Source organism: Paenibacillus sp. 01T47 (assembly GCF_056398245.1).
Genome location: NZ_JBFTPA010000008.1, coordinates 1 through 115343 on the forward strand (window position 1 = coordinate 1; position 115343 = coordinate 115343).

Consider the following 115343-nt stretch of genomic DNA (forward strand, 5'->3'; position numbering starts at 1 on the left):
ACAAATAACGATGACTATGGGAAGACTGCGGAGCAACATCAGGTTTCCTACCAACAGGTATATCAGTGGGTGAAGAAATACCAAGACGGCGGGCAAGATGCGCTGCAGGATGGACGTGGACGTAAAAAGACCGAAGAAGAGTTAACTGACACAGACCGCCAAAAGCTTGCCATGAAGAAGATGCAGGCTGAAACTGAACGTCTGCGCGCAGAAATTGCATTTCTAAAAAAGTTAGAGGAACTCGAAAGAAGGCGACGCTAAGTCAAGTACGTCAAGAAAACATCTATCTTGCCATTCAAGCTGTACAGCAAGACGGGCAGTTCAGCATAAAGATACTTTGTGAAATTGCAGAGATTCCACGATCCAGCTATTACAAATGGTTGAACCGCAAGCCTAGCGTACGTGAACTAGAAAACCAGAAACTCACAAGAGCGATGATCTCGCTGCATGAGAAGGTAGGCGGTATCTACGGGTACCGTCGATTGACTCTTCACTTATGCAAAGAAACGGAGCGGCAGATTAACCACAAGCGCATCCAGTAGTAAACCGATGCTTTCAATACACTTCTCTGCGGTTCAAAAAGTCATTTGGCAAAAAATTAACCCATAGCATGTCCCTCGTAGGGAGCTGCATTGATAACAGTCCCATAGAATCCTTCTGGGAAACCTTGAAGTGCTAAAAATTTTATTTGCATACATACCGAACTTTTGATGAGCTTGAACGGGACATTGAAGCCTACATTCACTTTTACAATTACGAACGATTACAGGCRAAACTAAACGGCCTCAGTCCAATGGAGTTTAGGACTAAGGCCGTTTAACAGTTTTTATTTTTTGTAATGTCTACTTGACGGGGGGCACTTCAGTGCTACCAACTTCTAGATTAACGGCAATAATGCCGTATGCTTGAGGCTCCTCGGCTGATGCTCCAAACCAAAGCTCACCGTCTCCGACCATCACACCTAGATCGCGAACGAACAAATCATCCACCTTCTGCGCGGCTAGCGCATCCTTCACGGATTTTGTCATAATGGCATCATATTTCTCTATAAACTCTGCTTTGGATGTAATCTCCATCGATGTTTTTCCGTTTACTCGAAGCGGCAGCAGCACTAGGTCTGCAACGGCCTCTTTATCACCCGCGGCAACAGCTGTCTTAACCGCTTCAAACATTTTGATAAAAGCTTTAGGATCCGTAATGCCAGCAGCGGCGAAGGGGTTATCCTTCTCTGAAGAAGCATTTGTTTCTTCGGTTTGATTAGCGGGAGCGATTGCAGCGGAATCTGGATTAGGCTGAGCACCCATTTCACTCGTTCCTGTTTGACTGCAGCCAGCTAATAAAGTCATCGTTATGCCAAAAGCGGCGAAAGCCGCAAAACCTTTCCGCCTTTTATTCTTACGCGGTATTGTTGTTATCTCATTCAGCATGAGAAGCCTCCTTCATGAAGGGCTTGTATAATCAAGCCCATCAGTTCTGTCTCCATGTTATTTTAAACGAGTTGTCCTAATCTCAATCATAAATCCCCAAAATAATGCATTAGCGTCGTCCTAGTTTCCCTTTACGTTTCAATAGAAGGAATACGGTGACGATAACAGCGGCAGCAACGATGGGAATAATAATAAAATAAACCATGTTAGTCATCTTTTTATATTCATCTATCGCTTCAAGATCGTAACTTGCAAGCGACAATGGTTTTGTTCCGCCGCACCAAGTATCAGTCGCTATTTCGCCTGGTTCATACTTGTATAAGTAATTTTTCTTTGTTGTTTGATAAGCATATACTAGATAGTCTGTGCCTTCAGTAAATTCGCTGCCAGCAGTCGTGACAATGGTTACTTTATCGCTGGAGGTGCCTTTTAATGTCGACTTCACTTCAAAGGTTGTCCTGCTTTTGGGATTCATACTGCCGGCTTCCTCATAGGTGGTCTCCATGGCTTTAGCAATATATACAAAATCATGTTTTTTAAACAATTGCTTGGGTGCATCGCTCTCGGCACATGACCATGCGAAGCTTTTGGAAGGTGCAATCGTTAGAGACAGGGAGACGAATATGATTAAAAAGAGAAGAGAACGGAACATTTTCATTACTGTATGCCTCATTTTTTTCTAATATAAGAAAAGACCAGTATCCAGAAAATGCATCCGAGCAATATTTCAACTCCGCTATCCGTAACATCTCTACCCGTTCCAGCAAGCAGTATGCCTGAAAAAAAGCCTAAAACAATGCAAATTAATACTTCGAGTAATTTGGATTTCATAATATGCTCCTTATACGTTTGTCATGAATCCGTTATTTTAAAATAGTACCCAGCGTTTCTGCATCCTCTTTCGACGTTTTTTTATAAGAATGAATGCCGCTTATATAAATCTCAGCGTTGTCGTTCGTAAACCAAACCTCATATAGTACCGCTTTTGCTTCTGACCCATCGGTAGGTTGGAAATGAACTTTATAATCGGCTGGTCTTGTCATTAGGAATTTAACTTCTTCCCATTCGCCTTTGTTTAAAATGCTCCTCACAGTAGAAACAGACTTCTCATCGTTTATTTCCTTATGATCTTCGTATTGGTTTTCCATGCCAACTCTTTTGGCAATGATTAATGTATCGCTTGATTTGGACAACGATTCCGTCAGGTGATCTTTGTTCACCTGCTCTGTATGAGTGGTTAAGCCATTGTTCGCTCCGGAGCTTTCGCAGCTTGCCAGCCCAAACAGGATAAGTAAGAATGTAAGTAGAAGACCATATCTCAACAAATGCACCTCCCCTTCATATAACCTACTGACTGTTAATAAGTGGATAAAGTTGCATATGAGGCACACTAAAAAGATGAATTGGAATTTTATTTCCACAATGACACTTGTGTTGGCCTTATATAATGTGTTATATTACTACAAAATTAATTATCGGATCACGCCAGTGAAGAGAATCCAACTCGGAGGCGTTCTCGTCAAGGGAAAGGCAGCACCTTCCCCCTAAGTTTACCGGGCCCGCCCGTTATCGCGGAACAAAGAGGATTAGACAGTGCGTCTGTTTAATCAATTTGGGTGGCACCGCGAGTAAAAAACGCTCCTCGTCCCATTGGGATGGAGGGCGTTTTTTGTGTTTTTCTAATGAAAAGGAGCGCGGTTAGCATGTTGGACATGAAATGGGTTAGGCAAAATCAAGAGCAGGTACAGACGGTTGCGAATCAGAAGGGGATTCAGATTTCTATTGCAGAGCTGCTGTTCTGGGACGAGAAGAAACGTCAGCTCATGCAGGAATCGGAAGCTTTACGGGAAATTCGCAACAAGCTCTCGAATCTTATCGGCACACTAGTGAGGCAGAATGCTCAAGCTGAAGTGGAAGAAACGAAGCATAAGGTCAAGGAAACAAATGAGAAGCTGGGCACAGTGGAAGCAGAGCTTGCGATAGTAGAGCAGCATGCAGCTGAGCTCATGGCGTTGGTACCTAATATCGTATCGCCAGACACGCCAGATGGACGATCGGACGCAGACAATATAGAGCAAAAGCGTGTTGGCGAAGCCCCGAGTTTTCCTTTTGAACCAAAGGATCATATGGCGCTGGGTGATCTGCACCAAATGATTGATGTGCAGCGAGGTGTGAAGGCAGCAGGCAGCCGCAATTATTACTTGAAGGGGGCAGGCGTTTTGCTCCATCGTGCCGTGCAGCAGCTGGCTGTCGATTTGCTGCTGAGAAAAGGCTTCACACTGCTGGAAGTACCATTAATGGTCCGCACCGAAGCGATGAAGCATACTGGCTTTTTCCCGCTTGGTGAGGATCAGACCTACCGGATTGCAGGCGAGGATAAATGGCTGGTAGGCACCTCGGAGGTGCCTATGGTTACCTATTACGCGGACGAAATTATAGAAGTAGGAGAGCCAATCAAGCTGGCTGCTGCATCGGTATGCTTCCGCAGCGAGGTCGGCTCGGCTGGCAGAGATGTTCATGGTCTATACCGTGTACATCAGTTTGCCAAGGTCGAGCAGGTTATTTTGTGCGAGGCTGATCCGGCGTTGTCGGAGTCGCTGCTGCAGGAAATAACGGCTAATGCCGAGGAACTGCTTCAATGCCTTGAGCTGCCCTATAGAGTCATGGCAGTATGTACTGGCGATATGTCGCAAAAAACGTATAAGCAATACGATATTGAGACATGGATGCCAAGTAGGCAGGCCTACGGGGAGACGCATTCGTCGTCGAACCTGCATGATTTTCAAGCACGCCGCTCGAATATACGGTACCGTGCAGAGGATGGCTCGTTAAAATATTGCCATACGCTCAACAACACAGCAGTGGCTAGCCCGCGTATTCTCATTCCACTCATCGAGAATCATCAGGAGGAAGACGGCTCGATTCGTATCCCAGCTGCACTTCAGCCTTATATGAGAGGGCTGGAGAAAATAGCAATTAATGAATAAATTGATATGCGGTAAGGAGATGCTCAGCAGCATTTCCTTATCGCATTTTTTTTGTTCTATTTACTTTGATATGAAAAAAGGTTACTCGATTAGGGACAAAGCTAATAATTTGTTATGTGAGTGATGTATTTGTTATATGGAAACGCTTACCTTAGAGCTATACTTCAACTATCCGATTGTAGTACATGAAGTGAAGAGCGGGATTTATATACTAGGGGGGAAAAGCATTGAAGAAGAGAGGGGTGCGCTTTGGATGCCCCGGTTGAAGGGGCGTGGGATATGGTCATTGAGGAAGCCAACGCATCAAGGTGCGGAGTGGATGGCTGAAGAATATGGAACTAGGGGAGTTTGGCGTCTATCGCACGGCAGACATGGCTTCCCGAGTGGTTTGGACGGAGACCGAACGCTTGGATGCAGAGCGACTAAGCATGCCTTAGGCCTACTGGGAATTCGGTGCCACCTTTGGTTTATATAATCGCACAACAAAAGAATGGAACAAAGAGCTAGTTGCAGCGCTATGATCATCACATTAAGGAGGATTTATATGAAATTTACTAAACCGTTCGCATTATTTATCGCTTTTGCCATGCTTATCACTATCATTCTTCCTCCCTCTAAGCAGGTGTTTGCTAACGAGAGCAGCACAACCATTCTCACTTCAGATTTTGAGAATGGAACAACGCAGGGCTGGGCGCGTAAAGGAAACGAGTCGCTAACGGTCTCAGGAGATGAGTATCATGGCGGCTCTCATAGCCTGTATATTTCTGGGAGGAGTGAGGATTGGGAGGGACCCAATTACGTTTTAACAGAATTGTTGGCTCCTAACCGCACCTACTCCATTAGTGCTTGGGTCAAGCTATCCCCCGGTACAACGCCAGCTGATATTAAGCTTACAATGAAGAGCCGCATTGACGGGCAAGACCACTGGGAGCAGATAGGCACGGCGGATCAGAATGCCGCATCGCAATGGACCTTAATTAAAAGGAATTATACGACAGGGAGCAAGAATGGCCAATATGATCTTTATGCAGAAGCCACGGCAGGTACCTCCTTTTATTTTGATGATGTTTCCATAGAGCTCGTGCCTGATTTGGAGGGCCCGGTGGGCGATGATCGACTGTTTATCGATTTTGAAGATGGAACGCTTCAGGGGTGGTTGCCGCGAGTCGGACATGAGGCGCTGACCGTTTCCGCAGCTGAAGCCTATAGCGGCAGCAACAGTATGTTGGTAGAAGGGCGGAGCCGTACGTTTCATGGGCCAGCACTTGAGCTTGAAAATCACCTTCAAAAGAACAAGGAATATGAATTAAAAGCCTATGTTCGATTAAAGGAAGAGCCAGCCTCTGACATCAAATTGCAAATGACGGCCTATAAGAAGTCCGGATCGGAGAGCTGGAATGCACTAGATACCATTACGATTAAGAAATCGGAGTGGCAGCAATGGTATGAGCTTAAGGGACAACTTAATTACAGCGATTCTCCTACGGAGCTACAACTATTCATCGAAACGCCTTACATTACGGAGAATACTTCAGATACGTTATCTTTTTATGTAGATGAAGTAACAGTAGTCCCTGTTTCGGCGCTATCGATTCAAAACGATATCGTGTCCTTAAAGGATTATTTTAAGGATGATTTTCCAATTGGTGCTGCCGTCTATACCTGGCAAATGGAAGGTGCCTATGGGGAGCTTCTCAAAAAGCATTTTAACAGCATAACGGCAACTTATGAAATGAAACCAAAGTTTATTTCCCCAGCTGAGAATCAGTATACATTCGATGCAGCCGATTATTATGTGAAATATGCTCAAGATAACGGAATGGGGCTGCGCGGACATGCTCTTCTATGGCATATTGATGCGGCCGAGTGGATGTTTACGGACAGCAATGGACAGCCTGCCAGCCGCGACTTGCTTCTGCAGCGCCTTCAGTCTTACATAGAGACTGTAATGACACGTTATAAAGGAAAAATATACGCATGGGACGTTGTAAACGAAGCTATTGCTGACAATGGGGGAGATGCGGACGGTATTAGAATTTCACCGTGGTATAATCTCATAGGTCCTGATTACATCGAGAAGGCATTCGAATTTGCTCGTGCTGCGGACCCTGATGCCAAGCTGTATTACAATGATTACTTCACAGAGGTTCCGGAAAAAAGAGAACATATCTATCAATTGCTAAAGCGCCTCAAAGCTAAAGGTCTGATCGACGGGGTAGGCTTGCAATCTCACTATGGGTTGGTTACGCCGCCAATTGAAGAAGTTGAAAAGACAATTAAGCTGTTCTCTTCGCTAGGGCTAGATATTCAGGTTACCGAGCTGGATGTTGATAGCGGAGTGAGCATGGGTACGCCTATGCCTGCTGACATAGCTGCAAAACAAGCACATAGATATAAGGAATTGTTTGACTTATACAAAACCTATAAGGACAAGATTTCCTCTGTAACGATTTGGGGACTGCAAGACGAGAAATCCTACAATAATCAGGCTATGCTATTCGATGCGAATCTCCAGGCTAAGCTAGTCTACTGGGGAATTGTAGATCCACTTACACTTCCGATTATTACAAACCGTACGGTATCACTCATGGCAACGCCAACGGCGGGTGATCAGAATTCTGCAGATTCCGTATGGAAAAAAGCTGTACAGACACGGCTTAAACGCAGCGGCAGCGAGTCTGCAACGTTCCGTACCTTATGGGATATGACCAATCTTTACGTTCAAGTAGAGGTTAAAGATGCTACCCGTGACGCAGCGGACAAGATAGAGCTGTTTATTGATGAGAATAATGGAAAGTCAGCGGTTTACGAGTCAGATGATCGTCATCTTACTTTTAATCGGTCAGGCGCTGAAAATGGCGACAGCAGCTATAAAATAAAAGAAACAGCAACTGGTTATAGGCTAGAAGCCTTTATTCCTTGGAAAGGCTTAGCGCAAGGAACGGAAGAAATCGGATTCGATATTCGTATTCAGGATGCATCGACAAGCGAGATGCTGCCGGTTTATTGGAATGACAGCACATTAAGTCAAGATCTGGACACAAGCAAGTATGGCGTCATTCAGCTTGCAAGTGTGCCAAAAAGCGCACAGTCGATAAAAGGCACTGCACGTATTGATGGACAAATGGAAAGCGAGTGGGAAAAGGCAAAGCCATTCGCTGTGGATCTAACTAATAATAACAGCAAAGCAACGGCTCAAGCTCGCTCTATGTGGACGGATGACAGTCTGCTGCTGCTAATCGACGTAACCGATCCTTTGCTTAAATCAGACGATCCGCAGCCATGGCTGCAGGATTCAATCGAAATTTTCATCGATGAAAATCATCAACGAACTTCGACCTATCAATATGACGATGCACAATATCGGATAAATATTGATAATGCGGCAACTTTTGCTGGAAATGCTTCTCCTTCTCGTCTGGAGAGCGCAGTTGTAAAAACAGAGAAAGGCTACCGCATGGAAGTGAAGATCGCGCTGCCTGAGCTTCGTCCGAATAAAGATAGTGTAATAGGTCTGGACATTCAGGTGAATGACGATCAGGGGGAAGGAGTGCACAGCACCGCCAAATGGAACGATCCAACAAACGATTCATGGAGAAATACTTCCCAATTCGGCATTTTGACTTTTGCCGAGTCAGAAAATAACAGTGGTATCGATAATGGCGGTGACAAACTTGGAAGCTCTGGGCAATCTGGCAGCACTGCTGATCCTGTGATGACCATTACTCAGGAGGATTTTCAGAACGGGTCGCCTAATCAGGTGAGCATCAGCGTACCAGAAGGTAAGCATCAAGTACGGCTGCCCCTTCAATTAGCTGGTCTATTAAAAGGCAGAGAGCTGGAGCTAGCCAAGGGGTCTGCTACACTAACAATTGATTCAAAAGTGCTCCAGCTCCTCATTGATCAGTTGAAGCCTGAATTGCGGAATGGAGCTGAGCTGTCGCTTCGTATGGAGCCCGCTAAAGAAGCTTCAGGCAGTCAGCAGCTAAAAGGAGAGCAAGGGTTATCTGCGAAGTTTATTGGCGGAGAAAGCTGGTCCTTCGAACTGTCTTTAATAACAGGTAATGGTCGTGAGATTAAGGCTGGCACATTTGATGGAGTAGTCACCCTATCTTTCTCCTATTCAGCGGAAGCCAATATGAAGAAGTCGCTCTTAGGCATTTACATGCTGAATGAGCAGACCAATAAGTGGGAATATGTAGGCGGGAAGAATGACGAAAAAACGAATCATATCTCTGTTGATCTTGCGCATTTCAGTAAGTACGCGCTGCTTGAATATGATAAGAGCTTCAATGACGTTAATTCAAGCCACTGGGTTTACGAGCCGTTGAAGGTGCTGTCTGCAAAACAGATTGTGAATGGCCAAACCGCTGCTCTCTTTGCTCCAGACAAATCTATTACGCGAGCGGAGTTTACCGTTCTATTGGTACGCCTGCTTGGACTTAAAGAGCAAGGGGCCTCCAGCTTCAAAGACGCTGCGGAAGGAACTTGGTTCTCGACGGCGGTTAATGCTGCCTTTCACGCAGGAATTGTTAAGGGTGTGTCAGCGGATCGGTTTGCTCCGCTTGCAAACATTACCCGTGAAGAAATGGCGGTTATGCTTGCCAATGCGTATGCATACCAAGCAAAAACGAAACCTGAGGAGACTAACGTCGAGCTAGTATACGTAGACAAAGCTAACATCTCAGCATGGGCGGAGAACGCTGTTTCTATTGTTTCTTCGCATGGAATGATGAAGGGCAAGGATGATCATCGTTTTGTTCCTAGTGAGCATACTACTCGGGCAGAGTCAGTTCAAGCTTTATATAATATGCTCATGATCCTGAATACAAGCAAATAATGAATGGATTTAATGACGCCAAGCTCTCTTCTATAGAAGGGGGCTTGGCGTTTTATTTGTATTCAAACAGCGTCAGCTCGGATATTAACAATTTGTTATCGATGCTTATGATTTATCATAGTAGCGTCTCTAGGCGCCACTTATAATGAGAACAGACGACAGGACAGATAGGGTTTATGTCATTCAAACAGAAGGGAAGCACACAAATGAAGAAATCAATAACGCCAGCAGATGCCCTTGCAGAGACCGCTCCACAGCTGTCTAAACGCACGGATCGCCGCTCCAAATGGCAAAGGGCGTTGGTGCTGGATGCGATGCTGCTGCCAGCGGTTATCCTTACTTTAATCTTTGCTTACATTCCAATGTTCGGACTCGTAATTGCTTTCCAAGATTTCAAGCCTTGGCTAGGATTTTCCCAATCCAATTGGATTGGCTTGGAGCACTTTCGTTACCTTTTCAGTACGCCAGAGTACGTACAAGTCATTTGGAATACCGTTATTATAGCCGGAATGAAGATGGTTTCAGGACTCATCGCTCCGTTTACCTTCGCTCTCTTGCTCAATGAAGTGAGAAAGGCGGCTTTCAAACGGACGGTACAGACGCTGGTTTACTTGCCGCATTTCCTTTCTTGGGTCATCTTAGGGGGCATCTTGCTGGACATGCTGTCCAGTGAAGGACTCGTCAATCAGTTTCTAGGCGCGGTGTTCGGTTTAAAACCGATATTCTTCCTCGGCGACGGCAATTGGTTCCGATTTATCGTTGTTGTAAGCGATGTCTGGAAGGAGTTTGGATTTGGAACGATCGTATTCCTTGCTTCACTAGCAGGAATTAATCCGTCATTGTACGAGGCGGCGGAAGTAGACGGAGCGAACAGATGGCATCAAACCTTGTTCATTACCATCCCAGCACTTATCCCAATTACAATCGTGGTTGGAACACTCTCTTTAGGCAATATATTGAATGCGGGCTTTGACCAAATATTCAATCTGTATAATGCATTGGTTTTCGACAAAGGGGATATTATTGATACGTTTGTCTATCGTATCGGTATCATAGATGGAAAGTTCGGATTCTCCACAGCAATTGGGCTTTTCAAATCGGTCGTAGGCTTCGTGCTTATCGTCGCAGCTTACCGCTTGGCTTACAAACTGGCCAATTACCGTATTTTCTAGAAAGGATGAACCGACAGTATGTATCATAAATCGAACACCTACAAATTATTCACAGTGATCAACTATACGTTCCTAACTATATTATCTATTGCTTGCATTATTCCATTAATTCATATTTTAGCTGTTTCATTCAGTGGGAAAGCAGCTGCGAACGCTAATTTGGTCGGATTGCTGCCCGTTCAGTTCACGGTTGAAGCCTATAGCAAGACATTGGAGAATGAGAATTTTATTCGCTCTTTATGGGTAGCTGTTCAGCGTACTACATTAGGCACGATGATCAGTATGGTACTCGTTACGCTCGCGGCGTATCCACTATCTAAAGAAGCTCAACATTTCAAACGCAGAAGTATATATACGTGGTTTTTTGTCTTCACGATGTTATTCAGCGGTGGCTTGATTCCCTTCTACATTCTTATTCAAAAGCTAAACATGATGAATACGCTTTGGGTGCTTATCATTCCGGGAGCTGTATCAGTATGGAATATGATACTCCTTCTTAATTTCTTTCGCGGGGTGCCTAGGGATTTGGAGGAAGCTGCATTCATCGATGGAGCTGGCCATCTGAGAACACTATTCAGTATTTATTTGCCAGTATCGATGCCTGCAATTGCTACACTATCGTTATTCTCAATGGTTGGTCATTGGAATTCCTGGTTTGATGGTCTAATCTTTATGACTGATCATAAAAACTATCCACTTGCGACTTTCCTGCAGACCATTATCGTACAGCAAGACTTCAGCAAAGTGACGGTGCGTCCTGAAGACTTGGAAAATATTTCACAAAGAACTGTAAAGGCTGCTCAAATCTTTATCGGCATGGCACCCATTCTCCTTGTGTATCCGTTCCTTCAAAGATTTTTCGTCAAAGGAATTGTACTTGGTGCCGTGAAGGAATAATGGATTTGCTTCATGAGAGGGGTGTTGCTGCACAGTAGGATCTATCTATGATTTGGTTGGAAGGGTCAAAGCAAACCAAATAAATTCAATTGGGGGAAATAAAGATATGCTAACTAAATTGAAAAAGCCGGCTGTTATGGTTATGACAGGGGCAATGCTGATGGCATCGCTTGCAGCTTGCGGCAGCAATAAAGACGATCAAACAGAAGAAAAGGCCGATAATGATTCCTTTTATTCAGCGAAGTTCGAGAATGGAAAATATGTGGAGCCTGTTTCGATTACGACGGTCTTCCCTATTACAACCAATTTAAAATTCAAAAATGGCGAAAATATTGATAATAACGTTCATACAAAGTGGGCGAAAGACACTTTGGGTATTGATATTAAGTACTTATGGACGGTCAGCGATCAAAACAATGCCTACCAAACGAAGCTTAGGCTGATGCTTACCTCGGGGCAGGAAATGCCGGATATTATTTCATTCAGGGGCGATCCAACGCTGATTGCTGATTTAATTTCGAGCGGGCAGTTTGCGGATGCAGGAGAACTGTTCGATAAATATGCTTCCGATACCTATAAAGAAGCAATGGCACAGGACCCAACGGTTTGGAACCCGTACATGCGTGATGGAAAACGAATGGGAATTCCGATTTTGGAGAATGCCTACAATAATGATCCAGTCATGTATATTCGTGAAGATTGGTTGAAAAAATTAAACTTGAAGGCTCCTCAGACGATCGATGAGCTTGAAACGGTAATGGAGGCCTTTACTAATCAGGATCCAGACGGTAATGGCAAGAAGGATACCACAGCTTTATCCGTTGGCTTTAAAAACAATTTGAATACTTGGATGTCCGAGACAGGATGGGTGTTTGGCATGTTTGGCGTAATGCCAAACCAATGGAACGTAGGGTACGATGGCAAGCTTGCCTATGGTTCTATTCAGCCAGAGATGAAGCCTGCACTCTCCAAGCTGCAGGATTGGATGAAGAAGGGCTACATTTCGCAAGAGTCGGGACTGTATGATGAAGTAAAGGCTTCAGAAGCTTTCACAGCTGGCAAATCAGGTATCATTGTTGGCCCTTATTGGATGACAGGCTGGCCAATTCCCGATTTGAAAACAAATGTCCCTACTTCTGAATATAAGCCGTATCCGCTGCCTGCTGGTCCTGATGGCAAGGTTGGCCGTCATGGAACTCCAATTAGCACAGGTGCGGTTCTTATCAATAAAAACATGAAAAATAAAGATGCATTCTTCGTCTATCAGAATTACCTATTTGACAACTGGGCAAACCCTGATGGGGATGGTCCATTCTCTAAAGGCTTCGCAAAAGGGTATGACTATGATATTGGCCCGAACGGTGAGATTTACCGCGAGCAGGATAGTGATAAAATCCCTGGCGGTTGGGTAGATGCCATACGATATACACTAACCTTTGATGGAGCCATCATTCCTTTTCTTCGTATCAACGGGTTAGCAAAACTAGCGAACGGTGAAAAGCCGTCCACGCCGTATGAAGAGACGCTTACTACCTCTATTCCAGAGCAAATGCAAGCGGCGAAGATTGTTGTTGATCAGAAGGATGCTATTATGCCTAGTATGTTTACTGGTACTCCTACGGAGACGCAGCTATCCAAAGGCGATATGCTAAGCAAGCTGGAGAAGGAAGTACTGAACAAAATCATTTATAATAAAACCTCGGTTGATGAATTCGATGCTTTTGTTGAAAGATATAATTCTTCAGGCGGAGCGAAAATAGCGGAAGAAGTCAACAAATGGTACGATGAAATTAAGTCAAAATAAATAACAGCAAGAAGGGCGGCTCATTTATGGGCTGCCCTTCTTGCTGTTATTTAATTCAACTAGGTCTTATCCCGAAAATCCTGAGGGGTCATACCATGCTGCTCCTTGAATACCTTAATGAAGTATTGTGAATTTGAATAACCGAGCTTATCCGAAATTTCGTATACCTTATCGGTTGAATTTCGGAGCAAAGCAACGGCATGCTCCATCTTCACACTGAGAATATACTCACTCAGGCTGCTGCCGCTCAGCTGCTTGAACAGCTTGGATACGTAAACAGGATGGAGGGATACGCAATCGGCTATCGATTGCAGGCTGACTGTCGACAGATGAGATGAAATAAATACTTGGATCTCTCGAATAATTGCTTGTTGTTGACTAGAAACGTCTTTCTCCAGCTTCTCCTTTAGTGTTAAGGCAAGCTGTTTTGCCCATTCAATAAGCTGACAAAGTGAGCGGAACGTTTGTCTATACATAAGCGCATTTCCCGCTACATCTGACAGGAGAACATTGTTTCTATGAGCTATGTAATGGAAGGAGGACATGAGCACCGTACTTATTGCATCCAAATGCTCTTCCGTTTGCTCGGATAAAGCGCTGAAAGCTTCCTCAACTTGGTTCAATCTGTCTTCAAATCCGTCCCATTGGCTGGTTTCCAGCAGATGGATAAACGTAGGCGGATCATATAATACGTTCATGGATCGAACGTAGGATACTTGTGACGGCTGCTCGGCAAGCGCTAGAAAATAGCCTGTACCGTTTCCGACTTGCTTTCTGATTGCTGTGACTGCATTCTCATGCATATGGCGAAGATCACTACTGAATTTTCCCGGATAGGTAAGGATGACCGATATGCCGCCCCCCAAGTATTCATTCACATTACGATGCAATTGGAGTGAACGACTGGTAAGCTCCTTTAATAGACTTTCAGAGTTCTGAAACCCGTCTGTTTGTTTTGCTTTGAGCGTAAATATAAGATAATCATAAGCATCTCGGCAATGCCAAGTCTCGAAGGAGTCCTCGAGCAGCTCGCAAGCGATGTTTGTCACTGCATATTCGAAAAGCAGCAGGCTGTTTTGTCCATAGCGGTTGAAATGCTCCTCCAGACGAATGACAAGAAGAAAGACATCATCGTCTTTCCCATAGGTCAGTGAGAAGCTGGAAAGCTTGTCGACAAGAGCCTCCTCAGAGTAGTTCTTGCCTTGCAGCAGCTCATTAAGGAGCTTGTCCTTCATGACAGGAAGATGCTCCCGGAATGTGAATAACGCCTGCTCGTAGGATGCGGTCTGCTCCATCTCCTTTTTCATGATATTTATCGTTTCTTCAAGACAGAGGCCGAGCTTATTATGATCAAGCGGCTTAATTAAATAGTCTACTACCCCCTGCTTTATCGCCTCCTGGGCGTATTCGAATTCTGCATAACCAGTAAGTAGAATGCATTTGATTGCCTTATTGAATTCTTTAACTCGTGTAATGAGCTCTAGTCCAGTCATTCCTGGCATGGCAATATCTGTAATGAGAATATCAATAGAATTCCTTTCAATGACCTGCAGCGCCTCCATGCCGGAATAAGCTGTATATACCTTTTCAACCCCATATTTGGTCCAGGGGAAGGCGATTTCTAGATCATCGACTACATAAGATTCGTCATCAACTAATAATAGCTGCAGCATAGTTGTCCTCCTTCTTCTGAATTGTAATGATATAACAAGTTCCTTCGGCTAATTTTGATTGAATAGTCAGCCCAGATCTCTTTCCAAAATATAGCTTGAGACGCTGGTGTACATTTCTCATGCCTGTGCCTACCTTATTCTCAGAAAATATGCGTTCCTCGATATGCTGATTAACGAGAGCGAGTCTATCCTCCGCAATGCCGACTCCGCTATCTTGAATTACTATACGTAAGGACTGCTCGTCCTCATCCGCACTAATTTTGATATGACCGGGATGCAGAGATGGTTCTATGCCATGCTGAATGCAATTCTCGACAAGCGGTTGAAGGATCATTCTAGGCAAGCGATACATACACATGGATGGTGGGATATCAATAGAGAAGGTCATCGACCGTTTGCGCAGCTGTAAAATGGACAAATAGTGCTCAACGAAGACAAGCTCCTCGTTAATGGTAGAATCAATATTTTCAATTTTTTGAACGTATCTGCAATAAGCACCGAGATGAAGCGTCATCGCAGTTACGGATTCATGGTCCTCGATGCTGGCTTTGCTCTGAATATAATTCAAGCAGTTATACAAAAAATGGGGATTAATTTGAGCTTGGTATTGCTTAAGCCTTGCTTCGGTAACTTCCAGCTCTGCAACGAGCACCTGCTCAATGAGCCGCTGCGTATTCTCGGCCATACGATTAAAGGAGTTGCCAAGCATTCTGAACTCGGTTGCATGAAGATCGATGACACGACTAGAAAAATCGCCGCGATCAAATTTGTCAATAGCCTTCCTTAGTACAATAACAGGTGCCTGAACTTGCCTGCGCAGCACGAGGCTATAAATAAGTGAAATAAGCAGCAGCACAATGATGGAAAATATAAAAAGAATATTATTTTGAGAAATAGGCTCAATGAACTGACGCATAGGGTGGTAATCTATAAAATACAAATCAAGCAAATCAGATTTCATATAGTTGAGCAGGTATTCAGTTCCGTTGTCGTCGACCGATAAAAAGCCGCTCTTGCCCTCAATTAACGGAATAATTCGGCCTGTCGTATCCTCTAGTAGAGGGGAATTACCAGTTTGGATAATTGTTCTGTTAAAAGAATCATAAAGCAAAGGGGTTCCGGATGAGTACTGCTTCATCATTTTAAGTAGATTATCCAAAGACACTCTCGTTTCAATAAGCAATGGACCGATATGGCTGCGGGTCAAATTAGAATAATAGCCTGAACCGTCCTTCTTCCAGTGCACGACCCACTTATTCAGCCGTTGGGAGGGCGGATTATAGGTTGAGAAGGATAATGTACTGTCGGAAGAGACGGTTTCCTTAAAATCTGGATAGTAGAGAGTGATCGTGTTGTTCCAGGATGTAGAGGCACTGTTGAGAGCGAGCTTGTCAATGATAGCTAATTTCGCCTCGTACTTGGAATAGGCATCCCCGAATTGCAGGACATAGGGATATCCTCTGACCGAATGGTCTTCAGACATGGTCGTCGTATTCATAAGGACTTGCTCGAACTGGGTGGAGAGTTGTGAGGTCATGAATTTGACTTCACCAATTTTGTTTTTCTTTAGTTCTTCTTGGATGTCCGTTACATTAAGCCGATATATAATCCAGAAAATAATGATGATTAAGAAGAACATGAGCAGTAGCCCTAGCATCAGCTTTTGAAATATAGAAAGACCAGCATTCATGATTAATATTCCTCCGGAAATTTAAATAGCAGCACCTTCTATTTTACTATATTTTAATAAGCATAGTGGGAATTATACTGAAAATTAGGCATTAAGCAGCTTGTTTTGCGCACTAAATAAAAGGCTGCGCCAGTTTGAGCGCAGCCTTGCGGGAATTAATAATTTAATTAGTTCTATTTAGCTGTATTTCGTTTATAACGAATATTACATAGCTGCATCGATGTTTTCTCCATAGGTCTACTTACTGCCTACCTTAGGCAAAGGCTTGCCTTGTATAACGAGGCCAACACCCTCCGCACAGACGCCATATTTTTCCCAAGGGCAGGTCGTGCATAGATGACTGATGTCCTCAGGCACCATCGTTTCGGCTACGCGGTCACATATGGACTGCCAGCTTCCTCGCTCAGCTACTTCAAGCCCAAGCTTTGCGAGTATCGCTGCATCCAAGCTGTAGACGGTTCCCTCGCAATGATAGGCTTTGTCCGGCGGATATGCTTTGCAAACATCGTCTGGGCCTAAAATAATTTCAATTTCAGTTTCAGGCTTTGCGAGCAGCAATTCGTAAATGGCAGTCATATTGACGCAGAAATCATCCGAATAACCCATACCTCGGTAGCCTAGTAGACAAAGCAGATGGTGTCCTCGTAATCGAATCGTCATAGAAGTACCGCTCCTCATGCAAAAAAATCCTATATGTTAACCATTTTATCATAATAAAAGGTTTACATATAGGATTTTATCTAGCTATTCATTAAGTTAATGAGCGAATAAGAGAAAACGATTTATTTTCCTAAATATTTTTCTTGAATGATGTTCAAATGATGAGTCTCATGTCCGGCAATAATGTAAGCGAGAGCTCTAGCGGAGATATTGCCGCCATTAGCTACGCCAATGCGAAGCCATGCTTCATCCGACAAGCCGCGCAACAAAGCGAGAGTAGCCCGGCGAACCGAGATGTAGTCCTCGATAATCTGTGATAAAGACCATTCTTGAAAGGTGGCGCCGTTCATAAATTCGTCCTGATCATAGCCGGCAAGAGGTGTCTTGTCACCCCGTGCGATTCGAAGCAAACGGTAGCTCATGACGCGCTCATTATCCGAGATGTGACCGATGACTTCCTTAAGCGTCCATTTTCCTTCCGCATAGCGGTAATTAGCCTGCTCCTCGGGAATATCGGAAAGCAATTCAGTTGTGCTTGCGAGCTGTTTTGTAAGCCATTCCGTAACAGATCCTTCGCCTACTAGGCCGATATACTGTTCATAATAATCAAAGTATTCATCCCGTGACGGTCGTTGTGTCATGCGTAAAGCCTCCCATTCATATTGAAGAGCATTTATTTTCCAAAAGCTTTCATTATTTTTATCGGCTATCCGCTGCGTTTTTTATAGCGGTATTGCCCTGGAGTAATTCCCTCTTGTTTGCGGAAGGAACGGATGAAGTTTTGCGGATTATTGTAACACAGCTTTGCAGCGATGTCTTTAATTGGCAGCTCGCTATCAGCGAGCCATTGTTTTGCCATTTTGAAACGGTACATCGACAAATACTCGCTAAACGAATAATTCGTCTCCTTACGGAAAACGCTGCTTAAATAATTGGCATTATAGTGAAGCCGCGATGCACATTCTTCTAGCGTAAGATCGGTGTCGTACAAATGCTGTACGAGGTCAATGATCTTCTCCGAAATGTTGTGGTACTGCGCCTCCTGACGATCCTTGAATATGTTGATCATTGGATAAACAACGCTAGTCCAGAACCAATCATCGATCTCGGCAGAGGTATGCAGCTCAAGCAGCTCCTCAAGCAGGGAACCCTTTAACGGATGGATTTGATTAAGGCTTACGCCTGATTCCTGCATAACGATCAACAGATTATTGAGCAGCCGGGCAAGCGGAATTTGATATTCCTGCGGCGATAGCTCCACGACAAATACCGCCTGCAAAAAAGCTCGCAGCAGCTCCTTTGATTTATCCTTCTCGGCCAGCTTAATCGCATCGATAAGCTCATTCTCGATATGCCCTGGGTAGTTGAGATTCAAATAATGTTTGCCGGCATTCACATTCTCATACTGAATAATGATGCCTTCGCCTAATTTCATGCGCTGCTTCAGTGCCTCAAGGCCTTCTCTGTACGCTGTCGACAGCGATGAGAAGGAGTCGAACGGCAAGCTCATGCCAATGCTGACCTGTACGTTTAGGTAGCTTGCGATCTGCTGCTGCAGATGCTCCGTTAACGCGTATTTTGCATTGTGGAAAGCTTCCTTGCCCACTTCTGCGCTGCCGATAATCGTCACAATCGTTTGATCCATAATGATCGGGGCAAGTCGCTGCTCGAAGGGAATAAGCTCCTCGATGATGTTATGGACAGCGAATAGGAGCAGCTCCAAATCACTTTTGGAGTAACGGCTGTTATCAGGAAAATCAATTTGCAGCGTAATCGCGGCTATCGTTTTCCACTCTTTTAGCTGAGAGTCATAGCCGAATTGAGCCAGCTTCTCCGGGATTTCACTTGACTTGATGTTGCCTTGGAAAGCTTTCATGAAGAAGAAGGTGCGCACTTGATGAATATGCTGCCTAACCTCTTTTTCAAGCTCGGTTTTGGACTGGAATAAATGGGTGACGCGTTCGCCAATCGCTTGGAATTCATTTGTTTTCCGCTTCTGAATGTCGGTCAGACGCTCGCCGATTTGATTCAGCAGCAATTGAATTGGCGAATACATATGCCGTGAGCCGATCCAAGCGAGCAGCATGGATAGCGTGAGCATAAATAGACATACATAAAGTGTATACGTGCCAATTTTATTTGATTCCTTCGTCATGCCGGCAATGGACGTGGCAGAGAGATAGATCCAGCCGTTAAGGTCGGAACGGTAATAGGTGACGGAATAATCCTTCTGTTCAATCGATTGTGTAAACTGCCCAGAGGGCTCAGTGAGCTGTCCCATATGCAGTCCGCTCTCGAGCACAGGCTTGCCGATTAATGCTTGGTCGGGATGGAGCAGAATACGGTATTGATCATCCAAAATCATAATGGTCGAAAAAGGGTCCTCATCGCTCTTTAGCAGCTCCTGCAAGCTGCAGGTCGGAATGTTGGCGAGCGCCAAGCCGTATTTTTCAAGCCCATTGGTCGGCAGCTTCTTCACGAGGCTGATGCTGTAGCTGCAAGCAGCGCTTTCCGCGGCTTCCTCACTATAAAACCAGCTGGACGGGTTAAGCACCCACGAGGTTCCTTCGGGCATTTGCATAAGGCTGGACAGCTCATCGAAATAAGCATATTGTTCAAACGAATATAGTCCGGAATTTTTGATCATCCAGTTATGGCGCTCATTGATCAGGATGACATCCTCAAGCTTGGTGTCAAAGGATTGCATATGGCGGATCTCGTTCCGCAGGTCATCATACATCACAAAATCGTTGACGGTTAGCGGCTGATTCATCGCTTTTTTGAGCACGGTCGAGTTAATAACCTGATTCAGCGTGTGGTTGACAGTCGTCAATTTCTGCTCTACATTGGAGTTGATTTGCATGATAAGCTGCATTTTCCCACGGTTTACATTTTTCTGAATTTCACTGGAAGAGGTCGCATACGAGAATGCGCCGATAAAAATGACGGGAAGCGTGCTGAGCAGAAAGCCGAAGATCGTCATCTTGCTTAAAAAGGTTAAAGATCGCACAGCTATCAACACCTTGTCTAGTAATGAGCGAGCATTAGCTTTATTTTAGTAAACGCATACATTTTGAGCAATAATCATCTATCGCGCAAATAATCATTTCCTTAGATTATGAAGAGAAAAGGCTGATAAGACAAGGGGGATTAAGGTGGTAATCCATTCACGGAACATAGGAGTACGCGCAGGCTGTCGCTTTTTTATCGTGCTGCTTATCCTTTTCATTTGCGCTTCATGCACCACATCTTCTGCTCCAAATGAGCGAAAAGACGCAAACACAAAAACGACGATCTCCATTATGGCACCGCTGCACTTTCCCCATCCGCCAAGTGAAGAGATCATTGCGCTCATCGAGGATTTAACAAATGTGAAGCTTGATATTAACTGGGTACCGGACGGCATCTACACAGATAAAATGAACACAGCCCTCTCCACAAATTCGTTGAAGAAGGCGACTTTCGTGAAGCATACCGATTATATTTTTGTGAAAAATGCCATTCGCTCGGGCTCATTCTGGGAGATCGGCCCTTATTTGGAGCGGTTCCCGAATTTAAGGCATTTGAATAGCGGCATTTTGGGGCAATCCGCAATAGATGGCGGCATATACGGGCTTTACACGGAGCGGCCATCGTCTAGACAAGGCGTTATTATAAGGGAAGACTGGCTGGATAATCTCAAGCTGGACAAGCCGGGAACGATTGAGGAGCTGTATGAGGTCATTCGGCAGTTTACGCTCGGTGACCCGGACCGCAATGGGATAAAGGATACCGTCGGGCTGGCTGACCGTAATGATTTGGTATTTGGGGCCTTTAAGACGCTGAGCTCTTATTTCGGCACGCCGAACAACTGGGGTATCGTCGATAAGAAGGTAGTTCCAGAGTTCGAAACGGCAGCCTACATGGATACGATGAATTTCATGAAGAAGTTGTATGATGAGCAGCTCATTAACGCGGATTTTGCGGTAACGAGCAAGGAGATGCAGCGGGCTAACATTATACGAGGTGCAGCAGGCGTATATATCGGCAGCATGACCGACGTGCAGCGGCTCTCGGATGAAGCGAAGCAGATCAATCCTGCTGCGCGCTTCACCTTGGTGAATCGCATTCAAGGACCGGAAGGGTATCGTGTCTGGTCGATTCCGAATTATAACGGGCTATATTTATTTTCCAAAAAGGCGATTCGGACGGAGGAGGAGCTGCTGGAGCAGCTTGCGTTCTTCGACCGTACGATGGATAAGGATGTTGCCAATCTTATGCGGTATGGGATAGAAGGCAAGCACTATCTTATGGAGGGTGAAGAGGTTCAACTGCCTGAAGAGACGTCTCAGCTGCGCGTAACAGAGGTCAACGCGCTTTATCCGCTTATGATTGCCGATCTAAGCAATCCGAATGTACTTAAGGTAGCAGAGAAAGAAACGATGTGGGAGATGGCGGAGCGTCTTAGCGCAGATAACGATAAGTTTCTCGTGACGGATAAGGTTATTGGCCTTGAATCGAAGACGTACGATGAGAAGAGCATGGAGCTGTACAAAATCATTTCCGACGCGACATACAAATATATTCTCGGGCAGATTAGTATGGAAGGATTTTATCAGGAGGTCGAACGCTGGAAGCGCAGCGGCGGCAGCTTAATGATTAGCGAGTATACGGATGCGTATTTCAAGAAGCAATGAGCGGGTTGAATTTCAAGTAACAACATATTAAAAGAGAAGTAGGCAATATCATTATTCATAGAGCAGCTAAGCAGGCTATTTATACCCTGCGTGGCTGCTCTTTTTTTGTTTATAAAAAATAGCAGAGTGTTCATATGAGCACAAAGAACTAGGTATAAATATCGATTTTAAAATAAAAAAAGATATATAATTGTCGAAAAATCCCGTAATTTGTTTAGAAATTGCATAGAACAGCAGTATATAATAAGAATCTGCTTACGTTGTTGGCAGAAGTGAATAAGACGATATGGAGTGTGACGTATGATGAAACCTGATTTTTTCCAAGAAGTACATAAACTCGGATATGATAACGAATGGAGATACCAGCTGCTTATACGAGGTCTGCGCAACATACAAGAAGAGAAAAAGACCCAAGGTTTTTTTAAGAAGCTGGAGAGAAGATTCGTGAACAAATATAAGAAGATCAAGGTTTCTGCTTGGAAGTAAAGGGCGCCATGAAATAAGTGCCATTTCATATAAACTACATGATTTGAGGGTGAAGAGCGATCTTCACCCTTTTTGTGTTGCGGTATTTAGTCAAAAGTGTCACCAGAAGCGGCAATAATCATTAGCTCAGATGCCTCTAAAACGATATGCCATATGAACAAATGATTGTTTCGGCACTCTTCTTCCAGGTGGTAGCTTGAAGAGGTAGCAACCAAAACGATATATGGAGGTCAACGCTGTATGAAGAAAAAATCGTTTTCGATTCTGATGGGCGTAGTTTTAACATTTAGTTTATTGCTCGCAGCTTGCTCAAGCGGCAGCAATAACGGAAAAAATAGTACGCCGCCAGCAGCAACCAATGACAGCGCAGCAAAGACGGAAGAGACAGACAAACCGGCAGAGCCGGAGAAGCCGACTGAAATTACGATCATGCTGCCTCTTAACATCGCAGAGACACCGCCAGATACAATCAAAAACGAGCTGGAGAAGCTGACGAACACAAAACTAACGTATCAATTTTTTCCGGCAGACACGTATGAGGAGAAGCTGAACGCATCCTTTGCGACGGGTTCGCTGCCGCAGGTTACTTATTTGAAGAACCAAGCGACCTTCGTTCAAATGAAGGAAGCGATCAGAGACGGTCAGTTTTGGGAAATTGGCCCTTATCTCAGCGAGTTTCCTAACCTGAGCAAGCTGAAGGAAGAGATTTTGAACAATACAAAAGTGGATGGCAAGCTATATTCGCTATACATCGGCAGACCGCTGGCTCGCCAAGGCATTATTTATCGCAAGGACTGGGCAGATAAGCTTGGCCTCGCCGCACCTGCTAACGTGGATGAGCTGTTTGCGATGATGGAGAAATTTACGACAGGCGACCCGGATGGCAACAACAAGCCGGACACGATTGGTTTAGCTGACCGGAACGATCTCGTATATGGTGCGTTCAAAACGGCCTCCGCATGGTTCGGCACGCCGAACAACTGGGGTGAGCGGGACGGCCAGCTTGTTCCAGAGTTTACGACGCCTGAATATGCAGCCACGATGGATTTTATCAAAAAAATTCGCGACGCCAAAGCGATGAACGTAGACTTTGCAGCGACAAGCAAAACAGATCAAGTCAATATGTTCACGAGCGGCAAGGCAGGCGTATACATCGGCTCCATGCAGGATGTGGACTCACTAGTGAAGGACCTTGTTAAAAACGTGCCGACCGCAGTCGTTGATACACACAGCATGATTGCTGGACCAGACGGGAAGCTGGCATCATGGTCCATTCCGGGCTACAACAACGTAGCGTTATTCCCGAAATCTGCGATTAAAGATGAAGCCGAGCTGAAGAAGATTTTGGCTTACTTCGATAAGCTGATGACGCCGGAAGTGGCGAACATGATGTTCTGGGGCATTGAAGGCACTCATTATACGGTAGTGGATGGCAAGGCAAAAGCATCGGCAGATAAAGAGCTGACGGAGCGCGAGGTCAAAGGCTTTAAGGACAGCGTTATTGGTGAGCCGGAAACAAACGGTATGTACGATGGTTTCCACGAGCTTCCGGCGAGAATTCATGCGGAGCAGCTCATTATCGAGAACGAGAAGATCGCCATTGCCGATCCTACTGCGCCGCTTGATTCGAAAACGTATACCGAGAAGGGCACGGAGCTTCAGGAAATTATAAAGGATGCCACTTACAAATATATTTATGGATCGATTGATAAGGCTGGATTCGACAAAGCGGTTGAGGATTGGAAGAAGCGCGGCGGGGCTCAGATTATCGAGGAATACAATGCTGCTTACAAAAAATAAAGAATAGCCCATAGAGGCTGCTCGCATGCTCGAGCAGTCTCTATAACCTCCCGTGGAAAGGAAGAACCCATATGCAAGAAGCTCATCAGGAAAACGCGGTTCAACTGGCAAGGGTACCTCAGCCTAGAACGAGCGAGCTTAAGAAGCGGCTTTGGAAAAACAAATGGCTCTATGTCATGCTGCTGCCGGGCGTACTTTTCTTCATTATTTTTAAATATATTCCGATGTTTGGGCTTGCTATTGCCTTTCAAGACTATAAGCCGTTCAAGGGTATTGGCGGGAGTGAATGGGTGGGCTTCAAGCATTTTGAACGTTTGTTCACGGAGCCTGATTTTTTGAACATTTTAACGAATACACTGCTGCTGTTTGGCATGAATTTATTATTTTATTTTCCGATCCCGATCCTGCTGGCGCTTATGCTGAACGAGGTTCGATTCTCTTTTTTCAAACGGACGTTTCAGACGCTTGTGTATTTGCCGCATTTTATGTCTTGGGTCATTATTGTGTCGATCAGCTTCGTCATGCTAACGTCGGACGGCGGTATTGTGAACGAGCTGCTTGAGTACTTTGGATTCGAAAAAGTCAATTTCCTGCTCAGTCCCGAGTGGTTCAGACCAACCTATATCATTCAGGTGATCTGGCGGGAAGCGGGTTGGGGAACGATCATATATTTGGCGGCCATCGCCTCCGTCGATCCTGGCCTCTATGAGGCAGCACGGATGGATGGAGCGGGCCGGCTTAGACAGGTATGGCATATTACGCTGCCTGCCATTCGTAGCGTTATTATTATTTTGCTCATTCTAAAGATCGGCGATGTGCTTGAGCTTGGGTTCGAGCATGTGTACCTGCTGCTGAACTCGATGAATCGTGAGGTTGCTGAGATTATCGATACCTATGTCTATACGGCTGGACTTAGACAGGGGAAATTCAGCTACAGCACGGCGATTGGCTTCTTCAAATCCTTTATCGGGCTTGTGCTTGTAATGACGGCCAATAGGCTCGCGAAGAAGATGGGCGAGGAAGGCATCTATTAGGATAAGGCGCTCGAAGGTTGAAATCGCCAGAAGCTTCACTACAAAAACTTAAGGAGGATTCAGCATGGTAGAGGATAAAACGTTTAGCGGGCGGCTATTTTCCATTGTGAACTTCACGCTCCTTGCCATTATCGCGCTAGTTACGGTGCTTCCGTTTCTGCATGTTGTTGCCGGATCATTCACCACAAGCGCCGAGATGGCGATGAAGAAGTTCATCCTCGTGCCAACGATTTGGAGCTTTGATGCCTATAAATTCATATTCTCGACCAATACGATTTTCCGTGCCATGACGGTATCGACCGGCGTTACGATCGTCGGCACCCTGTTCAGCATGTTCACAACAGCGTTGATGGCCTATGGCTTGTCCCGAAGAGATCTCGATGGACGAAAGGGAATTATGTTTCTCGTCGTATTTACGATGCTCTTCAGTGGCGGACTCATTCCGACATTTCTCGTTGTGCGCGATATGGGGCTGATCGACAGCTATGCAGCGCTCATTATTCCGTCGGCAATCAGCGCGTTCAACCTTATTATTTTGAAAAACTTTTTTCAAAATATACCCGAAGGGCTTGAGGAATCGGCCAAAATCGACGGCTGCAACGACTTTGGCATCTTGTTCCGTATCGTGCTTCCGCTATCGATGCCTGCGATCGCTACCATTTCATTATTTTACGCGGTCACCTATTGGAATACGTATCTCAGTGCGATTCTGTACTTGGATGACAGCGCCAAATGGCCGATTCAGGTGCTGCTCCGCCAAATCGTCGTGCTGGCTAGCGGCCTAGACTACAGCTCCGACCTGGATGCAGCAGTTCCGCCGCCGGATCAGACGGTGAAGATGGCTGTCATCGTTGTAGCGACGCTGCCAATTCTGATCGTATATCCGTTTTTGCAAAAGCATTTCGCTAAGGGTGCGATGCTGGGCTCGATTAAAGGTTGATGTTGTTTGAGCTTGAACTGTGACAGTGGAAAATGGAGAGGAGTACTGTTTGGATGCGAAATGATGTGAAATTGACACCTATCGATTGGGCGAGAGCCGCTTGCGATTCATTAATGGACACCTATTTGCCAGAAAAGCTTCCTCCTGCTGGACGGTGGCATTATCACCAAGGCGTGTTTCTTTGCGGGATGGAGATGCTGTGGCAAGCGGAGGGGGATGACCGTTACGCTGCTTATATTAAGCGCTACGTAGACAAGCTGGTGGATGAATGCGGCAACTTTGATTTTGCTCGTGACGAGCTGGATGCTATCCAAGTGGGGCTGTTATTGTTCCGTTTAGATGAACAAGGAGATGAGCGCAAATACCGAATCGCAGCCGAGAAGCTGCGAGGCCTGTTCGACACGCTGCACCGCACCTCGGAGGGCGGCTTTTGGCACAAGGATAAATATGCCTACAATATGTGGCTGGACGGCTTGTATATGGGCGGAGTATTTGCGCTAAAATATGCGAACGCCTACGGAGAAATAGGGCTGCGCGAGTTGGTGCTGCATCAAGAGCAGCTGATGCGCCGCTATATGAGGGATGAGAAGACGGGGCTGCTTTATCACGCTTGGGATGAGAGCAAGCAGATGCCTTGGGCAGATCCTGAGACCGGCTGTTCGCCAGAGTTTTGGGGTCGGTCACTTGGTTGGTACGGTCTTGCAGTCGCTCAGTTTCTTGATGAGATAGCGGAAGGCGAAGCGGGACGTGCTGAGCTGGAAGCCGTGCTGGCTGATTTCTCCCAGTCGCTGATTAAGTATCAGGATGGAGAGAGCGGACTCTGGTATCAGGTCGTGGACAAAGGCCATTTGGCTGATAATTGGCTGGAAACTTCTTGTACTTGTTTGTTCGTTTATACGCTAGCAAAAGCCTATAAACTTGGCATTGTAGGAGATGAGTGCTTGGATGCGGCAAGGCGCGGGTTTGAAGGGCTTGTTCGAGTGGTGCAGTCTGACGAGCAGGGGCGTTTCATCCTGCCGGATATTTGCATTGGCACCTCGGCTGGCGATTATGAAAACTACGTCACGCGCCCAACGAGACAGAACGATCTGCACGGCGTCGGCGCTTTTATTATGGCATGTGTTGAGATGGAGTCGCTTGTTGATCGGAAGGAGTAGCGGATAAAAGAGAAAGCTCTGCGGCAGAGTGAGCCGCAGAGCTTTGTTTAAATGTGCGCTTAGCTCCTGTTATCCTTAATAAGCTTTAAAGCACCTGCTCCAGAAAACGTGCAGCTCTCTCGCTTTGCGGCTTAGTGAAAAACTGCTCAGGCTTCGTTTTTTCAACAAGCTTGCCGTTATCTAGGAAATAAATTGTGTCCGCAGCTTCGCGGGCAAACTTCATTTCATGCGTAACAATAAGCATCGTCATGCCGCTGTCGGCAAGGCTGCGAATAACATTAAGCACCTCTTTGACCATCTCAGGATCAAGCGCAGAGGTTGGCTCATCGAACAGCAGGATGTCGGGTTCCATCGCTAAGCTTCTTGCGATCGCAACGCGCTGCTTCTGACCGCCGGATAAGCGGGATGGATAACTATCTGCTTTGTCCGAGAGACCTACGCGAGCTAGCAGCTCCATCGCTTTCTTATGGGCCTCCTGCTGCGATACTCCTTTGACCTGAATCGGAGCAAACGTAATATTGTCGATCACGGTCATATGCGGGAATAGGTGAAAATGCTGGAATACCATGCCGATCCGCTGCCGCACGCGGGCAATATTTGTTTTGGGATCCGTAATGGCTGTTCCATCTATTGTAATCTCGCCGGAAGTCGGTGTCTCCAGCATATTTAAACAACGTAGAAAGGTGGATTTTCCTGAGCCGGATGGTCCGATTAGAGCAACGACCTCTCCTTTTTCAACGGTTGTTGTAATTCCTTTTAGCACTTGGTTTTTGCCGAAGGTTTTTGTTAAGTCGGTTACATTAATCACTGCGGCGCAGCCTCCTTTCAAGCATTCGAGCAAACGATGTTAAGACAAGCACAAGCACGTAATAGATTGCAGCTATAAATAATAATACTTCGATGGAGCGGAACTCAGTGGAGCGCACTACATCTGCACGGCGCATCAAATCGGATACCCCAATGACAGATACGAGTGACGATTCCTTAAGCAAAGCAACACATTCGTTCACGAGCGCCGGCAAAATATTACGAAGCGCCTGCGGGAATATAATGCGAAGCATCATCTTCCGGTACGGAATGCCGAGTGCAATGGCAGCCTCGCGCTGTCCTTTGTCCACGGCCATTATGCCGCCTCGGATCGTTTCAGACAAATAGGCAGCTGAATTGAGTCCGAAGGCAAGGCCGGCAGCCATTAACGCAGGTATATCGTAATTGAATAGCTGCGGCGTTGCATAATAAATAATGGTCAGCTGTACAAGCAGCGGCGTGCCGCGGAATATAGATGTATAAGCGGTTGCGAACCACTCGAGCGGCTTAATGCCGGATATTTTGAATAGGGACAACACTGTACCCCACACAAGTCCGAACAATGCGGAGACAAGGGTGAAGAGCAGCGTGACATATACACCCTTTAGAATATAAGGAGTGTATCCCTTCAGTATACTGAAGTCGATGTTCAAATTAAGCAGAGAATTGGATTGTTCCTTCTCAGCAGCAAACCATTTCTGCACGATTTCATCGAGCTTGCCATCGTCCTTCATTTCGGAGAGGACACCGTTAAACTCGTTCACAATAGTGGACTTCTTAGGAAATGCAATGGCATAACCATTTTCCGCCGATTCAGCTGGCAGGAAATGCATCGCCAAACCCGGGTTAAGGCTGGTCATCTCAATGGCGACAGCGTCTTCTACGATAGCCGCATCGACACGTCCGGAGTTCAGCTCTTGGATAAGATCTGGAATCTTATTAAGCTTCTTAAGCGTGGCTCCTTCAATCGTTTCTGCGTAAAGATCCTGTGTGGAGCCAAGCTGCGTCGCGACTAGTTTACCCGATAAAGAAGCTTCTGTTTCGAGCGGTGCAGACTTCTTTGAGACAATCGTATTGCGGGCAGCGTAATACGTATCAGAGAAATCGACATTTTGCCTGCGCTCATCCGTGGCGGACATTGCGGACATGACGAAGTCGACTCGGCCGGTCTGAAGCGCAGCAACAAGCCCATTGAAATCCATGTGTGTGATTTCCAGTTCGTATCCGAGCTGACTAGTGATATACTTGGCTATATCGATATCTAATCCAACGAATTCGCCGTTGTTTTTGGCATCGACGCTTTCGTAAGGTGGATAATCGGCGGATGTGCCCATTATGAGTTTCTTTTTTTGACCATTAACTGTGGTGCTTGATGCACTCTCTGCACTAACGGAATAAGCGCTGCTTTTCCCCATAGGGAAGGCTTGTCCAAGTCCGATTAGCAGAACCGTAAAGACGATAAGCGATAAATAAATGACTTTGAGCTTTTTTCGATTCATGGTGTCCTCTTTCTTCTAAGTTGATAGGTTTAACAGGCTTATCTGTCATCACGAGATGAGTGTATATGATAAAATAGCTCCGTTTCAGCCGTATGCGCCTGCAACATTAGAAATTATATGGTGTTCACTATCCTTTGTAAATAACCAAAGGTCCGCTTTTGTGAAAAATTCAGCATATTTATTAGTACCCACTTATATTTATGCTGAATAATTTATGCGAAAAGACTGCATTTATTGAAGAAATTAGTGCCTGCCATTTTTGTTTGCATATTCGAGATTTTGACAGTCGTCATTTGATCAGAATTACTGTTATAATATCCAGATAGAAAGAAAACTATTTTTAGATGAAGGGAGGTGAGTACATTGTTCGAGCTTGAACTGCATGACATCATACCGTATCTCATTTCAATCAGCTTACTTTGTTCATTAGCGTATGCTTACGCTTCTCATTTGCATTCTGGTGCCTATGAGTACTGGGAACGGAATCAGGTTGTAAGTATAATGTATAGTTTGCTGCCGCAGGTATTGATTCGTTCAATTCCGCTGCATCATTGGTTAGTTCGCAAGGTAAAGCGGAAAGAATCGCCAGATGATGACATAGCAGACTGTTCCAACTCGTTTGTTCAGCTATTTTCAAACAAACGAGGAGGATTTTTATGCAAACGAACAATGTATTCACTTCTTTAAAATACGGACGTGTATTAATGGCCGGTTTGATGCTGGCAGGGCTGCTTCTAGTAAGCGGCTGTAGTACGGCTAGTGGTACGATTGATGGAAATACACCGGGTATTTTTAACCACTATGTCATTTACCCATTATCAGCGGTGCTTCAATATCTGGCTGATATGTTTGGCGGAAATTACGGTTTTGCGATTATTGGCATTACACTTATGATCAGACTTGTTCTACTACCGCTCATGATGCGCCAGTATCGCTCTCAGAACCAGATGAAAACAAAGATGGCTATCCTTCAGCCGGAGCTCAAGCAGCTCCAAGATAAATACAAAAACAAGTCAGATGCAGCATCCAAGCAGAAGCTGCAGCAGGAAACGATGCAACTTTACCAGAAGCACCAGGTGAATCCGCTCGCTATCGGGTGTTTGCCAATGCTCATTCAGATGCCGATATTGATGGGTCTATATTCCGCGATTAAGCTTACGCCAGAGCTGGCGGATCATTCGTTTCTTTGGTTTAAGCTAGGCTCGCCGGATATTGTGCTGCCGATTATCGCAGCGCTCGTTTATTTTGTACAATTCAAGGTTTCGCAGACGACGCAGCCCAATGCGAATGCTGCACAACAGAAGCAGATGGCTTTCATGGGTTACCTGTCTCCGATACTGATGGGCGTATTCGCTCTATCGGCACCGGCAGCGATCTCACTTTACTGGGTAACAGGTGGTTTGTTCATGATTGCGCAGTCTTATTTAGCCAAAAAAGTCTACGCGCCGAAGGTGGATGTCGCACTCGAGGGCAGCGCCTAAATTTGAAGGAGACGATCAGATGTCAGTCGGTGTACTCGCTCATTTATTCGGAAGCTTGCCGTACAAGGAGCTTGCTCCTAAGGTTGCGGAGAGCGGCTTCAGCCATGTGCAGCTAGCTTTGTGGAAGGCGATTAGCGATGTTGATTTCAGCAAGCCTGGGAACTTAAGCCCAGGTCTTGCGAATGCAATCGGCGAGCAGTTCGATAAGCATGGCGTTTCGATTTCAGTGCTTGGCTGTTATGTTCATTTATTTGAACGTGACGAGCAGCTGCGCCGTGCCAATGTGAATCGCTTTAAGGAGCTGCTGCGCTATGCGAAGTTTTTCGGAGCGCCAATGGTAGCTGCGGAAACGGGACGGAATGAAGGCGGAGACTACACTGACCGAGATTGGTCCGTGATGAAGGCGACATTAGAGGAGTTAGTAGAGGAAGCTGAGAAGTGGGGCGTCTTTGTCGGTCTAGAGGCGGCAAACGACCATTTGATTGGAACGGCTCCTGAGCTGGCTCGGATGCTGGGGGAGGTTCCTTCCTCCAATATCGGTGTCGTTATTGATCCTGGCAATCTGCTGACATCTTCTAATTTTGCGAGGCAGGATGAGGTCATTGGGCAAGCGTTCGAACTGCTCGGTGATCGTATTATTGCGGCTCATGCGAAGGATCGCATGCTGCTCGGGAGTGGCGAACTGGCTACCGTAACTGCTGGCCTCGGACAGATGAATTATGAGCTGTATATGAAGCTTTTGAATCAATATAAGCCGCATGTACACATCATCATGGAAGAAGCGAAAGAGCATCAGATGGCGGAGTCAAAGGCTTATATAGATGGAATTCGTGCGCGTGTATAAGGGCTTAAAAGCGAAAAAACAGTAGACCATGGGACTCCCGAGGGCTGCTGTTTTTGTTTTTTTATATTGGAAAATAGCCCGTCCTATTCAGTTGTGATTTCATCTACAGTACTTGAAGTCGGAACATTTCGAAGCAGCACAAGTAATTTTTTTTTGGAATCGGCATGAACTACTCCGCGAAAAACCTGATGTTTTGTATGGATGTCGAGTGAAAATTTTGTATGGAAAGGATCTGTTTCCGTCAATTGATAATAAACAACATCCTCCCAAGGAATGACTGTTTTTGCATGGTACACGCCATCTTCACCAATTGAATAATTGATTTTACCGCCAGAGAATATGGTGGTGAGCATAATGGGAAAAACATACGCAAACCAGTGCTTATAAACGATATCCGTTAAACCAAAGATAAGCAGTATCCATAAGGTTGTAACGATAACTACATACGACAGCACCGTGAGAGTGAATTTTTTGTCGGGAATAAGGAAAGATGGATTATATACTTGAATATTTTTTTTGGATTTTTTAAATATCCGAAATTGTTTATGCTCATTGTAGAAGGACCAAATGAGGATCAAGCAGCTGAGGATGTTCAATAATAATGTAAACAAAAAATCGATGTGCAATTCGGTCGCTCCTCGTATATTTGCTGTAGTTGTTAGTATAAAGGGATATATCCGATAAGGTAGAGGAGATACTGAAAGCAGTGAAAAAAGAAATGTGACTCTTCCATTGATTATAGAGATGACAATACTTTTGTACCAAGGGACTAATTTCCTATTTCATTTAAATTATATTTGATTTAAAAGAGCGCAAGCAACGAAATATAGTTTGGTAATTTCCGAAAGAGGTTTTGCGTGCATTAACTAAACGCAAACAACTGTTTATCGGTTGAATTTAAAAAAGAAGTAAATAGTGCAGAAAATGCCGTAGCCTTATCACTTTAGGTTAACGGTATTTTTATGTTGGCTTAATTGAAAATTGATTTGAAATCTTCAAGTAGGCAAGAATGGAATAGGAATTTATTGTAACTATTTTTTAAAAATACTATGATGAAGAAGGAAACGACGAGAGAAAAATTAAATGATGAGTAAACTTTGTTACAGAGCCAAGGGAGGCACATCGTGAGCCATAAAATATGGATGGGAATTGGAGTAGCTTTAAGTTTATTTTACGGATACGATTTGATCAAGCAGTGGATAGACACTCAGGCTATATCGTATTTTCGTCTGCTGCTCTTTTTTGGCTGCCTTTTGCTCGTGTTTACTCAGTGGACTGAAATGAAAAAGAAAGCTAAAAAAGATTAACTTTAATTAGTTGTAGATAATAGGAGGGAGGTTCACAGCTATGACCTCATTGCGACCTATAAAGAGAAGCCAGTTAAGGATTTATTTTGGAAAAAAGTATTACCGATTTAAGCGTTATCTCGATTGGTACTTTGGGGAGAAAAAGTTTGCGAAACATCGCCCCAACCATGATCTTCTTCCTTTTCGTATTTTTGAACATCGCACACCACTACTTCGTAAGCTGCGGGATGTGGATATGTGGCTGCAGCATAATAAGATTACAAACCTTACAATTGCCTCGAAAAAAATAAACGGCTTAGTGATCAAACCGGGTGAAACCTTCTCGTACTGGCGATTGATTGGGAACCCTGCAAAAAGAGATGGTTATGTAGATGGCATGATTCTGCACTATGGGAAGGTGACTACAGGGATAGGCGGCGGGTTATGCCAATTATCGAATTTAATTTATTGGATGACCTTGCATTCTGCTCTGACGATTACGGAGAGGTACCGACACAGCTACGATGTTTTTCCGGATTCTAATCGAAAGCAGCCTTTTGGCAGCGGGGCAACCTGTTCCTACAATTATTTGGATTTGCAGATTAAGAATGAAACGAATCATACCTATCAACTGTGTTTGAGTCTGACGGATACACATTTAGTTGGGGAATGGCGAGCCGAAATTCCTCAAATCAAAACATACGAGGTATATGAAAAAGAACACTGGATCACCCATGAATTTTGGGGCGGTTATGTCCGGCATAATAAAATATATAGAAAAGTGTATAACACAGAGAAAATACTATTAGAAGATGAGTTTATTACAGAGAATCATGCAATTATGATGTACGAGCCTCTACTTGGTGATGCAGCGTATTCTATTAACAGTAACGGATAAGTTAGCAAAATAAATCGTTGTACAAAGAACTAATACTCACGATAATAAACATGAAGCCCTTCGCATAAAGGGCTTATTTGCATTGTTAATTGATAATGATTATCACCACTGGTATACTGAAAATAATAATATTTAAGTAGAGTCCTGCGTAAAAAATGAATCTATTTGTTTTTGGGCAGGCTTAGGGGGATTATGATGGACTCAGATAACAGTCTTCTAGAGGAGGAGCGCATTCGGTCGCCACGGGTGGATTTGTTGAATATCCGAAGCTTTATGGAGGAGCATTACCATGAACCTTTATCCGTTGACCAACTGGCTAAACTGGCAAACATCAGTCCAAAATATTTTGTAGACTTGTTCAAAAAAACGTACGGTCAGAGCGCAATCGATTATTTGACGAATCTTCGCATCAATCGTGCCAAAAGATATTTGACCGAGTCGGATTTGCGGCTGCGGGAAATTGCATTGAAGGTAGGATATAGCGATGAGTTTTATTTTAGCCGGAAGTTTAAGAAAGAGGTTGGCGTATCTCCCTCTGCTTTTATAAAAAATCCTAGGCAGCGCATCGCCGCTTATTCGCCTGCCATCATGGGGCAATTGCTAGCGCTGAATTTGATACCTGCGGCTGCTCCGCTTGATTCAAAGTGGACGCCATATTACTACAATGTCTATCAAAACGAGATTAAGCTGCATATGAGCTATGGTGAGGAGAAAAGCGGGACAGAATTAAATAAGTTAATAACAGCCAGACCGGATGCCATTGTTGCAGGAGATGCTTTGCTGGAAGAGGAGAAGCAGAAGCTTGCTGGCATTGCCCCGACGTTATTTGTGCCTGCAAAGCAGACAAGCTGGCAAGAGCAGCTTCATCAAATAGCATTATTTGTTGGGCGAGACCGTCAAGCCAAAGCATGGATAGAAGACTATAATCGGAAAGCGGCTTTTGCTAAACAAAAAATGGAAGAAGCAGTAGACAAAGAAACTTTTGCGGTAATCCGCATTAATGGCAATGGCCTTCATATTTACTGCAACAGGGCAATTCATGATGTGCTTTATGAGGATTTGAGACTGAATCCCGCTTATAAGGGAGAGAAGCTCTACAATAAAGAAATATCCTTGAAGCAGCTTGAAGAGATTAATCCGGATCACTTACTGTTATTGGTCTGTCCAGAGAGGGCTTCACGTACGTATTGGCTAACGCTTCAACATCAAGTGGAATGGCGCAAGCTGAAAGCAGTAGAGAAAGGCAGCAGTTATCTCATTCCTTCTGATCCATGGTGTGAATACTCTGCTTTTGCCATTAACCGAATGCTGGATGAAATGCTGCTTCTATTCACAGGATATTGTCCAAACCCATATGCGGATAAAGTCCATGGAAGCACCCATGCGCATGAAATATAATCTTCTTAAATGAGAAACGTTATCACAGGAGGAGATTGTTTTTATGCAGGCCAGAGACTATTCATTCATTAAATCGTTCAAAAAGGGCGCACTAGTGCTGCTCGTATTCATACTGAGCATCAGCCTTCTAACCGCATGCGGCTCGCAGGGCGAAACGGAAGTGACCAATCAAGAAACCGCAGTCCCGAACGAAACCGCAGCTTCTGAAGGAGCGGAGACAACTGCTTCGACTCGGGTAGTTACAGATGAGCTGGATCATGAGATCACAATTCCGACTAAGCCGCTTAAGGTTTTTGCTCCATATATGGAGGATTCCATGATTGTCTTAGGCGTTAAGCCGGTGGCGCAATGGGCTGATGGGAAAAATGGGCAGTTATATTTGCAGGATCAACTGGCAGATGTGCCTAAAGTTAACTTTGTTGGTGGGCTTCCGCCCGCACCAGAGGTAGTCATGGCTTTCGAGCCGGATTTAATTATTTTGCATACAGCCTTCTATGCTGAAAATGGCGTTTATGAGAAGTACTCCAAAATTGCGCCGACTTATGTATTTAAAAACGCAGCAGGTGATCTGGTAAGCTCAGTCACAAAGCTTGGCGATTTGCTGGGCAAAGGGGCAGAGGCAGAACAGGCGCTGAAGGATTATGAAAAGAAGAAAGAGGAAGCGAAGGCAAAGCTTGCGCCTGTGGCGGAAGGCAAGAAGGCAGCACTTATCAATTTTAATGGAAAAGGCATGTATATGATTGGCGGCAACTATTTTGGCGGATACGTTCTATCGCATGAACTGGGTCTTGGAAAGAGCAAGCTGGTAGAAACGAAGAACAGTATGGATGTTTCACTTGAAATTATACCGGACATAGATGCCGATTTTATTTTTACAATGAACAACAAAGGTACAGGAACTGCAAATATGAAGGAGCTCACCGACAACGCGATCTGGAAGAACACGCCATACGCCAAAGCTGGCCATGTCTATGAGGTTGACGATACTTATTGGACAGGAAGCGGACTGATTGCTTATGGAAAAATTATCAATGATGTTGTGACGCTGCTTGCGCCATGAGTCATAACAACATTAGCAGCCACTATGTCGAAGGCCGTTTTGAGCAAGTCATTTACTCAAAACATAAGCAGTTGGAATATAGAATTATGATAGCTATTCCGAGCGAGCCGCCTCCAGCAGAGGGGTATCCGGTCATATATGCTCTCGATGGGGATGCTGTATTCGCTACCTTTGCGGAGGCCGCTCGTCTTCAAACACGCAAGCCGCATGGTTATGATCCTGTGGTTATAGTGGGCATTGGTTACCCTTCAAGGGAACCCTTTGAGATGAGCAGGCGATGTTATGATTTCACAATGCCAGCAGAGGTTCAGAACCTGCCTGCTCGTCCGAATGGGCAGGAGTGGCCAGAGCATGGGGGCGCTGATGCGTTCCTCCAATTTATTGAGACGGAGCTGCGCCCAGCAATTGAGCAACAATATCCGATTAATACGACAAGACAGAGCCTGTTTGGGCACTCACTGGGAGGTTTGCTAGTCCTTCATGCCTTATTTACAAGGCCTCAAGCATTTCAAAACTATGCGGCGGGGAGCCCCTCTATTTGGTGGAACCCTCATGCTGTGCTAGAGGAAGCCGAAGCTTTTGAGAAGAGTTTCATAAAAGAGGGCAATCTGCCGAGGTTGATGCTGACTATTGGTGCAGACGAGCTTCCCGCTATGGTGAAGGATGCAGAACAGCTTGCTGAGCGGCTGCTGCCCCTTGTGGAAAAAGGCTTTTATTCTGAAATGGTGAAATTTTGTGAAGAGAGTCATGTCAGTGTGCTGCCAGCGGCGATAAGCAGAGTATTGAGGTTTGCGTTATCGAGCAATCATAAGGGATGATTATTAAAATAGTTTTGATTAATCGTTATATTCATGAAAAATAGGGCGAACCCCAGTAGACATTTGCTACTCGGATTCGCCCTTTTAGTTATTTTATAATACGTTCAAATGAGGAATAACAAGACCGCCATAGGCGAATGCGATAACGATGACGATGGCAGGATGAATTTTGCGGAACTGCATCGCCCAGAAAGCGACTGCTGCAATAATGAGCGATTGCACAATTCCGATTGATTCGATAGAGCTTTGAGCCATTTGCCATGTAAGAAGCAGCATCATTATGGCAATTACGGGCTGTACAAGCAGCGTCATTCCTTTGACTACAGGCGATTGACGATGCTTCTGCAGCACCTTAAGAAGTAGAATGAGCGCAACAGCGGATGGAACAATCGTTGCAGCTAATGCGGCAATTAAGCCGATCCAGCCGCCGACATCGTAGCCGACAAAGGCGGCAATTTTAGTCGCAATCGGACCTGGGAGTGCATTGCCAAGCGCCAGTATGTTTGAGAATTCTACTGGTGTCGTCCACTGATGATTCGTTACAATCTCCCTGTACATAAGCGGAATGGAGGCTGGTCCGCCCCCGTAGCCAAGCACATTAGCAATAAAAAATCCGATAATTAAATTAATCCATTCCACGTGTTACGCCCTCCTTCTGCTGGCTGCTTCGGAGTTGCTTCTGCTTTTTTTTGCGCTGAAGGGCTGCAACTGTTTTTAGATGAAAAGCACCGTAACCAAGAAATAAAAGAATGACGATAGCAGGATGAATATGAATGCCTTGCAGCAGTCCAAATGCTAATGCAAAAAAGCCAAAACCGACGTATTTGCCAAGTCCTTTGACGGCACGTTCTCCGAATTCATAGGCCATCATGCCAAGCATGACAGCGATGACAGGCGTTACCGCACCGATCATACCTTGTATGAAGGCCGCGCTGCTGAGGAATTGAACCGTCGTTAATAGCAGAATCATCGCAACAGCAGAAGGGATGATATGGGCGAGAACAGACACGATGGCACCGAGAGTACCTTTTTCGCGATACCCTAAATAGGCGGCAATCTTTGTTGCGATCGGACCTGGCAGTGCATTAGCAAGCGCAAGAATTTCGCCAAATTCCTCATCTTCAATCCATTTATAGTTCGTAACTGCCTCGTATCGAATCAGCGGGATAACGGACGGGCCGCCCCCGTAGCCAAGAATACCTGTCTTCATCATCGCCCATGAAAGCTGCATGTAGCGGTTATTCATTATTTTGCCAGCCATCATCTACAGCCTCATTCCCATTCGACTCTTGTAACGATTGATTAACACTTGACAATCGACGCTCATAATGCCGGGCAGTGTGTAAAGCTTATCTTTGAGAAAATGCTCCATCTCCTGATTGTTGCGAAACAGACCATGCATATGCAGTTTACTCGGTCCAGTCATATGGTAGAGGCTTGTGACAAACGGCTCTGTCGAAAGCTGATCAGCAACGGCGTGCAGATGCTTAGGCTCTACCTCTACATTGAAAAAAGCCGATACATTTATACCGATTCGCTCAGGGTTAATGACGGCCGTGAATCGTTCGATGACGCCGCCGTCCATCAACGCATTAATCCGAGATTGGACAGCTACTCGCGATAATCCAATCTCCTTCGCTAAGTCTGTGTAAGATATTCTTCCATTAATATTGAGCTCAGCAATGATTTTACGATCGATATCATCAATTTCCATGATTTTTGGTTCATCAATAAGCTTTTCTTGCACTTGTTCATCAGCTCCAATTTTATTTCATTATTTTGCAAGGTGTCTTGTAATACCGAGTTTTAATTACCATATGTATAAATATATACACATCACCATTCGTTTTCAACACAATTAATAAAAAGAAGTTACATTTTTATTGCCTATCATTCTCTGAGGTGGTATTTTAAAAGAATACACAATGTTATATTATCTAACATATTAATAATGAATTGCGAGTTTGATTAGAGTTATATCCATTTTTAGGGGTGGTAGATATGAATCAATCGGTCATCGGAACCAAAACTATGGTTGTCAGCCCTCATTATTTAGCTACTGCAGCTGGCGCTCGTATGCTTGCGCAAGGTGGGAATGCTTACGATGCAGCTGTCGCTGTGAGCGCATGTCTCGCCGTCGTTTATCCGCATATGACAAGCCTTGGAGGAGACTCCTTCTGGCTCGGCTATCATCATAGTGAAGGAAAGGTGCGCGGCTATAATGCCAGCGGCCGATCTGGTTATAAAGCTAGTATTAGTGCTTACGATGGCTTGGCGGCGATTCCGAATCGGGGCATTGGCAGTATCGTAACGGTGCCCGGCATGGTAGATGGCTGGGATGCGGTTCACCGAGAGTATGGCAGACTGGACTGGGCGCAGGTGCTGGCACCCGCTATTGATTACGCCGCGGATGGCTTCCCTATGTCGAATGATCAATATCAAAATACGGTTCATAATGAAATCGTTCTTGCAAGAACACTCGAAACAGCAGATATATACTTGCCAAACGGGCAGGTGGTTAAGGTTGGCGAGCGATTTAAGCAGCCTGCGCTTGCGAAGACGCTGCGCCGTTTAGCTGAATTTGGGCGCGATGAGTTTTATAAAGGCGAAACTGCAAAGGAAATGACGAGTTTTTTGGGCAAACAAAATGGTCTGCTTGCCGAGGATGATTTTGCGGATCATCATGGCGACTGGGTGCTCCCGATTGAGGGCACTTACCGAGGATATACGCTTCATCAGATGCCTCCCAATTCACAAGGCTTCTCCGCTATTATGGCGCTTCAAATACTAGAGCAGTTTAAGCTCGGTGAAATTGAACATGGCTCCCATAATTATTATCATCTATGCGTCGAGGCATTAAAGCTAAGCTTCCATGACCGGAACAAATATTTATCAGACCCTGCATTTACGAGCATACCGCTTGAGCGGCTCTTGGATAAAAAATATGCGGCAGCGCTAGCTGCTTCAATTGAGTTAAATCATGCTTCATGCGAGAAATCAGAGATGCTGGGCAGCGACACCGCCTATGCAGCAGTTGTAGATGAGGAAGGGAATTCCCTCTCTTTCATTCAAAGCTTGTACTTCGAGTTTGGATCGGGCGTCGTAGCGGGCAATACGGGTGTTTTATTGCAAAACCGCGGCTCGTTTTTCTCGCTTGATCCGAATCATGTAAACAGTCTGAAGCCAGCTAAAAGGACATTCCACACCTTAATGCCAGCGATGGCATGTCGTGATGGCAAGCCTGCTGTGCTGTATGGCACGCAAGGCGGCGAGGGCCAGCCTCAGACGCAAACGGCGATATTTACCCGGATGATTGATTATGGCATGGATCCTCAGCAAGCGATAAATGAACCTAGATGGGTATGGGGCCGAACGTGGGGAGAGCCAACGCAGGAGCTGAAAATAGAAGGACGTGTTTCTGCAGACGTACTAGCATCGCTGGCGCAGGCAGGTCACTCGGTAAAGAAAGTGAAGGACTTCGACGGCATTATGGGCCATGCTCATGCGATTATGCGAGATGAGCAAGGATTACTGCAAGGCGGATCGGATCCGCGCTGCGATGGCGCAGCAATGGGATGGTAAAGAGGAGGCGGGGATCTTGATGAAGCAAAGCTGGAATGCGTATGCGACGGAACAGCTTGAGATAGAGCCTTTAGCTGAAGGTGTCTTAAGCGGTAAAACGTATGCGGCAAAGGATGTATTCGATATTGCTGGGCATATCTCTGGTGCAGGCAATCCTGATTGGCTGCGAACACATGACGAGGCGGATAAGCACGCTTCGGTCATAAATCGGCTGCTTAGAAACGGAGCGACATTAAAAGGAACAACCATTACAGATGAATTGATGTACAGCATTAACGGGGAAAATGCCCATTATGGAACACCGGTGAATCCTAAAGCGTTTGGCCGAATACCCGGAGGCTCCTCCAGCGGATCAGCTGTTGCGGTGTCGGCAGGATTAGCAGATTTCGCTATAGGTACGGATACGGGAGGCTCCATTCGAGTGCCATCCGCCTATTGTGGAATTTATGGAATACGGCCTACGCATGGTGCAGTGGATACGAATGGGCTTATACCGCTGGCGCCTAGCTTCGATACGGTAGGCTGGATGGCCCGAGATGCGCAGACACTGCTTCAAGTGGGCAGTGTACTGCTTGATGAACAAGGGAGCAGTAAGGAGACATTCACGCGAATGGTGTTTGCGAAGGATGTATGGGCATTGACGGATGAGCACACATCTACAGCTTTGTCGCAATATTTTCCAATGCTGCATGATCTAGCCCGGAGGCATGAACAAGCCATCATTGCGCCAAACGGGCTGCGAGAATGGGTGAATGCTTTTCGTATCATTCAAGGATTAGAGATTTGGCGTGAGCATCGGGACTGGATATTGCGCGAGCAGCCTGCCTTCGGACCGGGCATAGCGGAGCGATTTGCTTGGGCGAGCACGCTGCGGGAAGAGGATAGTGGTACAGCTTTCACCATTCGGGATGAAGCGCGGGCGCTTATGGATGGATGGCTTGGAGAGGATACGGTGCTCGTTGTGCCGACCGTGCCTGCGATAGCGCCGCTGCTCGGATTATCGGGCTTGGAGGTTGAGCAGCGTCGTGCTCAAACGCTCGAAATGAGCTGTTTAGCAGGGCTGGCAGGGCTGCCGCAGGTTACGGTTCCGATTGCAGGCGAGCTGGGTTGTCCAATTGGCCTCTCCTTCATTGCGGGAAGAAGTCAGGATATGAGGCTGTTGAAATGGGTCGCTGATCACGTCTCGATACGAATAAAGCCATTAAGCTAAAGAAAAGGAGCTGCTGGCAATGAAAATATCAACAGTAAAAAGGAATGGCAAGGAGCTCGCTGCGATACCAAGTGCAAAGGGCCTTGTTCTTATAGAAACGATTAATGAGGCGGAGAATGCCAGCTGGAGTACAGAGCTGTTCGAGCTTATTCGTTTGGGCGAGCTGGAGTTTTTAACAAAATGGTACGAAGGAGCAGGGAAGGAAAAGTTGAAGCGATTGCCGGCGATTCCTTATGAGGAGGTACAGTACGCTCCGCTATACCGTCACCCTCGCAAAATTTGGGGTATCGGCATGAACTACGTAAAGGATGCGGCAGAATTAGCGTTGGCGGACCCAAATGAAGAGCCAGTCAGCTTCATCAAGCCGGATACGACGATTATCGGCCCGCTTGATGCGATACAAATTCCAGAGGGAGTTGGGAAAATCACAGCAGAAGCTGAACTCGGCATTATTATCGGAAAAACCTGCAAAAATATATCAGAAGCTGAAGTATACGACGTCATTGCCGGGTATACGACGACAATTGACGTTACGGCAGCTGATATTCATGCTAGACATCAGAGGTTTTTATCGAGGGCCAAAAGCTTCGATACCTTTTTCAGCTTCGGACCGGAGTTCATCACGAAGGATGAGATTCCTGATTTGCTAGAGCTGAATGTGGAAACCGCAATTAATGGTGAAGTCGCACATCGCAATAAAGTATTCAATATGAAGTTTCGCCCTTTTGCAGCTGTTGCTTTTCACTCCAGAGTGATGACGCTGCTGCCGGGCGACATTATGATGACAGGAACACCAGGTGCTGTCGTTATTCGCGGCGGAGATATAGTAGGCTGCCATATCGATGGTTTCGAGCCGCTGCTGAATACTGTTCAATTTTAAGCTTGCTCAGAGAATGAAAAACTGCTATATATAAGTAAGTAAATAAAAACTTGTTTGGAGGAGAAATGATGATCGACGTATTCCCCGCGGCATCGCGGCATTCGGCGGATCTAGGCTGGCTGCGCAGCCACCCAAGCTTCTCATTCGGAGCTTATCATGATCCGAATCGAACAGGCTTTAGTGTGATGCGTGTGTGCAATGACGATTATTTGGCTCCGGAAAAAGGTTTTGGCGCGCATCCACATAGCGACATGGAAATCGTATCTATCGTATTGAATGGTCGCATTAGACATGAGGATAACATGGGCAACTCTGTCGTGTCTTCATTTGGCGAGGTGCAACGGATGTCAGCTGGCACGGGCGTTATCCACACGGAATTTAACGCATCAGAAGATCAAGAGCTGCGTTTGCTCCAGCTGTGGTTCATGCCGCAGGAACGAGGGATGAAACCTTCCTATGAAGCGAGCCGATTCGATGTAGACAAGCTGCATAATGCACTGCTTCCTGTCGTTTCAAATCAGGTTTTGGAACAGGTTGCCTCCATAAATCAGAATATGACGATTTATCTGAGCAAGCTGGAGCAAGGAAAACAGCTCGAATACGTTGTTGAACCGGGGCGCAAGCAATTTATATATATTATTGAAGGTGAACTGTCGGTTCACGGCGAAACGCTTTTTGCCGGTGATGAGGCACAAGTTGAGGCAGCTGAGGAGCTTACACTCACCGCTGTGGCTCCAGCCTTTTTTATGCTGATCGATTTGCCTTAGGCTTTCGAAGTAAGTTTGCATGCGCAAACTTTAAGCATACGCTTTCGAAGTAAGTTTGCATGCGCAAACTTTAAGCATACGCTTTCGAAGTAAGTTTGCATGCGCAAACTTAAGCATACGCTTTCGAAGTAAGTTTGCATGAGCAAACTTAAGCATACGCTTTCGATGTAAGTTTGCATGCGCAAACTTTAAGGAGGGATAAAAATGAAACAAACGTTTCTTGTTAAACACGCGGTGGGTGGTCGGATGTTTATTGATTCGAATAAGCTGGAAGTGCCCTATACGCTTGTTCCACAGGGGGAAGGCTGGCGATTCACGGTTTCTGTGCCATGGAGCGAAAGTATCGAAGAGCTGCTTGCACATAAAGCGGAGCTGAACGTGTTTGTTTTCCAAGAGTTTGACGATCAGCCAACGCTAAAAACGTGGTATTACGTCAAAGACGGTCCAGTTGAATATGACGCTGACCAGAACAGTCTCACGATTGTAGCGGATTCTCATATTGCCTACTACCCTCACGAGTATTCGGTTTAAAAGCGCGAGGCAATCATGTGCAATTATCAATTCGCTGTACACATAGGCCAGTCAGACATGGTTACACATGTAGGGCTGGTTTTTATTTGTGACCATACATGTCGGAGTTGCCCAGCTGCTGAAAGAAATGCCCTTCTCTGAAAAGCAAGGAAGGTGCTGCCACCTTGCGGCGACAGCACCGTATCGAAGCCTTATCCAATCATTTATTTATTGGTGCTGTGCTGTTTGCTTGCAAGCCTCTCTGCAGGGTTGCCGTTGCCGTTTCTTCTTTTGTTGAGTTCGGCTTTACGCTGCGTAGCCTGTACCTTTTGGACAAACTCACTTGTGCTTTCCAATTGTATTTCCTCCTCGTTTTTTTGGCATTCTTTCCAACTTCCTTAATTAGAATATCCAACATTCAAAAAAACTGGCGTTAGCGTCACTTATTTTGAGAAAATCGATTGATTGTAACATTGGGCTCCCTTATGATACCGATATATACTACTATGTTGATGCAGTCATTCACGTTTAACTATACAGGGAAGCTTTAAATTCGAATGCATTTCAATTGATCGTACGAGCGGAGCGAGAATAATCATGTTTAGAGTCATAGCGAGGGCGCAAATGAAAGAAGGCTTCGAGATGGAAGCCATCGAAGCGGCGAAACAGTCAGATGCTGTACAGCAGCTAATAGAGCAAGGGGAGATTATGACGGTTGGCTGTTTCCAATGGGAGCGAAATGTGTTCATTTATTGTGAGTGCATCGATCGAGTGCTCGAGCCCGAAGAGCTGCTTCCAGAGATGGCTGCTTTTTTGGAGAATTGGCCCGGACAGTCAGCTGCGCGAAAATGGATTCCGATGATTGATGTCTTCCATTTCAACGAGCCAGCCAGCTTTGATCATTGGCTTCGCAAAGAAACAGTTGAACGGCGTGTTGGAAGAGTGGCGCATTTAAAGCCGGATATGGCAGCAAGCTATATTTACTTTCATTATCAGCTCCAAGAGGAGCGGGCTTTCCATGGGCCGAAGTATGAAATCATTGCGATGCATGAGAATTTACTGTTTGGTTATCAGGAATTTCCTGCCGTCGTCGAGGAGCCCATATTACCGGGGAAGCTTAGTACGACAGGGACTCCTGCCAATTGGAGCGATTCTAGAATGGATCTTCATTTTCAACCTTGGGAGGATGGGCATTTGTATTTCAAACCGATTGAGCAGCTGTTTGCGCATTACTGCCACTCTCCAAAAAAAAGGCGCTAAAATATAGGCTGATATTTGCCTTTATTGGACGAAATATGGTACAATAAAATCAATTGCAAGTTTGAAGCAAATATTCACAATACACTGCTGTTTATAAATGATAACTGCCCCTTACTCTAAGTTCGAGGCAGTTTTTCCTTTTTTATCGCGAAGGGGGCTGACCATATGTACAATCGTAAAAAACCGCTTGAAGAAATTCCGGAAGAAAACACGAAGGTATGGACATGCGAGACGGAAGGGTGCAACAGTTGGATGCGCGATAACTTTGCGTTTGATCACGTTCCTACTTGTTTAATCTGCCATGAACCAATGGTCAGTGGCGAGAAGATGCTGCCCGCGCTCAATAACTCCAATAGTGACATGAAGACGTTGAAGAAGGGTACACCGATTATGTAGGTGTCTTTCTTAGACAAAGAGAAGCTGAGTTTTGCTCGGTTGGTTAACGCCAATTGAACGAAGCTCAGCTTTTTTTTGCCTTTGAATCAATTTATGGAGCTGACTTTAATCCCTTAGCGAAAGCAGGTTCCCGCTAACTATCCCCACTGTAATGGTGTTTCCTATAGTCGTTGGGAGAGCAGTTCGTACGTTTCTTGAAGACGCGGCTAAAATATTTCTCATCCTGAAAGCCTACCAGCTCTGCAACCTGAGCGATCTTTAACTGCCCGTTCGCCAAAAGCTCCTTTGCCCGCTTGATCCGAACCTCCGCAATAAAATCGGATAAATTGCCATTCGTCTCCTGCTTGAATTTGCGCGAAATGTATTCTCTGCTTAAATAAAAGCGCTCGGATATATCCTGCAGCGTGATCTCCTCGTGAGGATGCTGTTCAATATAGGCAGCGATGTCCTCAATGACACTGCGTTCCTTGTCATGTTCAGCCAAACGCAAGGAAACATCACACGTTTCTATAAAAACGCCCTGTTTCCACTGTTCGTAATCAAAAAAACCATTGGCATCCAAGGATAAGAGTGCCTGATCCTCAATTAAATCTGATTTGTTTCCAGTTTTGTTTTTGTCGCTTTTGTATTCCCATATAGACTTGGCGAATTCAAATTGCTGACGCCAGTTCATTAGCTGCTCTTGCGAGATGAATCCTGCTTGATCAAGTGAATCGAACCAAGGCTTTAAAGCGCGGCGGATTTGTTCTTTGTTGCCGCTCTGCACAGCAAATTTTATTTTTTCTTCATGCTCGCTAAAGAGCGGAAGCGTGTTTTTGTGCTGATGAACTGCTGCTTCAAAAGTATGGCAATACGAATCGTTAACGAGCAAATTCCGGCGCAAAAGCGCATGCTTTGCTTGTTGATAAGCGGTGGCTGCTGATGAAGGAAAGGCTGCAGCATGCCCGAGTCCAAAATGAAACCGCGTCTTCAATATTACAAATATCGCATCATTCATTTCCTTGATTAAAGCAGGCGCCAGCTCTCCATCTCCCCAAAACAGCAGCAATAGCTCCTGCTCCTGTCCGCGGTGGCGAAGCGCGAAGCCGATTTCTTTTTCCTTTAGAAATTCATTGCAAATATTCGTCAAAGAGAACAGCAGCAAATCGAGTCCTGAGGCAAATTTCTCTCTGATGAACGGAGAAGCAAGCTCAAGCTTGACCAGCGCAACACGTGCATGAGGTATAGGCTTCGTAATCCCTAATTCCAGTCTGAGCGTATCAGCAAAATTAGAGTAGGAGCCGGGTTCGTTGATCATTGCCGAAAAATATTGCTCCAAGTACATCGGCTTAAGCTGATTAAGCTCGATATTCATCCTCGTCTTGCGGCATCGCTCCTGCTCCTCCGCGGTATAGCAGCTCACTGCTTTCGCTAATGCACTAACGAGCTGCTCTGCATCAATGGGCTTCAAAATATAATCAATTCCGCCGTATTTGACCGCATGGCGAACGAGGCTAAAGTCGTCATGGCCGCTAATGACGATGATTTTGCTGGAGGGCGCATGCTCAGCCGCCCATTGCAGCAGCTCCGTGCCATTCATATTAGGCATCATCATATCGGTAAAAATAATTTCTGGCCGCTCCGCTCGAATTAAAGTAGTAGCGGCGATACCGTCTTGTGCTTCAAGCAGTGTATCGATACCGTAATCATCCCAAGGGACGAGCAGCCGTATCGCTTCCCTCACATGCTTCTCATCGTCAATGATTAATGCCTTCATCGTTCATTCTCCTTTGCCAGCGGAATATGAATCGTAACGGAAAAGCCATGCGGCTTCACGTGACGCAGCTCCATAGCAGCCGTTTTATTGAAATGCAGGCGCAGACGCGAAAGCACGTTAGGCAAGCCAATGCCGCCCTCTTCTTGATCATTCGGCTGCCCGGTTCCGATTGGAGGCATTTTCTCCAGTTGAAGCCGCACCTCTTGCAGCCGATCTTCGGATACGCCGCAGCCATTATCTTGAACCGTAATCGAAAGCCATCCCCCTTGTTTATCCAAAACGCTGGTAATCAGAAGCTCCGAAGGCTCCTCCGATGATTGCACAAACCCATGCTTAAAAAAGTTTTCGAGCAGCGGCTGCAAAATCATTTTTGGAACGAGTATTTGCCTTGTCTGCTCATCAATTAGCAGCTGCACATGGAGAGCTGTGTCAAAACGCTGTTTCTGCAGATCAAGATAGGCCTGAACATAATCGAGCTCCCGGCGCAGCTCCACGACCGAGTCCATGGCGTTCATTTGATAGCGCATCATTTTCCCAAGAGACGTAATGAGTGAATACGCTTTGGTGTCGCCGTGCTGCAGTGAAACGGTACCGATCGATTGCAGCGCATTATAGAGAAAGTGTGGATTTACCTGAGCTTGCAGCGCTTTCAGCTCATTGGTTTTATTGGCAATCTCAAGCCGATATTCGGTCAAAATGAGATTGTTGATAGTCTGCATCATCGAGCGGAAACGCCTTGCGAGCAGGCCGATTTCATCATTGCTGTGTATGTCGATCGATACATTCAAATTGCCGGTCTCAATCTTGTTCACATAACCGATTAAGCGAAGCAACGGCTTCGTAAACCGAATTGATATGAACAAAGTGGCTAATACGACAATGGCTAGAAAAGCGATTCCGACTGCCGTATTAATGCGGGCAATCCGATCGGCAGCGCTGAAGAGATGCTTGTAGGGCGTCTGTTTAATTAAATACCAGTCCATGTAAGGCGTCTTAATCCGATCATAAAAAATCATGCCCTTGAACGATTCCTCTTTCCAGTCAAAATGGCCGCTGTCTTGCCCGGAGCCCAAAATCGTCCCCAGCCAGCTCTGTTTAGCAGACGTACCGATTTCGTTCTTATCCGAAGAAAGCACAATTTGACCATTCGAATCCGCAATATAAAAGCTTTCCTCACCGCCGTCATAGAGCTGGCGGTTTAAATCCTCTAATACATTCAATCTTACATCGATCGACAATTCAGCGAGCAGCTCATCACTTGGGGCGAGGAAGATCGGACGATGGATCGTAAATACCATTTCCTCGCTTGCCGAAGATTTGAGGTCAACGAGTCCGTAATTATGGCTCATATGCGTAGGCTCTATATAAGCTTTCTTAAAGGTTTGTGGAATGGGAACATTATTTCGCCCAACCTTAATGTCGTCATTCCATAGTAGATACGTTGCGTTTTGGTTGACCGCATAAAGCCTTACTTTATGAAACTCACTGACACTTTGATACATGTTGTATAAATGATCCTTCAGCAGGTTGCGATTGCGAATGACGTCGGTAATATCGTTCGGGAATACCTCATCCTCCATGCTGTGCTCCAAAATATAATACAAAGAGCGCGGAACGTTCATCGCGTTGTAGACAGCGAGTGACTTCTGATTGATGTTGTTCATGTAGTTCATAATGTTGGTTTTTCCGAGCGACAGCAGTCGATTGTTGCGGGCAATCGCATCCTCTGTAATCGATTTGGTTGTCGCATTATAAGAGATAATCATCGAGGTTGCAATCGGCAAAATCGTAGCTGCGAGCAGCAAAAGCATGAGCTTTTTGCGAATCGTGTTAAATGGCTTAATCGTATTCATGATCACAATCGCCCGCTTTCTGTCTAAGTCACTCTTGCATAAACACAGTAACCGATCCTGCTGCGGATGGTCAATATAGTCCACCTACCTTATCATCATCCTCTGTGGTTTGATGGGGGACTCGGTTTTATACTGTGATTATCAACAGATACATTGACACATAGGGAAGAGAAAGGGGACGAGAATGATGTCCAAAAAAATCAAGTGGAACGAATGGATACAGCAAACGGTATTTGTTGGACCGGGACTCATTGCCTTTATATTGATTGTGCTTGCGCCATTCGTGATGGGTTTTTACTACACCTTTACGGAATGGAACGGGATGGACCTCGGCAACGCCAAATGGGTAGGTATGAAAAATATAGTAAAGATTTTCTCGGACGATGAACGTTTTTGGAACGCATTCTGGTTTACGACTAAGTTTACGGCTGCCGCGGTTATCGTCACCAACCTGCTGGCATTTCTGTTATCTCTGCTGCTTACGCGAAACCTGAAGAGCCGCAACATTTTGCGAACCGTATTTTTTCTGCCTAACGTAATCGGGGGACTGCTGCTCGGCTACATTTGGTATTTTATATTCGTAAGGGGTTTTCGTGCTATCGGCGAAGCGACGGGCTTCGGATTCTTTAACCTTCAGTGGCTAGGTACTCCGAATACTGCCTTTTGGGGTATCGTTATCGTATTCGTATGGCAGACGGCAGGGTATATGATGATTATTTATATCGCAGCTATGATCAGTGTGCCGAAGGATTTAATCGAGGCCGCCAAAATCGACGGAGCAGGAGCTTGGCAAATGCTGCGTTCAGTCACCGTGCCGCTTATTATGCCAGCCATTACGATCTGCTTGTTCCTGACGACATCAAACTCGTTCAAAATGTTCGATTTGAACCTGTCGCTCACTGCTGGCGGTCCTGGCAATGCAACGGAATCGATTGCGCTAAACGTTTACCGCGAGGGGCTGGTTAACAACCGTTATGGACTTGGAACAGCGAAAGCGATGATATTCTTCTTCGGCGTAGCTTTAATTACAGTCACGCAGGTATGGTTCACGAAGAAGAAGGAGGTGGAGGCGTAATGGAAAACAAACAGCGCTATACACCACTCATTTTATTGCTCGAAATTATAGGTATCGCGGCTGCGCTCATTTTCTTGGCACCGTTCTACTTTTTGATCATCAACTCGTTCAAGGAGCTCAAATTTATTTTGCTCAACGCCGCTTCGCTGCCGGAGAAGCTGGGGCTGGACAACTTCAAGCGCGCATGGGTTGCTATCGATTTTCCGACGGTGTTTCTGAATTCGTTTATGGTGACCTCGATTAGCGTCCATATGCTTGTCATCGTCAGCTCCATGATGGCTTATCGCTTAGTTAGGCGTCCGACGACCTTTAATAAAATATTGCTGACGGTGCTTATTGCTGCCATGATCATTCCGTTCCAATCGGTTATGCTGCCGCTGATGCGCATTACGTCGATGTTCGAATTGCGCGGACATTTGTATGGTATCGTTATATGCTATATGGGCTTCGGCATTTCCTTATCGATGTTTCTGTATCATGGGTTCATTAAATCTGTTCCGCTAGAGGTAGAGGAAGCGGCGGTCGTGGATGGCTGCTCACCTTATGGCGTGTTCTGGCGTATCGTGTTTCCGCTGCTGAAGCCGATCACGGTAACGGTCATTATTTTGAACGTGCTGTGGATTTGGAATGATTATTTGCTGCCAGTGCTCGTTATAAATGATAAGCTGACTACGATTCCGCTCGCCGTGCAAAAGTTTTTTGGCCAATATTTGCGCAAGTGGGATCTCGCAATGGCTGCACTCACGCTTAGTACAATTCCGATTATTTTGTTTTTTTTATTTTTGCAAAAGCACATTATTGAAGGAATTACAGCCGGTTCAGTTAAAGGTTAATGATAAAAAGTTTAATTATGGAAGTTATCAACATTTTACACCTAGAAGTACAATATATTCGGTGTTGTGCTACGTTGTTGCACAATTATAATGACGATGTAAGCGATACAAAAACGAAATGATATATAAAATTTGCGGGAGGTCATAAGATGAAAAAAGTTTCCTTACTTATGCTAGCTGCTATTATGCTCATCGTTCTGGCAAGCGGCTGTGGAAGCAACAACGGTAACGGCGGGAAAGTAACAAATGCACCGAAAGAAACTGAAAAAAATGGCGGAACAGAAGCGACGGCAGCGCCGAAGAAGGACGTTACCATTAAAGTGTTTCAGTTCAAGGTAGAGATAGCTGATGCACTTGCCAAAATGGCTGCTGAATACGAGAAGGAAACCGGCGTAAAAGTGGAAATCGAGACACACGGCGGCGGGGAAGACTACAGCGCATTGCTGAAAGCAGAGCTGGCTGCCGGCGAGGAGCCGGAAATTTTCAACTCAAGCGGCTGGGCGGGCTTCGATCCTTACGTGGACCGTGCGACGGACTTGACTGGCGAGGCTTGGGCGAAGGATTTGGTTGAAGCATCGAAAGCGCAAATTACGCGTGACGGCAAGCTGCTTGGCATGCCGATGAACCTTGAAGCTTATGGCTTCACCTACAATAAGGATCTATTTGCAAAAGCAGGCATCACCGACCTGCCGCAAACGCTCGAGGATCTAGAAGCAGCAGCTAAAAAGCTGAAGGATGCTGGCATCATTCCATTCGCGCTTACTTCGGAGTGGTGGTCGATGGGCATTCATACGCTAAATATCGCATTTGCTAACCAAGCTGATCCTGCGGCATTTATCGAAGATGTGAAAGCGGGCAAAGTGAAGCTGAAAGATGATCCGATCATGAAGCAGTGGATTCGCCTAGTGGACATTATGTTCGCGAATGGTCAAGACAATGCGCTGACAACGGATTACAATACGCAGGTAGCGGAGTTCGCAGCAGGCAAATATGCCATGATTCAGCACGGCAACTGGATTCAAGGCATGATTGATGAAATTGATCCCGCGCTTAACCTTGGCATGATGGCTGTCCCTCTTCAAGGCAAGCCTAACGTATTTACCGGCGTACCGAACAACTGGATCGTCAACAGCAAATCCGACCAAGTGGAAGAAGCGAAAGCCTTCTTGAACTGGATGGTTACTTCGGAAACAGGCAAAAAATTCATTTCAACCGATTTCAAATTTGTACCGGCATTGTCCTCCATCGAGCCGAACCCAGAAGCGGTAGGCAAAATCGGCGGCGACTTCGCAACCTTCGCGAATGCTAATCCTGAGCAAGTGAAAAGCTGGAACTGGGATCGTTTCCCTGACGGCATTACACAGCAATGGGGTGCAGCAATGCAAGAATATCTCGGCAAGCAAATTACTAGCGATCAATTGCTTGAAAAATTCGATAAAGCGGTACAGGATATCGTGAAAAAATAATATTTTGAGCAAGCAGAAGATTATGATGCTCCCGTATCTTCTATAATAAAAGAGGCAGCTCCTTAGGTTATTGACCTAAGGGGCTGCCTCTTATTCGTGAGAGACTTACCCGTACACGAGACTATACGATGTCTCTATCCATTGCCTCGCAAATCAACATGGCGAACAGGCTGTTGGACCAAGCGAACCATTCTCGCGAGAATACGGACGGATCGTCCGGATGGAAGCCCTCGTGCATAAAGCCCGTATCTGCATCTGTATTCACGAGCATATCGATAAGCTCTTTTATTTCTTCATTATTATCAGCAGTCAACGCTTGCATCGACAAAGCCATATGCCATACATGCCCGGCAGGCGTATGAGGGCTGCCTATGCCTTTGGCAAATTTGCCTTCAAAGTAAAACGGATTTTCATGGCTCAGCGCAAACCTGCGTGTGTTCTGATAAATGGGATCGTCCACAGGCGCATAGCCGAAATAAGGAATAGACAGCAGTCCAGGTGTACCCGCGTCATCCATAAGACAGTAGTTTCCATACCCATCCGTTTCATAAGCATAAATTTTGCCGAATACGGGATGATTGACGATGCCGTACGCTCTGATGCCGAAGTCGATCTCCTGCCGCAGCTTCTCTGCTCTTGCAGCCAATTCTTTGTCGCCATACACTTGATCCGCAATATCCCGAATATAGCCCAAAATAACGACGGCAAACATGTTGGAAGGAATGTTGTAGCCGAACAGGCAAGCATCATCGCTTGGACGGAAGCCCGACCAAGACATGCCTGTGTAGTTGACCGGCAGTCCTAACCCGTCATTTTGCAGCGTTTCGGTTTCTTTAAAGCCTGGACGCACGAAGCGGTAAGGGGACTTCTCTTCATGCCGCTGCTCTGTTTTGATTACATGGACAATCGAGTTTAAGGCTTGATAGCAGGCATCGTCGAAAATATCGCTTTTGCCCGTTTCCTGCCAGTACATATAGGCGAGCTGAGTAGGGAAGCACAAGGAATCCAGCTCATATTTGCGCTCCCACATCCAAGCTGTCATATCCGATTGGTCACCTGCATTATAATGTTTGCCGCTTGCCGTCTCATTAAATGCGTTCGTATAGGGATCTATATTAATGTAGAACATTTGACGGCGAATTACGCCGCTAATAATACGCTGAAGTTCAGCATCCTCCTTGGCATAAGGGATGTAATGACGAACCTGCTCCGTAGAATCCCGCAGCCACATCGCCGGAATATCTCCTGTAATGACAAAGGTTGTGCCATCGTCCATCAGTTTGATTGTTGTCTCCAGCGTATTTGGGAAACAATTTTTGAACAGCTTTTGCAGCTTGGGACGATGCGCAAGGCGCTGGTCTGCCTCAGCTAATACGTTAATGATGGAATCTGGTAATTTCATAAGGTTTGCCTCCTGATTAGTTCAATTGTAATGAGTAGGTTATAATTTTTGCTTTTCCAATGGTTTGGCGTACAGAGCTGTTCTGAATGCTCGCGGCCTCTTGGCGCCGTTCCAAAATATCGCTTTGATAAATATGATCTACGCCAAAATTAGCTTCAAACGCCAGCTCCTGCGGCTCGCCCGCAAGGTTGTACCAACGAATAATGACATCGCCGCTTTGCTGCGACACTTTAAAGGCGGACAAAGCGAACCCTTTGCCTTCCCACTTCAGTGGCTCATAGGTTGCCGGGAGCGAGCCTTGTTGATTTCCGGTTTGCAGGTGGAACCAAGGCGCTTGGAATTGGTAAGCTTCCACAAATGCCTCCGAAGAAATAGCATCGCCGGCGTGCGGGAATACGGAGAACTCTACGGTATGCTCGCCAAGGCACTGCGCCTCTGGTGTCGGGAATACTCCCCAATCTCCCAGCTCAGAAACAGAACGGAGAAGCGTAACCGCTATGGTATTAGATCCATCGCGAAGCACTTCGTATTCGTTAAGACCTTTATTAGCGACACTTAAGCCGTGTTCGCCGTCGGACACACTAACAAATGCATGTTGATGCTGGGCATTGCTTGGATTTATCCACTCCTCCGCTGGCGTCGTATCACGGGAAGCGACCTCGAAGATCGAGTCAGCCAAATGCTTGTCCGACTTCAACCCAGTAGGGAACAATACGCGAAGGCGATGATCCTTGGCCTGATTATTGAAGGATGCCTCCAGCTGCAGCCCTCTGCCGGATTGCTCTAGGCTAACGCGAGTGACGATGCGCATCGGCACCATATGCTCGACTCGTTGGGCCTGCCGATCACGGAAACGGACCATTTTTCGTTTTTCAGTCGTGAATGTATCATCAGCTCTGGCTGGAATTGCCCATTCATGGACAATCTCGTACGTGACCCGATAAGCTTCATTCTCAACAAGGGTTATCGTTGCCGGAATACCTTTGGTCGTAAGAGGCTGTTCTCCCTCAGGCTGCCGGAATACATATTCATTGCCAATGTCGCCGCAATCCTCGTAAATGCCAAGTCCTTGGAATGTCTTTCCGGTTACTTTATCTGTTAAATGATAAGAGCCGTCTGCTTCAAAGCTTACAGCAATATATTGATTTTCCATGCCGCTTGGGCTGGCGATTAGTGATGTGTTAGGCACTAAAGCCGGGGCTGCAGCGGATTCTTGCCATGCATACGTTTTGAAGCCAAGTGCCGGAACACGGCTTGCTTCAAACGTTAACTTTATTTTGCGGGCCATATAAGGCTGGCGGAATTTATCCTTCGGCAGCTCATAACCGAAATGAACGCCTAAATCCTCCACTTTGGCAGCAATCGCATAACCCTCGTCATCCAGCAGAGCTCCATTCTCCAAATGAAGCGGGAGCTTCTCAAGCCGTTCAGCAATGGCAGCAGGGTTAGGCCCTTCCTTGAAATAAGCTTTGGCAACGATGAGTTCCGCGCTTACTGTGCCGCTGCGCTCCCAACCTGTCATGTTGAAAATAGTAACCGGCACGCTGGATTCTCCCCATGCTTTAACTCCGCTTGTATCGATCTGTCCCGCAATTGCACTTAGGCTCTCCGCTATAATGGATTCGGCCGTATGGCGGCTCTTATCGAATCGCGTCACCATTTCTTGATGCACTTCGTCTACGCTGCAGCCGCAAATACTGTCATGTGGATGATTTTGCATAAGCGTCTTCCAAGCATAGGTCAATAGCTGATGCGGATAGCTTTGGCCGCCGACTAGATGTGCAAGTGCAGCTAGTGGCTCAGCGCCTTTCTCCAGCAAGGTTTGTCCCCGCTGATTGAGCTGCTTCAAATAAACCCGAGCGGAAGCCGTATTGACGAGCGTGCTCCACCCGTCTGTATGCTGGCTGCGCAGCTCGCCCTCGACCGTCGTCAAATGAGAAGGCAGCTGTCCCTTCAATGCCTCGATATATTGCTCAAAGCTGGAATGAACAAAGGTAACGTCCGGGAAAAGCTCGCTTGCCGTGCGAATGCCTTCGGATAAGTTGGTTTGAACAGGTTGATGATCACAGCCGTTCATGAATAGAAGCTCTGGCGTAGAAGCGTATTTGCTGGCATCGCCGAGCCGTTTGGTCCAATAGGCTTTCGCTTCTTCTGGATCAGTCGGCACTTCCATCCCGTTGTTGTACCAGTTGGCAAATAGCAGTCCCAGCACGGACGAACCGTCCGCAGAGGTCCAGTGCATTTCTGAATATGGAGATTCATAGCTGGAGCCGGTCGTTTCGCCGACCATATTATCGAAGCCGGTCGGCTTAACGCCCCGTCCAAACACAGCGGTATCAATATCTGCTTGCTTCAGCATTTGTGGAGCCTGCCCCATATTTCCGAAGGAATCGGGGAAATATCCAAGCTTTGAAATAACGCCATAATAAGCAGCGTCTTGATGCCCAATCAACAAGTTGCGGACATTCGCCTCGGAGCTTGTCAGAAATTCATCCTGCAGCACATACCATGGACCGATAATAATTCGGCCTTCTCGAATGTATTTCTCGAGCACTTCTCTTTTCTCAGGATGAATCTGTAGATAGTCTTCAATAATGATCGTCTGTCCGTCCAGATGAAAGCTGCGGAAGCTGTCATCCTCTTCCAAGATGCGAAGCAAATCGTTCATTAGCTCTGCGAGCAGCGTATGGTGGTATTCGTAAGGCATGTACCATTCGCGGTCCCAGTGTGTGTGCGAAATAAGATGGGCGGTTTTGTTTGTCACGGTCAAAAGCCTCCTGAATTGGATTGGAATTGTATGCGTGTTCATAAGAGATAATTGATAACGGCTGTTCAGAAACAGGCATTCGTAAGAAAGGTTCACACATTTATCCGCAAAGCACAATATGTATCACTTGCACCCCATTTTCGGACAGCATATCTAACACATTAAGAGCGTTCTGATGAGCAGAAATAGGACAACTGTCATTGCGAAAAGCCTGTAAAACCCTATGGTTACGGCGTTTTCGAATGACAATGCAGATCATACATATTTACCGTTGATGGTGAAAATGACTACAATTTGGAATGTAAGCGCTAGTCAATTACAATGCCGGTTGCCGGTAGAGTGAAGCTGCGAATAACAACATAGAGAGAGGAGGATTCGAGAGAGATGGAAGGAAACGAATTGCAAGCTGTTCCATTAAACAAGAAAACAAGCGGAAACAAGTCGCTCGCAAAAAAGATGCTGCAAAACTGGGAGCTCTACTTATTTATGACTCCTGTCATGCTGTACTTTCTTATCTTCCATTATGGTCCGATGTACGGTATCCAGATTGCTTTCAAGAACTTCATTCCGACAAAAGGCATTATGGGAAGTCCGTGGGTAGGCTTCGAGCATTTTGAGAGATTTTTTAACTCCTATTATTTTTGGGACTTATTGTGGAATACGTTCAGCATTAGCTTATATGAACTGGCCATCGGTTTTCCGCTGCCCATTATTCTAGCGTTAGCATTTAACGAAATTAAGAACGGCTACTTTAAGAAAACTGTGCAAACGGTTACTTATGCACCGCATTTTATTTCTGTCGTTGTTATGGCCGGGATGATTATCACTTTCTTGTCGCCATCATCGGGAATGCTTGTGAGGCTAATCGAGCTGGTTGGCTTGGAGCCGGCTGCTTATCTTACGGATCCAAAATGGTTTAAGACGGTGTATGTCTTATCAGGCGTGTGGCAAAGCGCGGGGTGGGGGACAATTATTTATCTTGCAGCATTGTCTGGCGTAGACCCTCAGCTTCATGAGGCTGCTATCGTCGATGGCGCAAGCCGTTTCAAACGAGTGCTGCACATCAACTTGCCGACGATTGTACCGACCATCACCATTTTATTGATTTTGAACATGGGCAATATTTTGGGCGTTGGCTTTGAGAAAATTTTGCTGCTGCAAAATCCATTAAATATGGGGTCATCGGATGTCATTTCTACATTTGTTTACCGAACCGGGCTAGTAGATGCACAGTATAGCTTCTCTACAGCCGTGGGCTTGTTCAATTCAGTCGTGAATGCGCTTTTGCTTATCATGGTCAACAAAATTGCGAAACGCACAAGCGAAACCAGTCTTTGGTAGGAAGGAGGAGCAGAAACGTATGGTTACAGCAGTAAAAGAATCAAAGGGCGATAAGCTGTTTCTCATTTTGAACTATATTTATTTGCTACTAGCGCTAATCGTTGTGTTGTACCCGGTGCTCTATATGGTCAGCGCTTCGATAAGTGATCCGAAATACGTCAATTCAGGCGAAATGTGGCTGTTTCCGAAGGGGATTACGTGGGAAGGGTACAAGCTGGTATTCGATAACGCGAAGGTTTGGAATGGATATCTCAATACGATCATTTACACGGTCGTGGGTACTCTGCTCAATCTAGTCGTTACCCTGCCTGCCGCGTATGCGCTGAGCAGAACCGATTTCATAGGGCGCAAGCTGTTCATGGGCATCATTCTAGTTACGATGTTCTTCAGCGGAGGCCTTGTGCCAAGCTACTTGTTAATTAAAAACCTAGGCCTCATTAACAGCATGGGTGCGCTTATTTTGCCAGTCGCGGCCTCAGTATGGAATATCATCGTGGCGAGAACCTTTTTCCAGTCTACGATTCCGAAGGAGCTGCAAGAGGCTGCACATATGGATGGCTGTACGAACTTGAAGCTATTTGTCCGTATTATTTTACCGCTATCCTCACCGATTATTGCCGTTATGGCTCTCTTCTATGGAGTAGGGCATTGGAATAGTTATTTCTCTGCATTGATTTATTTGAATGACGAGGCGAAATATCCGCTTCAAATGATTTTGCGTCAAATTCTTGTGCTGCAGGAAATGACAGCAGAGACTACGGGTGCCGCGGTTAGCGGTGAAGTAGCGATGGCGATGAATTCCAAGGCAGATGCGGCTTCTTTGGTCAAATATGCGGTCATTATCGTATCGACGCTTCCGATCATTGCCGTTTATCCGTTTTTGCAGCGTTACTTCGTACAAGGCGTCATGATTGGCTCTGTAAAGGGTTAGTTGCCTTGTTCGGAGCTTTTCCGAAGGACTTTGTGAGATAATGGACGAAGGAAATCATTCCTTCGCTTATTATATAGCATCATTTAAATAGAATAGAGGAAAAAAAGGGAGGATTTAAGAATGTACAAATCAAGAAAAGCAGCGTCCTTGCTGCTTGCAGGTGTGATGACGGTTACATTGCTTGCAGGCTGCGGCTCGAACGGCGACAAGGAAAAAGGAAATACGACTGGAGCGGGAGCAGGAGCAGCTGCAAACGTGAATAAGGAAGGTTTTCCAATCGTTAACGAGAAACTTACCTTAACGCTAATGGCGCCGGACATCGGTATTCAGAACTGGAATGACATGCCGGTAATGGACGAAATGGAGAAATTGACGGGCATTAAATTTGAGTATTTGAATGCGCCTAGAGACAGCTTTGATACGAAAAAAAATCTAGTTTTTGCAAGCGGCGATTATCCTAATGTATTGTTTGGCGCAAAGCTAACTCAGGCTGAGGAGCTTAATTATGGTGGACAAGGCATTCTTATTCCACTGGAAGACCTTATTGACGAATATGCACCGAATGTGAAGAAGCTGCTTGAGGCTTACCCGGATATTCGCAAATCCATCACAGCACCGGACGGGCATATCTACTCCTTGCCAAGATTTGATTTAAACCAGCCATGGTACCGCAATCCGCTTTGGTATAACGGCGACTTTCTGAAAGCGCTTGATATTAAGAAAATTCCTGAAACAACGGAGGAATTGTACACTTATTTGAAGCGGGTCAAAGAAGAGGATCCGAACGGCAATGGCCAAAAAGACGAAATTCCACTCGCTTCCTCCTCGAAGATGAGAGATTTGCGGACGTGGATTCTAGGAGCTTTTGGCGCATATGAGGAAGAAATTTATGTAGATGACAAGGATGTTGTTCATTATACGCCTATGGAAGAGCCTTACAAGGCGTACCTGGAATACATGAATCGTCTTTGGAGTGAGGAACTGCTCGACCATGAGTCCTTCTCTCAAACGGATGATCAGAAGAAAGCAAAAGCTAAAAACAATCAAGTCGGATTGTTCTCGGAGTGGCATGCATACTTTACACTCGGCGGCGAGCCAGACACCGAAGATGTGCTGTTCAGCCCTGTGAAGAGCGATATGGTAGCAGCTCCTGCAATTGCAAAAAATAGAGGTTATTCAACAGGCGCCTTCGCAATTACGAGCAGCAACAAAGCGCCGGAAGCATCGATGCGTTGGGTCGATTATTTGTACTCCTATGATGGAGCAATGCTGTTTGACAAAGGACCTGAAGGTACGCTCTGGAAATACACTGACAAAGCTTCAATGACGAAGGAATGGCTGCCTGTTCCAGGCGGCGGCGATCGTGAGGAATACCGCTCAACACTTACGCCTAACTATGGTATTGCTGCGCCTATGGTAATTAGTGATGACCTTACAAAGGGCTTGAAAACAGAGTTCGATGAGTGGGTAAGCAAGGAAAATAAAGAAAAGCTGTTGGATCGCGGTGCAAGAGTTCCGTTTCCAGCTTTGTTCTTAACTGCAGAAGAGTCGGCTGAGGTTACAAAGCTTCGCTCTGACCTGAGCACGTATGTTATGCAAATGGAAGCTAAGTTTATTACAGGTCAAGATTCGATTAGCGGTTGGGATAAATACGTTGGCACGATCAAGAAAATGGGTGGAGAACGGATGGCGGCGATTTATCAGACGGCATACGACCGCTGGAAAACGAGCTAACATCCAAGTAAATAAGCCAACTCTTGCACCGGAAACGGTGCTTAAGAGTTGGCTTTGATTATGAGCATGATGACAATGATGGGCTTTACTCCACATGGTGGACTTCGGGAGCATTAAGCTTACGGTATTGCCCTGGGGTAAGGCCTGTTTCTTTCTTGAATTTACGAATAAAGTTCGGTGTATCCAAGTATCCGACTTGCTCAATAATGTCTTTAAGTGGAGCATCGGTGCTCAGCAGCAGGCGCATGACCTCATCCATACGGCAGCGCGAAATATATTGTGAAAAGTTGAGACCTGTTTTTTCTTTGAAGCTGCGGCTCAAATAGGATGTTGAGATCGCGTATTTCAAGGCGATATGCTCGAGGCTGAGCGTGTAATCCGCATATTGCTGATCCACGTACGCTACGATATCGTCCATTAAAGAATGCTGCTCGGTCTCGGTATTTCGTTCCACCTGCTCGCAAATTTGTTCGGCAAGCCTGTTCAGCTTTTGTTCGGTTTCTTCGAGTGTATCGAAGGTTGCCATGGCAGAAATATGCTGAATAACGCTGTGCATGCCCATTTCAGAGGCTGCCCGCAGCAAGGCATTCAGCAGGTCATAGCAAAAGCAGCGCAGCAAGGATACCGATAATGACTCGTTTTTCATATCAAGGATGATGCTGCTAATCATTTGTCTGGCTACGATTGCGTTTCCTTGCTTTAAGCTTTGCTCTAGCTTGAGCAGCGATTTTTTGGAGATCCAGAAGGTCTCTGTATCAGGCGAGCTGAGCTCTGCCAAGTGTTCAAAGTAAGTGACATGGCCATTGCCGCCTGCCAATCGGAATTCCAGCGCGGTAGCCGCTTCGATAAAGGATTGATTAAGCTCTGCCAGATTCTCGTATGGCGTACCAACTCCTAGCGATGGCAGCAGCTGCGAGTTTTCCATAATCATGAGCTTTATGGACTCAACGATTTGTTCAACCTGCTCCTGCAAAGGTACGGACTCTGATGGTACAAGGCTAACCATGAACGCAAATTGCTCTGCTGGGGAGAACTCGATCCCATAAACTCGCGAATGAAGATCCGGCAGCTCCAATTCATGGAGCATTTCCTGCATCTGCTGGCGTTCCTGACGGGAATTTTCGCCCGTATTGGAAGCATTCCAAGCCAAAATAACAGAGAAATAATACCCTTGCCCCTGCGGAAGCTCAAGCCCTGCATCCAAGACTAGCTGCTCGATCTCTGGGTCGTCAGGCTTGCCGTGCTTGAGTAGAAGCAGTAAGCATTGATTGCGAACATAAGGCACCTGTATATCTATTCGAGCATTATAATCATGAATGGTCTGCTTGATCCAATCCCATTCGTTGCTGATTTTTGCTGAATCTAATGCAGTGCTTTTGCTCTTTTGTTTGGCGAACTCCATTAAATCTTTAATGGGATGGTATTGACGCTTGGCCAATAACATAGCTGCGGCAATGCCCGTCAGTACGACGATGCTGAATACAAGCAGAATCAGAGTCTGAATGTGAACGACACGGCTGAAAAATTGATGGCTCGGCATTGCGGCGACGTAAGTCCATCCATTCTCTTGCGATAGGACAGCAACAACAGACTGCTTCTCGCCGTTCAGTGTCAGGCTGTGAATGCCTGGCTGCAAAGCAGAGAGGATAGCTAAGTCACCCTGCGGCATGCTTGCTCCATGATTATTGGCCGTCAGCATTTTGCCATCCTGATCAAAGATATAGCTGCTGCCGGAAAAGTTGTTGAGGATGGAATCCATGACTCCGGTCAGCTTGGACTCTTCCATCAAATAGACAACGGTTCCATAAGGAAAAGGATCATTTGGCATAATCGGAACGAGCAGCGTAAGCATAGATTCCTTGCGGTAGTTAACGTTGACCTGCTCAGCAGGACGCATAATCGGACCTTTGGCTTCATTTAGGTCATGAAGTAAATCCTCTTTACTCACTTGATTAAACTGATAGGTTTGGCTGAATAAAACATCTACATTGGTAAGGCCGCGAGATGAGTAAATAGTGGAATCCTCATGGAAATATAGGAATAAATCTTCCAAAATGCTGCTGTTGGCTTTGTAGGTAGAAAGTTGACGAATAGCTTCCCAGCCGAAATAGGGATCACGAACCATATAAGGCGTTAATTGCTCGTCGTAGGCTATTTTGCTGGCGATTTCCTGAAGCTCTCTCATCCGGTCATCAATCGTCATTTTCACTTGATTCAATTGATTCACATTGGACTGTTCTATCTCAGAGCGAAGACCAGTGACTGCGTTTTCATAAACGAATATGGTAACTCCGGTCAAAGGGATTAGGAAGATAAGTATGTACGACAAGGCGTATTTCAGAAGTAAGCTTGATTTCAAATGATTCCAATTTATTTTGGCTCGTGACAACGAAGTTGACTTATTTGTGAGCTTTGACACGACTGTGTTCGCCTCCAGTACGTAATTGTAATCCATGTTCAATCATGATGCTTAGTCTTCCATTATGCAATAAATAGCGGATCATGGAAAGTAAAGATCCATAAACAATAGAGAAATGATAGGAGCGAGAACCATGAAAGCAGTACTATTTTATGACCCTACTTTTCCGTTAGACGGCTGTGCGCCAAATACAGAGGCACTTCAAAAGCTGAATAGTCTGTTTAAAGTAACCGATGCGGAAGGATTGTCAGCAGCTCTTAAAGAAGACGGGGTAAACTGCCTCGTTCATTTGCACGGATCGTATTTTCCGAAAGCATCATGGCCGGAAATACTCGCTTTTGTAAAGCGGGGCGGGGGATTGATTCATGCAGGCGGAGCCCCTTTTAAACTGCCGGTGAGCCGGGATGGCGAGCAGTGGGACGTCCAGCAGGAGATGACAGCGTACCATCAGGAACTATTTATTCATGAGGCACTTGCTGTCGATCATACGCGCTCGACTGAATTGTGCCACAATCAGGAGCTGCCTTTGCTGCAGGGCAAAGAGCATTTGTTCACAATTGAACCTACGTTTGGCCTTATTTTGCATGTGACGCATGAGCGGGATCAGCTGAATCAGGCTACGGGCTCGCAGGGACCGATGAATGCACACATTCGTCCGCTTCTAAAGGGAATGTCTGCAGGCGGCCGGGAGGTATCGGCTCCTGTCGTTCTGATCGAGCATAACAAGGGCGATTTTGCAGGCGGACGCTGGTTGTTTGTGAATCAACAGCTGACTGACCGTTTCTGGTCGGGCACAGGCGCGGATGCTCTTGCAGAATGGGTGGCATTTTGTTCAAGGGGTGTGACTGAGCTTTGGATTAAACCGAGCTACGCGGTTTATTATGAAGCAGAGAGACCATATCTGACGCTTCAAGCACAGCAGATTAAAGCGGCATACGGCTATGAGCAAAGCAGCAAGCAAGAGAACTGGTCGATGGCTATTTCTATTTATAAGCAAGGAGAGACTAAGGCGGTATGGGAGCATCAGTTGAGCGTGAGCGTTGGAAGCGAAATCGAGTATATGAGTTTTAGTGTACCGCTCGCTATTGAGCCGGGCTTGTATGAGATTGTATGTGAAGCCGAAGCTGAAAGCGGAGAAAAAAGAGTACTGCGGCAGGGCTTCTGGGGGTATGACCGCGATTTGCTGGAGAGAGGTACGCCGCTTGCAGTTGGTCGGGATTATTTTGAGAAAAATGGCGCTCCCTTCCCGATTGTAGGAATGACGTATATGACCTCGGATGTTGGCCGGAAATTCGTGTCTATGCCAAATGCCGCGATCTGGGATCAAGATATGGCGACGATGAAGGAAGCCGGCATCAACCTGATTCGTACCGGTTTATGGACGGCGTGGCGGCATCTTATGTTCGAGGATGGACATGCATCGGAAGAGCTGCTCAGAGCTGTAGATGCTTTTATTTTGACAGCGGCTAAACATGAGATTGAAATGACCTTCAGCTTCTTCGCCTTTGCTCCCGAAGCTTGGGAAGGCAAAAATCCGTATCTCGATCCAAGAAGCGTACAAGCACAAAAACGGTTTATTGCAGCGATCGTATCCAGGCATAAACACACGTCCAATGTACAGTGGGATTTGATCAATGAGCCTTCATTATTTGATCATATGCGCATTTTCTCAGGGCCTCGCTCCATGCATGATCCTTTTGAAAAAGCAGCCTATGTGAATTGGCTAAAGCAGCGGCACGCATCGATTGGCAAGCTGCAGGCGCGGTGGAATATGACGAGCACGGAGCTGCCGGACTTTGAAGCGATCACCTTGCCGGAGCAAACGGACATCGCGTTTGATATTCAAGACGTGAAGAAGCTGAAGAAAAACACGCGCTGGCTGGACTATACACGGTTTACGATGGATATGCATAACCGCTGGGTAGGGGAGCTTACGGCAACGATTCATGCCATTTCCCCGCGTCAGCTCGTGACCGTTGGCCAAGACGAGGCGCTTGGCATGGGGCCGCGTCCTTCTCCGCTAATTTATGCGGAAAGCGTAGATTACACAACCGTACACACTTGGTGGCTGAATGACAGGCTGCTATGGGACAGCGTATATGGCAAAGATCCTAGCAAGCCGACCTTGATTCAAGAAACGGGCATTATGTATGTGGAAATGCCGGATAACCGGGCGAAGCGTTCAGAGGAAGAGCTGAGGAACATCTTGGAGCGCAAATATGCATATGCTTTTGCCGCAGGCGGCGCAGGTGCGGTGCAGTGGCTGTGGAATACAAACTATTTCATGGACAATGTTTGCGAGTCGAATATCGGTGCACTGCGGGCTGACGGGACACAGAAGCCGGAAGCGGATGTATCCTATGACTTCGGCAAATTTATTGGGCACATTTCGAGCTTGTTTGAGGAACGCCAGCTAGAGGAGATTGCGGTAGTGTTTCCTTACTCCAATGATTTCTCCAGCCGTCGTTTTGCTTGCGAAGCGACAGGAAACTTGACTCGTGTGCTGGGCTACGAAATGAAGCTTCCGCATCGCGGCATTGGAGAGTTTCACTTGGAAACCTTGCAGCGCGACAAACCAAAGCTCATTATCGTTCCGAGCGCTCACAATTTCAGTGATGCTGCGCTGACGGAGCTGCTTGCGCATGTTGAAGCGCATGGAGGCACGCTGCTCTTCACCGGACCTATTGGGCTGGATGAATATTGGAAGCCCACTTCACGGGCCGAATCGATTGTGGGACCGTATCGTTTAAGCAATATATCACGGGAGGAAACGCTGCAAATTGGCGAGCATACCTTCAAAGCTTCTTTCGGAGGCAAGAAGATTGGCGAGCTGAACAAAGAAATTGCTTTGGACAGCAGCGGAAGCTATTCGGATGGCATTTCAACCGTTCGTACCGTAGCCCACGGATTAGGCAAAGTCATGTGGTGCCCGCTGCCGCTGGAGCTTAACGAGCGTACGGATACCCTTATTGCGCTTTATGAGGCTGCGCTGCATGAGGCTGAGGACTTGAAGCCAGGCATCGTATGGGAAGCAGGCGGAGACCATTCGGGGATCTTTGGCAGCAAGCTGCAATTTAAGCAAGGAAGTCTGTATACTTTTATCTCGGAAGCGGGTACGGATTGTCCTGTAACTGTGCGTGACGCAAAAACCAACAAGAGCTACAGCTTCGTGCTGGAGAGTGAACGCTCGGTTCTATTTGCGACGGATTTGGAAGGCCATGTGCTGGCGTCCTATCGCGATATTATCGTTTGAGTGATGTAGCAAGATTATTAGCTTAGACAACTGCAAAGTTTACCGAGAGGCTGCTTCAAAGGTAGATAAATCTACTTTTGGAACAGCCTCTGTTTCATATAAGGCAGTTGTTTTCAAAAAACGGCTTCGCTAACTTTAGCTGAACTATATCAAACAAACATAAGCTTACTTTCTAGTTCTATTCTTGATCAATGGGCTTGTTTGTTGAAAACAAGCCTAAATTTTAGTTCTATTTTTGCTGAAACGGCTCCAAATCATGCTGATTTGCGGGGGATGAGGAAGTTTAAGTCTACTTTCTAGCTCTATTTTTGAATAATGGGCTTGTTTGATGAAAATAAGRCTATATTTTAGYTCTATTTTCGCTGAAACGGCTCCATATGATGCTGATTTGCTGGTGATGCGGACGTTTAAGACTAATTTATAGCTCTATTTTTGAATAATGGGGGCGTTTGAAGAAAATAAGGCTATATTTTAGCTCTATTTTCGCTGAAACGGCTCCAWATSATGCTGATTTGCTGGTGATGYGRAAGTTTAAGACTAATTTCTAGCACTATTTTTGAATAATGGGGGCGTTTGATGAAAATAAGACTACATTTTAGTTCAATTTTCGTTGAGAGGAGCAGAGGCGGATGAGAGCGTGCCGCATGGCTTCTTACCTTTTTGGAAAGCACCTTCTTTTTGTGCATCGGTTCCTTTCTGTCTAAGAAGTTGCTTATTATGCACGTTTGCTACTTATGGTTTCGGCATAAATCGCTGCTAACGCAAATAAAATGGTAGATGGTGGGTGACAAGCTGAGGCGAGGCGGGGATCTAATGAACAGAAGAGGGATCATTAAAGGTTTGGCTATTGTTTTATTGCTGCTTGTAATCGTCTATATCGGAGTAGCGGCGATTCCGGATAAGCAGCTGGAACAGCTGTGGACTAGTGAGCAAGGAGAGATTATTGAGATAGCGATCGCAATTGGCATGATCGGGTTTGGGGCCCTGCTAATCCTGATTATTGTATTCGATCTGCCAGCTGGCAACAGTCGCATAAGCAATCGCAGCCATGGAGTGGTTGAAGCCGCTAGAGCGGAGACGGAGTCAAGGCCAGAGGTTGCCGTAACGCCTGCATGGGAGCCGCCACCCGTCCCTCTAAAAACACCTTCAATCGAGCAGATCGTTGGAGCCGCAAACGCTGCCGCTGAGTTAATATCGAATAGCCGTAATGCTGTCATCACGATGAAGGTCATCACTGGTCATGCACAGCATATTGGCGAGCGTGAGGAGCAGCAGGATGCTTATGGCTTCTCGTCACTCGAAGATGAAGAAGCTATTGAGCGTCACGGTGTGCTCGCTGTGCTTGCGGATGGCATGGGCGGCTACGCTATGGGGAAGGAGGCGGGGCAGCTTGCCGTGCAAACGATGCTGAATGAATATATAGCAAAATCAACAGAGGAGTCTATCCCGCGGGCATTGGAGCATTCACTGCATCTTGCCAATCAAGCTGTATATGAGATGGCGCTAAGTCATGAACTCGAATGGAGTGTCGGAACGACGCTTATTGCGACCGTCATTCATCAAGGAGAGCTGTATTGGATATCTGCCGGCGACAGCCGAATTTATTTGTTTCGAGGCGGAGTACTCATGCCGCTAACGAGGGATCATATTTATGCGAATCGGTTACGGGAGTATGTTTTGGCGGGCAATCTAACACAGGAGGAAGCCGAGTCACACCCGGAGCGCCATTTGTTAACAAGTTATTTAGGTATCCCTCGCATAACAGAAATCGATGCCAATCAAGAGCCGCTGCACCTTTTGACGGGCGATCTAGTTATATTGTGCAGTGACGGGCTCTATGACGACTTATCAGATAAGCTGCTGGAGGAGGCGTCGTGCTTATATCCTCCGCTTGCCGCCGCGTTTATTTTGCAGAATGTGCTTGCAGAACAAAGGCCTTACCAGGATAACGCAACGATAGCCATATTAGCTTGTGTGTAGGCTTATGGTTAGAAACGCCCAGATAGTGGGTAGTATAAGGTAGGTGATATGAAGAAGGAGGTCTTTATAATGGATAATGAACATGATGTGCGGCATGCTAAAAGCCTAGCAACGGAAAAGGATATCGATCCTGATTTTGGTTTGTTTACGGAGGATGCGAGTGGCGCAGCTGTGCCTCATGCATCGGAGCTGCTGGAGAAGCAGCATCCCGATACACACGTGCTTGAATCTCATATTCCTGCTTCGCTGGATAATCGTGCGGGGCTGGACGACGAGGTTGATACGCCAGAGGAAATTTCTGAGGAGCTGGCTTCGGTGCCCGATGCGGACGTTATGGCGAAGGACAGTCCGATCGATCCTGCGTCTCCCGGTGAGGAATTCCACGGCATTGACCTATTGAATGGTGTCGGCAATCACCCTGAGGATGAGACGGAAGAGCTCTAACTACTGATCCGCATAGATTAGCTGGAGAATAAGGCTTCCATAATAGACGTCTATGTTGTATTCCATACAATATTGACGTCTATTTGTCGATTTAATACATGCGATAAGTAGCTTCGCCAAGCGAATAACAAACATAACTGTTGTGCGATGATGATGATGCTTATGTTACAATAGAGGAACAAATGTTCTTTATGGGAGCGGTAGAAGGAAAATATGCTGATAAACGATACGGTCACGATATCGGTGAGAAACTTAGTCGAATACGTATTTCTGAGCGGCAGCATCGACGTAAGGCTAAATGCCATCGATACGATGCATGAGGGCACGAAAGCGCATCAGAGAGTACAGCTAACCTATGGTGAGCAGGATCAGAAGGAGGTCTATGTCAAAGCGGATATCCAATTGGATGATCTGCTGTTTGTCGTGGACGGTCGCTGTGATGGACTGCTCGGAACAGACCCGATATTGACCGTAGATGAAATCAAATCGACTGGCGGTGACTTGGATCGTATAGCGGAGGACGGTTATCCTGTCCACTGGGCGCAGGCGCTATTTTATGCCTACATGTATGCTAAGGAGCATGAACAGTCCGCAATGCGTGTACAGCTTACCTATGTGCAGACGAAAACAGAGGAAGAGCGGCGGTTCATGCGGGAAGTCAGCTTCGTAGAGCTGGAGCAATACGTTTATGAGATTACTGCGCGATATGCTCCCTATGTGCAGCAGCTCCGCAAGCATGAGCAGCTAAGGAACGAGAGCATTAAGGGGCTGGCTTTTCCGTTTGAGACGTACCGAGCAGGGCAGCGCAAGCTTGCCGGAGCGGTCTACAAATCAATTGAGGAAGGCGTTCGTTTGTTTGCGAAGGCGCCGACGGGTATAGGGAAAACCATATCGACGACCTATCCAACGATCAAAGCGATAGGAGCAGGCATGCTGCAGCGTTTTTATTATTTGACAGCAAGGACGACAACAAGAGCGGCAGCCGAGGACGCCCTATTTTTTATGCGCGAGAAAGGGCTGCATCTGCACGCTGTGACGATTACGGCTAAGGATAAAATATGCTTCCAGGAGGAAGTCCGCTGCGAGAAAGAGCATTGCCCTTACGCGGAAGGCTACTATGATCGGATTAATGGAGCCGTGCTTGATATATTGGAGCAGGAAACGATTATGACGAGGCCTGTTATCGAAGCCTATGCCCATAAGCATAAGGTTTGCCCATTCGAATTTTCGCTAGATTTGGCGTATGCATCGGATGCGGTTGTCTGTGATTATAATTATATTTTTGACCCGCGCATTTCATTTAAGCGTCAATATGCGGAGATGAAGAAACGGACAGCGCTGCTTGTGGATGAAGCACATAATCTTGTGGATCGAGCGCGGGAGATGTTCTCTGCGGAGCTGACGAAAGCTCCGTTTCTTGCGCTGCAGCGAGAGCTGAAGGGCGTGCATAACGAGGGGTATCGCACCGCCAAGGCAATCAATGATTATTTCATCGCGCTGCGCAAAAGCAGCGATGGGGCGCCGCATTTGATTCAGCGGCAGCTGCCGGAGGAGCTGGTCACATTAGTGGATGCATTCGCATCGGCTGCGGAACAGGCGATCGCTATAGGTGTTAGCGGAGACAGCACGCTGCTGGATACTTATTTTGCAGCGCAAAATTTTGTGCGGACAGCTAAGTTATTTGATGAGCGTTATGTCGTCTATATCGAGCTTTCGAAGAGCGATGTTCGGCTTAAGCTGTTTTGCCTTGATCCCTCTCAATTGCTGCAGCAGGTGGGCAAGGGTTATCGCTCGCATATCTATTTCTCTGCAACGCTCTCTCCCGTCTCGTATTATATGGACATGCTGGGAGCGGGTGAAAATGACTATACGCTCGCAGTGCCGTCTCCTTTTGCGAAGGAACAGCTTGATGTAGTCATTAATCCGCTTTCTACAAGGTACCATGACCGCGATCAATCTAAGCTGCCGATAGCGAAGCTGATTATGGAGCTGATGAGTGAGCGGCCGGGTAACTATTTTGTATTTTTTCCATCCTACGCTTACATGAATGCTGTTTATGAGACGTATATGGAGCTGAAGGAATGGTCTGTTCCAACAGGAGCGGCCTCGGATGCAGAGGTACTGCTGCAAACGCCCGATATGGCAGAGGAAGAGCGGGATCGTTTTTTAGGTGCATTTCAGGCTGGGAGCGGGAAGTCCTTGATCGGTTTTGCGGTGATGGGCGGCGTGTTCTCGGAAGGCGTTGACCTCGTCGGAGACAGATTGGTCGGCGTTATCGTTGTTGGGGTAGGTTTGCCGCAGCTTGGTGTAGAACGCAATATGCTGAAGGATTATTTTAACGAGCAGGGCAAGAATGGGTACGATTATGCTTACGTATTTCCGGGAATGAACAAGGTGCTGCAAGCTGGAGGAAGGCTCATCCGCTCGGAAACCGATCGCGGCACACTCGTGCTCATCGACGATCGGTATTTGCAGTCCCAGTATCAACGGCTTTTGCCTGAGGAGTGGAAGGGATAATCAATTAACAGAATCGGATTCTGTTTTTGGTTTGCGGCTGAGAAATGACGGCAATTGCACGGAACCAAACCTTTTTTCGACATATGCTGCAGCCGATAAGGTGATCAATAACCCGAGCAGCGATCCGCATACGGACAAGGGAACGACCCAGAATAACGTGGGATGTGTAAAAAAAGGAATGAGTGCGACGGCCAAAATCGGAGGCGCATTCCATTTGAAGGTTCGGATGCAAAAAATAACGATGATAAGCGTGAGAAGCAGCGAAAGAGCGCTCGCGTTCCAGTGGGCAAATAAAGAGCCGATAAGCGAGGAAAGCACGGCGCCAACGGCGATTTTGCGAAGCTCTGCTTTCTCGAATGGACGCGAGATGAAGAGCAGGCTGAAGGCACCCAAGGTAGGGAAAAACAAGGTGTGCATACTCGGAATATGTAACGAAATCCAGTAAATCGTGATGATATATAAGCAGATTGCATAAGTTCTAATACGCATGCTGTAAAATCACCTTCTTTCAAAAATAAGTGGCTGCTGCGAGCCATTTTACATTTTACCTTCCCCGTTCTTGTACCGTCAATCGCTGATATATTCCATTTGCCATCTTGCTCGGCATAATTTGTTTTTTTACCAATCGGTATTGACAGTAATTTCTATGGATGGTAAAGTGACTAATATATTTTAGCGAGAGGAGGGTTACGTTACATGAACACTTACGATTACAATCAATTTGCAGCGAAGAATAACCATCATTTGAACATGAATAACGTAATCCATCCGCGCGTTGTTTCACTTTGATTAAAGGGTAAACCCCATCATCAGAGGCGCATGATTACGTCATCGTAATTATGCGCCTTTTCTATGACCTCGCGAGACTTGACTATGTTCTAAGTCGCGTTTTTTTGAGGGGAAGAAGCGTGTCGTTACGACGACACGCTTTTTTTGTGTTCTCGGGAGTAAATCGAAGGTAAACGAAGCTTGGATGGATAGCGGAAGGTGTGGTAGAGAAGCATGTTTAGTGTACTCAAAAAATTAAGCTGGTTTTTTAAATTGCATTGGAAGCGTTATACGGTTGCTATAACACTTCTAGTTCTAACAGGAATTATTGATGTCATCCCGCCTTGGCTTATTGGCTATACGATTGATGGCATACATCAGGATTTACTCGGTCAAGCCGATTTTAATCGCGTGCTTTACGGCTGGATCGCACTAACGGTAGTAGGCTATGTCATTACGTACATATGGCATTACAAGCTGTTTGGCGGAGCATTTGTGCTGGAGAAGTTGCTGCGGTCACGATTAATGGGACATTTTTTACGAATGACCCCCACCTTTTATGAACGCAATCGGACGGGCGATCTTATGGCGCGCTCGACCAATGATTTAGGAGCGGTTGCGCAGACAGCCGGCTTCGGTATTTTGACGTTAATCGATTCGACCTTATTTATGATTACGATTCTAATTGTTATGGCAGGCTTGATAAGCGTGAAGCTTACGCTTGCCGCATTGCTGCCGCTGCCGCTTATGGCGCTTGCGATGAAGCATTATGGTAAAAAAATTCACGAACGTTTCATGGACGCGCAAGACGCATTTGGCGATTTGAACGATCAGGTGCTGGAATCGGTATCTGGTGTTCGGGTTATCAGAGCCTTCGTGCAGGAAGAAGCAAGCGAAGCACGTTTCAGCGCCAAAACAAATGAAGTGCTTAACAAAAATATTGCTGTTGCGCGTATCGACGCGTTATTCGAGCCGACGATGAAAATACTCGTTGGAACAAGTTATTTGATCGGGCTTTGTTATGGCGGATATCTTGTATTCCATAATGAAATTACGCTCGGGGAGCTCGTATCCTTCAACGTGTTTCTTGGTATGCTGATCTGGCCGATGTTTGCAATCGGTGAGCTCATTAACATTATGCAGCGCGGTAACGCTTCGCTCGATCGTGTAAGTGAAACACTTGGCTATAAGCCTGATGTTGCTGATGCAGCAACGCAGGTGAAAGTAGATGAACCAACGTCCGTTGAATTTAAAAATGTGACGTTCCGTTACCCGTCCTCCCAAGTCGATAACTTGGTTGATCTCTCCTTTGCATTGTCGCAGGGGCAGACGCTTGGTATCGTAGGCAGAACAGGCAGCGGCAAGACTACATTGCTGAAGCAGCTGCTTCGGGAATATCCGCTCGGACGCGGCAGTATTCATATATCTGGAGAGCCGCTTGGCAGCTTGAAAATCGATGACATGCTGGGCTGGGTCGGATATGTGCCGCAGCAGCCGATCTTGTTCTCGAAGACGATTCGCGAAAATATTTTCTACGGCCTAAAAGAAGGCACAGACGCCGATTTGCAGCGAGCACTCGAGCGGGCTTCATTCGCCAAAGATATTAAATTTTTGCCGGATGGACTTGAGACGATGGTAGGCGAGCGGGGCGTGGCATTGTCCGGCGGACAGAAGCAGCGCGTGAGTATTGCGCGTGCCCTTATCGCTGATCCGGAAATATTGCTAATGGACGATGCTTTGTCAGCTGTTGACGGGAAGACGGAATCCGAGATTATTGAGGGCATACGTACAGAAAGAGCAGGCAAGACGACATTCATTACGACGCACCGGTTATCCGCAGTACAGCATGCGAACTGGATTATCGTTCTCGACGAAGGACGAATTGTGCAAGAAGGCACGCATGAGCAGTTGCTGGAGATGGGCGGCTGGTATCGCGAGCAGTATGATCGTCAGCAGCTTGAGGCTATTATTGAAACGTAATAAATTGGAGGCGTGAAGAGCAATGGGCAACACAGGAAAACGATTGTTTCAATACGCCATGCTTTATAAAAAACCGATCCTGCTTGCGCTTCTTCTGCTCGTGCTTGCTGTATGCGCAGAGCTTGCAGGACCGCTAATTGCAAAACGGATGATTGACCAGAATATTCTCGGCATTGAGAAGAAATGGCATGAAGTCGAAGCAAAACAAGAGTATGCGGTTCTTTATAAAGATAAATGGTATAAGCGCGAGGATCACTTTGCCGCTTCGGAACAGAAGGGCAAGGAGGTTCGCGTGCTGCAGGTAGGACGCAAATTTTATTGGCTGGAGGATGCGCTGGCATCTGATCAAGGCAAACGTGTCGTAGAGGGGAACAACCTTGCAGTGACAAACAAGGAAACGGGCGAAACGGTCTCGTATCCAGTAACACAGCTTACATCACAAGAGCTGTATTCCTTCTATAAGCCGGAGTTTCCGGCGTTAATGAAGCTAGCAGCTATGTATTTCGGATTTTTGCTGCTCGTAGCTGTCTTCACCTACGGACAGCGGCTAATGCTGCAGACGTCAGCGAATCGTATCGTGCGCAAGATGCGTACGGATATATTTGCACACACGCAGCGGCTGCCGGTCAATTATTATGATAATTTATCAGCTGGGCAGGTTGTCTCGCGGGTGACTAATGATACAGAAGCTATACGCGAGCTGTATGTCGCAGTGCTGGCAAATTTCTTTACAGGTGTTATTTATATGGTGGCTATTTATGGAGCCTTGTTCTTGCTTGATGTGCGCTTAGCGCTTCTGGCTCTGCCGCTTGTGCCAATCCTCATCGTTTGGATTATCGTTTATCGTAAATTCGCTGCTCGTTATAACCGTATCATTAGATCAAAGCTGAGTGAAATTAACGGAATGATCAATGAATCGATACAAGGGATGACGATTATTCAGGCGTTCCGCCGTCAGAAGGAAACGACGAAGGAATTTGAGGAAATGAATGAGCATTATTATAAATATCAAAACAAGCTGCTCAGCCTCAACTCGGTGACATCGCATAATCTAGTCAATGTTATACGGAATACATTGTTCCTCATTGTACTCATTATGTTCTGGGGCGATTCACTCCGCGGAGCGGTATCGGTCGGCGTGCTTTACGCATTCATCGATTATATGAACCGTATGTTTGCGCCGATCGTTGGTATCGTAAACCAGCTATCCAATCTCGAGACGGCGCGCGTATCTGCAGAGCGAGTATTTAAGCTGATGGATGAGGAAGGAATCGATGTCGTTTCCGGCAAAATGGACCGATATAAGGGCGATGTTAAGTTCGAGGATGTTTCTTTTGCTTATAAAAAGGATGAGTATGTGCTGAAAAATATTTCCTTCCACGCTCAACAAGGCCAGACGGTTGCGCTAGTAGGCCATACCGGCTCAGGCAAAAGTTCGATTCTTAATTTGTTGTTTCGTTTCTATGATTCGAACGAGGGCAAGATCATCGTAGATGGCACTGATGTTCGCGATATGCCGAAGCAGCTGCTAAGGCAGCATATGGGTATCGTTCTTCAGGACCCATTCCTATTTACCGGAACGATTGCATCGAACATCAGCCTTGATAACCCGGAGATTAGCCGCGAGAAAATTGTACAGTCGCTGCGTGACGTTGGCGCTTACGACATGTTCAGTCAGTTCCAAGGCGGCATTGATGCTCCTGTTATTGAGAAGGGAAGCACACTGTCTGCTGGTCAAAGGCAGTTGATTTCCTTTGCAAGGGCACTTGCTTATGATCCCGCTATTCTTATTCTCGATGAGGCGACAGCCAGCATTGATACCGAGACGGAAGCCATCATTCAAGAGGCACTTGATGTACTGAAGAAAGGCCGCACGACGTTCGTCATCGCGCACCGCCTGTCGACGATTCGCAGTGCAGATCAAATTCTTGTGCTTGATCGCGGCGTCATTGTGGAGCGAGGCAGCCATGATGAACTTATGGAGCATCGCGGCAAATATTACGCGATGTATCAGCTGCAATTCGGCGCAGCATCTGCATCATAGAAAACGGCAAAAAAAGGCTAAGCGAGAGTCATCCCGCTTAGCCTTTTTTATTTGGGCAGATATTATCGTTTGTTAGTACATCAGGTCTTGAAGCGGCTGATCGCCTCATTCAAGGTAGAAGCTAAATTACGCAGCTGCTCGGAGGAGCTTGCAACCTCCTGCATGGAAGCAAGCTGTTCTTCTGACGCCGCAGCGACACGCTGTGAGTTTCCTGCGGAATTAGCCGTTATGCCCTCAAGCGCATCTAGCGAAGCTGCAATTTGCTCGCTGCCAGCTGACATTTGCTCCGACGCTGCGGATACTTCCTGTACTTGACTGGAAACATCACGAATGGAAGTAACGATAGAGCGGAAGGACTCGCCGGCTTGTGCCGAGATGTTTGAGCCGAAACGCGCGGCTTCCACAGACTGCTCCATTGATGAAACGGCTGTTGAAGCATAACTTCCGATGCTATGCAGTATAGTTCCAATCTGTTCGGAGGATTCCTTGGAGCGTTCAGCCAGCTTGCGGATTTCATGGGCAACGACAGCAAAACCTTTGCCATGCTCGCCGGCACGCGCCGCTTCAATAGACGCATTAAGTGCAAGCAGATTAGTCTGATTGGCTACATCGCCGATCAAGGCGAGGATGCCGCCTATTTTGTCACTCTGCTCCTTCAACTCATGCAAGGTCGTAACCGTTTCGACTACATTGGACTCGATAGTATTCATTTGATGCAATGTTTGATCAATAACGGTCTCGCCTTCCGTAGCCATTGCCGTAGTGTCCGCTGCCAGCTCAGATACAGATGAGGTCGACTCTGCAATTCTTTGAATGCCGATCGTCATTTCTGTCATCGCGCGCTGGCACTCTTGCAAGCTTTGCAGCTGTGTTTCAGAGCCGGAGGCAACTTCTTGAATAGCTTCAGTTACTTCTTCTGTCGCACGGGAGGTCTGCTCTGCACTCTGCTGCATGTTGAAAGCCGAGCCAGCCACCTCATCGGATGTTATTCGAATGCTGCCTGTGAGCTGACGAAGGCTTGCGATCATTTCATTAAAGGCGATAGAAACTTGAGCTATTTCATTGCCTCCTTTGACCGCAACGGCAAGCGTCAAGTCGCCATTCGCTGCTAATGAGGATACTTCCGCGAGCCGTTTGAGCGGCTTCAACGTCATTCTTACCAGTGCAACAATAATAAGTATGGCAATAAAGGCTAGCAGCGCTGCAATCCCTATGCTTTTCCAAAACATAAGATTTAAGGCATCATCAATTTGTTTGAAATCAACATCGATGCCAAATATGCCGATTAATTTGCCGCTTGGGTCTTTTACGCGTGCTAAATAAGAAATCCACTGACCATATTCATCTGTAACGACTTCGGTCAAAGCAGATCCCTCATTTAGGGCATCATCAATTTTGCCAGCGAATGCTTCACTCATTTCATACTCATCTCCAGGTCCAAGGCCTGCGGCGGAGAGAGCCTCATTGCTCTGCATCATCTTTATAAATTTTTTTCCGTCGCGTTCGATTACCTCAGGCATATACACATATGCATTTGCGACGATATCGTTCTTAATCATGACGTCGAGCTGCAGCTTAAGCATCTTGAACGTAGCATTATTGGTATCACGCCCAGCGGATACTTCGTTGTATCCAAAAGTAACCAGATCATGACCAGCTTCGATTTGATAACCAAGCGTTTGTCCAATCCGTTCAATTTCATCTAAATAGGATTTTTTCTGCGTGCTGTAGGATAAATACTCGGTGACGCTAATGACAATAACGAGGAGAAGGGCTAATACGATGGAGCTGGTAACGACTAAACTTCTGTCCTTAATTCGGAACATGCAATCACACCCCATAATGAAAAGTTAAGATAAGATAAGTTATCGTCGAATTCTGTCGAAAAATGAATAGTAACGATACAGTCCATTTTTTTACAATTCAATGAATGACATCTGTTATTACAATAACAAACTTTTATTAGAGAAATACGGGGCTTTATGTTAGAAAAGTGTTCAATTACAGCATGTCTTCAGCCAACTTTCAGCGGGGATTAAAGGAGGCTTAAGTTTTATTGTCTATGCTAGGTCTTGTAACAACAAATTTGAAAGTGAAAGGTGGAATATTCAATGAAGAGAGCAAAAGCTATAACAGCGGGTGCTATTGCGCTAACGCTTGCCTTAGGGGGCGGAGGCCTATGGGCTAGCCAATATGTAAATGCGGCAGCAGCAAGCAGCGAGGCGCAGCAAGAGCAAGGTGCACAAGCAGATAGCAGCGCAGCTAAGAAGGATCATGAAGGCAGACATGGCGGTTTCGGACGCGGCTTTCAACAAATACAGGAACAGTTACTAACGTACTTAGGGCTCGATGAAGCGGCGCTTCAGACTAAGCTGCAAACGTCAACGCTGGCAGAGGTTGCAGTCGCGAGCGGGAAAACGCGAGCTGATCTTAAGACTAAGCTTGTTGAATGGCTGGAGGCAGCTGAGGCAGCTAATCCGAAACCTGACGCAAAAGTAGAAGCAGACAAGCTTGCAGAAACTGGACAACAGCAAGCAAAGCCGGATGCTGCTGCACAGGCGGAGAAGCTGCTTGATTCCAAAGGATTAGGTTTTGGAAAGCATGGCGGCGGTGGTGAAAGAGGAGGCGGCTTTGCGAAAAACGTAGATGGCATAGCTGCAGCGCTAGGCATAACGGCAGATGTATTAAAGACGGAGCTTGAATCAGGCAAGACCTTGGCGGCAATCGCTGAGGAGAAGGGTGTTGCGATCCAAGTGATCATTGACGTGCAGGTAAAGGATCAAAAAGCGAAGCTGGCGGAGGAGCTGGCAGCGGGAACGATTACGCAGGAGCAATATGATACGAAGCTAGCTGAGGCTGTCGATCGTGCAACAAAACATGTAAATGGAGAAATCCCGGCGCGCGGAGGCCATGGCAAGGGTGGACATGGCGGAAAAGGACCGCGTGGCGAACGTCCGAGTGACGATGCAGCGAAGAGTGAATCCACAACGGATACCTCCGCAGCAGCAACACCAGCTCCAACTGCATAACAGTTTTGTAGGCAAAATATTCAATAAGTCAGTGTAGACTTTAAAAAGATGAAGGAGCTGCTCCGGGTCTATGACCTTGAGGCAGCTCCTTCATGTCTGTTGTATAGCTTATTCATTCTTACCGAGAAGAAGCGCCAGCTCCTGTGGCGGCAGCGGTTTACTGAATAAATAACCTTGCAGCTCATCGCACTGCAGCTCCGTACAGAAATTCGATTCGGCAATTGTCTCCACGCCTTCTGCAACAACCTTCATATTCATGCTATGTACAAGCTCAATAATTGCTTTGACGATCGATGATTTTTTCTCGTCATTCGTAATGCCTTGAATAAAGGAACGATCCAGCTTTACGTCTGATATAGGCAGGCGCTGCAGCTGATTCAAGGATGAATAACCCGTGCCAAAGTCATCGATTGATATTTGAATGCCAAGCCCCCGAAGGAAAAGAATGGTCTCGATCACTTGATCCATATTCCGCATAAATACACCTTCAGTAATTTCAAGGCTTACATATTGCGGATCAAGGCCGGTGTCCTTTAACGCTTTGACGATCATTTCAGATAAGTTTCCTTGGTAGAAATGTCTTGCTGAAATGTTCACTGAGACGCATATATGCTGTAGTCCCTCATCCTGCCAAGCTTTATTTTGCCGGCAGGCCTCATGGAAGACCCAGCTGTCAATATCTAATATAAAACCGGATTGCTCGGCAAGTGGAATAAACTTATCGGGCGGAATCATGCCAAGCTCGGGATGACGCCAGCGAATGAGCGCTTCAATGCCGCATAGCTCGCCGGTTGCAGCATTTATTTTTGGCTGATAATGTAGCGAGAACTGTTTGTTTTGCAGCGCATTATAAAGCCCGTTCTCGATCTGCATCTTCTCTGTCATCGCGGATACCAGCGTTGGTTTGAAAAACCGGTAGCAGCCGTCACCTTGCTCTTTGGCGCTATACATAGCAATATCGGCGTTTCGGATAATGGTATCCATATCGCCGCCATCCTGCGGGTACACGCTAACGCCGACGCTAACGGTTAAATAAAGCAGCGTTTCGTCGATCATAAAAGGCTCATTGAAGGAATCTACGACGGCTTGGGCATTTGCAGCCAGTTCATCTTCATTCTCATACTGTCCGACAAATACAAACTCGTCTCCACCCAATCGGAAGACGTTGCATTCATCAAACACCGCTGCTCCGAAGCGTTCTGCTGCCTTGCCGAGTAAAATATCACCTACAGCATGTCCAAGCGTATCATTAATTTGCTTAAAGCGATTGATGTCAGCGAACATGATGGCTATCGGTTTTTTCATAGCAGCGTTCATAGTTATCATGTCTTGAAAATGGAGTGTGAATTGCAGCCTATTCGGCAGACCAGTCAGCATGTCGTAATAGGCAAGCTGATGCAGTCTTTCCTCCGATTGCTGCAATAAATAAGTTTGAGCCTCCAGCCTCTCGTTGCTTCGCTGCGATTCTTGAAACATGTGAATAAGATTGGTTGACATATGCTTGAAATTTGCAATCAATGAATGAATTTCTACAATGCTGCTTCGTGGCCATTCCAATGTGTTCATCTCCTGAAGCTTCAGCGGAAGGTTCGTTGTTGCTTTCGCTAACCGAGTTAAACTGCGAGAGAGCCACCAATTAATGAGATACGCTAGAATGACGGCAAAAAAGGCAAGCCCGATCATATAAACAAAATGAATGAAATATTTGGTAAACAAATATTTTTGATGATTTTTAATGGGAAAGTCAACGTAAACAAGCCAATCCGATGCCTGAAGTTTATCTTTATATATCAAATTTCCATCATACCAGGTCTGGAAATGCCAAGAGTATTTTTTTACGTCAGGCATAACTAAATACGCTTTTTTGTTCATGGGAGTAATGCTGCTTTCTTTGGAGAAATCAAGCATTTCACCTACAGTCTCAGGCGCGCTGGATGCAATAACTTTATGGTCGGCGTTCGTCACAGATATGATAGAATTCCCGAAATGTTTGCCAAGGGCTAGTTGAAGGAAAGCAATCTGATCTTGCTTATCTAGATCGGTGCTAACCGCCTGCCATTTATCCAATGATTCTGAAATGCGATTGATTTCGATCGAGGAGATTCGCTCGGCATATAGACTTACTTCTTTAATGGAGCTCAAGCTGTTAATGAAAATGTTGAGTAAAAACGAAAGGAATACGATACCGATGGAGAAATGAAACAGTACCTTGCTGAAGGAATTTGGTCCTTGCTGCGAGCGGGCAAACCCACTCCATTTGCGCAGTGGCATGTACTGGTAGATAATCTCAGCGAACAGTGCGTTAAATAGGCCATTCATGGCAATAATTCCTGCAATAAGAAGCAAATCCTGCGTTATGAGCGTTGAATGAAAGGAGTAGAACCAATAGATAGCGGGCATTCCGACTAGAACCCAGAAAACGGCGTCAATCCCAAACAGTTGATTCTTGTATTTGCGAAGAAGCAAGCCGATAAAGGCAGCTTCAATAAGGATGATGTAATGAAAGAGGGGCTGCTTTAATAAAAAAGTGCCTAGGAATAGGACAACTGCGCTCATTAAGAGTCCTGGCCAGTAACCGAATAATCGCAAGCCAAGAAGTGTAAATAGACTCGTTAATGAAAAGGTAATGCCATACAAAAATTGAAAATGGTTCGACTCGGCGATTAGCGCAAGAAGCGCACATAAGGCAAATGCGAAAGCAATCGTCAATTGTTTGTTGTGCTGCTGAAACAATGGGTTGCTCACCGTCGGCCTCCTGGAAGTGTGACAAAACCTTTTACGTTCAAATAAAAGGGTGCCGAAGCACCCTGACAAGGATAGGAACATAAAAAGAGTTTGATTATTTTCCCTGTTATTCGACAATTTTTTCTAATATCCTGCTTTTGTTTCAGGAAGATACTGTTAAACCTTTAAAATATCGTGATCCACATAACGTTCGCCGTTTAATTCGCTAATGATGTTAATGGCAGCTTTTGCCCCATCCCCTGCAGTAACGACTGCATGCACGCTTACGCCAGCAACCGTTCCTGCCGCCCAAATGTGATCAATATTCGTTTTACCAGCCGCGTCGACCGCAATAACGGTTTTGATACGAGGCTCGGTACCCGGTTTTGTAGAGATCCCGATATGCTCAGCCAGCTCAGTCGAAACGCCTGTTGCAATAAGTACATGCCTTCCTTCATAGCTTCCGCCGTCTGTTTCCACCCGCAGGCCGTCAGTGATGGTAACGATATTTTGTACGGTTTCCTCCTTGAACTCTGCTCCGAATTTCTCAGCCTGTCGTTTGCCTGTATCCACAAGGTCGGGGCCGCCAATTTCTGAAATTCCGTAGTAGTTCTCGAACCAAGCGCGTTTTGTCATTCCTTTGTTGTTCTCAAACACGAGCGTCTTTTTGCCTGCTTTTGCAGTAAAAATGGCTGCACTTGCTCCAGCCGGACCAGCACCAATAATAACGATATCGTACATACGACATACCTCCAATAATGGTTGGTTTGATTACTTCACTAGTATATAAACGGCAGCTTGAAAAAAGTAAATAGCTTGTCCTTCTCTTGTACACATCTGTTCACAATATATTCTAAATTAAGGCGTTGTTTTAAATAAAATCGTTTGATATAGTTCTATTATCGAACTGTTTCATAATAGAATTAATTTCGTGGATATTTAGAAACTACATAAAAAGGGGGACACCAGTGTGGATCGAGCATCATTGAAACAACTCATCGATCGCTACGAAGCGGCTAATTTTCTTGTAAACCGTCGACTAAATGCGATGATCCGCGAGTTAATGCCAGATGATCTAACGGTAGACCAGTTTGCGACACTACGTTATTTGCATTCGAAGGAAATGAGCACATCGTCCGAATTAGCGGACATTTTTTGCGTGGGGAAAAGCTCAATAACCGCGATCATTACGCGATTATTTGATAAAAACTTAATTCAAAGATTTCCAGATGAGAAGGATCGCAGGGTCATCTATTTAGCGCTAACCGAGGAAGGCAAGCAGGTTTGCGATCTCATGGAGGATAAGATACAAGTGCTGCTGGCCAAATACATTAATCGTTTTGAAGAGCAGGAAGCGAACTGTTTTATCGAAACCTTCGAGAAGCTTGCTAAAGAAATGATGAATCCATAGTTTTATTATATTTGAGGGGGAACAAAGATGAGAACCGTTTTGAAATTTAGATGGTTTGTTCTTATATTGTGGCTTGCTGCTGCCGTAGGTTTAATGCTCAGCGCGCCGAATATGGAAGAGCTTGTTCGTACGAAAGGGCAAATCAACGTGCCTGATGGATATTCTTCGTCGGTCGCCAGGGACTTGGAGAAATCGATTGGCGGAGGCGATAATGCAGGCGCCAGCAGCGGAATGCCTACCGTGCTTGTATTCCATAAGGACGGCGGTCTGAAGGACGCTGATTTAGCGGAAGTAAAGAGAGGAATCGATGAGCTGAAGAGCAAAGGCGAGGCTATTGGGGTTCTCTCCGTGACGACTCATTTTGATACCAAAGAGCTTGAGGAGCAAATGGTATCGAAGGATGGAAGCACCATCCTTGCTCTTGTGAATGTCGAGGCTGGCGACCGTGAGCTTGCTGAGCTAAGAGACGGTCTCTATGAGACGATTTCAGATGTGAAGGTAGAGCATTATTATACAGGAAACTGGCTTATTTCTGAGGATGTTGTACAAAGCTCGCAGGAAGGGCTTAAGAAAACCGAGTTTATTACGCTTGGATTTATTTTAATTATTTTGTTTGTTGTATTCCGTTCTGCGATTGCGCCGCTCGTACCGCTAGTGGCCGTTGGATTTACTTATTTAATATCACAATCCGTTATTGCGTTTTTAGTCAAATATTTTGATTTTCCGCTTTCCAACTTCACGCAAATTTTCCTAGTTGCCGTATTATTTGGGATCGGCACAGACTATTGCATCCTGCTCATTAGCCGCTTCAAGGAAGAGTTGACGCATAGCGGCGGCGACAAGACAGAAGCGATTGTTCAAACTTACCGCACTGCGGGAAGAACCGTATTATTTTCTGGCTTAGCTGTGTTGGTGGGATTCTCTGCAATCGGATTCTCAACGTTTATGCTTTACCGCTCGGCAGTAGCCGTTGCAGTCGGGGTAGCGGTACTGCTTATCGCATTGTTTACGATCGTGCCGTTTTTTATGGCGGTGCTGGGTACAAAATTGTTTTGGCCGGCGAAAGGCTCGCTTGAGCATAAGCCGAGCAAGCTTTGGGGTACAGTGGGTAAGTTTTCACTAAAACGCCCTTTGTGGGCGCTCGTTATTTTGGCAGTAATTATTGTACCTTTCCTTACAGCGTATAAAGGCACAATTTCTTTTAACTCGCTGGATGAGATTGGCGATAAATATGACTCTGTTAAAGCGTTCAACATTATTGCGGATAGCTTTGGACCTGGTGATTCACTGCCTACTACCGTTGTGGTCAAAGCTGATAAACCGATGGACACACCTGAGGGGCTTGCTGTACTAGAGCAAATCAGCCGCGAGCTTGCGAATTCTGGAGGCATCAAGGCCGTTCGCAGTGCAACTCGTCCGACAGGTGATGTAATGGAGCAATTTCTCGTGGCAGATCAAGTTACCACCCTTGAGAGTGGGCTTGGTCAAAGCGGCGAAGGCTTGGGCAAAATCGGTGATGGTCTCTCCGAGGCAAGCAGCGCGTTAAGCGAGAATAAGCCGAAATTAAATGAAGCTGTTGACGGCGCCGGTAAGCTCGTTAATGGTACGAATGAGCTGAAGGCTGGGATTGTACAGCTTGGCGCAGGTTTGAAGAAGATTCAGCAAGGGTTGCAGGATGGATCTGCAGGTGCGGGAGAGCTTAGCGAGGGCTTGAAGCAGGCGCAGGCGAGTGCGGAGCAGCTGGCAGGCGCGAGCCGTAAATTGCTTAGCAGCTACGAGCAGCTAGGCGGCGGTCTTGGTCAGCTTACAGGTGCATATAGCGCGATTGCATCTGAACAGGAGAAGCTTGCGAGCGGGTTATCCGGCGTACAGCAAAGTCTGACTGCACTTCAGGAAAGTCACCCAGAGCTGCAAACCGATGAGACTTTTAAACAAACCATGCTTGCTCTTGGAAATCTCCAGCAAGGAGCAGCAGGAATCAGCGGGCAGTTGTCTCAGCTTAATGAGCAGCTAACAGGCATTTCAGCGGGAATGACACAAGCAAATGCCGGTTTCTTGCAAGCAAGTGAAGGGCAAACGGCACTAGCTTCGGGTCTTGGCAAGCTTGCTGCAGGACTTGGAGAGCTGCAAAAAGGAATTGAGCAGGCAGCCGCAGGCCAAGGTCAAATTGTATCGAAGCTGCCTGGTGTCACGCAGGGCTTTAATGAACTATCAGATGGTCAGAAGGAACTGCAGGCAGGGTTTGCATCGTTAAACGATCAGCTGGGCGAATTGACCGGCGGTTTGGATCAAAGCGTTGACGGCTTATCGAAGGTAACCGATGGACTCACATCCGCTGGCGGATATTTGAATAGTCTAGCGGAATCGCCGAATAAGCAAATGACGGGCTTTTATATTCCAGAGGAAGCCATTGCGAACAAGGAATTTCAGGCTGCCCTTAATGTGTATATGTCGGAGGATCGCCAAACAGCGAAGTTCGATGTCATATTTAAAGGCAATCCGTATGCACAGGAAACGATGGCGCAAATCGACGGACTGGAAGCAGCTGTTCACCGCGCGATTCAAAACACCGATTATAACGGATCACAGGTAGCTGTCGGCGGTGTAACAAGTATGAATAACGATTTGAGCAATATTTCAGCGTCGGATTATTCGCGTACGGTTATTCTCATGCTCATCGGCATTTCAATTATCCTTATCCTTTTGTTCCGCTCGATCGTCATGCCGCTTTATATGATCGCATCGCTTCTCGTTACGTTCTATTCCTCGATGGCGATTGCAGAGGTCATATTCGTAAGGCTGCTTGGGCAGTCGGGCATTAGCTGGGCGGTTCCATTTTTCGGATTCGTCATGCTCGTCGCACTAGGAATTGATTATAGTATTTTCTTGATGGATCGCTTTAAAGAATACCGCCATCTGTCGCCTCAGGAAGCCATTTTGGAAGCGATGAAAAACATGGGTACGGTAATTATGTCTGCAGCTGTTATTCTAGGCGGGACATTCGCAGCGATGCTTCCTTCAGGAGTAATGTCACTTCTGCAAATTGCAACTATTGTGCTTTGTGGACTGTTCATCTATGCATTGTTGATGCTTCCATTATTCATTCCAGTTATGGTACGCACTTTCGGTCCTGCTAACTGGTGGCCGTTTATGGGACGCAAACAGGATGCTGAGAAAACGGATCGTTTGCATAGCGGTCAAACGCTTAAGGGCCATCATGTTTCGCATGATTCAACTCACTAGTTAATAAAGCAGGGTTATCCAGGGTCTTTGGTGCATGACAAAGACCTATGCGATAACCCTTTTCTTGTTACTTAACGTCCTGCCATTTCGTATGGAACCATAGCTGCATTCGCATTTTGCACGGACCCATCGAGAAAGGCGCTGATTTGCTGCTGCTGCTCAGTTAACAGACGCTGCAGCTCTTCTGCTTGCTCTTTGCTCGCGGATGCTTCTTGTTCGGCGCGTGTTACCAGCTTAAGCAGATTAAAGGATTCAATCGATAATCCAAGCTTAATCCGAATTTTCTCATTTCGGAACGATTCGGCTTTTGGTGACGGGCTGCCGCCCTCGGCGTTATTATGCCTTGTTTTTTCAGGAAGCAGCTGCAATGCTGCACGGCCTTGCTCGGTAATTTTATAGACTTTTTTGGCGCCATCCTCTAACTGAACGGAGACGAAGCCGGATCCCACAAGCATCTGAAGCGTGGGATAAATGGAGCCGGCACTGGGTACGTAAAGTCCGCCAGACTGCTCCTCTAAAGCCTTCATCATCTGGTAGCCGTGCATTGGCTGGTCGATGAGGAGCTTCATAAGTGCAGCCTTCACGCCGCCGCGGCCAAAATAACGCTTGCTGCTGCGCGGATTGACTTTAGGCTCTTCCTTGCTATGTTGATGATGCTCTTTGGAAACATAATTAGTAGACATCTTCAAGTTAAGTCACCTCGATCTTTATGATAAGGAAAGCTTCTGTTTTTCAATGCTTGAGGGTGAAGTGAAACATAAGGGATCGCTCATCAGCTGTCATTTGGAATAAGCTTACTCTACTTACAGCATTGACAATGATAATTATTATTATTTACAATTTATAAAATAATATTGTTTATTAAGGATGTGAGCGCGCATGTCGCAGCAACCGAATCAAACAAAGTACGGTGAAATGCTCTATATTGGCACGGAGGAAGTTAAGCTCCCGTCGCTGCACCATATGCAGTTGAACAATCGAGAGGAGCAATGCTTTGCGTTTGTGCTTCAACATAAAATAAAGGTTTCCATTGTGAAGAAGGGGCAGCACACGACTAAAAAAGCCGTTGGCGGTGAGCTGTTTCTCATTCCGTCCCATTGTGAATGTACGCTGCTTAATGAGGGCAACCATCTAGCTGAAATCGTACTTATTCGCTTCCGAAGCGGTTCGACAGCAGCAGGCGCGGAGATGCTCCCTTACCGAGACAGTATGGGATTAAAACTGCTGAGGCTGCCGCAGGCGAGAAGCTGGCTTCAGGACTTTCAAAGCGACTGCGGTACTGATGATGTGGTTTTATACTATCAGCTGCAATCACAGCTTTATGCAATGGTCGCTGCGCTCATTCAGTCCGTCCAGCAGCCGAGAGAGACTGAAGCTGATTTAATTGGCTACGTCGAGCAAGCCAAGCAATTTATGATTGAGCAATTAAGCACACCGATGGATATGGAGGAGCTTGCAAGATCCTCCGGGGTGAGTACAAGCCGTTTTTATCAAGCCTTTCGCAGTTATACAGGACTTACACCGCTTAAATATATGACCAAGCTGAGGCTCGATGCTTCTATGCGCATGCTCTCGGGTACGTCCTCTTCCATCGTCGACGTAGCCCATTCCGTCGGCTATCCTGACGAGTACTATTTTAGCCGGCTGTTTAAGAAACATATGGGACTGGCTCCTACGGAATATGCTCAGCTTGCGAAGAAACGAGTAGCCACGCTTGTATCTGTGTTCGCGGGCGACCTATCAGCTATCGGAATGCCTACTTGCTTGTCCTTTATTCGGTTGAGCACTCATCAGCATGAACGGGTGCTCCAGCAGCTGCGTGAAGCGGAGCCGGATCTCATATTGGCAGGTATGCTGGATGAGGAAATGTACGCGGCATGTTCGGCTATCGCTCCGGTTCTAATGCTCGATTGGAAGGCTTATTCCTGGAAGGAGCGGCTGCTTGAGATAAGCAATGCATTAGGCTTGTCCACCGTAGCAGAGCGCTGGTTGTCCTATTATGAGATGAAGGTGCAAAACGCGCGTGAGCAGCTCAAAAACAGTTTAGGCGATGAGCCTATCTTAATTGTTCATGCCGGAAAAACGGGCTTTCGAATATTTGGCCCGCGCCGCCGCAAGATGAAGGACCTTTTTTATGACGATCTACAAATGACCTATCCGAAGTCGGCACACCAGATCGGATTTCTTGATACGAGCTCGCTAAGGGAGATCGCTGAGCTAGGCTGCAGCAGCGTTCTCTTCCTCGTACCAGCGGAGGCTTCCCGTGATTATTGCAACCAGCTGGAGGAGGGCTGGCGCCGCTTGAGGGAAAAGGATGCGCGTAGAAGATGTATCTTTATTGGCTATCACGACCGGCTGAACTATAATCCGACCGTCCACGATGGGCTTATCGATGAGACAGTGAGGCATTTGATGAGTTACGCGCAATAAATGAGGGCGCTCGTTCCATTTTATCTGTGGTATTTTGAAAAAAAAGAAGAGGTCAGCTGTATTGATTGAAGCGCGTGTAGCCGATAAAGAAAGTAATGGTTATGCATCATTACTTTTTGATCGGGAGGGAATTTATGAAGCTCACTCAAATGGGCAAAGCACTATACCCGCTCTCGTTAATTATCATAATATCTTTCATAAGCGGTTGTACGCTTAATCCAAATAGTTCGGAACCGCTTGAACAGACACCAGCTCCGAATAAGGTGACTTTAAAAATTGTTGAGAGCCTAATGACGCCGCTGCGGACAGTGGAATTAGACAAATTAATTGCACAATTTGAACTCGACAATCCAACCATTGAGATTGTGAGAGTGACATCAGAATACGAGACCGCTGATCAGACGATCTTGACGATGCTGGAGCAGAATCAAGCGATTGATATTGTTGAGGTGCGGGACGTTACGGTACATCAGCTTGCGGAAAGTGGTCTGATAACCAGCTTGGAGAGTTATATTTCATCATGGAGCAATTATATGCTGCTTAACAATAATGCAAAGCTGATGTCTAGAGATGCAGGCGATGTTGCTTATTATATTCCGAGCAGTCTTTATCAAGTGCAGCTTTATTATCGCAAGGATTGGTTCGATGCCAAGGCGCTGCAAGTGCCAGAAACATGGGAGCAGCTCTTCTTTGTCGGCAAGCAATTGACGAAGCCGATGGAGAGGATATACGGCTTTTCCTTTCGCGGAGGCAGTGGTGCCGTTAATACGTTGTCTTCAATCGTTCAGGACTATAACGGAGAGAACGTCGATATAAGCGATTCCATGTTTAATACGGATGGCTCGACGATATTCTCAGGCAAGCGGGCAGCAGAGGCTGTTGAGCTTTACAAGAAGATTTATACAGAGATCTCAGATCCTGCGTCCATAGATTGGGGCTTTAATGAACAGGTTCAAGCATTTGTGAACGGCAATGCGGCTTTGCTTATCCAAGACTCAGACGTGATAGAGATGATCAAGGAAAAGCTGGAGAGCAGCCAGTGGGCAACAGCCCCTTTGCCTACAGGGCCTGATGGGATCTCTCATTACAACGTTGGTGCAGCCGGCTGGGGGATTGCTTCCCAGTCTAAGCATAAGGATGAGGCTTGGAAATTCATTTCCTATTTGTCTTCGATTGAGAACAATCGCGCCTTTGCTGATGCCTCAGGCGTTATATCCATCTATAACAATACGATTGAAGAGGAAAAGTATTCTACAGGGCCGTATGCCCCTTATATGCTGATGGCAAATGACCCCGATCGGTTTCAGGGCGTAAGAAAACCGAGCTATTATAAAAATTACAGTCAATTTTTTCAAATGGGAACGGATTTGGGTCGACAACATTTGTTGAATGTCATTTCTACGGAGGAATTGCTTAAGCAGTTCGATGATTTTTGGCGGAAGCAAGGAAAACAGGAGCGAGATTAAATGAATGGAGGATGCTGTAGGCATGTGAGTTGCAAATGCCCAGCACCTCCTTTTTTAATTGGATGAATAGGCGATGTGATCTCGTATGAAGCGAGTTGCACAGGGCAACATGTAAGGATAGGGCTTGTGCCTTGACCAGAGTGTAGAGACGCATATACGATAGTAGAAGTTATCTTTTTTTATCGCTGGCTAGCGATTGCAGGACAATAAGGAGGAACATTTGTGAAGCAGTTATTGGTTGTTTTTACAGGCGGGACCATTGGAAGCAAAAAGCAGGGAAACGGCATCGATGTTAATGACGCGGGATCTTATTCGCTTATAGATGATTATATCAACAGTGCTGAGCAGCACGATGATGTTAGAATTGATGCGATACAGCCGCTTAACTTGTTAAGTGAAAATATGACGACCGAGGATTGGATCGCGCTTGCAGAGGCTGTCCATGGGATAGATACCGACTCGTATGCTGGGATAGTCATCACCCATGGTTCGGATACGCTGGCTTATAGCGCAGCGATGATCGGTTATTTGTTCGCAGATACAAAAATTCCAATTGTGCTGACCGCCAGCAATTACCCGGTTGCCGATGAAAGAAGCAATGGGCGCCGTAATTTTGCAAATGCAATCAATTTTGTAGTGGATGCACAGCTGCCGGGCGTATTTGTCGTTTACGAGGATGACAAAGGGGATGCACTTGTTTACTTAGCAACTAGAGTTACGCAAGCGATGTCCTTTACGGATCAATTCGGCAGCCCCTACGGCGTGCCGTACGGAAAGATGGCAGACCGAGTTTTCAACTGGCTGGACCATGAGAGAAATCCAAGACCGGAAGCGCTGAGTACTAAGCCTAAAGCGTCGTTTGCATGGGAGCCGGACACCCTTAAGCTCGATTCCAGCATCGTCTATATTCGGCCATATCCGGGCTTGAACTATTCGCTGTATGATTTTACAACGATTCGGCCGAAGGCGATCCTCCATGATTTGCATCATTCGGGTACAGCAAGCGCAATAGAAGCAGGGCCGTACTCGCTTCCTGCGTTTATTGCAAACTGTAAAAAGCTTGGCATCGATGTATACATATGTCCGATCCGAGATCGTTCGGCAGCCCTATATTCGTCGTCGCTGCGCCTTATTGAAGCGGGTGCCATTGTAATTGAGAAGCTGTCGGTTGAGGCTGCAATAACGAAGCTCATGCTCGCATATGGTCTATATGATGATAAAGCACAGGCAAAAGCTTTCGTAACGGAAAGTGTTTTGTATCACGAACATAACGAGGTGTAAAATGATTATAGAAAAGCTGGTGCTTTTGACAGAAAAAGCAGCAAGCATTTTGCCTTTTTATAGGGATGTGCTGGCATTGCCGGTTATTCGCTCTGAGAAGGACAGCTTTACTGTTCAGGCAGGCTGGAGCGAGCTGACCTTCCAAGAGACTGGTGATCAAGCTGCTGAAGCGTATTGTTATCACTTTGCCTTTACGATTCCAGAGAATAAGCTTGAGGAAGCAAAAAAGTGGATCGAAGCACTTGTTCCAATCGGTACGGAGGCAGGTCAGGATGTGTCGTATAGTGAATCATGGAACTCGCATTCTGTTTATTTTGAAGACCCGTCGGGTAATATTTTAGAGCTGATTGCCCGCCATACGATGGATAACGGTGTTGAGCGTACCTTTGACCCGCAGCAAGACATTCTCTGTATCAGTGAAATTGGCATAACGACCAGCGACGTTCCTACAGCAGTCGATCAATTTGCAGAGCTTGGCATCATGACCTATAGGACGCGCAATGACAATTTCAATCCGATCGGCGATGATAATGGTATATTTATAGTGGTTGGAAAAGGAAGACGCTGGCATTTTACGAACAAAACCGCAGAGAGCTTCCCGGTTCATGTGACCGTGTGCGGGCTGGGTGAGCTGTACTTGGTGGAAGGCGAGCAAGGCTTGTTGATTGAAAATAAAAAGTAGAGGAGCATTCAACGATGGGAGAACATTTAAAAGTAGGGGACCAGGTCCCGAATTTTAAGCTGCAAGCATCCAATGGCAAAGAAGTTGAGCTTGCAGATTACTCAGGCAAGAAGCTCGTTATTTATTTTTATCCGCGCGACATGACGCCTGGCTGTACGACTGAATCATGCGATTTCCGTGACTTTAACGGCGAGTTCGGCACGAACAACACAGAGGTAATCGGAATCAGCCCAGATGATCTTGCCTCTCATGAGCAATTCGTCGACAAGCATGAGCTGCCATTCCTATTGCTGTCTGACACCGAGCATACGGTTTCGGAGCTGTTCGGCGTATGGAAGCTGCGGAGCTGGAACGGTGAGGAATTTATGGGTATCGAGCGATCGACTTTCCTGCTTGATGAACAGGGCAAGCTTGTTAAGGAATGGCGCAGCGTAAGTGTGGATGGACATGTGAAGGAAGTACTTGAAGCGGTAAAAAGCAGCTAGCTTTGTCATTTGCGAAAAAAAAAGGCTCCTCTCGAAGCGTGATATACGCTTCAAGGGGAGCCTTTTAGTTTTATTATTATTTGGTCTTCCAAGAAGGCAGCTGGCTAACATAGCTGTCAGATAAGTTGAGGAGCTCTAATGCACGCTGATACTCATCTTCTGTCGCAGCCTGCTCCGTAATGCCGTCTCCGGCTAAGGAATAGTGCTTGCCGTCCTCATATCCGCTGCCTGACATGAATAGCTCTTTGCTGCTTAAGAATGAGCCAGTCGGGAGATAATAACGTTGTGGCAATACGTTATACGACTGATTAAACAAGTCTTGGCCGAAGTGGATATGATCATCCAAGGAAATGCCAAGCATGTTCGCGATCGTAGGCAATACGTCAACTTGACCGCCAAGCTGATCGAATACTTTGCCTTCTGTTACGCCTGTCGATGCAACAACGAGCGGAATGTTGATCATATCGGTGTAGCTATATTCATGACCATAAATTTCAGCCATAAGCGCTTTGTCATCACGATCCAGCGAGTATACTGGAAGGCCGAGATGGTCACCGTATAACAAGATTAAGCTGTTGTCCCAAATGCCGCGTTCCTTCAAATCTGCAATGAATTCGCCAAGTGCGAAGTCAGCGTAGTTTTGTGCACGGATATAGTCACCAACAAAAGTTTTCTCATAACGCTCAGGGAGCGTCATTTTGTATTTGTCAGCAGGAATGGTGAATGGGTGATGTGATGTCATCGAAATAACATGGGAATAAAATGGTTTGCCATTCTCGCTCATGCGTGACATTTCAGCAGCTGTTTTCTTGTAAAGCTGCTCATCGGAAGCACCAAAAAATACGGTATCTTCATCTCCAAAAAACTTCTGATCGTAGTAACGGTCGAAACCAAGCGCTTTGTAAAGCTCGCCGCGATTCCAGAATTCAACAACATTCGTATGGAACGTAGTTGTGTCATAACCGTTTGCTTTCAGCAGTTTCGGCAAGCTCGGAAGCTCTTTGTCGGCATAAATCATCGTTGCCGCGCCGCGTGGCGGAATATAGAAAGACGTATTCACGACGAATTCCGCATCGGATGTATTACCTTGGCCGACTTGCTGATAGAAATGCTTGAAGTAATAGTTTTCGTTGACCAGCTTATTAATGTTAGGCGTAATCTCTTTTCCGTCAATCTTCAAGTTGACGAGGAAGTTTTGAAATGACTCCATTTGAATAATGATGACGTTTTTGCCTGCTGCTGTTTTCCACAGCTGCGGAGCGGCAGGTGTTTCGATCTTTTTGACGGAATCGATTTTTTCTTGCGTGATATGGTTTGGATCAACAAAGTCAATCGTTTTGTTCTTGAAAATCATATAAGCCTCGTAATTGAGTATGCCCATTTGCTCCGCTTTGACGATCTCATTCATGCTGGCGCGGTTAGGCAAAATGTTGAACAAGCAAAGCGCAATTGAAATGCTGAACAGGGCAAGGACAAGTCGTTTGCTTTCCTTAACGGAGCTTTGTTTCTTCCAATTCACGGCTTTCTTAGGTCTAAACAACAGAACAGCCATAATGATAATGTCGATAAAGATGAGCAAGTAATAAGGGTCCATCAGTGAAAATACGCTATTTTTAACCGCGGTAACTTGGTTTACCTGCTCTAGAGCGAGATAGGTTACAATAACACCGTAATACTTGTAATACATAATGACGGCAAATAATATGAGTGTCATTACTAGATTTGCTATTAAATAGTAAATAAGTTTACGTTTCGAAGCGAACCACTCTATGAGACAATAAACAATGAGGACAAACGGAATTTCTTTTAAAATAGTAGTCCACGAAAAACCATCCTCGAAAATGACCATCCAAGCCAGATAGCTTTTGAGAAGCATAATAAATGAAAAGAAAAGGATGGGACGAGTGCTTAATAATCGTTTTGGAGTTAAAAATGTCATATAACCGCCTACCTTTCACAGCAAAAACTGGCCATCTCACAGAGGCAGCCAGGCCGCTAATCATAATATACGTTCGTTCTGTAAATTCTTATCCATTATGCTCCTAATTATAGTCGAATGTCAAAAGGCAAAAGGCTCCTCCATGTCCAATCATAATTTATTGTAAAAAACAAATTTATTAGGATTTTTGTTTATTCCTATTCATTACAACATTTCCAAGCTATTAGATTGAAACATTATTGCTGATTTAGTAGTCTATTAATTAGATGCTATTAGACAAACCATGGTTACAAGTATAATTACATGAAATATATGTAAAAAAATATGTTGGAGGCTTATCATGAAAAAAAGAAGAAGAAGGCTGCTGCTGTTTATTATTGTATGCGCAGGAATGGTGTTTGGTTACTCTTTATTTAATAAGGATGAGACAACCACGATTCCGCCAAAGCAAGCTTCCGCTGATGGTTCCGCTAACGGCGGGGAAGTGTCGGGCAGCATAGGTTCTGAGCCTACGGATAAGCCGAGCGGCGGAACTCCAACAGATGGACAGCCAACAGCTACGGATAAGCCTGATTCAAGCAATAACGGCAAGGGCTCTGGAACAGGAAAAGCAGAGCAGACTGAGGATGGAATGGTCGTTATTGCCAAACCAGAGGATATCGCGGTGCTTGTGAATAAGCAGCACAAGCTTCCGGAGGAATACAATCCCACGGATTTAGTTTATCCTGAGGTTCGGTTTATATTTGCTGAGAAAATTGAAAAACGCATGATGAGACAGGATGCAGCTACAGCGCTTGAGAAGCTGTTTGCAGCCGCTGAGGAAGACAACATCCAGTTGGCCGGTGTATCCGCTTATCGCTCGCATAGGACGCAAACAACGCTCTTTGATCGCTATGTAAAGAGGGATGGACTCGAAAAGGCAAGAACTTATAGCGCGCTACCTGGTACAAGCGAGCATGAAACGGGACTGGCGATCGATGTGTCGGGTAGTGACGGCAAGTGTGCGGCTGCCGATTGTTTTGCAGATACAAAGGAAGCGCAGTGGCTTGAGAAGTATGCGCACGAGTACGGATTTATCATTCGTTACTTGGAAGGCAAAGAAAAGATTACAGGCTATCAATATGAGCCTTGGCATTTGCGGTATGTAGGTGTGGATGTGGCCACTGAGATGGTGAAGAGCGGAGAAGTGCTGGAAGAGTATTTTGACGCGGTTCCTGTTACAAAATAAGAAGCAATAGCGCAGCGCAAGCTGTATTCGGACAAGCCTTATTGTTCATAAAGGATAGTCGCTTGCGCTGCTTACTATTGGTAATGCCCTTCGTTAGATCTTTGCTTCAAACGTTTTGCAATCTGTTTCTTCGGAGTTGCTGGCTTGCTTGCCGCGATTGCTGACCACATAAATAGAAGAGGCGCCGCAGTGATTACCTGCTGCCCAGAACTTGCATGAATTCACTTCGCACAGTACATCCTTAGCCATTGACAATTCACCTCCTCTCTATATAGGATGGACAAACGATATATCGTTTTATACTCAGGAAGGATGGATAGATATGGGAGTTAAGCTTTATTTTAATCATGACGCCGGTGTAGACGACCTGGTATCGCTTTTTCTTCTTTTGCAAATGAAAGATGTTGAACTGCTTGGGGTATCCGTTATTCCAGCCGACGGCTATTTGGAGCCTGGCAGCAAAGCCAGCAGCAAAATCATTGACCGCTTTGGCGACCCTGTCAAAAATAAATCGCTTGAAGTGGCTAGATCAAATTCACGCGGTGTAAACCCATTCCCTGCTGAATGGCGTATGCATACGTTTTTTGTGGACGCGCTGCCTATTTTGAATGAATCAGGAACGATTAACACGAAAGTATCTGCGCTGCCAGCGCATCAACATATGATTGAACAGCTTCGCAAATCGGATGAGAAGGTGACATTGCTGTTCACAGGTCCGCTTACGGATCTAGCAAGAGCGCTGGATGAAGCTCCGGATGTGGAAGCAAAGATTGAGAAGCTTGTATGGATGGGCGGCACGTTTAATGAGAAGGGCAACGTTCAAGAGCCTGAGCATGACGGAACCGCAGAATGGAATGCCTTCTGGGACCCTGAATCTATGCACCGCGTATGGGCAAGCAGCATTCCGATTTTGCTTGTTGCGCTTGAGAGCACGAACAAAGTACCTCTTACGATGGATGTACGCAACCGCTGGGCATCGCTTCGCAAGCATGAAGGACTAGATTTTGTCGGTCAATGTTATGCTGCATGTCCTCCACTTGTTTATATGGAGACGAACTCGACATATTATTTGTGGGATGTGCTAACGACAGCTGTTGTCGGCAACCCGGATCTCGTGGAAATTAAGACGGTACACAGCGGCGTGATTAAGGATGGACCTAGCCAGGGCCGTACGGTGGAAGTGGAAGGCGGTCGCCCGGTCAGCCTTGTTTATGATGTTGATCCTGTTCGATTCTTCGATTATATTACGGACCTTTCTGCAAGTGCGGTTAGCTACAATGTTAAGCAAGACTAAACCATAACAAAAAGCGCAGCTTCGAATGAGTTACACTCATTCAAGGGCTGCGCTTTTTTTAAAATATAAGAAAGTATATTATTTTCTCATCCTTATCTTATATTTCACCGTCTAAGCTGCTTCAGCGTCAGAAGGACGCCGAAGGCGTTTTAGCTTGTTTAATCCATTTCATAAATTGAACCTGATTTGCTGGCATAAAGCTCGGCGTACACCTTCTCGGCGTAAGCATCGGTCATACCCGAAATATAATCCGCAACAAATCGCGGCCAGCTCCATTTGTTCTTATGGATCTCGTAATTTTCTATCCAGTCTGGCGGAATGATAAGGCGACCAGATTCTTGAACCTTGAAACTGTCCCATAACCGTCTTATCATGATTTCACTGCGCATTTGCAAGCGCTGAACACGGAAATCCTTAATGAGGGTCACCCATGCAAGCTTCTTCAAAATCTCCATCGTGCGGAGCAACTCGATATCCTGTTGCCCATTGTTGACGAACGTGACCTTTTTCCAGCTGCGCGATGTATCGTCTATAATGCCGACTTTGCCTGCAAACAAGCTGACCCAGCGCGCTTTCATCTCCCGCCTTGTGCGCGAGGCTTCGCGATCACAGCTTACATACAGCTCCTGCCACTGCTCGAAATAGGAGACGAGTACACGTTTCACCATCGCAGGGATATCGACCTCTCCCCAGCCGATTCCGGTATTGCCTTTATCCTCGACAATTTCCTGAACAACATGGTCGATAAGTCTGCTGTCTTCAAAGAAAGTGCGATTCATTTGGATTTTACCTGCACGTATGCCGTCTTCGATGTCATGTGTGGAATAAGCGATGTCATCACATAAATCCATGAGCTGTGCTTCCAATGTTGAACAGCCTTCTGGAATTTTCCATAAATGGCGTAGCTGTTCAATCTCTCCCCACTCTGTGCTGTAAAGCCCTTTTAGACGGCCAGGCTCACTGAGGCTAAAAGGGTATTTATTAATAGCAAGCAAGACAGCTGCAGTTAAATCAAGGCCGCTTCCGCTTCCTGCCCTTTTCTCTAAAAACATCAATATTCGAAAATTTTGCGCATTGCCCTCGTATGGTATGCCATACTCCTCCATGAGCAAATGGTTGAGCACTTCTTCACCTTTATGTCCAAAAGGGGGATGACCCAAATCATGCGCGATCGCGGCAATCTCGACGACAGCGGGATCTAATATGAGCCCCGGATGCTCTTTGCGCGCAAGGAAATCATATTGTTTGCCTAACTTGCGAGCAACCTCGCGTGCAATCTGCGACACTTCGAGAGAGTGAGTTAGCCTTGTTCTATAGTAATCGCCCGTACCTGCGCCAAATACTTGTGATTTACCTTGCAGGCGGCGAAAGGCGGGAGATTGAATGAGTCTCGCATAATCTCGTTCATACTCATCTCGCTCCTCGCTTAAAGTACCGAGCGCTTTCTCGTCCAATCTAAGCTTGCGTATGTCCATCGTAAGTCCTCCAGTGCCGTTTATGCGGGTAGTATTGAAATATATTAACTCATCTAGTACATGTTGTAGATAGGTTTTTTTACGTCTTAAATTAGGAAAAATGCTTTGTTGCTTGAATTGTAGCATATAATGAGGCTTGAACATACACCGTGCTTGGAGTATGATCGCATTAGCTTTAACATAAAACTGAGGTGCTATAATACGGATGGTCATAATGCAAAATGCATCTGCAATTATTATGCTGCTAAACATTTTTTTGGCGATTACGGTTATCTTTCTAGAGAGACGCAGCGCAAGTACAACTTGGGCTTGGCTGATGATTCTTTTTTTCATCCCCGTTTTCGGCTTTGTTTTGTATTTAATATTAGGGCAGAAGGTACGTAAAAGAAAGCTGTATAAGCTGCTGGGCGATAGTCAGCGCATTATCGAGCATACGGTCGAGAGGCAAATGCGCCAGCTGCGAGAAGATGAAATTGTATATAATGATCCGGCGATGCGAAGTTATCAAGACATGATCTATATGAGTCTGAAAACGAGCTATGCGGTATATACGAGCAATAATGCGGTTGAGATCTACACGGAGGGCAATCAAAAGTTTGATGCGCTGCTTAAGGATATAGAATCAGCCCAGCATCATATTCATCTCGTTTATTATATCGTCCGAGACGATGAGCTTGGCAGAAGATTGGTTAAGGCGCTGGCAGCGAAAGCGGCGGAGGGCGTAGAAGTCAAGTTTTTGTACGATCATATAGGAAGCTCAAGCTTGCCGAAGCGTTATTTTGCGGAGTTGATTGCAGCAGGCGGCAGGGAAGCGGCGTTTTTCCCTTCGCGAATTCCTTATTTGAATTTAAAAATCAATTATCGCAATCACCGTAAGCTCGTTATCGTTGACGGACAAGTCGGTTATATTGGCGGCTTCAACATCGGTGATGAATATTTAGGATTAAACGAGCATTTCGGCGAATGGCGGGATACACATCTTAGAGTTCGCGGCAATGCCGTGCTGCAGATGCAGGCGCAGTTTCTGATGGATTGGAATTTAGCGGCTTCCGGTCGAATTGAGCTTAACGAGCTGTATTTCCCAATTATGAGCGATGATACGGGAACGATTGGCATGCAGCTTGTAGCGAGTGGCCCGGATACGCAATATCAGCAAATTAAAAATGGTTATATCAAAATGATTTACTCAGCTCGGAAAACAATCAGCTTGCAAACGCCATATTTTGTACCGGATGAAAGCTTGATGACCGCGCTGAAGATCGCTGCCCTGTCCGGGGTAGATGTACGTATTATGCTGCCGAGCAAGCCGGATCATTTCTTTGTATACTGGGCAACTCATTCTTATTTGGGAGAGCTTCTCGCAGGCGGAGTGAAATGTTATATGTACGAGAAAGGCTTTCTTCATGCAAAAACGCTTGTCATCGACGGCAAGGTGGCGTCCGTTGGAACAGCCAATGTCGATATTCGCAGCTTTAAGCTTAATTTCGAGATGAATGCGTTTATCTATGATACGCAGACATCGGCGAAGCTGCAACGCATTTTTGAAGATGATGTTAAACATTGCACGCAGTTAACGGAACAAGTTTATGCTAATCGTCCAATCATCAATCGATTGAAAGAATCGATTTCCAGGCTGCTTAGTCCAATTCTATAGACGAACATCAGTCTAATTCAATAGACGCAAATCAGTCCGATCCTATAGACGCACATAAGAAGGGCTTCTGCTTATCTAAGATAACCAGAAGCCCTTCACGTGCTTGGTAGAGAACTATTCAATTTATTCTAACGCTCCAATCCGCTGTTTGCCTCTTCTTCGTCCTTTCGAATTTGTTACAAACCCTATCGACTTCGATCCTAATTTTATTGACCTCGATCAACTTCCTTTCGATTTGTTTCAAATCCTTGTTGCTTGTAAGTACATCTCATCCAAATGATCGACTACATCCGTCTTCGCTATTGTCCCAGCATGTCCGGCAGTGATTGAATGCTCCTTCCCGAGATTATGAGACATGCATCGCTAACCTACTTCAATGGGCTATCCCCTCTCGTTTAAGATAGGCTTAGTATACACCTTTATTTGAATTTTGTAAATATTCAGATTATTTAATTCGACAAAAAATTTTGTGTTGTTTTTTAGGTGTGATTTTGCGTGTGAGGTGGGAGTATGTACATCTTAAGGTAGTGTAAGCTGTTGATCATGGTGAGTGGAAGTTGCGCATGATGGTAGGGGATGTAGAAATGGTTGCTTGAGCTGTAAACGCGACAAAACATTGACTATTTTGCCCGCCAGCGTTCAACCTGTACTTCATACACCTCAAACAGTAACTTTTGTGACCGTCACCATTTTTGTAATGAGCGTAAAAGTCGAAGTTAATGATGAGTGGAGTTCATGCTTGCCTCTAACGAACTTAGAAGTCGTTATTATAATGATTTAGGCTTAATCTGAATTCTAACGAACTTAGAGAGCGCTATATGCTCAAAAATGAGTTAAATCATTGATATTGGAGGCTAATAGGGTTATCTGGGTTCGTTACGTTTGAAAGTGTGTGGAATTGAAGCAAATAAGACTTCTGGAGTTCGTTACAACTTTTCGCGAGGCGCTTTTGCAGAGTTCGTGTGGCTTCTGTGTGAAGTTAATGAGTTTCCATATTGATTCGACAAGTATTGGTTGTGGCTTTGAGCCGCCTTTTGGAATAAGGAGGATAAAGGAAAGCCTGTGAGGTTGACCGTATTCGACCTTCAATTTATACTTAGTCTAAAATCAGTAGTAAAAGGAATGATCTTTTTATGAATAAAATTAACTTAACGATACAGCGCAAGGCCATCTTTGAAGTTGTGCAGCAAGCCCATGATCACCCGACGGCGGCCGATGTCATTGACCGGCTTCGGGGCAAAGGCTTCAACTTCGCTTACGGCACCGTGTACAACTCATTGCGTTATTTGACAGATGTGGGTCTCATTAGAGAATTGAAGCTTGGAGAAACGGTTAGCCGCTATGACGCTCGGACGGATGAACATCAGCATATTGTGTGTACTGTATGCGGGCGCGTGGATGAAGTATTGACCGACTTGCCGAGTGAGTGGATGGAGAAGGTCGCTTTAGAGACGAAATACAAGATCGAGCATGTGCAAGTTGTATTAGAGGGGGTTTGTGATCAATGCGCGACGAAACAACCACAATGAACAACGATTATTTGAACGGGAACATGCCGCTCGACCAGAGTGCAGCCGCTGGCTATTCAGAGGAAGAGTTGCTGCAAAACGGGATGCTTTGCTCGATCACGAAGCGGGTCATGATTATTAGTCCGTTGCCAGAGAGGGTCAAAAGCTTGCTTGTCGCGCTTTCATCCGAATGCTTTGACGTGTTTTCACTGCATGATTTCAATAAAAGCATGCTCCAAAGCTTGCAGCCAGAGCTGCTCGTATTTGATGCGATTCCTGTAGCTCAAGCTGCCGCGAGCCATACGCTGCAAGCAGGTGCAGAACTGGTGGAAGCGGCTGAGCTGCATGCGGTTCCTGTCCTCATTTTAATGGATCAAAAATCGTATGATAGCCGTGAAACTTTTGCCCTTGGCGCATCTGAGCTGCTAGTCTGGCCGGCTAAACCTGAGCAAGCGATAAAACAAATCAACCGTATGCTTCTGAATAAGCCAGCAGCAGCTGCGAAGGCGGATAGCGACATTCGTGTGTTTAAAGATATTGCAGTTGATCTCAAAAAAATGACCGTTGATCGGGCGGGGCAGCGAATTGAGCTTACCAAGACGGAATATGATTTGCTTCTGCATTTCATGACATCGGACGGTTCCGTTCTAACGCGTGAATCTTTGCTTGATACCGTTTGGGGGCTGCATTTCTATGGAGGCAGCAACTTGGTGGATGCTCATATTAAGAGCTTGCGCAAAAAACTAAAGGATAGCGCCGTAGCGCCAAAATATATAGTTACCGTGCGTGGTGTAGGCTACCGGATAGCGGATATTCGTGACTAAGGAGTAAGTGCATCATTTTTATTTCACCAGCATGCTGTGGTTCATGAAATATTCATTTTTCATTCATTAGGCTTTCATGACAGTTGACCGTTGATTCGATAAGATTGTTTTATGGATTTAGATCAAGTCTAAATATATAAAATGATCGATGAGGTGCTATCATGGAAAACTATATGACAACGAACCAAGGCACGCCGGTTGGCGATAATCAAAACTCGCGCACAGCGGGGCAGCGTGGACCAACTCTAATAGAGGATTACCATTTGCTTGAGAAGCTTGCGCATTTTGATCGGGAGCGTATTCCAGAGCGTGTCGTGCATGCCCGGGGAGCAGGCGCACATGGAGTATTTCGTACGGAAGTTAGTATGAAGGATCATACGAAGGCTCTTTTTATGCAGGAGCAGGGAGTGGAAACGCCTGTATTTGTGCGCTTTTCAACGGTTATTAACGGAACAGGTTCGCCGGAGACGGCGCGCGACCCACGCGGCTTTTCGGTAAAGTTTTATACGCAGGAAGGTAACTATGATCTTGTTGGAAACCATTTGCCGGTATTTTTCATTCGAGATGCGATGAAATTTCCTGATATGGTGCATTCCCTCAAGCCAGCGCCAAATACGAATGTCCAAGAGCCTGCGCGCTACTGGGACTTCATGACGCTCTCCCCAGAATCGACGCATATGCTCACTTGGTTGTTCTCCGATGACGGAACGCCTGCTACTTATCGTGAAATGGACGGATTCGGCGTTCATGCCTTCAAATGGATTAATGATGATGGTAAGCCGACTTATGTTAAATACCATTGGAAGTCGCTGCAAGGAGTACGAAACTTTACAGCAGCGGAAGCTAGCGTGATGCAAGGCAAAGACTTTAACCATGCGACACGTGATTTACATGATGCGATTGAACTCGGCAACTTCCCAGAATGGGAGCTTCATGTACAGCTTATGCCTGTCGATCATGTGGAACGGTATGCGTTTGATCCACTAGATCCAACGAAGGTGTGGCCGGAGGATATGTATCCGTTGCAAAAGGTAGGCACGATGACGTTGAACCGCAACCCAGTAAATTATTTTGCAGAGGTTGAGCAGTCGGCTTTCTCGCCAAGCACACTTGTACCAGGAATCGAGCCATCGGAGGATAAATTGCTGCAAGGCCGATTGTTCTCTTATCCGGATACTCAGCGCTACCGCCTTGGAGCGAACTATCTACACATTCCAGTAAATTGCCCGTATGCACCTGTTCGCAACTATCAACGAGATGGTGCAATGACGATGCATGCAAATCCTTCTCCAGTGAATTACGAACCTAATAGCTCATCAGAGAGTCCAAAGGAAGCAAAGGCTTACGGGGATTCTTATGTACCTCTTCAGGGACAGGCTGGCCGCCAAAAAATCGACAAAACTGACGATTTCACTCAAGCGGGCGAGCGCTATCGCTCACTGCCTGAAGAACAACAAGCAAACCTAATCGCCAATTTGACTGGTGAGCTGGAGCAAACAAACGATGATATAAGACTTCGCGCCATCTGCAACTTCTTCCGGGCTGATCGCGAATTAGGCATGAAGCTTTCGCAAGCGCTAGGCGTTGATATCAGGAAGTTTGTACCTCAGAGCTAATTCAAAAGTAAATGGGAACATGATGACAGAAGCACGCTAAAGATGCGTGTTTCTGTGTTTCTCATCTTCATATTCTTAAATCCACTAGAAGCCATGAGCAAGCTTAAAAGTAACCTCCAGCTGTGAGAAATCACAATCCGTCAAACCAAACTTTAAAAGATAACCCGTTCAAGACGAACGATTTAACCAAGAATGAAGAAACTTTTAACCACCCAGTACTCTACTCAACAATCTACGAACTATTGAACCGACGTATCGACGAACCACGAACCCACGAACCCACGAACCCACGAACCCACGAACCCACGAACCCACGAACCCACGAACCCACGAACCCACCAAACAAACTAACTAATTCTTTCAATATCAACTAACACTAACAGGAAAACCTCCGGCTAATTATGCTAATCCAGCTGATTTCACTCACTTAGAAGGAATATCTCCCGTTAATTTGTTGGATATTAGCAAATTCAGCTGAGATGGACAGTATTAACAGGAGAAATTCCTCTTAAATTAATATTTTCCGTAAAAAAGTGTGAATTAGCGGTAGAAATTCCAGTTAAGCTACTTTTCTTTGAGGAGGCAAGTAAGTTACATTTCTTAGGCGAAGGATACGTTCATTTTAACCAAATCACTCAACATCAATTAACACTAACAGGAAAACCTCCATCTAATTTTACTAATTCGGTTGATTTTAGTCATTTAGCAGGAAAGCCTCCCGCTAATTTATTGGATATTAGCAAATTCCGCTGAGATGGACTGAATTAACAGGAGAAATTCCTGTTAAATTATTATTTTCCGTAAAAAAGGGTGAAATAGCGGTACATATTCCAGCAAAGTTACTTTTCTTTTGAGGAGACAAGTTGAGGAAGCAATTTAGTTGCGTTTCATGCCAACTGATCGTTTATATGAGGTGGATAAGGTTGGACTTTCAGGCAACGGATAAGTTTGATATAACGCTAAAAAGAATGCAAGAACAACACTATTCTTATGATTCCAGATGCCTTATAATCAAAGACAAGAGACGAAGAACGTCCCGTTACCACTCACTCTAGAGTGGTGACGGGACGTTTTCTATTTTCCAGAGGGGATGATTGAAGGTGACTTATGAGGAGGCGCATCGCTCATTTATTCAATACCATGTAGATAAAAGGTCAGGGGAACGTCGCGGAAGGCTGGAAAGAGGGCATGGACATGCGGAATCCAAATTTTTGTGTAATGTCTGGTGGCCTTTGTGTGGAGATTTTCGAAACCTGCATCCTGAGTATGAAGTGTTGGATTGGCGCGGCAGATCCTATTTTGCAGATTTTGCTTGGTTTTCCGGTACCGTAAAGCTCATTATTGAGATCAAAGGATTTGCATCTCATGTTAGAGACATGGATCGACAAAAATATTGCCATGAACTAAACCGCGAAACCTTTTTGCATGCGATGGGATACCCGGTCATCTCTTTCGCTTATGATGATGTTGAGAAAAACCCTGAGATATGTATGACCATGCTCAAAATGGTGATGAGCAGGTACCAGGCTAGGCGAGCACCAATAACACGAATTCAACTAGCAGAGAAAGAAATTATATGGCTTGCAGTTCAACAGGCTCGTTTAATCAGGCCAAAGGATGTGGAGCGTCATTTTGGTATTGATCATAAAACAGCAGTAAATTTATTGAAAAAGTTATGCTCAAAAGGAGGGCTTATCCCTCTTTATCGTGGCAATCGACAACGAGTCGTAGGATATGAGCTCGCTCATGACTTTCTTAATTTTCTAGATTAATGTTTCAATCATTATTGCGACCGGCTTCAGCTTCTTTCTTACATCGCAGCTAACATGAAGCTAGATGATAACAAGGAACTTTTCAAACAAGAGGAAAAGCCTCCATAGACGATCACAGGTTTAAAAAAATAGCGTATGTTTGCGATGTTTATGGTTTTGAAGTACGATGGAATAAAGAGTAATTTATTGCTGCCTTGTAAAGGATTAAGAGCATTTTCGCGATTATAAAAATAGGGCATCCACACCATGAAAACGGGGGTAATTAGCGGTGCTGCTGTCAACGCAAGTGATTCAAGTTGGTTCCATCGTCATATCAGCTCTGGCCGGTCTTACACTTATTGTCCTGCGTATGCGCGCTGGTAAACGGCCGACCTCATTGCGAAAAATCATCATACCGCCGTTAGGCATGGCAACAGGCTTCGTCATGTTTGCCTTTTCCCAGACGCATATTCCATGGTTTTGGGGGTTAGCCGCTTTTTTGACCGGCATGCTGATCTTTGCTTTCCCATTAATCGTCACGACCCGTTTGGAACGCGTGAAGTCGGAAATCTATGTAAGACGATCTAAGGCGTTTGTTTTTATTATGCTGACGCTGTTCATAATCAGGCTTTCTCTACATAGTGTCGTAGAGCAATATATGTCGATTCCGCAAACCGGGGCGGTTTTCTATTTGCTCGCTTTTGGCATGATTCTACCATGGCGCTTGGCTATGATTAGTGATTATATGAGACTGCAAAAAGTAGAAATGTAAGTTGAATGGGGGAGAATGTATGGATTCGAAGCTGACAGAACGAGTGAAGCTGACCCAGAGCAAACTTAGAAGACGGACACTATCTGCGATTTTTCAAGAATTTGATCAAAAAATAATGAAGCTTGAGCGCGGTAAACGTGAAGAAAAGTATCTTAAAATGTCGGAAACGCCATTTTCTTTTTTTCGCGGCAGCGCTTATTTGTTTTATTTTGACGCATCACGAATTTGGTTTCCTTATCACACGCCAGAGGAGCGTCCCACTTGGGTTCAGGGCGATCTGCACTTTGAGAACTTTGGTGCTTTCCGCAATGAGCAAGGTACGCTCGTCTATGATGTAAATGATTTTGACGAAGGTTATCTGGGCTCATATTTGTATGATTTGATGCGAATGTCGGTAAGTATAGCGCTCGTCGGCAGGCTTAAAGGACAAACCCATGCTAATCAGATTAGCGCGGTTGAAGCTTATCTGCAGGCCTATTCCAAGCAGATGCGCCGATTCGCAAAAGGCAAGGATGATCCCGGCACTTACGTGATTGATATTGAACGTGCGGAAGGTCCCGTCAAGAAGCTGCTCAAAAAACTGCAAAAACGCAAGGATCAGCACTTCCTTGAAAAGGTTACGGCGCTCGTACAGGAGCATAGGCAGTTTGCAACGACAGATGAAATTGTATCTCCGACAAACGAGGAACGTGAAGCTTTATTGCAAGCATGGCCGATGTATTTAGATACTGTCAAAGCCGATGACTCAGAGGAATTGCGTCATTTTCAGGTAAAGGATATTGCAGTGAAGCATGGCTCGGGGACAGCATCTATTGGGCTCGATAGATACCATGTACTGATTGAAGCAGGCGAAGATGCACAAGGCGAGGACGATATCGTGCTTGAGGTAAAGGAAGTGCGCGTTCCGGTTCCAGCTTATTTTATGCCTTATGATGAGACATTTTGGTCTATGTTTGAGCATCAGGGACAGCGCGTAACCATGACTCAGAGAGCGATGCACCATGAGGCAGACCCGTATCTTGGATGGCTATCCATTGGAGAGCGGCAGTTTTATGTGCGTGAGCGATCACCATATAAGAAGCGGCTTAAGCTAGAAGCGCTTGATACGGCTGGAGATTTGCTGTCGGTTACGACGAGCATGGGCAGGCTGACTGCAAAAATGCATGCGCGGGCGGATGCCGATGTAGCGCAAGGTATTCTGGCGTATCACAGTGAGATTGAGATTGTGAAGGCGATGGGCAATGACGAGGATGCTTTTTGCACGTCAATTGCCAATTGGGCGCTTTCCTACGCAGATCAAGTGGAGCAGGATTATGCTTTGTTCACGGAATGGCTGGGCAGTAGAAAGAAGCAATCGCAATTATAAATAATATGACTGCACCTCGGTGCAGTCTTTTTTTGCGTAGCAGCTATAAAAAAACGGTGGTCAGCGTAGGTGATTACATATAGCGACTGGATTATCTGTTTTAGAACCATGCTTCGCTTTTCCTATAAAGGCTGTAGGTTTGACATTCATTTGTTTCGCATGGTATTCTATGTAGTAATTAAATTGTGTACAATTTAATTTATTATAACTCACATATTTTAGAGGAGGCAACAAACAATGAGCATTTACTCACATGAGCTGCAAAGCATTAATGGTAAACAACAAAGCATGGAACAATATAAAGGTAAGGTGCTAATTGTCGTCAACACAGCAAGCAAATGCGGCTTTACACCGCAATACGCGGATTTGCAAAAACTATATGAACAATATAAAGATCAAGGTCTTGAGATTCTTGGTTTTCCAAGTAATCAATTTGGCGAGCAGGAGCCGGGTGCAAACTCTGATGTTCAAAGCTTTTGCCAGTTGAACTACGGAGTGACATTCCCTCTTTTTGAGAAAACCGATGTACGGGACGAAACCGCTCATCCTCTTTTCAAGCAGCTAACGGAAGATGCGCCTTTCCAAGGTTTTGACACAAGTAACCCTAGCGGTAAAATGCTCAATGCTTTCCTTTCGGAGAAGCTGCCTCATTACCTCGAAGGCAACTCAGTCAAATGGAACTTTACTAAATTTCTAATTGACCGTGAAGGCAATGTCGTAAAACGGTTCGAATCGACCGATGAACCTGCCGATATGAAGGCTAATATCGAGCAGCTGCTATAGTGCTCCCTCACTTAAAAATGAAATACATGCGGCTTCCGGGCGAAAAAAAGCCCGTTTAATGGTTGTTTTAGTCGTTTTGTAGGTAAGACTGGCGTCTAATGGCGAATAGCTTCCTTATAACCAAACATTCTTCGATGTGAAGGACTATACTTCGACCTTTGGAAGTAAATGCAAAGCTTACTTCTATATGCGTGAATCGGATGGTTCATAGAAGTGATATAGAATAAAGTAGGATCATTACGGACAAAGAGATGTGCGAGGCTTGATCAATATGCTATCGCAATTCCGTAAAATCAACGGGTAATTGCTGAGGTTTTGATAGAGTGAACAACGAGCAATAGATGGGTTTTTAATTGGGAGAACAACGGATGCGACTACACGTTCACACACCGTCTAATAAGCAAAATGTGAGCGGCTTAACCTCAGTTTAAGAGTTAATTGTTGGGCTCATCATACACTTCATACTGTGCCTTTTGATCCTGCAATTCTTATGAAAATATCGTACTTATACTCTATTAAATTAATAAAAGATAGAAGTTGAAAATGGACAGAAACGAATAATCGTTTCTGTCCATTTTTTGATGGTCCTAAATATCTTGAAATTCAATATTTGAGCATTTTCTGATCTCCAATTAAAGTTGTAAATATGCAATCATATTCAGATAAAAATTTTTACGTATTAAACATAACTCTTTATTATATAGGGGTTTATTCATTACATGCACATGAGTAATACGAAGTTTAAAAAGGTTTATATATGCAAAAATAAAAGTTGATTATTCCTGTTAACTAGAATCAAATGAATAAATAGAAGTGAAAACGGAGCGGCAATGAGGAAGTGTGAAATATGCTGATTTATGATACCGTTCGTGCCACCATTCTGATGATTGGCGAAGCACAAAGTAACCATCGTCAATACACATTTCAGCCTGTTGGATTGTGTGTTTTTCAAATGAAACTATACCGGCTCAGAACGTGCGCTTGCAGATATATTTTTTGAAAAAGGTTATACTACCCATCGGAGCAATAGATAAGTCGCAGACAGCTTAGATTACTACAGGAGGAATGGCTTATGAAGGATCAAAAACAAGAAGGAGCCTCGCAAAGCGGGGAGAGCGGTACAGGGGAGCGGTTTACGTCCTCAGGATTTATTTTGGCGGCAATAGGAAGTGCGGTCGGACTCGGCAATATGTGGAGGTTCCCGTATATTACAGGTAAATATGGAGGAGCGGCCTTTTTTCTTCTATTTTTTATATGCATGCTGCTAGTAGGACTGCCGGTGCTGCTAGCGGAACTATCAGTAGGTCGAGGCGGCCGCGGCAATGCGTCCTCATCGTTCACTCGGCTGGGCGCGCATAAGCTGTGGAGCGGCTTCGGCGTTATTATCATTTTGGGAGCGTTCGTTATATTGTCGTTCTATGCGATAGTCGCAGGCTGGACTTTGCATTATGCGATGCTGTCTTTTACAGGGCAGCTGTTTGAAAATAATGATTTTGCGCAGCAGTTCAGTGATCTTAATGGAAGCTGGATGCCGGTATTCTGGCAATTCATCGTCTTGCTTCTAACGGGCCTCATCATTATTCGAGGTGTATCGGCAGGTATTGAAAAGGTTAATAAAATTTTTATTCCAGGGCTGCTTGTACTGCTCATTGTACTTTGTGTGCGTGTAATGTTTCTGGATGGAGCCGGCGAAGGCGCAGCCTTTTTTCTAAAGCCTGACTTTAGCAAGCTGACAGCGGAGTCTGCATTCGTAGCGCTTGGCCATGCCTTCCTATCCCTTTCCCTTGGCATGGGTACCATTATTACTTATGGGGCGTACGTGGATAAACGGCAGTCGCTTTCTCTAGCAACAGCAGCAGTAGGTACAGGCAATATTGTTTATGCACTTCTTGCAGGACTGATTATTTTCCCTACTACCTTCGCATTTGGACTCGAGGCTTCGCAAGGCCCTGGTCTCGTATTCGTAGCCTTGCCTGCAGCATTCTCAGCGATGCCGTTAGGGTGGCTGTTTGGAGGGCTGTTCTTCGTGATGATCGCCTTTGCGTCGCTTACTTCAACCATCTCACTGCTTGAGGTGCCGGTTGCTTTCGTTCGTGAGAAATTTGGATGGAGCCGAAGCTTTTCAGTTATTTTGTTATCCATTCTTTGCTTCGTTATTGGGGTGCCATCGGCGTTATCGCTTGGTGACAAAATACCTTGGCTTACGTTTGGCGGAAAGTCGTTTTTTGACTGGGTTGATTTTGTATGCACTAACATCGTTCTGCCGCTTGGCGGACTAGTCGTTACTATATTTGTCGGGTATGTATGGAAAGGCGGAGCTAAGGAGTCAGGCTTGTCTGCATGGTGGCTGCGAGTATGGTTATTCATGCTGCGTTATGTGGCGCCTATTCTGGTATTGCTCGTATTTCTTTATTCTTCCGGCATTATTTCGTTCTAGTGCGCTGGATTGCTAGGCTCGGGAGCGTGCTCTGAAAGTGGCATATACATACTAAGTATTATAATTTGACGGGAATTTGTGTATTATAAGAGGATAAATATTTTCCGTGGGAAAGGTTGGTCGCAGATGGAGAATGCAGTAGATAACAAGTCCTCATCCTCGAATTTTATAAAAAGCATCGTAGTCGAAGATTTGAAGAGCGGCCAAGTGAAAGAAATCGTCACTCGTTTTCCGCCAGAGCCAAATGGCTATTTGCATATTGGACATGCCAAGTCGATTTGCTTGAACTTTGAGCTGGCTGATGAGTTCAAGGGCAAGACAAACTTGCGTTTTGACGATACGAATCCGTTAAAAGAAGATACTGAGTATGTAGAGTCCATCCAAGAGGATGTTCGCTGGCTTGGCTTCGAATGGGACGACCTTCGCTTTGCTTCCGATTATTTTGAAGAGCTTTACAATCGTGCGGTGTTTCTTATTCAAAAGGGCAAAGCATATGTATGTGATCTGACAGCTGAGCAAATGCGCGAATATCGCGGCACGTTGACTGAGCCAGGCAAGGAAAGCCCGTATCGGAACCGTACAGTAGAGGAAAACCTTGATTTGTTCGCACGCATGCGCGCAGGCGAATTTAAGGACGGCGAAAAGGTGCTGCGCGCAAAAATTGATATGGCTTCACCGAACATCACATTGCGTGATCCTGTGTTGTATCGCATTGCGCATACGCATCATCACCGCACGGGAGATGCTTGGTGCATCTATCCGATGTATGACTATGCTCACCCGCTAAGCGATGCCATTGAAGGCATCACGCACTCGATCTGTACGCTGGAATTTGAGGACCACCGTCCACTCTATGATTGGACGATAGCTGAATGTGAGATGGCTTCCACACCGCATCAATATGAATTTGCCCGCCTGAACGTAACGAACACCGTTATGAGCAAGCGCAAGCTGAAGCAATTGGTGGATGAAGGGGCAGTAGACGGCTGGGATGATCCGCGTATGCCAACGATCAGCGGTTTGCGCCGCAAAGGCTATACACCGGAATCGCTGCGTGCTTTCTGCCGTGAGATCGGTGTATCGAAAAGCAACAGCCTAGTGGATGAGCGCAACCTGGAGCATTTTATAAGAGAAGACTTGAAGCTGAAGGCGCTTCGTACGATGGCTGTATTGCGTCCGCTTAAAGTGGTCATTACAAACTATCCAGAAGGTCAAACCGAACTGCTTGATGCCGAAAATAATGCGGAAAACGAAGAGATGGGAATCCGTCAAATTCCGTTTTCGCGTGAGATATACATTGAACAGGATGATTTCATGGAAAATCCTCCGAACAAATATTTCCGTCTGTTCCCTGGCAATGAAGTGCGTCTAAAACATGCTTACTTCATTACATGCCAAGAGGCGATCAAGGATGCAGAGGGCAATGTGATTGAGCTGCGCTGTACCTATGACGTGAAGACGAAGAGCGGATCCGGCTTTAATGAACGTAAAGTGAAAGGCACCATTCATTGGATTGAAGCTTCTCAGGCGATAGCTGCTGAGTTCCGTTTGTTTGAACCGCTCATTACGAGCGAAGCGGAAGATGAAGGCAAACCTTTCATGGAATGCATCAACCCGAATTCACTTGAAGTATTGCAAGGCTTTGTTGAGCCTAATATGAAAGATGCTGTCGGCGGCGATAAATTCCAATTTTTCCGTCACGGCTACTTTAATGTAGATCCGAAGGATACAACAAGTGAGAAGCTTGCCTTCAACCGAATCGTTTCATTAAAGAGCTCGTTCGATCCGTCCAAGGCGTAAACCCGTCAAAAATAATACAAGCCTGCCTTGCCTGAGTGCTCGGCAGGCTTTCTTTCTGTTTAGAGGGGGATGAGAAGATGGCGAAGCATGATATTTATGGCTTAATACTAGCTGGAGGCTTAAGCACGAGAATGGGAGCCGACAAAGCGCTGCTGCTTATTGAAGGCAAACCGCTCCTATATCGTCTTGTACAACAGCTAACAGAGCTTGTGCAGCATGTGGTTGTCTCAGTAGGAACGCCTCAGCGTGAAGAGCTTTATCGTAAAAGCCTTGAAGAATTAGGAGAGACGGTAAGCTTCGTGACGGACCATTATTCAAAATGCGGCCCGTTATCGGGAATGCACGCGGGCTTGTCCATGATTGCAGAGGGTTATGTATTTGTTATGGCGTGTGATATGCCGCAGTTGTCCGAAGGATTGCTTGCTGATCTAATGACTCATGTGGAAAAAGGGGTAGACGTAATCCATGCGTCTGACCAGCCTTTTCATGCTCTCTATCATGCTAGCATTGCCATTCAAATAGAAGAAGCGCTAAAGGATCAAGACTATCGTCTCATGGGTCTATTGCGCCGGCTTCAAACCATCGAGGTTTCTCTGCTAGAGCAGCATGGTGTATCTGTTTTTACGAATCTCAACACGCCTGAAGATTATAACAAGTATAGGCAGGGACAAGGGGTCTGAAGAAGCTCGCCCTCTATAGGCGGAATTAGACGGAATCTACCATGCAGCATAGATGCTTAAACATTCAGCGATGTGATATAATTTGTCAAAGTTGTAATAGGCCTATTTAAAGCAGCATCCATCTAGAAGTAGAAGGGTAAGAGGTGGCAGGTATGACCAAAGAACTCAAATATGAAATTATCGATGCGCAGCTAAGTGATCTGGGGCGTATTGTTGATATTTATAATTCAACAATTGCAAGCAGAATGGTGACGGCTGATCTTGAGCCAGCTACTGTAGCTAGCAAAAAAGCGTGGTTTGATGACCATTCCCCTGATTTCAGGCCGCTATGGGTATTAACGATTGAAGGGGAAATCGCAGCTTGGTTTAGTTTCCAATCGTTTTATGGCAGGCCGGCTTACAATGCGACTGCCGAGATAAGCATTTATATAGCGGAAGAATACCGCAAGCTTGGTCTTGGAACGGTACTGATTCAGAAAGCGATTGAGGCAAGTCCGGGCTTGGGGATAAATACGCTGCTTGGTTTTGTATTTGGACATAATGAGCCGAGCCTCGCTCTGCTTCGCAAGTTTGGATTTGAGGTTTGGGGTCATTTGCCTAAGGTAGCGGTACTGGACGGTGTAGAAAGAGATCTGGTGATCTCGGGGAGGCGTATATGAAGCGAACGCTTGTGATTAGTGATATTCATGGATGTTATACACCTTTTAATGATTTGCTTGAACGTATGAATTATTGTCCCGGCGAGGATCAGCTTATGCTGCTGGGTGATTTCGTTGATCGGGGTCCGCAAAGCAGAGAAGTGGTGGAGCAGGTCATCGGCTTAGTCCAAAAGGATGGAGCAATTGCCATTCAAGGCAATCACGACGAGAGGCTCGTTGATGTTATGCTGGAGCGAAGCGAGCAGGCGCTGCTTAAGTTTACCGGCCATGGCGGCAGGCAAACCGCAGAGAGCTATGCTGGCAT

93 protein-coding genes (1 of these 93 running past the window's edge) are annotated in these 115343 nt (G+C 45.8%); 65 read left to right on the forward strand and 28 right to left on the reverse strand.

Translation table 11 applies throughout. The features are described from left to right. From AC1DOV_RS17345 to AC1DOV_RS17355, 3 genes are all read left to right on the forward strand, one after another. Positions 1 to 261, forward strand: a 261-nt coding sequence (locus AC1DOV_RS17345) for a helix-turn-helix domain-containing protein (protein ID WP_477550591.1), incomplete at its 5' end; no start/stop codon positions are given. A 119-nt stretch (positions 262 to 380) separates the two neighbouring features. Beyond that, positions 381 to 542 (forward strand): IS3 family transposase, encoded by a 162-nt coding sequence (locus AC1DOV_RS17350; protein WP_441874600.1) that lies wholly within the window; start codon positions 381 to 383, stop codon positions 540 to 542. A gap of 146 nt (positions 543 to 688) precedes the next feature. Further along, on the forward strand, positions 689 to 820 hold the full coding sequence (locus AC1DOV_RS17355) for an IS3 family transposase (RefSeq protein ID WP_441874601.1): 132 nt from the start codon (positions 689 to 691) through the stop codon (positions 818 to 820). Between the two features lie 22 nt (positions 821 to 842). Here AC1DOV_RS17355 and AC1DOV_RS17360 read toward each other — a convergent pair whose 3' ends face one another. The 3 genes from AC1DOV_RS17360 to AC1DOV_RS17370 all read right to left on the reverse strand — a co-directional run bounded on the left by AC1DOV_RS17360 (position 843) and on the right by AC1DOV_RS17370 (position 2749). Then, a complete protein-coding gene (locus AC1DOV_RS17360) occupies positions 843 to 1427 on the reverse strand; it encodes a hypothetical protein (protein WP_477550592.1) in 585 nt (194 codons plus the stop codon). Positions 1428 to 1536: 109 nt separating this feature from the next. Beyond that, a complete protein-coding gene (locus tag AC1DOV_RS17365; protein ID WP_477550593.1) occupies positions 1537 to 2085 on the reverse strand; it encodes a hypothetical protein in 549 nt (182 codons plus the stop codon). Between the two features lie 205 nt (positions 2086 to 2290). Next, positions 2291 to 2749, reverse strand: a complete 459-nt coding sequence (locus AC1DOV_RS17370; RefSeq protein ID WP_477550594.1) for a hypothetical protein — start codon at positions 2747 to 2749, stop codon at positions 2291 to 2293. A 381-nt stretch (positions 2750 to 3130) separates the two neighbouring features. Here AC1DOV_RS17370 and serS point away from each other — a divergent pair, with 381 nt between their 5' ends. The 6 genes from serS (at position 3131) to AC1DOV_RS17400 (ending at position 13127) form a co-directional block, all read left to right on the forward strand. Further along, positions 3131 to 4414: a serine--tRNA ligase gene (serS, locus tag AC1DOV_RS17375; RefSeq protein WP_477550595.1), complete on the forward strand. Its 1284-nt coding sequence runs from the start codon at positions 3131 to 3133 to the stop codon at positions 4412 to 4414. 308 nt (positions 4415 to 4722) lie between these two features. Next, positions 4723 to 4851 (forward strand): hypothetical protein, encoded by a 129-nt coding sequence (locus AC1DOV_RS17380; protein WP_477550596.1) that lies wholly within the window; start codon positions 4723 to 4725, stop codon positions 4849 to 4851. Between the two features lie 107 nt (positions 4852 to 4958). After that, positions 4959 to 9254 carry an endo-1,4-beta-xylanase gene (locus AC1DOV_RS17385; protein WP_477550597.1) on the forward strand — a complete coding sequence of 1432 codons (4296 nt, stop codon included), beginning with the start codon at positions 4959 to 4961 and terminating at the stop codon, positions 9252 to 9254. A 206-nt stretch (positions 9255 to 9460) separates the two neighbouring features. Further along, entirely contained in the window at positions 9461 to 10426 is a 966-nt protein-coding gene (locus AC1DOV_RS17390; protein ID WP_441874608.1) for an ABC transporter permease, read from the forward strand. Positions 10427 to 10444: 18 nt separating this feature from the next. Beyond that, positions 10445 to 11323, forward strand: a complete 879-nt coding sequence (locus AC1DOV_RS17395; protein WP_441874609.1) for a carbohydrate ABC transporter permease — start codon at positions 10445 to 10447, stop codon at positions 11321 to 11323. A gap of 106 nt (positions 11324 to 11429) precedes the next feature. Next, positions 11430 to 13127, forward strand: coding sequence for an extracellular solute-binding protein (locus tag AC1DOV_RS17400; RefSeq protein ID WP_477550598.1), 1698 nt, complete (start codon positions 11430 to 11432; stop codon positions 13125 to 13127). A 59-nt stretch (positions 13128 to 13186) separates the two neighbouring features. Here AC1DOV_RS17400 and AC1DOV_RS17405 read toward each other — a convergent pair whose 3' ends face one another. The 5 genes from AC1DOV_RS17405 to AC1DOV_RS17425 form a co-directional block, all read right to left on the reverse strand. Further along, positions 13187 to 14800 (reverse strand): response regulator, encoded by a 1614-nt coding sequence (locus AC1DOV_RS17405; RefSeq protein ID WP_477550599.1) that lies wholly within the window; start codon positions 14798 to 14800, stop codon positions 13187 to 13189. Continuing rightward, entirely contained in the window at positions 14778 to 16490 is a 1713-nt protein-coding gene (locus AC1DOV_RS17410) for a sensor histidine kinase (protein WP_477550600.1), read from the reverse strand. Before AC1DOV_RS17410 ends, AC1DOV_RS17405 begins: the two co-directional genes overlap by 23 nt. A gap of 237 nt (positions 16491 to 16727) precedes the next feature. Further along, positions 16728 to 17150, reverse strand: a complete 423-nt coding sequence (locus tag AC1DOV_RS17415) for a DUF1284 domain-containing protein (protein WP_477550601.1) — start codon at positions 17148 to 17150, stop codon at positions 16728 to 16730. A 122-nt stretch (positions 17151 to 17272) separates the two neighbouring features. Continuing rightward, on the reverse strand, positions 17273 to 17791 hold the full coding sequence (locus AC1DOV_RS17420) for a DinB family protein (protein WP_441874614.1): 519 nt from the start codon (positions 17789 to 17791) through the stop codon (positions 17273 to 17275). Positions 17792 to 17856: 65 nt separating this feature from the next. Continuing rightward, on the reverse strand, positions 17857 to 20160 hold the full coding sequence (locus AC1DOV_RS17425) for an AraC family transcriptional regulator (RefSeq protein ID WP_477550602.1): 2304 nt from the start codon (positions 20158 to 20160) through the stop codon (positions 17857 to 17859). Between the two features lie 145 nt (positions 20161 to 20305). Between AC1DOV_RS17425 and AC1DOV_RS17430 the strand changes: the two genes are divergently transcribed. From AC1DOV_RS17430 to AC1DOV_RS17455, 6 genes are all read left to right on the forward strand, one after another. Beyond that, positions 20306 to 21826 carry an extracellular solute-binding protein gene (locus tag AC1DOV_RS17430; RefSeq protein ID WP_477550603.1) on the forward strand — a complete coding sequence of 507 codons (1521 nt, stop codon included), beginning with the start codon at positions 20306 to 20308 and terminating at the stop codon, positions 21824 to 21826. A 300-nt stretch (positions 21827 to 22126) separates the two neighbouring features. Continuing rightward, on the forward strand, positions 22127 to 22312 hold the full coding sequence (locus tag AC1DOV_RS17435; RefSeq protein ID WP_076266352.1) for a hypothetical protein: 186 nt from the start codon (positions 22127 to 22129) through the stop codon (positions 22310 to 22312). A gap of 240 nt (positions 22313 to 22552) precedes the next feature. Beyond that, a complete protein-coding gene (locus AC1DOV_RS17440; RefSeq protein WP_477550604.1) occupies positions 22553 to 24112 on the forward strand; it encodes an extracellular solute-binding protein in 1560 nt (519 codons plus the stop codon). Positions 24113 to 24183: 71 nt separating this feature from the next. Then, positions 24184 to 25146, forward strand: coding sequence for an ABC transporter permease (locus tag AC1DOV_RS17445; RefSeq protein WP_441874618.1), 963 nt, complete (start codon positions 24184 to 24186; stop codon positions 25144 to 25146). 64 nt (positions 25147 to 25210) lie between these two features. Continuing rightward, a complete protein-coding gene (locus tag AC1DOV_RS17450; RefSeq protein WP_477550605.1) occupies positions 25211 to 26086 on the forward strand; it encodes a carbohydrate ABC transporter permease in 876 nt (291 codons plus the stop codon). A 53-nt stretch (positions 26087 to 26139) separates the two neighbouring features. Beyond that, positions 26140 to 27243: a glycoside hydrolase family 88/105 protein gene (locus tag AC1DOV_RS17455; protein ID WP_477550606.1), complete on the forward strand. Its 1104-nt coding sequence runs from the start codon at positions 26140 to 26142 to the stop codon at positions 27241 to 27243. A gap of 85 nt (positions 27244 to 27328) precedes the next feature. On the opposite strand, the gene AC1DOV_RS17460 is transcribed toward AC1DOV_RS17455, so the two are convergent. Together AC1DOV_RS17460 and AC1DOV_RS17465 are read right to left on the reverse strand one after the other, a co-directional pair. Beyond that, the gene (locus tag AC1DOV_RS17460; protein WP_441959376.1) at positions 27329 to 28051 is read right to left on the reverse strand and encodes an amino acid ABC transporter ATP-binding protein; all 723 of its coding nucleotides are present in this window, start codon (positions 28049 to 28051) and stop codon (positions 27329 to 27331) included. Then, on the reverse strand, positions 28044 to 29549 hold the full coding sequence (locus tag AC1DOV_RS17465; protein ID WP_477550607.1) for an ABC transporter substrate-binding protein/permease: 1506 nt from the start codon (positions 29547 to 29549) through the stop codon (positions 28044 to 28046). Before AC1DOV_RS17465 ends, AC1DOV_RS17460 begins: the two co-directional genes overlap by 8 nt. A 363-nt stretch (positions 29550 to 29912) precedes the next feature. Here AC1DOV_RS17465 and AC1DOV_RS17470 point away from each other — a divergent pair, with 363 nt between their 5' ends. From AC1DOV_RS17470 to AC1DOV_RS17480, 3 genes are read left to right on the forward strand one after another with little or no spacing between them, the layout of a single operon-like run. Further along, positions 29913 to 30236 (forward strand): hypothetical protein, encoded by a 324-nt coding sequence (locus tag AC1DOV_RS17470; RefSeq protein WP_076266345.1) that lies wholly within the window; start codon positions 29913 to 29915, stop codon positions 30234 to 30236. Then, on the forward strand, positions 30206 to 31030 hold the full coding sequence (gene yidC, locus AC1DOV_RS17475) for a membrane protein insertase YidC (RefSeq protein WP_076266344.1): 825 nt from the start codon (positions 30206 to 30208) through the stop codon (positions 31028 to 31030). The genes AC1DOV_RS17470 and yidC overlap by 31 nt, the downstream gene beginning before the upstream one ends. 19 nt (positions 31031 to 31049) lie before the next feature. Then, the gene (locus AC1DOV_RS17480; protein WP_477550608.1) at positions 31050 to 31874 is read left to right on the forward strand and encodes a sugar phosphate isomerase/epimerase family protein; all 825 of its coding nucleotides are present in this window, start codon (positions 31050 to 31052) and stop codon (positions 31872 to 31874) included. A gap of 83 nt (positions 31875 to 31957) precedes the next feature. Here the strand turns inward: AC1DOV_RS17480 and AC1DOV_RS17485 are convergent, their stop codons facing one another. Next, a complete protein-coding gene (locus AC1DOV_RS17485; RefSeq protein WP_477550609.1) occupies positions 31958 to 32500 on the reverse strand; it encodes a DUF5673 domain-containing protein in 543 nt (180 codons plus the stop codon). 498 nt (positions 32501 to 32998) lie between these two features. Here AC1DOV_RS17485 and AC1DOV_RS17490 point away from each other — a divergent pair, with 498 nt between their 5' ends. The 5 genes from AC1DOV_RS17490 (at position 32999) to AC1DOV_RS17510 (ending at position 37334) form a co-directional block, all read left to right on the forward strand. After that, a complete protein-coding gene (locus AC1DOV_RS17490) occupies positions 32999 to 33181 on the forward strand; it encodes a hypothetical protein (RefSeq protein WP_477550610.1) in 183 nt (60 codons plus the stop codon). A gap of 40 nt (positions 33182 to 33221) precedes the next feature. After that, positions 33222 to 34058 carry a VanW family protein gene (locus AC1DOV_RS17495; protein ID WP_477550611.1) on the forward strand — a complete coding sequence of 279 codons (837 nt, stop codon included), beginning with the start codon at positions 33222 to 33224 and terminating at the stop codon, positions 34056 to 34058. Positions 34059 to 34250: 192 nt separating this feature from the next. After that, positions 34251 to 35456 carry an AraC family transcriptional regulator gene (locus AC1DOV_RS17500; RefSeq protein ID WP_477550612.1) on the forward strand — a complete coding sequence of 402 codons (1206 nt, stop codon included), beginning with the start codon at positions 34251 to 34253 and terminating at the stop codon, positions 35454 to 35456. A 43-nt stretch (positions 35457 to 35499) separates the two neighbouring features. Then, positions 35500 to 36516 carry an ABC transporter substrate-binding protein gene (locus AC1DOV_RS17505; protein ID WP_477550613.1) on the forward strand — a complete coding sequence of 339 codons (1017 nt, stop codon included), beginning with the start codon at positions 35500 to 35502 and terminating at the stop codon, positions 36514 to 36516. Next, positions 36513 to 37334: an alpha/beta hydrolase gene (locus tag AC1DOV_RS17510; RefSeq protein WP_477550614.1), complete on the forward strand. Its 822-nt coding sequence runs from the start codon at positions 36513 to 36515 to the stop codon at positions 37332 to 37334. The genes AC1DOV_RS17505 and AC1DOV_RS17510 overlap by 4 nt, the downstream gene beginning before the upstream one ends. Before the next feature lie 93 nt (positions 37335 to 37427). Here the strand turns inward: AC1DOV_RS17510 and AC1DOV_RS17515 are convergent, their stop codons facing one another. Genes AC1DOV_RS17515 through AC1DOV_RS17525 form a run of 3 tightly spaced genes read right to left on the reverse strand, consistent with a single transcriptional unit; the run spans position 37428 to position 39048 of the window. Next, entirely contained in the window at positions 37428 to 37973 is a 546-nt protein-coding gene (locus AC1DOV_RS17515) for a chromate transporter (protein WP_477550615.1), read from the reverse strand. After that, a complete protein-coding gene (locus AC1DOV_RS17520) occupies positions 37960 to 38598 on the reverse strand; it encodes a chromate transporter (protein ID WP_441874629.1) in 639 nt (212 codons plus the stop codon). Before AC1DOV_RS17520 ends, AC1DOV_RS17515 begins: the two co-directional genes overlap by 14 nt. Then, positions 38599 to 39048 carry an Lrp/AsnC family transcriptional regulator gene (locus AC1DOV_RS17525; RefSeq protein ID WP_339209783.1) on the reverse strand — a complete coding sequence of 150 codons (450 nt, stop codon included), beginning with the start codon at positions 39046 to 39048 and terminating at the stop codon, positions 38599 to 38601. 287 nt (positions 39049 to 39335) lie between these two features. On the opposite strand from AC1DOV_RS17525, the gene ggt reads away from it, so the two are divergent. The 5 genes from ggt to AC1DOV_RS17550 all read left to right on the forward strand — a co-directional run bounded on the left by ggt (position 39336) and on the right by AC1DOV_RS17550 (position 44304). After that, positions 39336 to 40916, forward strand: coding sequence for a gamma-glutamyltransferase (gene ggt, locus AC1DOV_RS17530; RefSeq protein WP_477550616.1), 1581 nt, complete (start codon positions 39336 to 39338; stop codon positions 40914 to 40916). A gap of 19 nt (positions 40917 to 40935) precedes the next feature. Continuing rightward, entirely contained in the window at positions 40936 to 42126 is a 1191-nt protein-coding gene (locus AC1DOV_RS17535) for an amidase (RefSeq protein WP_441874836.1), read from the forward strand. Between the two features lie 19 nt (positions 42127 to 42145). After that, entirely contained in the window at positions 42146 to 43006 is an 861-nt protein-coding gene (locus tag AC1DOV_RS17540; RefSeq protein WP_477550617.1) for a fumarylacetoacetate hydrolase family protein, read from the forward strand. Positions 43007 to 43074: 68 nt separating this feature from the next. Continuing rightward, entirely contained in the window at positions 43075 to 43773 is a 699-nt protein-coding gene (locus tag AC1DOV_RS17545; protein WP_477550706.1) for a pirin family protein, read from the forward strand. 204 nt (positions 43774 to 43977) lie between these two features. Then, the gene (locus tag AC1DOV_RS17550; protein WP_477550618.1) at positions 43978 to 44304 is read left to right on the forward strand and encodes a hypothetical protein; all 327 of its coding nucleotides are present in this window, start codon (positions 43978 to 43980) and stop codon (positions 44302 to 44304) included. Positions 44305 to 44507: 203 nt separating this feature from the next. On the opposite strand, the gene AC1DOV_RS17555 is transcribed toward AC1DOV_RS17550, so the two are convergent. Next, complete coding sequence (locus AC1DOV_RS17555) at positions 44508 to 44639, reverse strand: DUF4023 domain-containing protein (RefSeq protein ID WP_477550619.1); 132 nt, start codon at positions 44637 to 44639, stop codon at positions 44508 to 44510. A gap of 241 nt (positions 44640 to 44880) precedes the next feature. Between AC1DOV_RS17555 and AC1DOV_RS17560 the strand changes: the two genes are divergently transcribed. Together AC1DOV_RS17560 and AC1DOV_RS17565 are read left to right on the forward strand one after the other, a co-directional pair. After that, positions 44881 to 45543 carry a hypothetical protein gene (locus AC1DOV_RS17560; RefSeq protein WP_477550620.1) on the forward strand — a complete coding sequence of 221 codons (663 nt, stop codon included), beginning with the start codon at positions 44881 to 44883 and terminating at the stop codon, positions 45541 to 45543. A gap of 165 nt (positions 45544 to 45708) precedes the next feature. After that, positions 45709 to 45939 (forward strand): cold-shock protein, encoded by a 231-nt coding sequence (locus AC1DOV_RS17565; RefSeq protein ID WP_053373644.1) that lies wholly within the window; start codon positions 45709 to 45711, stop codon positions 45937 to 45939. Between the two features lie 133 nt (positions 45940 to 46072). On the opposite strand, the gene AC1DOV_RS17570 is transcribed toward AC1DOV_RS17565, so the two are convergent. Together AC1DOV_RS17570 and AC1DOV_RS17575 are read right to left on the reverse strand one after the other, a co-directional pair. After that, positions 46073 to 47695: a response regulator transcription factor gene (locus AC1DOV_RS17570; protein ID WP_477550621.1), complete on the reverse strand. Its 1623-nt coding sequence runs from the start codon at positions 47693 to 47695 to the stop codon at positions 46073 to 46075. Then, a complete protein-coding gene (locus tag AC1DOV_RS17575; protein WP_477550622.1) occupies positions 47692 to 49548 on the reverse strand; it encodes a sensor histidine kinase in 1857 nt (618 codons plus the stop codon). The genes AC1DOV_RS17570 and AC1DOV_RS17575 overlap by 4 nt, the downstream gene beginning before the upstream one ends. A gap of 187 nt (positions 49549 to 49735) precedes the next feature. On the opposite strand from AC1DOV_RS17575, the gene AC1DOV_RS17580 reads away from it, so the two are divergent. From AC1DOV_RS17580 to AC1DOV_RS17590, 3 genes are all read left to right on the forward strand, one after another. Then, the gene (locus tag AC1DOV_RS17580; RefSeq protein WP_076266328.1) at positions 49736 to 50623 is read left to right on the forward strand and encodes a carbohydrate ABC transporter permease; all 888 of its coding nucleotides are present in this window, start codon (positions 49736 to 49738) and stop codon (positions 50621 to 50623) included. Beyond that, positions 50623 to 51456, forward strand: a complete 834-nt coding sequence (locus AC1DOV_RS17585) for a carbohydrate ABC transporter permease (protein ID WP_477550623.1) — start codon at positions 50623 to 50625, stop codon at positions 51454 to 51456. The genes AC1DOV_RS17580 and AC1DOV_RS17585 overlap by 1 nt, the downstream gene beginning before the upstream one ends. 149 nt (positions 51457 to 51605) lie before the next feature. Next, complete coding sequence (locus AC1DOV_RS17590) at positions 51606 to 52922, forward strand: ABC transporter substrate-binding protein (RefSeq protein ID WP_477550624.1); 1317 nt, start codon at positions 51606 to 51608, stop codon at positions 52920 to 52922. 121 nt (positions 52923 to 53043) lie between these two features. Here AC1DOV_RS17590 and AC1DOV_RS17595 read toward each other — a convergent pair whose 3' ends face one another. After that, the gene (locus tag AC1DOV_RS17595) at positions 53044 to 54324 is read right to left on the reverse strand and encodes a glycoside hydrolase family 125 protein (RefSeq protein WP_477550625.1); all 1281 of its coding nucleotides are present in this window, start codon (positions 54322 to 54324) and stop codon (positions 53044 to 53046) included. Between the two features lie 16 nt (positions 54325 to 54340). After that, on the reverse strand, positions 54341 to 57133 hold the full coding sequence (locus AC1DOV_RS17600) for an alpha-mannosidase (protein ID WP_477550707.1): 2793 nt from the start codon (positions 57131 to 57133) through the stop codon (positions 54341 to 54343). Positions 57134 to 57547: 414 nt separating this feature from the next. Here AC1DOV_RS17600 and AC1DOV_RS17605 point away from each other — a divergent pair, with 414 nt between their 5' ends. The 3 genes from AC1DOV_RS17605 to AC1DOV_RS17615 all read left to right on the forward strand — a co-directional run bounded on the left by AC1DOV_RS17605 (position 57548) and on the right by AC1DOV_RS17615 (position 61097). Beyond that, complete coding sequence (locus AC1DOV_RS17605) at positions 57548 to 58432, forward strand: ABC transporter permease (RefSeq protein ID WP_372238957.1); 885 nt, start codon at positions 57548 to 57550, stop codon at positions 58430 to 58432. Positions 58433 to 58451: 19 nt separating this feature from the next. Next, the gene (locus AC1DOV_RS17610) at positions 58452 to 59363 is read left to right on the forward strand and encodes a carbohydrate ABC transporter permease (protein ID WP_076266323.1); all 912 of its coding nucleotides are present in this window, start codon (positions 58452 to 58454) and stop codon (positions 59361 to 59363) included. Positions 59364 to 59483: 120 nt separating this feature from the next. After that, positions 59484 to 61097 (forward strand): extracellular solute-binding protein, encoded by a 1614-nt coding sequence (locus AC1DOV_RS17615; RefSeq protein ID WP_477511253.1) that lies wholly within the window; start codon positions 59484 to 59486, stop codon positions 61095 to 61097. 85 nt (positions 61098 to 61182) lie between these two features. Here AC1DOV_RS17615 and AC1DOV_RS17620 read toward each other — a convergent pair whose 3' ends face one another. Beyond that, on the reverse strand, positions 61183 to 63516 hold the full coding sequence (locus AC1DOV_RS17620) for a helix-turn-helix domain-containing protein (protein WP_477550626.1): 2334 nt from the start codon (positions 63514 to 63516) through the stop codon (positions 61183 to 61185). A 133-nt stretch (positions 63517 to 63649) separates the two neighbouring features. On the opposite strand from AC1DOV_RS17620, the gene AC1DOV_RS17625 reads away from it, so the two are divergent. The 4 genes from AC1DOV_RS17625 (at position 63650) to AC1DOV_RS17640 (ending at position 71710) form a co-directional block, all read left to right on the forward strand. After that, a complete protein-coding gene (locus AC1DOV_RS17625) occupies positions 63650 to 66769 on the forward strand; it encodes a beta-galactosidase (protein ID WP_477550627.1) in 3120 nt (1039 codons plus the stop codon). Positions 66770 to 67582: 813 nt separating this feature from the next. Beyond that, the gene (locus tag AC1DOV_RS17630) at positions 67583 to 68749 is read left to right on the forward strand and encodes a PP2C family protein-serine/threonine phosphatase (RefSeq protein ID WP_477550628.1); all 1167 of its coding nucleotides are present in this window, start codon (positions 67583 to 67585) and stop codon (positions 68747 to 68749) included. Positions 68750 to 68818: 69 nt separating this feature from the next. Next, positions 68819 to 69193: a hypothetical protein gene (locus AC1DOV_RS17635; RefSeq protein WP_339205464.1), complete on the forward strand. Its 375-nt coding sequence runs from the start codon at positions 68819 to 68821 to the stop codon at positions 69191 to 69193. 219 nt (positions 69194 to 69412) lie between these two features. Continuing rightward, positions 69413 to 71710: a helicase C-terminal domain-containing protein gene (locus tag AC1DOV_RS17640; protein WP_477550708.1), complete on the forward strand. Its 2298-nt coding sequence runs from the start codon at positions 69413 to 69415 to the stop codon at positions 71708 to 71710. Here the strand turns inward: AC1DOV_RS17640 and AC1DOV_RS17645 are convergent, their stop codons facing one another. Next, positions 71711 to 72199 (reverse strand): hypothetical protein, encoded by a 489-nt coding sequence (locus AC1DOV_RS17645; protein ID WP_477550629.1) that lies wholly within the window; start codon positions 72197 to 72199, stop codon positions 71711 to 71713. It abuts the gene before it with no gap. Positions 72200 to 72712: 513 nt separating this feature from the next. Here AC1DOV_RS17645 and AC1DOV_RS17650 point away from each other — a divergent pair. Beyond that, positions 72713 to 74458 carry an ABC transporter ATP-binding protein gene (locus tag AC1DOV_RS17650; RefSeq protein ID WP_477550630.1) on the forward strand — a complete coding sequence of 582 codons (1746 nt, stop codon included), beginning with the start codon at positions 72713 to 72715 and terminating at the stop codon, positions 74456 to 74458. A gap of 22 nt (positions 74459 to 74480) precedes the next feature. Beyond that, the gene (locus AC1DOV_RS17655; protein ID WP_441874647.1) at positions 74481 to 76502 is read left to right on the forward strand and encodes an ABC transporter ATP-binding protein; all 2022 of its coding nucleotides are present in this window, start codon (positions 74481 to 74483) and stop codon (positions 76500 to 76502) included. An 80-nt stretch (positions 76503 to 76582) separates the two neighbouring features. On the opposite strand, the gene AC1DOV_RS17660 is transcribed toward AC1DOV_RS17655, so the two are convergent. Then, the gene (locus tag AC1DOV_RS17660; RefSeq protein WP_441874648.1) at positions 76583 to 78328 is read right to left on the reverse strand and encodes a methyl-accepting chemotaxis protein; all 1746 of its coding nucleotides are present in this window, start codon (positions 78326 to 78328) and stop codon (positions 76583 to 76585) included. A gap of 285 nt (positions 78329 to 78613) precedes the next feature. Between AC1DOV_RS17660 and AC1DOV_RS17665 the strand changes: the two genes are divergently transcribed. Further along, positions 78614 to 79531, forward strand: a complete 918-nt coding sequence (locus AC1DOV_RS17665; RefSeq protein WP_477550631.1) for a hypothetical protein — start codon at positions 78614 to 78616, stop codon at positions 79529 to 79531. A 108-nt stretch (positions 79532 to 79639) separates the two neighbouring features. Here AC1DOV_RS17665 and AC1DOV_RS17670 read toward each other — a convergent pair whose 3' ends face one another. Together AC1DOV_RS17670 and AC1DOV_RS17675 are read right to left on the reverse strand one after the other, a co-directional pair. Then, entirely contained in the window at positions 79640 to 82276 is a 2637-nt protein-coding gene (locus AC1DOV_RS17670) for an EAL domain-containing protein (protein ID WP_477550632.1), read from the reverse strand. Positions 82277 to 82432: 156 nt separating this feature from the next. Then, positions 82433 to 82996: an FAD-dependent oxidoreductase gene (locus AC1DOV_RS17675; protein ID WP_441910110.1), complete on the reverse strand. Its 564-nt coding sequence runs from the start codon at positions 82994 to 82996 to the stop codon at positions 82433 to 82435. 229 nt (positions 82997 to 83225) lie between these two features. Between AC1DOV_RS17675 and AC1DOV_RS17680 the strand changes: the two genes are divergently transcribed. Both AC1DOV_RS17680 and AC1DOV_RS17685 read left to right on the forward strand, forming a co-directional pair. After that, positions 83226 to 83666 (forward strand): MarR family winged helix-turn-helix transcriptional regulator, encoded by a 441-nt coding sequence (locus AC1DOV_RS17680; RefSeq protein ID WP_076266311.1) that lies wholly within the window; start codon positions 83226 to 83228, stop codon positions 83664 to 83666. Positions 83667 to 83693: 27 nt separating this feature from the next. After that, positions 83694 to 86909 (forward strand): MMPL family transporter, encoded by a 3216-nt coding sequence (locus AC1DOV_RS17685; RefSeq protein WP_477550633.1) that lies wholly within the window; start codon positions 83694 to 83696, stop codon positions 86907 to 86909. 71 nt (positions 86910 to 86980) lie between these two features. On the opposite strand, the gene AC1DOV_RS17690 is transcribed toward AC1DOV_RS17685, so the two are convergent. Next, positions 86981 to 87592, reverse strand: coding sequence for a PadR family transcriptional regulator (locus AC1DOV_RS17690; RefSeq protein WP_477550634.1), 612 nt, complete (start codon positions 87590 to 87592; stop codon positions 86981 to 86983). A gap of 196 nt (positions 87593 to 87788) precedes the next feature. Here AC1DOV_RS17690 and AC1DOV_RS17695 point away from each other — a divergent pair, with 196 nt between their 5' ends. From AC1DOV_RS17695 to bcp, 5 genes are all read left to right on the forward strand, one after another. Further along, a complete protein-coding gene (locus tag AC1DOV_RS17695; protein WP_477550635.1) occupies positions 87789 to 89339 on the forward strand; it encodes a helix-turn-helix domain-containing protein in 1551 nt (516 codons plus the stop codon). Between the two features lie 134 nt (positions 89340 to 89473). Then, positions 89474 to 90805 (forward strand): ABC transporter substrate-binding protein, encoded by a 1332-nt coding sequence (locus tag AC1DOV_RS17700; RefSeq protein WP_477550636.1) that lies wholly within the window; start codon positions 89474 to 89476, stop codon positions 90803 to 90805. Positions 90806 to 91027: 222 nt separating this feature from the next. After that, positions 91028 to 92086 carry an asparaginase gene (locus tag AC1DOV_RS17705; protein WP_477550637.1) on the forward strand — a complete coding sequence of 353 codons (1059 nt, stop codon included), beginning with the start codon at positions 91028 to 91030 and terminating at the stop codon, positions 92084 to 92086. A gap of 1 nt (position 92087) precedes the next feature. Then, a complete protein-coding gene (locus tag AC1DOV_RS17710) occupies positions 92088 to 92768 on the forward strand; it encodes a VOC family protein (RefSeq protein WP_477511235.1) in 681 nt (226 codons plus the stop codon). A 14-nt stretch (positions 92769 to 92782) separates the two neighbouring features. Further along, on the forward strand, positions 92783 to 93253 hold the full coding sequence (gene bcp, locus AC1DOV_RS17715) for a thioredoxin-dependent thiol peroxidase (protein ID WP_339205449.1): 471 nt from the start codon (positions 92783 to 92785) through the stop codon (positions 93251 to 93253). A 76-nt stretch (positions 93254 to 93329) separates the two neighbouring features. On the opposite strand, the gene AC1DOV_RS17720 is transcribed toward bcp, so the two are convergent. Continuing rightward, positions 93330 to 95192 (reverse strand): LTA synthase family protein, encoded by a 1863-nt coding sequence (locus AC1DOV_RS17720; RefSeq protein WP_339205448.1) that lies wholly within the window; start codon positions 95190 to 95192, stop codon positions 93330 to 93332. Positions 95193 to 95532: 340 nt separating this feature from the next. Here AC1DOV_RS17720 and AC1DOV_RS17725 point away from each other — a divergent pair, with 340 nt between their 5' ends. Continuing rightward, positions 95533 to 96420, forward strand: coding sequence for a M15 family metallopeptidase (locus AC1DOV_RS17725; protein WP_477511234.1), 888 nt, complete (start codon positions 95533 to 95535; stop codon positions 96418 to 96420). 93 nt (positions 96421 to 96513) lie between these two features. On the opposite strand, the gene AC1DOV_RS17730 is transcribed toward AC1DOV_RS17725, so the two are convergent. Next, a complete protein-coding gene (locus AC1DOV_RS17730; RefSeq protein ID WP_076266302.1) occupies positions 96514 to 96669 on the reverse strand; it encodes a DUF1540 domain-containing protein in 156 nt (51 codons plus the stop codon). A 73-nt stretch (positions 96670 to 96742) separates the two neighbouring features. On the opposite strand from AC1DOV_RS17730, the gene AC1DOV_RS17735 reads away from it, so the two are divergent. Continuing rightward, positions 96743 to 97714 carry a nucleoside hydrolase gene (locus AC1DOV_RS17735; RefSeq protein WP_441874661.1) on the forward strand — a complete coding sequence of 324 codons (972 nt, stop codon included), beginning with the start codon at positions 96743 to 96745 and terminating at the stop codon, positions 97712 to 97714. Between the two features lie 158 nt (positions 97715 to 97872). Here the strand turns inward: AC1DOV_RS17735 and AC1DOV_RS17740 are convergent, their stop codons facing one another. Then, on the reverse strand, positions 97873 to 99189 hold the full coding sequence (locus tag AC1DOV_RS17740; RefSeq protein WP_441874662.1) for a deoxyguanosinetriphosphate triphosphohydrolase family protein: 1317 nt from the start codon (positions 99187 to 99189) through the stop codon (positions 97873 to 97875). A gap of 205 nt (positions 99190 to 99394) precedes the next feature. Here AC1DOV_RS17740 and cls point away from each other — a divergent pair, with 205 nt between their 5' ends. The 13 genes from cls to AC1DOV_RS17805 all read left to right on the forward strand — a co-directional run. Beyond that, positions 99395 to 100843 carry a cardiolipin synthase gene (cls, locus tag AC1DOV_RS17745; protein ID WP_339205444.1) on the forward strand — a complete coding sequence of 483 codons (1449 nt, stop codon included), beginning with the start codon at positions 99395 to 99397 and terminating at the stop codon, positions 100841 to 100843. A gap of 1133 nt (positions 100844 to 101976) precedes the next feature. Next, positions 101977 to 102372 (forward strand): Fur family transcriptional regulator, encoded by a 396-nt coding sequence (locus AC1DOV_RS17750; protein ID WP_477511232.1) that lies wholly within the window; start codon positions 101977 to 101979, stop codon positions 102370 to 102372. After that, positions 102348 to 103175: a winged helix-turn-helix transcriptional regulator gene (locus AC1DOV_RS17755; RefSeq protein ID WP_477511231.1), complete on the forward strand. Its 828-nt coding sequence runs from the start codon at positions 102348 to 102350 to the stop codon at positions 103173 to 103175. Before AC1DOV_RS17750 ends, AC1DOV_RS17755 begins: the two co-directional genes overlap by 25 nt. A gap of 161 nt (positions 103176 to 103336) precedes the next feature. After that, positions 103337 to 104791 carry a catalase gene (locus AC1DOV_RS17760; protein ID WP_477511230.1) on the forward strand — a complete coding sequence of 485 codons (1455 nt, stop codon included), beginning with the start codon at positions 103337 to 103339 and terminating at the stop codon, positions 104789 to 104791. Between the two features lie 1100 nt (positions 104792 to 105891). Then, positions 105892 to 106563: a DUF559 domain-containing protein gene (locus AC1DOV_RS17765; protein ID WP_477550638.1), complete on the forward strand. Its 672-nt coding sequence runs from the start codon at positions 105892 to 105894 to the stop codon at positions 106561 to 106563. A gap of 268 nt (positions 106564 to 106831) precedes the next feature. Next, positions 106832 to 107314 carry a CcdC family protein gene (locus AC1DOV_RS17770; RefSeq protein ID WP_477512688.1) on the forward strand — a complete coding sequence of 161 codons (483 nt, stop codon included), beginning with the start codon at positions 106832 to 106834 and terminating at the stop codon, positions 107312 to 107314. Between the two features lie 19 nt (positions 107315 to 107333). After that, positions 107334 to 108680 carry a DUF2252 domain-containing protein gene (locus tag AC1DOV_RS17775; RefSeq protein WP_477550639.1) on the forward strand — a complete coding sequence of 449 codons (1347 nt, stop codon included), beginning with the start codon at positions 107334 to 107336 and terminating at the stop codon, positions 108678 to 108680. Between the two features lie 237 nt (positions 108681 to 108917). Beyond that, complete coding sequence (locus AC1DOV_RS17780) at positions 108918 to 109463, forward strand: glutathione peroxidase (protein WP_441874668.1); 546 nt, start codon at positions 108918 to 108920, stop codon at positions 109461 to 109463. Between the two features lie 1072 nt (positions 109464 to 110535). Then, entirely contained in the window at positions 110536 to 111900 is a 1365-nt protein-coding gene (locus tag AC1DOV_RS17785) for a sodium-dependent transporter (RefSeq protein WP_076266294.1), read from the forward strand. A gap of 126 nt (positions 111901 to 112026) precedes the next feature. After that, on the forward strand, positions 112027 to 113700 hold the full coding sequence (locus AC1DOV_RS17790) for a glutamine--tRNA ligase/YqeY domain fusion protein (RefSeq protein WP_076266293.1): 1674 nt from the start codon (positions 112027 to 112029) through the stop codon (positions 113698 to 113700). A gap of 77 nt (positions 113701 to 113777) precedes the next feature. Next, the gene (gene mobA / locus AC1DOV_RS17795; protein WP_477512686.1) at positions 113778 to 114380 is read left to right on the forward strand and encodes a molybdenum cofactor guanylyltransferase; all 603 of its coding nucleotides are present in this window, start codon (positions 113778 to 113780) and stop codon (positions 114378 to 114380) included. 152 nt (positions 114381 to 114532) lie between these two features. Beyond that, positions 114533 to 115039 carry a GNAT family N-acetyltransferase gene (locus AC1DOV_RS17800; RefSeq protein WP_076266291.1) on the forward strand — a complete coding sequence of 169 codons (507 nt, stop codon included), beginning with the start codon at positions 114533 to 114535 and terminating at the stop codon, positions 115037 to 115039. Next, positions 115036 to 115343, forward strand: the start of a protein-coding gene (locus tag AC1DOV_RS17805; protein ID WP_339205432.1) for a metallophosphoesterase family protein. 406 nt of this gene lie beyond the right edge of the window; 308 of the gene's 714 nt are visible here — the first part of the coding sequence; it begins with the start codon at positions 115036 to 115038; the stop codon falls past the right edge of the window. The genes AC1DOV_RS17800 and AC1DOV_RS17805 overlap by 4 nt, the downstream gene beginning before the upstream one ends.

Coding starts and splice junctions, on each gene's coding strand:
- AC1DOV_RS17790 (WP_076266293.1), top strand. CDS start 112,027: ATGGAGAATGCAGTAGATAACAAGTCCTCATCCTCGAATTTTATAAAA.
- AC1DOV_RS17385 (WP_477550597.1), top strand. CDS start 4,959: ATGAAATTTACTAAACCGTTCGCATTATTTATCGCTTTTGCCATGCTT.
- AC1DOV_RS17700 (WP_477550636.1), top strand. CDS start 89,474: ATGAAGCTCACTCAAATGGGCAAAGCACTATACCCGCTCTCGTTAATT.
- AC1DOV_RS17505 (WP_477550613.1), top strand. CDS start 35,500: ATGCAGGCCAGAGACTATTCATTCATTAAATCGTTCAAAAAGGGCGCA.
- AC1DOV_RS17550 (WP_477550618.1), top strand. CDS start 43,978: ATGAAACAAACGTTTCTTGTTAAACACGCGGTGGGTGGTCGGATGTTT.
- AC1DOV_RS17720 (WP_339205448.1), bottom strand. CDS start 95,192: ATGACATTTTTAACTCCAAAACGATTATTAAGCACTCGTCCCATCCTT.
- AC1DOV_RS17365 (WP_477550593.1), bottom strand. CDS start 2,085: ATGAAAATGTTCCGTTCTCTTCTCTTTTTAATCATATTCGTCTCCCTG.
- AC1DOV_RS17410 (WP_477550600.1), bottom strand. CDS start 16,490: ATGAATGCTGGTCTTTCTATATTTCAAAAGCTGATGCTAGGGCTACTG.
- serS (WP_477550595.1), top strand. CDS start 3,131: ATGTTGGACATGAAATGGGTTAGGCAAAATCAAGAGCAGGTACAGACG.
- AC1DOV_RS17780 (WP_441874668.1), top strand. CDS start 108,918: ATGAGCATTTACTCACATGAGCTGCAAAGCATTAATGGTAAACAACAA.
- AC1DOV_RS17465 (WP_477550607.1), bottom strand. CDS start 29,549: ATGAATCGAAAAAAGCTCAAAGTCATTTATTTATCGCTTATCGTCTTT.
- AC1DOV_RS17440 (WP_477550604.1), top strand. CDS start 22,553: ATGAAGAAAAAATCGTTTTCGATTCTGATGGGCGTAGTTTTAACATTT.
- AC1DOV_RS17560 (WP_477550620.1), top strand. CDS start 44,881: ATGTTTAGAGTCATAGCGAGGGCGCAAATGAAAGAAGGCTTCGAGATG.
- AC1DOV_RS17500 (WP_477550612.1), top strand. CDS start 34,251: ATGATGGACTCAGATAACAGTCTTCTAGAGGAGGAGCGCATTCGGTCG.
- AC1DOV_RS17420 (WP_441874614.1), bottom strand. CDS start 17,791: ATGACACAACGACCGTCACGGGATGAATACTTTGATTATTATGAACAG.
- AC1DOV_RS17760 (WP_477511230.1), top strand. CDS start 103,337: ATGGAAAACTATATGACAACGAACCAAGGCACGCCGGTTGGCGATAAT.
- AC1DOV_RS17585 (WP_477550623.1), top strand. CDS start 50,623: ATGGAAAACAAACAGCGCTATACACCACTCATTTTATTGCTCGAAATT.
- AC1DOV_RS17645 (WP_477550629.1), bottom strand. CDS start 72,199: ATGCGTATTAGAACTTATGCAATCTGCTTATATATCATCACGATTTAC.
- AC1DOV_RS17540 (WP_477550617.1), top strand. CDS start 42,146: ATGAAAATATCAACAGTAAAAAGGAATGGCAAGGAGCTCGCTGCGATA.
- AC1DOV_RS17455 (WP_477550606.1), top strand. CDS start 26,140: ATGCGAAATGATGTGAAATTGACACCTATCGATTGGGCGAGAGCCGCT.
- AC1DOV_RS17630 (WP_477550628.1), top strand. CDS start 67,583: ATGAACAGAAGAGGGATCATTAAAGGTTTGGCTATTGTTTTATTGCTG.
- AC1DOV_RS17565 (WP_053373644.1), top strand. CDS start 45,709: ATGTACAATCGTAAAAAACCGCTTGAAGAAATTCCGGAAGAAAACACG.
- AC1DOV_RS17735 (WP_441874661.1), top strand. CDS start 96,743: ATGGGAGTTAAGCTTTATTTTAATCATGACGCCGGTGTAGACGACCTG.
- AC1DOV_RS17725 (WP_477511234.1), top strand. CDS start 95,533: ATGAAAAAAAGAAGAAGAAGGCTGCTGCTGTTTATTATTGTATGCGCA.
- AC1DOV_RS17390 (WP_441874608.1), top strand. CDS start 9,461: ATGAAGAAATCAATAACGCCAGCAGATGCCCTTGCAGAGACCGCTCCA.
- AC1DOV_RS17655 (WP_441874647.1), top strand. CDS start 74,481: ATGGGCAACACAGGAAAACGATTGTTTCAATACGCCATGCTTTATAAA.
- AC1DOV_RS17675 (WP_441910110.1), bottom strand. CDS start 82,996: ATGTACGATATCGTTATTATTGGTGCTGGTCCGGCTGGAGCAAGTGCA.
- AC1DOV_RS17785 (WP_076266294.1), top strand. CDS start 110,536: ATGAAGGATCAAAAACAAGAAGGAGCCTCGCAAAGCGGGGAGAGCGGT.
- AC1DOV_RS17520 (WP_441874629.1), bottom strand. CDS start 38,598: ATGATGGCTGGCAAAATAATGAATAACCGCTACATGCAGCTTTCATGG.
- AC1DOV_RS17495 (WP_477550611.1), top strand. CDS start 33,222: ATGACCTCATTGCGACCTATAAAGAGAAGCCAGTTAAGGATTTATTTT.
- AC1DOV_RS17360 (WP_477550592.1), bottom strand. CDS start 1,427: ATGCTGAATGAGATAACAACAATACCGCGTAAGAATAAAAGGCGGAAA.
- AC1DOV_RS17405 (WP_477550599.1), bottom strand. CDS start 14,800: ATGCTGCAGCTATTATTAGTTGATGACGAATCTTATGTAGTCGATGAT.
- AC1DOV_RS17800 (WP_076266291.1), top strand. CDS start 114,533: ATGACCAAAGAACTCAAATATGAAATTATCGATGCGCAGCTAAGTGAT.
- AC1DOV_RS17445 (WP_441874618.1), top strand. CDS start 24,184: ATGCAAGAAGCTCATCAGGAAAACGCGGTTCAACTGGCAAGGGTACCT.
- AC1DOV_RS17660 (WP_441874648.1), bottom strand. CDS start 78,328: ATGTTCCGAATTAAGGACAGAAGTTTAGTCGTTACCAGCTCCATCGTA.
- AC1DOV_RS17480 (WP_477550608.1), top strand. CDS start 31,050: ATGTCAGTCGGTGTACTCGCTCATTTATTCGGAAGCTTGCCGTACAAG.
- AC1DOV_RS17450 (WP_477550605.1), top strand. CDS start 25,211: ATGGTAGAGGATAAAACGTTTAGCGGGCGGCTATTTTCCATTGTGAAC.
- AC1DOV_RS17570 (WP_477550621.1), bottom strand. CDS start 47,695: ATGAAGGCATTAATCATTGACGATGAGAAGCATGTGAGGGAAGCGATA.
- AC1DOV_RS17580 (WP_076266328.1), top strand. CDS start 49,736: ATGTCCAAAAAAATCAAGTGGAACGAATGGATACAGCAAACGGTATTT.
- AC1DOV_RS17690 (WP_477550634.1), bottom strand. CDS start 87,592: ATGTCTACTAATTATGTTTCCAAAGAGCATCATCAACATAGCAAGGAA.
- cls (WP_339205444.1), top strand. CDS start 99,395: ATGGTCATAATGCAAAATGCATCTGCAATTATTATGCTGCTAAACATT.
- AC1DOV_RS17575 (WP_477550622.1), bottom strand. CDS start 49,548: ATGAATACGATTAAGCCATTTAACACGATTCGCAAAAAGCTCATGCTT.
- AC1DOV_RS17545 (WP_477550706.1), top strand. CDS start 43,075: ATGATCGACGTATTCCCCGCGGCATCGCGGCATTCGGCGGATCTAGGC.
- AC1DOV_RS17730 (WP_076266302.1), bottom strand. CDS start 96,669: ATGGCTAAGGATGTACTGTGCGAAGTGAATTCATGCAAGTTCTGGGCA.
- AC1DOV_RS17400 (WP_477550598.1), top strand. CDS start 11,430: ATGCTAACTAAATTGAAAAAGCCGGCTGTTATGGTTATGACAGGGGCA.
- AC1DOV_RS17600 (WP_477550707.1), bottom strand. CDS start 57,133: ATGAACACGCATACAATTCCAATCCAATTCAGGAGGCTTTTGACCGTG.
- AC1DOV_RS17750 (WP_477511232.1), top strand. CDS start 101,977: ATGAATAAAATTAACTTAACGATACAGCGCAAGGCCATCTTTGAAGTT.
- AC1DOV_RS17590 (WP_477550624.1), top strand. CDS start 51,606: ATGAAAAAAGTTTCCTTACTTATGCTAGCTGCTATTATGCTCATCGTT.
- AC1DOV_RS17615 (WP_477511253.1), top strand. CDS start 59,484: ATGTACAAATCAAGAAAAGCAGCGTCCTTGCTGCTTGCAGGTGTGATG.
- AC1DOV_RS17605 (WP_372238957.1), top strand. CDS start 57,548: ATGCTGCAAAACTGGGAGCTCTACTTATTTATGACTCCTGTCATGCTG.
- AC1DOV_RS17510 (WP_477550614.1), top strand. CDS start 36,513: ATGAGTCATAACAACATTAGCAGCCACTATGTCGAAGGCCGTTTTGAG.
- AC1DOV_RS17435 (WP_076266352.1), top strand. CDS start 22,127: ATGATGAAACCTGATTTTTTCCAAGAAGTACATAAACTCGGATATGAT.
- AC1DOV_RS17625 (WP_477550627.1), top strand. CDS start 63,650: ATGAAAGCAGTACTATTTTATGACCCTACTTTTCCGTTAGACGGCTGT.
- bcp (WP_339205449.1), top strand. CDS start 92,783: ATGGGAGAACATTTAAAAGTAGGGGACCAGGTCCCGAATTTTAAGCTG.
- AC1DOV_RS17525 (WP_339209783.1), bottom strand. CDS start 39,048: ATGGAAATTGATGATATCGATCGTAAAATCATTGCTGAGCTCAATATT.
- AC1DOV_RS17635 (WP_339205464.1), top strand. CDS start 68,819: ATGGATAATGAACATGATGTGCGGCATGCTAAAAGCCTAGCAACGGAA.
- AC1DOV_RS17415 (WP_477550601.1), bottom strand. CDS start 17,150: ATGACGATTCGATTACGAGGACACCATCTGCTTTGTCTACTAGGCTAC.
- AC1DOV_RS17665 (WP_477550631.1), top strand. CDS start 78,614: ATGAAGAGAGCAAAAGCTATAACAGCGGGTGCTATTGCGCTAACGCTT.
- AC1DOV_RS17755 (WP_477511231.1), top strand. CDS start 102,348: ATGCGCGACGAAACAACCACAATGAACAACGATTATTTGAACGGGAAC.
- ggt (WP_477550616.1), top strand. CDS start 39,336: ATGAATCAATCGGTCATCGGAACCAAAACTATGGTTGTCAGCCCTCAT.
- AC1DOV_RS17395 (WP_441874609.1), top strand. CDS start 10,445: ATGTATCATAAATCGAACACCTACAAATTATTCACAGTGATCAACTAT.
- AC1DOV_RS17595 (WP_477550625.1), bottom strand. CDS start 54,324: ATGAAATTACCAGATTCCATCATTAACGTATTAGCTGAGGCAGACCAG.
- AC1DOV_RS17695 (WP_477550635.1), top strand. CDS start 87,789: ATGTCGCAGCAACCGAATCAAACAAAGTACGGTGAAATGCTCTATATT.
- AC1DOV_RS17775 (WP_477550639.1), top strand. CDS start 107,334: ATGGATTCGAAGCTGACAGAACGAGTGAAGCTGACCCAGAGCAAACTT.
- AC1DOV_RS17740 (WP_441874662.1), bottom strand. CDS start 99,189: ATGGACATACGCAAGCTTAGATTGGACGAGAAAGCGCTCGGTACTTTA.
- AC1DOV_RS17535 (WP_441874836.1), top strand. CDS start 40,936: ATGAAGCAAAGCTGGAATGCGTATGCGACGGAACAGCTTGAGATAGAG.
- AC1DOV_RS17610 (WP_076266323.1), top strand. CDS start 58,452: ATGGTTACAGCAGTAAAAGAATCAAAGGGCGATAAGCTGTTTCTCATT.
- AC1DOV_RS17685 (WP_477550633.1), top strand. CDS start 83,694: ATGAGAACCGTTTTGAAATTTAGATGGTTTGTTCTTATATTGTGGCTT.
- AC1DOV_RS17710 (WP_477511235.1), top strand. CDS start 92,088: ATGATTATAGAAAAGCTGGTGCTTTTGACAGAAAAAGCAGCAAGCATT.
- AC1DOV_RS17650 (WP_477550630.1), top strand. CDS start 72,713: ATGTTTAGTGTACTCAAAAAATTAAGCTGGTTTTTTAAATTGCATTGG.
- mobA (WP_477512686.1), top strand. CDS start 113,778: ATGGCGAAGCATGATATTTATGGCTTAATACTAGCTGGAGGCTTAAGC.
- yidC (WP_076266344.1), top strand. CDS start 30,206: ATGCAAACGAACAATGTATTCACTTCTTTAAAATACGGACGTGTATTA.